Source organism: Jannaschia sp. M317, from assembly GCF_025141175.1.
GTDB lineage: Bacteria > Pseudomonadota > Alphaproteobacteria > Rhodobacterales > Rhodobacteraceae > Jannaschia.
In genome coordinates, this window is record NZ_CP081155.1 from 2,956,974 (window position 1) to 3,070,163 (window position 113,190).

Annotated in this window: 112 protein-coding genes (2 of these 112 running past the window's edge); 47 read left to right on the forward strand and 65 right to left on the reverse strand. The window is 65.7% G+C overall.

The window, feature by feature from the left end; genetic code table 11:
* The 4 genes from K3551_RS15065 to K3551_RS15080 form a co-directional block, all read right to left on the reverse strand.
* Nucleotides 1-47 carry the 5' portion of a TRAP transporter small permease subunit gene (locus tag K3551_RS15065; RefSeq protein WP_259915095.1) on the reverse strand. The gene continues 790 nt to the left of window position 1, outside the view, so 47 of the gene's 837 nt are visible here — the first part of the coding sequence; it begins with the start codon at nt 45-47; its stop codon lies off the left edge, out of view.
* Between the two features lie 175 nt (nt 48-222).
* Complete coding sequence (locus tag K3551_RS15070) at nt 223-1,269, reverse strand: TRAP transporter substrate-binding protein (protein WP_259915098.1); 1,047 nt, start codon at nt 1,267-1,269, stop codon at nt 223-225.
* 227 nt (nt 1,270-1,496) lie between these two features.
* The gene (locus K3551_RS15075) at nt 1,497-2,297 is read right to left on the reverse strand and encodes an N-acyl homoserine lactonase family protein (RefSeq protein ID WP_259915101.1); all 801 of its coding nucleotides are present in this window, start codon (nt 2,295-2,297) and stop codon (nt 1,497-1,499) included.
* On the reverse strand, nt 2,294-2,581 hold the full coding sequence (locus tag K3551_RS15080) for a putative quinol monooxygenase (protein WP_259915110.1): 288 nt from the start codon (nt 2,579-2,581) through the stop codon (nt 2,294-2,296). Before K3551_RS15080 ends, K3551_RS15075 begins: the two co-directional genes overlap by 4 nt.
* 60 nt (nt 2,582-2,641) lie before the next feature.
* On the opposite strand from K3551_RS15080, the gene K3551_RS15085 reads away from it, so the two are divergent.
* From K3551_RS15085 to K3551_RS15095, 3 genes are all read left to right on the forward strand, one after another.
* Nucleotides 2,642-3,709, forward strand: coding sequence for an isocitrate/isopropylmalate dehydrogenase family protein (locus K3551_RS15085; RefSeq protein WP_259915112.1), 1,068 nt, complete (start codon nt 2,642-2,644; stop codon nt 3,707-3,709).
* Nucleotides 3,706-4,737, forward strand: a complete 1,032-nt coding sequence (locus K3551_RS15090; protein ID WP_259915115.1) for a Gfo/Idh/MocA family protein — start codon at nt 3,706-3,708, stop codon at nt 4,735-4,737. Before K3551_RS15085 ends, K3551_RS15090 begins: the two co-directional genes overlap by 4 nt.
* A gap of 187 nt (nt 4,738-4,924) precedes the next feature.
* Nucleotides 4,925-5,056, forward strand: coding sequence for a hypothetical protein (locus K3551_RS15095; protein WP_259915125.1), 132 nt, complete (start codon nt 4,925-4,927; stop codon nt 5,054-5,056).
* 163 nt (nt 5,057-5,219) lie between these two features.
* Here the strand turns inward: K3551_RS15095 and rpe are convergent, their stop codons facing one another.
* Both rpe and K3551_RS15105 read right to left on the reverse strand, forming a co-directional pair.
* Nucleotides 5,220-5,915: a ribulose-phosphate 3-epimerase gene (gene rpe / locus K3551_RS15100; RefSeq protein WP_259915137.1), complete on the reverse strand. Its 696-nt coding sequence runs from the start codon at nt 5,913-5,915 to the stop codon at nt 5,220-5,222.
* 29 nt (nt 5,916-5,944) lie between these two features.
* Nucleotides 5,945-6,514 carry a 5-formyltetrahydrofolate cyclo-ligase gene (locus K3551_RS15105; protein ID WP_259915146.1) on the reverse strand — a complete coding sequence of 190 codons (570 nt, stop codon included), beginning with the start codon at nt 6,512-6,514 and terminating at the stop codon, nt 5,945-5,947.
* Between K3551_RS15105 and K3551_RS15110 the strand changes: the two genes are divergently transcribed.
* Both K3551_RS15110 and K3551_RS15115 read left to right on the forward strand, forming a co-directional pair.
* A complete protein-coding gene (locus K3551_RS15110; RefSeq protein WP_259915147.1) occupies nt 6,513-7,115 on the forward strand; it encodes a VOC family protein in 603 nt (200 codons plus the stop codon). The two genes, K3551_RS15105 and K3551_RS15110, sit on opposite strands and share 2 nt — an antisense overlap.
* Nucleotides 7,112-7,507, forward strand: a complete 396-nt coding sequence (locus K3551_RS15115; protein WP_259915149.1) for a metallopeptidase family protein — start codon at nt 7,112-7,114, stop codon at nt 7,505-7,507. The genes K3551_RS15110 and K3551_RS15115 overlap by 4 nt, the downstream gene beginning before the upstream one ends.
* A gap of 54 nt (nt 7,508-7,561) precedes the next feature.
* On the opposite strand, the gene K3551_RS15120 is transcribed toward K3551_RS15115, so the two are convergent.
* From K3551_RS15120 to K3551_RS15140, 5 genes are all read right to left on the reverse strand, one after another.
* Nucleotides 7,562-8,074: a CarD family transcriptional regulator gene (locus tag K3551_RS15120; protein ID WP_259915151.1), complete on the reverse strand. Its 513-nt coding sequence runs from the start codon at nt 8,072-8,074 to the stop codon at nt 7,562-7,564.
* Nucleotides 8,075-8,304: 230 nt separating this feature from the next.
* On the reverse strand, nt 8,305-8,640 hold the full coding sequence (gene fdxA, locus K3551_RS15125) for a ferredoxin FdxA (RefSeq protein WP_259915154.1): 336 nt from the start codon (nt 8,638-8,640) through the stop codon (nt 8,305-8,307).
* 146 nt (nt 8,641-8,786) lie between these two features.
* Nucleotides 8,787-9,140, reverse strand: a complete 354-nt coding sequence (locus tag K3551_RS15130) for an RNA-binding S4 domain-containing protein (protein WP_259915156.1) — start codon at nt 9,138-9,140, stop codon at nt 8,787-8,789.
* Complete coding sequence (locus K3551_RS15135; RefSeq protein WP_259915159.1) at nt 9,137-11,980, reverse strand: helicase-related protein; 2,844 nt, start codon at nt 11,978-11,980, stop codon at nt 9,137-9,139. Before K3551_RS15135 ends, K3551_RS15130 begins: the two co-directional genes overlap by 4 nt.
* A gap of 10 nt (nt 11,981-11,990) precedes the next feature.
* Nucleotides 11,991-12,563, reverse strand: a complete 573-nt coding sequence (locus K3551_RS15140; protein ID WP_259915160.1) for a tetratricopeptide repeat protein — start codon at nt 12,561-12,563, stop codon at nt 11,991-11,993.
* 53 nt (nt 12,564-12,616) lie between these two features.
* On the opposite strand from K3551_RS15140, the gene K3551_RS15145 reads away from it, so the two are divergent.
* Nucleotides 12,617-12,901: an SCP2 sterol-binding domain-containing protein gene (locus K3551_RS15145; RefSeq protein ID WP_259915163.1), complete on the forward strand. Its 285-nt coding sequence runs from the start codon at nt 12,617-12,619 to the stop codon at nt 12,899-12,901.
* An 86-nt stretch (nt 12,902-12,987) separates the two neighbouring features.
* Nucleotides 12,988-13,848 (forward strand): alpha/beta fold hydrolase, encoded by an 861-nt coding sequence (locus K3551_RS15150; RefSeq protein WP_259915166.1) that lies wholly within the window; start codon nt 12,988-12,990, stop codon nt 13,846-13,848.
* 3 nt (nt 13,849-13,851) lie between these two features.
* Here K3551_RS15150 and K3551_RS15155 read toward each other — a convergent pair whose 3' ends face one another.
* The 4 genes from K3551_RS15155 to K3551_RS15170 all read right to left on the reverse strand — a co-directional run bounded on the left by K3551_RS15155 (nt 13,852) and on the right by K3551_RS15170 (nt 18,956).
* Nucleotides 13,852-14,526 carry an ABC transporter ATP-binding protein gene (locus K3551_RS15155; RefSeq protein ID WP_259915170.1) on the reverse strand — a complete coding sequence of 225 codons (675 nt, stop codon included), beginning with the start codon at nt 14,524-14,526 and terminating at the stop codon, nt 13,852-13,854.
* Nucleotides 14,519-15,787: a lipoprotein-releasing ABC transporter permease subunit gene (locus tag K3551_RS15160; protein ID WP_259915172.1), complete on the reverse strand. Its 1,269-nt coding sequence runs from the start codon at nt 15,785-15,787 to the stop codon at nt 14,519-14,521. Before K3551_RS15160 ends, K3551_RS15155 begins: the two co-directional genes overlap by 8 nt.
* Nucleotides 15,788-15,864: 77 nt before the next feature.
* Complete coding sequence (gene proS, locus K3551_RS15165; protein WP_259915176.1) at nt 15,865-17,205, reverse strand: proline--tRNA ligase; 1,341 nt, start codon at nt 17,203-17,205, stop codon at nt 15,865-15,867.
* A 206-nt stretch (nt 17,206-17,411) separates the two neighbouring features.
* Nucleotides 17,412-18,956 (reverse strand): Ppx/GppA family phosphatase, encoded by a 1,545-nt coding sequence (locus K3551_RS15170; protein ID WP_259919643.1) that lies wholly within the window; start codon nt 18,954-18,956, stop codon nt 17,412-17,414.
* 145 nt (nt 18,957-19,101) lie between these two features.
* Between K3551_RS15170 and K3551_RS15175 the strand changes: the two genes are divergently transcribed.
* Nucleotides 19,102-19,227 (forward strand): hypothetical protein, encoded by a 126-nt coding sequence (locus K3551_RS15175; protein WP_259915179.1) that lies wholly within the window; start codon nt 19,102-19,104, stop codon nt 19,225-19,227.
* Nucleotides 19,228-19,248: 21 nt separating this feature from the next.
* Here K3551_RS15175 and K3551_RS15180 read toward each other — a convergent pair whose 3' ends face one another.
* From K3551_RS15180 to K3551_RS15200, 5 genes are all read right to left on the reverse strand, one after another.
* Nucleotides 19,249-21,456 (reverse strand): RNA degradosome polyphosphate kinase, encoded by a 2,208-nt coding sequence (locus K3551_RS15180; protein WP_259915180.1) that lies wholly within the window; start codon nt 21,454-21,456, stop codon nt 19,249-19,251.
* A 76-nt stretch (nt 21,457-21,532) separates the two neighbouring features.
* On the reverse strand, nt 21,533-21,997 hold the full coding sequence (locus K3551_RS15185; protein ID WP_259915183.1) for a CIA30 family protein: 465 nt from the start codon (nt 21,995-21,997) through the stop codon (nt 21,533-21,535).
* 111 nt (nt 21,998-22,108) lie between these two features.
* Entirely contained in the window at nt 22,109-22,777 is a 669-nt protein-coding gene (locus tag K3551_RS15190) for an HdaA/DnaA family protein (RefSeq protein WP_259915186.1), read from the reverse strand.
* Entirely contained in the window at nt 22,774-23,859 is a 1,086-nt protein-coding gene (locus tag K3551_RS15195; protein ID WP_259915187.1) for an AI-2E family transporter, read from the reverse strand. The genes K3551_RS15190 and K3551_RS15195 overlap by 4 nt, the downstream gene beginning before the upstream one ends.
* Before the next feature lie 138 nt (nt 23,860-23,997).
* Nucleotides 23,998-24,450 (reverse strand): GatB/YqeY domain-containing protein, encoded by a 453-nt coding sequence (locus tag K3551_RS15200; RefSeq protein ID WP_259915189.1) that lies wholly within the window; start codon nt 24,448-24,450, stop codon nt 23,998-24,000.
* A 161-nt stretch (nt 24,451-24,611) separates the two neighbouring features.
* On the opposite strand from K3551_RS15200, the gene carA reads away from it, so the two are divergent.
* Nucleotides 24,612-25,757, forward strand: coding sequence for a glutamine-hydrolyzing carbamoyl-phosphate synthase small subunit (gene carA / locus K3551_RS15205; RefSeq protein ID WP_259915192.1), 1,146 nt, complete (start codon nt 24,612-24,614; stop codon nt 25,755-25,757).
* 110 nt (nt 25,758-25,867) lie between these two features.
* The gene (locus K3551_RS15210; RefSeq protein WP_259915195.1) at nt 25,868-28,093 is read left to right on the forward strand and encodes a glycosyltransferase family 2 protein; all 2,226 of its coding nucleotides are present in this window, start codon (nt 25,868-25,870) and stop codon (nt 28,091-28,093) included.
* A gap of 42 nt (nt 28,094-28,135) precedes the next feature.
* Here the strand turns inward: K3551_RS15210 and K3551_RS15215 are convergent, their stop codons facing one another.
* The gene (locus K3551_RS15215) at nt 28,136-28,768 is read right to left on the reverse strand and encodes a GntR family transcriptional regulator (protein ID WP_259915199.1); all 633 of its coding nucleotides are present in this window, start codon (nt 28,766-28,768) and stop codon (nt 28,136-28,138) included.
* Nucleotides 28,769-28,852: 84 nt separating this feature from the next.
* Between K3551_RS15215 and K3551_RS15220 the strand changes: the two genes are divergently transcribed.
* A complete protein-coding gene (locus K3551_RS15220; RefSeq protein ID WP_259915201.1) occupies nt 28,853-29,518 on the forward strand; it encodes a pyrimidine 5'-nucleotidase in 666 nt (221 codons plus the stop codon).
* Between the two features lie 10 nt (nt 29,519-29,528).
* Nucleotides 29,529-30,707 (forward strand): FAD-dependent monooxygenase, encoded by a 1,179-nt coding sequence (locus K3551_RS15225; protein ID WP_259915204.1) that lies wholly within the window; start codon nt 29,529-29,531, stop codon nt 30,705-30,707.
* Nucleotides 30,708-30,784: 77 nt separating this feature from the next.
* Here the strand turns inward: K3551_RS15225 and K3551_RS15230 are convergent, their stop codons facing one another.
* From K3551_RS15230 to K3551_RS15240, 3 genes are all read right to left on the reverse strand, one after another.
* Nucleotides 30,785-31,912 carry an aminotransferase class V-fold PLP-dependent enzyme gene (locus tag K3551_RS15230; protein ID WP_259915207.1) on the reverse strand — a complete coding sequence of 376 codons (1,128 nt, stop codon included), beginning with the start codon at nt 31,910-31,912 and terminating at the stop codon, nt 30,785-30,787.
* Nucleotides 31,913-31,978: 66 nt separating this feature from the next.
* Nucleotides 31,979-32,428: an Lrp/AsnC family transcriptional regulator gene (locus K3551_RS15235; protein WP_259915210.1), complete on the reverse strand. Its 450-nt coding sequence runs from the start codon at nt 32,426-32,428 to the stop codon at nt 31,979-31,981.
* Between the two features lie 76 nt (nt 32,429-32,504).
* Complete coding sequence (locus K3551_RS15240; protein ID WP_259915212.1) at nt 32,505-32,960, reverse strand: Lrp/AsnC family transcriptional regulator; 456 nt, start codon at nt 32,958-32,960, stop codon at nt 32,505-32,507.
* Between the two features lie 137 nt (nt 32,961-33,097).
* Here K3551_RS15240 and ilvC point away from each other — a divergent pair, with 137 nt between their 5' ends.
* Nucleotides 33,098-34,120 (forward strand): ketol-acid reductoisomerase, encoded by a 1,023-nt coding sequence (gene ilvC / locus K3551_RS15245; RefSeq protein WP_259915213.1) that lies wholly within the window; start codon nt 33,098-33,100, stop codon nt 34,118-34,120.
* 45 nt (nt 34,121-34,165) lie between these two features.
* Here ilvC and K3551_RS15250 read toward each other — a convergent pair whose 3' ends face one another.
* A complete protein-coding gene (locus K3551_RS15250; RefSeq protein WP_259915215.1) occupies nt 34,166-34,888 on the reverse strand; it encodes a helix-turn-helix transcriptional regulator in 723 nt (240 codons plus the stop codon).
* A 69-nt stretch (nt 34,889-34,957) separates the two neighbouring features.
* Here K3551_RS15250 and K3551_RS15255 point away from each other — a divergent pair, with 69 nt between their 5' ends.
* From K3551_RS15255 to K3551_RS15280, 6 genes are all read left to right on the forward strand, one after another.
* Nucleotides 34,958-35,278 carry an NIPSNAP family protein gene (locus K3551_RS15255; protein ID WP_259915218.1) on the forward strand — a complete coding sequence of 107 codons (321 nt, stop codon included), beginning with the start codon at nt 34,958-34,960 and terminating at the stop codon, nt 35,276-35,278.
* Nucleotides 35,279-35,372: 94 nt separating this feature from the next.
* Complete coding sequence (locus tag K3551_RS15260; RefSeq protein ID WP_259915221.1) at nt 35,373-36,014, forward strand: GntR family transcriptional regulator; 642 nt, start codon at nt 35,373-35,375, stop codon at nt 36,012-36,014.
* A gap of 196 nt (nt 36,015-36,210) precedes the next feature.
* Complete coding sequence (locus tag K3551_RS15265) at nt 36,211-37,395, forward strand: ABC transporter ATP-binding protein (protein WP_259915224.1); 1,185 nt, start codon at nt 36,211-36,213, stop codon at nt 37,393-37,395.
* A 48-nt stretch (nt 37,396-37,443) separates the two neighbouring features.
* Nucleotides 37,444-38,658 (forward strand): ABC transporter substrate-binding protein, encoded by a 1,215-nt coding sequence (locus K3551_RS15270; RefSeq protein WP_259915226.1) that lies wholly within the window; start codon nt 37,444-37,446, stop codon nt 38,656-38,658.
* A 70-nt stretch (nt 38,659-38,728) separates the two neighbouring features.
* Complete coding sequence (locus tag K3551_RS15275) at nt 38,729-39,673, forward strand: carbohydrate ABC transporter permease (RefSeq protein WP_259915228.1); 945 nt, start codon at nt 38,729-38,731, stop codon at nt 39,671-39,673.
* Nucleotides 39,670-40,548: a carbohydrate ABC transporter permease gene (locus K3551_RS15280; RefSeq protein ID WP_259915230.1), complete on the forward strand. Its 879-nt coding sequence runs from the start codon at nt 39,670-39,672 to the stop codon at nt 40,546-40,548. The genes K3551_RS15275 and K3551_RS15280 overlap by 4 nt, the downstream gene beginning before the upstream one ends.
* 58 nt (nt 40,549-40,606) lie before the next feature.
* Here K3551_RS15280 and K3551_RS15285 read toward each other — a convergent pair whose 3' ends face one another.
* The 5 genes from K3551_RS15285 to K3551_RS15305 all read right to left on the reverse strand — a co-directional run bounded on the left by K3551_RS15285 (nt 40,607) and on the right by K3551_RS15305 (nt 46,781).
* Nucleotides 40,607-42,598, reverse strand: coding sequence for a beta-galactosidase (locus tag K3551_RS15285; protein ID WP_259915232.1), 1,992 nt, complete (start codon nt 42,596-42,598; stop codon nt 40,607-40,609).
* An 11-nt stretch (nt 42,599-42,609) separates the two neighbouring features.
* Nucleotides 42,610-43,695: an ABC transporter ATP-binding protein gene (locus tag K3551_RS15290; RefSeq protein WP_259915236.1), complete on the reverse strand. Its 1,086-nt coding sequence runs from the start codon at nt 43,693-43,695 to the stop codon at nt 42,610-42,612.
* Between the two features lie 16 nt (nt 43,696-43,711).
* On the reverse strand, nt 43,712-44,548 hold the full coding sequence (locus tag K3551_RS15295) for a carbohydrate ABC transporter permease (RefSeq protein ID WP_259915239.1): 837 nt from the start codon (nt 44,546-44,548) through the stop codon (nt 43,712-43,714).
* On the reverse strand, nt 44,545-45,405 hold the full coding sequence (locus K3551_RS15300) for a carbohydrate ABC transporter permease (protein ID WP_259915245.1): 861 nt from the start codon (nt 45,403-45,405) through the stop codon (nt 44,545-44,547). The genes K3551_RS15295 and K3551_RS15300 overlap by 4 nt, the downstream gene beginning before the upstream one ends.
* A gap of 104 nt (nt 45,406-45,509) precedes the next feature.
* Nucleotides 45,510-46,781 carry an extracellular solute-binding protein gene (locus K3551_RS15305; RefSeq protein ID WP_259915248.1) on the reverse strand — a complete coding sequence of 424 codons (1,272 nt, stop codon included), beginning with the start codon at nt 46,779-46,781 and terminating at the stop codon, nt 45,510-45,512.
* A 73-nt stretch (nt 46,782-46,854) separates the two neighbouring features.
* Here K3551_RS15305 and K3551_RS15310 point away from each other — a divergent pair, with 73 nt between their 5' ends.
* Entirely contained in the window at nt 46,855-47,769 is a 915-nt protein-coding gene (locus K3551_RS15310) for a helix-turn-helix domain-containing protein (protein WP_259915251.1), read from the forward strand.
* Here K3551_RS15310 and K3551_RS15315 read toward each other — a convergent pair.
* The 10 genes from K3551_RS15315 to K3551_RS15360 all read right to left on the reverse strand — a co-directional run bounded on the left by K3551_RS15315 (nt 47,766) and on the right by K3551_RS15360 (nt 57,578).
* Nucleotides 47,766-48,518 (reverse strand): SDR family NAD(P)-dependent oxidoreductase, encoded by a 753-nt coding sequence (locus K3551_RS15315; RefSeq protein WP_259915253.1) that lies wholly within the window; start codon nt 48,516-48,518, stop codon nt 47,766-47,768. The two genes, K3551_RS15310 and K3551_RS15315, sit on opposite strands and share 4 nt — an antisense overlap.
* A gap of 25 nt (nt 48,519-48,543) precedes the next feature.
* On the reverse strand, nt 48,544-49,296 hold the full coding sequence (locus tag K3551_RS15320) for an SDR family NAD(P)-dependent oxidoreductase (RefSeq protein ID WP_259915254.1): 753 nt from the start codon (nt 49,294-49,296) through the stop codon (nt 48,544-48,546).
* Nucleotides 49,293-50,396, reverse strand: coding sequence for an ABC transporter ATP-binding protein (locus tag K3551_RS15325; protein ID WP_409197432.1), 1,104 nt, complete (start codon nt 50,394-50,396; stop codon nt 49,293-49,295). Before K3551_RS15325 ends, K3551_RS15320 begins: the two co-directional genes overlap by 4 nt.
* Complete coding sequence (locus tag K3551_RS15330) at nt 50,393-51,295, reverse strand: carbohydrate ABC transporter permease (protein ID WP_259915258.1); 903 nt, start codon at nt 51,293-51,295, stop codon at nt 50,393-50,395. The genes K3551_RS15325 and K3551_RS15330 overlap by 4 nt, the downstream gene beginning before the upstream one ends.
* Nucleotides 51,292-52,227 carry a carbohydrate ABC transporter permease gene (locus K3551_RS15335; RefSeq protein WP_259915260.1) on the reverse strand — a complete coding sequence of 312 codons (936 nt, stop codon included), beginning with the start codon at nt 52,225-52,227 and terminating at the stop codon, nt 51,292-51,294. Before K3551_RS15335 ends, K3551_RS15330 begins: the two co-directional genes overlap by 4 nt.
* 60 nt (nt 52,228-52,287) lie before the next feature.
* On the reverse strand, nt 52,288-53,550 hold the full coding sequence (locus K3551_RS15340) for an ABC transporter substrate-binding protein (RefSeq protein WP_259915262.1): 1,263 nt from the start codon (nt 53,548-53,550) through the stop codon (nt 52,288-52,290).
* A 128-nt stretch (nt 53,551-53,678) separates the two neighbouring features.
* Nucleotides 53,679-54,392: an SDR family oxidoreductase gene (locus K3551_RS15345; RefSeq protein WP_259915265.1), complete on the reverse strand. Its 714-nt coding sequence runs from the start codon at nt 54,390-54,392 to the stop codon at nt 53,679-53,681.
* Nucleotides 54,393-54,412: 20 nt separating this feature from the next.
* Nucleotides 54,413-55,261 (reverse strand): fumarylacetoacetate hydrolase family protein, encoded by an 849-nt coding sequence (locus K3551_RS15350; protein ID WP_259915267.1) that lies wholly within the window; start codon nt 55,259-55,261, stop codon nt 54,413-54,415.
* On the reverse strand, nt 55,258-56,571 hold the full coding sequence (locus K3551_RS15355) for a phosphopyruvate hydratase (RefSeq protein ID WP_259915269.1): 1,314 nt from the start codon (nt 56,569-56,571) through the stop codon (nt 55,258-55,260). Before K3551_RS15355 ends, K3551_RS15350 begins: the two co-directional genes overlap by 4 nt.
* The gene (locus tag K3551_RS15360; RefSeq protein ID WP_259915272.1) at nt 56,568-57,578 is read right to left on the reverse strand and encodes a phosphotransferase family protein; all 1,011 of its coding nucleotides are present in this window, start codon (nt 57,576-57,578) and stop codon (nt 56,568-56,570) included. Before K3551_RS15360 ends, K3551_RS15355 begins: the two co-directional genes overlap by 4 nt.
* A 139-nt stretch (nt 57,579-57,717) precedes the next feature.
* Between K3551_RS15360 and K3551_RS15365 the strand changes: the two genes are divergently transcribed.
* Complete coding sequence (locus K3551_RS15365) at nt 57,718-58,671, forward strand: LacI family DNA-binding transcriptional regulator (protein WP_259915275.1); 954 nt, start codon at nt 57,718-57,720, stop codon at nt 58,669-58,671.
* Nucleotides 58,672-58,674: 3 nt separating this feature from the next.
* Here the strand turns inward: K3551_RS15365 and urtE are convergent, their stop codons facing one another.
* The 5 genes from urtE to urtA form a co-directional block, all read right to left on the reverse strand.
* Nucleotides 58,675-59,364 (reverse strand): urea ABC transporter ATP-binding subunit UrtE, encoded by a 690-nt coding sequence (gene urtE / locus K3551_RS15370; protein ID WP_259915281.1) that lies wholly within the window; start codon nt 59,362-59,364, stop codon nt 58,675-58,677.
* Nucleotides 59,357-60,115: an urea ABC transporter ATP-binding protein UrtD gene (gene urtD, locus K3551_RS15375; protein ID WP_259915288.1), complete on the reverse strand. Its 759-nt coding sequence runs from the start codon at nt 60,113-60,115 to the stop codon at nt 59,357-59,359. The genes urtE and urtD overlap by 8 nt, the downstream gene beginning before the upstream one ends.
* A complete protein-coding gene (gene urtC / locus K3551_RS15380; protein ID WP_259915291.1) occupies nt 60,112-61,404 on the reverse strand; it encodes an urea ABC transporter permease subunit UrtC in 1,293 nt (430 codons plus the stop codon). The genes urtD and urtC overlap by 4 nt, the downstream gene beginning before the upstream one ends.
* On the reverse strand, nt 61,401-63,335 hold the full coding sequence (gene urtB / locus K3551_RS15385) for an urea ABC transporter permease subunit UrtB (RefSeq protein WP_259915293.1): 1,935 nt from the start codon (nt 63,333-63,335) through the stop codon (nt 61,401-61,403). The genes urtC and urtB overlap by 4 nt, the downstream gene beginning before the upstream one ends.
* 95 nt (nt 63,336-63,430) lie before the next feature.
* Nucleotides 63,431-64,705, reverse strand: coding sequence for an urea ABC transporter substrate-binding protein (gene urtA, locus K3551_RS15390; protein ID WP_259915296.1), 1,275 nt, complete (start codon nt 64,703-64,705; stop codon nt 63,431-63,433).
* 337 nt (nt 64,706-65,042) lie between these two features.
* Between urtA and K3551_RS15395 the strand changes: the two genes are divergently transcribed.
* Together K3551_RS15395 and K3551_RS15400 are read left to right on the forward strand one after the other, a co-directional pair.
* Complete coding sequence (locus K3551_RS15395) at nt 65,043-65,951, forward strand: DMT family transporter (RefSeq protein WP_259915297.1); 909 nt, start codon at nt 65,043-65,045, stop codon at nt 65,949-65,951.
* 76 nt (nt 65,952-66,027) lie between these two features.
* Nucleotides 66,028-67,476: a TrkH family potassium uptake protein gene (locus tag K3551_RS15400; protein ID WP_259915301.1), complete on the forward strand. Its 1,449-nt coding sequence runs from the start codon at nt 66,028-66,030 to the stop codon at nt 67,474-67,476.
* A gap of 3 nt (nt 67,477-67,479) precedes the next feature.
* Here K3551_RS15400 and K3551_RS15405 read toward each other — a convergent pair whose 3' ends face one another.
* Together K3551_RS15405 and K3551_RS15410 are read right to left on the reverse strand one after the other, a co-directional pair.
* Nucleotides 67,480-67,974 carry an NUDIX domain-containing protein gene (locus K3551_RS15405; protein ID WP_259915303.1) on the reverse strand — a complete coding sequence of 165 codons (495 nt, stop codon included), beginning with the start codon at nt 67,972-67,974 and terminating at the stop codon, nt 67,480-67,482.
* The gene (locus K3551_RS15410; RefSeq protein ID WP_259915306.1) at nt 67,971-69,731 is read right to left on the reverse strand and encodes a serine protease; all 1,761 of its coding nucleotides are present in this window, start codon (nt 69,729-69,731) and stop codon (nt 67,971-67,973) included. The genes K3551_RS15405 and K3551_RS15410 overlap by 4 nt, the downstream gene beginning before the upstream one ends.
* Before the next feature lie 225 nt (nt 69,732-69,956).
* Between K3551_RS15410 and K3551_RS15415 the strand changes: the two genes are divergently transcribed.
* From K3551_RS15415 to glmM, 8 genes are all read left to right on the forward strand, one after another.
* Nucleotides 69,957-70,892 (forward strand): glycine--tRNA ligase subunit alpha, encoded by a 936-nt coding sequence (locus tag K3551_RS15415; protein WP_259915310.1) that lies wholly within the window; start codon nt 69,957-69,959, stop codon nt 70,890-70,892.
* A gap of 248 nt (nt 70,893-71,140) precedes the next feature.
* Nucleotides 71,141-71,674 carry a DUF6446 family protein gene (locus K3551_RS15420; RefSeq protein WP_259915313.1) on the forward strand — a complete coding sequence of 178 codons (534 nt, stop codon included), beginning with the start codon at nt 71,141-71,143 and terminating at the stop codon, nt 71,672-71,674.
* A 1-nt stretch (nt 71,675) separates the two neighbouring features.
* Nucleotides 71,676-73,730: a glycine--tRNA ligase subunit beta gene (gene glyS / locus K3551_RS15425; RefSeq protein ID WP_259915317.1), complete on the forward strand. Its 2,055-nt coding sequence runs from the start codon at nt 71,676-71,678 to the stop codon at nt 73,728-73,730.
* Nucleotides 73,731-73,911: 181 nt separating this feature from the next.
* Nucleotides 73,912-76,443 (forward strand): pyruvate, phosphate dikinase, encoded by a 2,532-nt coding sequence (locus K3551_RS15430; RefSeq protein WP_259915320.1) that lies wholly within the window; start codon nt 73,912-73,914, stop codon nt 76,441-76,443.
* Between the two features lie 195 nt (nt 76,444-76,638).
* Complete coding sequence (locus tag K3551_RS15435) at nt 76,639-77,307, forward strand: cell wall hydrolase (protein ID WP_259915324.1); 669 nt, start codon at nt 76,639-76,641, stop codon at nt 77,305-77,307.
* Nucleotides 77,308-77,452: 145 nt separating this feature from the next.
* On the forward strand, nt 77,453-78,373 hold the full coding sequence (locus tag K3551_RS15440; RefSeq protein WP_259915326.1) for a dihydroneopterin aldolase: 921 nt from the start codon (nt 77,453-77,455) through the stop codon (nt 78,371-78,373).
* Nucleotides 78,370-79,350: a dihydropteroate synthase gene (gene folP, locus K3551_RS15445; RefSeq protein ID WP_259915328.1), complete on the forward strand. Its 981-nt coding sequence runs from the start codon at nt 78,370-78,372 to the stop codon at nt 79,348-79,350. Before K3551_RS15440 ends, folP begins: the two co-directional genes overlap by 4 nt.
* Before the next feature lie 13 nt (nt 79,351-79,363).
* The gene (gene glmM / locus K3551_RS15450; RefSeq protein WP_259915331.1) at nt 79,364-80,704 is read left to right on the forward strand and encodes a phosphoglucosamine mutase; all 1,341 of its coding nucleotides are present in this window, start codon (nt 79,364-79,366) and stop codon (nt 80,702-80,704) included.
* Between the two features lies 1 nt (nt 80,705).
* On the opposite strand, the gene chrA is transcribed toward glmM, so the two are convergent.
* The 7 genes from chrA to metZ all read right to left on the reverse strand — a co-directional run bounded on the left by chrA (nt 80,706) and on the right by metZ (nt 87,675).
* Nucleotides 80,706-81,938 carry a chromate efflux transporter gene (chrA, locus tag K3551_RS15455; protein ID WP_259915338.1) on the reverse strand — a complete coding sequence of 411 codons (1,233 nt, stop codon included), beginning with the start codon at nt 81,936-81,938 and terminating at the stop codon, nt 80,706-80,708.
* Nucleotides 81,935-82,585, reverse strand: coding sequence for a hypothetical protein (locus tag K3551_RS15460; RefSeq protein WP_259915339.1), 651 nt, complete (start codon nt 82,583-82,585; stop codon nt 81,935-81,937). The genes chrA and K3551_RS15460 overlap by 4 nt, the downstream gene beginning before the upstream one ends.
* Nucleotides 82,586-83,145: 560 nt before the next feature.
* Entirely contained in the window at nt 83,146-84,000 is an 855-nt protein-coding gene (locus K3551_RS15465) for an SDR family oxidoreductase (RefSeq protein WP_259915341.1), read from the reverse strand.
* Nucleotides 84,001-84,016: 16 nt separating this feature from the next.
* Nucleotides 84,017-84,619 (reverse strand): TetR/AcrR family transcriptional regulator, encoded by a 603-nt coding sequence (locus tag K3551_RS15470; protein WP_259915342.1) that lies wholly within the window; start codon nt 84,617-84,619, stop codon nt 84,017-84,019.
* 159 nt (nt 84,620-84,778) lie between these two features.
* Nucleotides 84,779-85,819 (reverse strand): GTP cyclohydrolase FolE2, encoded by a 1,041-nt coding sequence (gene folE2, locus K3551_RS15475; protein WP_259915343.1) that lies wholly within the window; start codon nt 85,817-85,819, stop codon nt 84,779-84,781.
* A 180-nt stretch (nt 85,820-85,999) separates the two neighbouring features.
* Complete coding sequence (locus K3551_RS15480; protein ID WP_259915345.1) at nt 86,000-86,482, reverse strand: GNAT family N-acetyltransferase; 483 nt, start codon at nt 86,480-86,482, stop codon at nt 86,000-86,002.
* Entirely contained in the window at nt 86,482-87,675 is a 1,194-nt protein-coding gene (gene metZ / locus K3551_RS15485; RefSeq protein ID WP_259915354.1) for an O-succinylhomoserine sulfhydrylase, read from the reverse strand. Before metZ ends, K3551_RS15480 begins: the two co-directional genes overlap by 1 nt.
* A gap of 364 nt (nt 87,676-88,039) precedes the next feature.
* On the opposite strand from metZ, the gene K3551_RS15490 reads away from it, so the two are divergent.
* The 8 genes from K3551_RS15490 (at nt 88,040) to K3551_RS15525 (ending at nt 95,446) form a co-directional block, all read left to right on the forward strand.
* The gene (locus K3551_RS15490; RefSeq protein ID WP_259915355.1) at nt 88,040-88,744 is read left to right on the forward strand and encodes a glutathione S-transferase N-terminal domain-containing protein; all 705 of its coding nucleotides are present in this window, start codon (nt 88,040-88,042) and stop codon (nt 88,742-88,744) included.
* A 234-nt stretch (nt 88,745-88,978) separates the two neighbouring features.
* A complete protein-coding gene (locus K3551_RS15495) occupies nt 88,979-89,863 on the forward strand; it encodes a 5-bromo-4-chloroindolyl phosphate hydrolysis family protein (RefSeq protein WP_259915356.1) in 885 nt (294 codons plus the stop codon).
* A 3-nt stretch (nt 89,864-89,866) separates the two neighbouring features.
* Nucleotides 89,867-91,060: a toxic anion resistance protein gene (locus K3551_RS15500; RefSeq protein WP_259915357.1), complete on the forward strand. Its 1,194-nt coding sequence runs from the start codon at nt 89,867-89,869 to the stop codon at nt 91,058-91,060.
* Nucleotides 91,060-92,007 carry a DUF2927 domain-containing protein gene (locus K3551_RS15505; protein ID WP_259915358.1) on the forward strand — a complete coding sequence of 316 codons (948 nt, stop codon included), beginning with the start codon at nt 91,060-91,062 and terminating at the stop codon, nt 92,005-92,007. The genes K3551_RS15500 and K3551_RS15505 overlap by 1 nt, the downstream gene beginning before the upstream one ends.
* A gap of 11 nt (nt 92,008-92,018) precedes the next feature.
* Nucleotides 92,019-93,128 carry an SPFH domain-containing protein gene (locus tag K3551_RS15510; protein WP_259915360.1) on the forward strand — a complete coding sequence of 370 codons (1,110 nt, stop codon included), beginning with the start codon at nt 92,019-92,021 and terminating at the stop codon, nt 93,126-93,128.
* Nucleotide 93,129: 1 nt separating this feature from the next.
* Nucleotides 93,130-93,549: a hypothetical protein gene (locus K3551_RS15515; RefSeq protein WP_259915362.1), complete on the forward strand. Its 420-nt coding sequence runs from the start codon at nt 93,130-93,132 to the stop codon at nt 93,547-93,549.
* Nucleotides 93,550-93,725: 176 nt separating this feature from the next.
* On the forward strand, nt 93,726-94,262 hold the full coding sequence (locus tag K3551_RS15520; RefSeq protein WP_259915363.1) for a cytochrome b/b6 domain-containing protein: 537 nt from the start codon (nt 93,726-93,728) through the stop codon (nt 94,260-94,262).
* Between the two features lie 89 nt (nt 94,263-94,351).
* Nucleotides 94,352-95,446 carry a primosomal protein N' (replication factor Y) - superfamily II helicase gene (locus K3551_RS15525; RefSeq protein WP_409197382.1) on the forward strand — a complete coding sequence of 365 codons (1,095 nt, stop codon included), beginning with the start codon at nt 94,352-94,354 and terminating at the stop codon, nt 95,444-95,446.
* A 10-nt stretch (nt 95,447-95,456) separates the two neighbouring features.
* Here K3551_RS15525 and K3551_RS15530 read toward each other — a convergent pair whose 3' ends face one another.
* Nucleotides 95,457-96,335, reverse strand: coding sequence for a sulfotransferase domain-containing protein (locus tag K3551_RS15530; protein WP_259915365.1), 879 nt, complete (start codon nt 96,333-96,335; stop codon nt 95,457-95,459).
* 137 nt (nt 96,336-96,472) lie between these two features.
* Between K3551_RS15530 and K3551_RS15535 the strand changes: the two genes are divergently transcribed.
* The 3 genes from K3551_RS15535 to speD are packed head-to-tail and all read left to right on the forward strand — an operon-like array spanning nt 96,473 to nt 98,113.
* Nucleotides 96,473-97,357 carry a carbohydrate kinase gene (locus K3551_RS15535; protein WP_259915367.1) on the forward strand — a complete coding sequence of 295 codons (885 nt, stop codon included), beginning with the start codon at nt 96,473-96,475 and terminating at the stop codon, nt 97,355-97,357.
* Nucleotide 97,358: 1 nt separating this feature from the next.
* Complete coding sequence (gene dtd, locus K3551_RS15540; protein ID WP_259915368.1) at nt 97,359-97,796, forward strand: D-aminoacyl-tRNA deacylase; 438 nt, start codon at nt 97,359-97,361, stop codon at nt 97,794-97,796.
* Nucleotides 97,793-98,113 (forward strand): adenosylmethionine decarboxylase, encoded by a 321-nt coding sequence (gene speD, locus K3551_RS15545; protein ID WP_259915370.1) that lies wholly within the window; start codon nt 97,793-97,795, stop codon nt 98,111-98,113. Before dtd ends, speD begins: the two co-directional genes overlap by 4 nt.
* Before the next feature lie 3 nt (nt 98,114-98,116).
* Here speD and K3551_RS15550 read toward each other — a convergent pair whose 3' ends face one another.
* The 6 genes from K3551_RS15550 to otnK form a co-directional block, all read right to left on the reverse strand.
* Nucleotides 98,117-99,625: a polyamine aminopropyltransferase gene (locus K3551_RS15550; RefSeq protein ID WP_259915372.1), complete on the reverse strand. Its 1,509-nt coding sequence runs from the start codon at nt 99,623-99,625 to the stop codon at nt 98,117-98,119.
* Nucleotides 99,626-99,703: 78 nt separating this feature from the next.
* Nucleotides 99,704-99,928 carry a DUF350 domain-containing protein gene (locus tag K3551_RS15555; protein ID WP_259915373.1) on the reverse strand — a complete coding sequence of 75 codons (225 nt, stop codon included), beginning with the start codon at nt 99,926-99,928 and terminating at the stop codon, nt 99,704-99,706.
* A gap of 43 nt (nt 99,929-99,971) precedes the next feature.
* Nucleotides 99,972-100,136, reverse strand: a complete 165-nt coding sequence (locus K3551_RS15560) for a hypothetical protein (protein WP_259915375.1) — start codon at nt 100,134-100,136, stop codon at nt 99,972-99,974.
* Entirely contained in the window at nt 100,136-101,410 is a 1,275-nt protein-coding gene (locus tag K3551_RS15565; RefSeq protein ID WP_259915376.1) for a DUF4178 domain-containing protein, read from the reverse strand. Before K3551_RS15565 ends, K3551_RS15560 begins: the two co-directional genes overlap by 1 nt.
* The gene (locus K3551_RS15570) at nt 101,407-102,015 is read right to left on the reverse strand and encodes a DUF4178 domain-containing protein (RefSeq protein ID WP_259915378.1); all 609 of its coding nucleotides are present in this window, start codon (nt 102,013-102,015) and stop codon (nt 101,407-101,409) included. Before K3551_RS15570 ends, K3551_RS15565 begins: the two co-directional genes overlap by 4 nt.
* A 42-nt stretch (nt 102,016-102,057) precedes the next feature.
* Entirely contained in the window at nt 102,058-103,320 is a 1,263-nt protein-coding gene (otnK, locus tag K3551_RS15575; RefSeq protein WP_259915379.1) for a 3-oxo-tetronate kinase, read from the reverse strand.
* Between the two features lie 166 nt (nt 103,321-103,486).
* Here otnK and K3551_RS15580 point away from each other — a divergent pair, with 166 nt between their 5' ends.
* Both K3551_RS15580 and K3551_RS15585 read left to right on the forward strand, forming a co-directional pair.
* Entirely contained in the window at nt 103,487-104,854 is a 1,368-nt protein-coding gene (locus tag K3551_RS15580; protein ID WP_259915380.1) for an aminotransferase, read from the forward strand.
* Nucleotides 104,855-104,921: 67 nt separating this feature from the next.
* Nucleotides 104,922-106,151 (forward strand): ABC transporter substrate-binding protein, encoded by a 1,230-nt coding sequence (locus K3551_RS15585; RefSeq protein ID WP_259915382.1) that lies wholly within the window; start codon nt 104,922-104,924, stop codon nt 106,149-106,151.
* A gap of 40 nt (nt 106,152-106,191) precedes the next feature.
* Here K3551_RS15585 and phaR read toward each other — a convergent pair whose 3' ends face one another.
* The 3 genes from phaR to phaC form a co-directional block, all read right to left on the reverse strand.
* Entirely contained in the window at nt 106,192-106,758 is a 567-nt protein-coding gene (phaR, locus tag K3551_RS15590; RefSeq protein WP_259915384.1) for a polyhydroxyalkanoate synthesis repressor PhaR, read from the reverse strand.
* 205 nt (nt 106,759-106,963) lie between these two features.
* Nucleotides 106,964-107,413, reverse strand: a complete 450-nt coding sequence (locus tag K3551_RS15595) for a phasin family protein (protein WP_259915386.1) — start codon at nt 107,411-107,413, stop codon at nt 106,964-106,966.
* Between the two features lie 236 nt (nt 107,414-107,649).
* Nucleotides 107,650-109,482, reverse strand: a complete 1,833-nt coding sequence (gene phaC / locus K3551_RS15600) for a class I poly(R)-hydroxyalkanoic acid synthase (RefSeq protein ID WP_409197383.1) — start codon at nt 109,480-109,482, stop codon at nt 107,650-107,652.
* 130 nt (nt 109,483-109,612) lie between these two features.
* Here phaC and phaZ point away from each other — a divergent pair, with 130 nt between their 5' ends.
* From phaZ to K3551_RS15615, 3 genes are all read left to right on the forward strand, one after another.
* Nucleotides 109,613-110,929 carry a polyhydroxyalkanoate depolymerase gene (gene phaZ / locus K3551_RS15605; RefSeq protein WP_259915389.1) on the forward strand — a complete coding sequence of 439 codons (1,317 nt, stop codon included), beginning with the start codon at nt 109,613-109,615 and terminating at the stop codon, nt 110,927-110,929.
* 3 nt (nt 110,930-110,932) lie between these two features.
* Nucleotides 110,933-111,514, forward strand: a complete 582-nt coding sequence (locus K3551_RS15610; RefSeq protein ID WP_259915390.1) for a GFA family protein — start codon at nt 110,933-110,935, stop codon at nt 111,512-111,514.
* Between the two features lie 170 nt (nt 111,515-111,684).
* The gene (locus tag K3551_RS15615; protein ID WP_259915391.1) at nt 111,685-112,758 is read left to right on the forward strand and encodes a PAS domain-containing sensor histidine kinase; all 1,074 of its coding nucleotides are present in this window, start codon (nt 111,685-111,687) and stop codon (nt 112,756-112,758) included.
* 51 nt (nt 112,759-112,809) lie between these two features.
* Here K3551_RS15615 and K3551_RS15620 read toward each other — a convergent pair whose 3' ends face one another.
* On the reverse strand, nt 112,810-113,190 hold the 3' end of the coding sequence (locus tag K3551_RS15620; protein ID WP_259915393.1) for a sodium:alanine symporter family protein. Its footprint extends 1,170 nt past the window's final position; 381 of the gene's 1,551 nt are visible here — the last part of the coding sequence; its start codon lies beyond the right edge, outside the window; it ends in the stop codon at nt 112,810-112,812.

Consider the following 113,190-nt stretch of genomic DNA (forward strand, 5'->3'; position numbering starts at 1 on the left):
TCATCGTCAAAATCCGCAAGCGGTTCTGGTGGAATGGTCTGGCTCATCGGTGGTCCTTCCCCTCGGACGACGCGCGGCGGGCGCGCAGCTGTCAGGACAGAACCGGATGGCACAGCCAGTCCGGTCCCCCTCGCAAGACCGCCGCCCCCTGGGGGGCGACGGTGCGTGATCGATCCTTCCCCTTCCTGACGCGTCGCGACGCGTCAGGAAGGGACCATGTGATCAGTTGCGCGGACGCGGCAGGTAGATGGTGTCGCCCCAGGTCTTGTAGCCTGCGCGGAACTCCTGCAGGTCGTCCCAGACCTCCTTGAAGTAGGCGTCTTCGGCGGCCAGTTCGGCGGCAACCTCGTCCCAGGTCTCTTCGAAGGTGGCGAGGATCTCGGGCGACCAGGTCTTGATCTGAACGCCGTTCTGCTCGGTGTTGTCGATCATGGCCTGGAAGTTGGTGGCCTCACCCTCGGCGTAGTTGGTGGTGATGTTGGCCAGGCAGGCGACTTCGATCTGAGCCTGCGCGCGTTCGCCCAGGTCTTCCCAGACGTCCTTGTTGACCAGCAGTTCGAACATCGTGGCGGGCTGGTGCCAGCCGGGGAAGTAGTTGTACTTGGCGATGTTGTAGAAACCGAGGCGCGCGTCGATGCGGGGCATCGAGAACTCGGTCGCGTCAATGGCACCACGCTCCAGCGCCGGGAAGATGTCCCCCCCCGCAAGAAGCGACGTCGAGACGCCCAGGCGCTGCATCACTTCGGCACCCAGACCGAAGAAGCGCATGTTCAGACCTTCGAGGTCCGACAGCGAGGTGATCTCGTTCTTGAACCAGCCGGACGTCTCGGGCGCGATGATGCCGCAGGGCAGGACATGCACGTTGTAGCCGTTTTCGTCGTACATCCGCTGGAACAGCGCGTGACCGTCGTCATAAAGCATCCAGGCCAGGAACTCGCCGGCCTCGGGGCCGAACGGCACGGCGGCGAACAGCGACGCCGCGGTGATCTTGCCCTGCCAGTAACCGGCTGTGGTATAGGCCGCATCGACGGATCCATTGGACACCGCGTCCAGCGCTTCCAGCGTGGGCACCAGCTCACCGGGATCGAAGTGCTCGAACTCGACCTCTTCGGAGATGGAGTTGATCTTTTCGACGAAATCGACGCCAGCGGTGCCGAGAATCGGCAAGTTCTTTCCGAAGGCGGAGGTCATCTCGACGACATCCTGCGCCTGCGCGCCAGTCGTCACGAGCGCGGCGGTCGAGGCCAGAGCAAGGGCTTTGAGTTTCATGTTCAACGGTTTCTCCCAATTGGATCCTGTGGGCGTGGGCCCACTGACGACCCCTCCCGAGCCGTCTGGTAAGATTTATTTACCGATTTTGAGCACGATTGGCTAGTTTAAAAACACTGCAAGTGCGTTTCGCGGTCGGCGGCACCCAATCCTTCAAAGGGCTTGGTCGGGACCTTACGAAACCCTGACGGTGCGGGCGGCAACTGGACGCGCCGCCCGCAACCGGTTCAGTCGTAGCTGGGCAGCGGGCCCTGCGGTCCGTGGGACAGCCGCCAGGCTTCGTCACCATGCTTTGGGAACAGGTCCCGCACCAAGGGATCGTGGCCCGGGATAACCAACCCCGGCGCAGAGGCCAGGCGCCTAATCGTGGCGAAGCCGTCCAGCATTTCCGCCACATCGGCGACGATGGGGAAAGGTTTTCCGCTGAGATAGTTCTCGTAGTAATGCGTCGCGTCCGATGCCAGGCAGAGCCACCCCGCACTGGTCCGCACCCGGACCGCCTGCAGACCCTTCGAATGACCGCCGATGCGATGCACCGTCACGCCTTCGGCCACGGCCCCATCCCCGTCGTGGAACACCACCCGGCCCTGGTACAACCGCTTGACCGCTTCGCAGATGTGATCGCCGGTGAATGGCATCCGCAGCACGTCGTGGCACATGCAGGGACCGGTGGCATAGGCCATTTCGGCGGCCTGCATATGCAGTTGCGCAGCGGGGAACAGGTGAAGCCCGCCCGCATGGTCGTAATGCAGATGCGTGACGATGACCGTCTTGATCTGCTCTGGCGTCAGCCCAAAGGGGGCCAATGCCGCCCGCGGGTCCGTCAGGATTGGCCTGTCGCGTCGCGCGCCCTCTTCCGCGTCGTAGCCCGTGTCGACCAGGATTGCCTCGTCCCCGCGTCGTAGCAACCAGATGAAGTAGTCCATCGGATGCGGTGCGTCGTGCGCGTCGTCGAAGATGAAGCTGTCGCCCCGCACCCGCGCCAGACGGTCGGCATAGCGGATCGCGAAAACCTCCCAGTCGCTCATCCCGCGACCTGCCCGAAGGTCTTGAGCGTCTTGTCCGTGACCATCCCATCGCTGCGTGCGTTGAACGTCTTGAAGTGCTCGGTCCCCTTGTGCGTCTCGAACCCAGCTTCGTCGTCATAAAGCTCGTAGAGAAACACCTCGTCGGGCCGCGACGGATCGGTCAGCACGTCAAAGCGCGTACAGGCCGCCTCACCGAGGGACGCGCGCGCATTTTCCAGCATCAGAGGCAGGAACTCGGCCATGCGGCCCGGGGCCACCTCAAAGGTGACGGTGACTGCGAACATGCTTTTCCTCCAGAAGTTGCGTGCCTATTGGTATACCAACTTGTCGCAGGGAGAGCACGGATGGCCAAGTCTTTTGAAATCGCAGTCTTTCAGGGGGACTGCATCGGCCCGGAGATCATGGCCCCCACGCTGGAGCTTTTGTCGGGGATCTCTTCCGACTACGATTTCAATTTTACCGACTGCCCGGCGGGCGCGACCAGCTATGTCGACTGCGGCAGCGACCTGCCCGAAGCCTCGCTGGAGACGGCCCGCAAGGCCGACGCGATCCTGCTGTCTGCCTTGGGTGACCCGGCGGTCCGGTTCCCCGACGGAACCGAAATGACCCCGCAGATCGACATTCGCATCGCGCTGGATCTTTACGCCGGGGTGCGCCCGGTGCGGGTCGTGCCCGGCATGCGGACACCGCTGATCATCCCCGAGGGCAAGATCATCGATTTCGTCCTCGTGCGCGAATCGACCGAAGGCCTGTTCCATACTCAGGGCAAGGGATTGGTGACCGAGGATATGGCCGAGGAAACCCTGCGGCTGACGCGGCGGACCACGCAAAAGGTCTGTGAGTTCACCTTCGATCTGGGGCGCGCCCGCCACAAGGAAGGCTCCTCGGGCCGGGTGACCAGCGTGGACAAGGCCAACGTCTTCCGCGCCTTCGCCTTTTGGCGCGACATCTTCGACGGTGTGGCCAAAAACTATCCAGAGCTTTCGGCGGACCATGCCTACGTGGATGCCATGGCGCTTTATATGGTCCAGAAACCCTGGGACTGGGACGTGATGGTGACCGAAAACATGTTCGGCGACATCCTGTCGGATCTAGGGGCCGGATTGATGGGGGGCCTCGGCATGGCGCCGTCGGCGGACATCGGCGACGATCATGCCCTGTTCCAGCCCTGTCACGGGTCCGCGCCTGACATCGCGGGACGCGGCATCGCCAATCCCTTTGCCATGATCCTGTCGGCGGGCATGATGCTGGATTGGCTGGGACGGCGTCACGACATGCCTGGCATGATCGACGATGGCAAACGCCTTCAGGCCGCCGTGGATGCCTGCCTTGCCGCCGGTGAGACGACAGGCGACCTGGGCGGATCGCTGGACACGCTCGGCGCGGCGGGTGCCGTGATGGATCGGCTGTGAGCAAGCCGCTGCGCGTCGGCCTGCTGGGGCTGGGCTACTTTGCCCAGTTCCACCGGGACGCCTGGAACCGGATAGACGGCGCGGCGCTGGTGGCGGTGGCCGACGCAGACCCGGGCAAGGCGGCAGACCATCGCGACCTGGCGGGGCTGTTGTCCGAGGGGCTCGATATCCTCGATATCGCCACCCCGCCTCCGACCCATGTCGCAGCGATCCGCGCCGCCCTGCCCCACGCCCCGCGCGCGATCATCTGCCAAAAGCCATTCTGCACATCCGCCGAAGAAGCCCGCGCCATCACCGCAGAGGCCGAGGCCGCGGGCGTGCCGCTGATCGTGCACGAGAACTTCCGCTTTCAACCTTGGTTCCGCGCGATGAAAACCGCGCTGGAGGCGGGCCGGATAGGTGCCCCCCTGAACCTGACGTTCCGGATGCGGACGGGCGACGGTCAGGGCGACGACGCCTATTTGGCCCGTCAGCCCTATTTCCGCGAAATGCCGCGCCTTCTGATCCACGAGACCGGCGTCCACTACATCGACACGTTCCGGTATCTGCTGGGCGCGCCCGACGGGGTCTATGCCGATCTGCGGCGGCTGAACCCCGTGATCCGGGGCGAAGACGCGGGGCAGTTCATCTTCGATTACAGCAGCGGCGCGCGCGCGGTGTTCGACGGCAACCGGTTGCTGGATTTCGACACCGACAACACGCGCCGCACCTTCGGCGAAGCCCTGTTGGAGGGGACAGAGGGCACCCTGACCCTGACCGGCGATGGCACGCTGAAATTGCGCGCCTTGGGGGGGCGGACCCAGGAAACCTTGCTGGAACCGCAAGACTGGCCCGGGTTTGCAGGGGATTGCGTGCACGCCCTGCAAAGCCATGTCGTTGCGGCTGTCCAAGGTAAGGCCGCCTTCGAGAACGAGGCGCGCAGCTACCTCGCGGTTCTGGACCTCTGCGAGCTGATCTATGCCTCGGCCGGGGCGCGCGCGCGGCTGCCCTTTTTGCCGGACGGCTCTGGCGAACCTGTGCTCCGTTAACGACCTCTTGAGGATTCGAGCCTAGATCAACAGGGGACCTTCGGGTCCCCTTGCGGAGAAGCCGTCGGGGTTTCGCGACCCGCCCTGCGCAGGGTCGCAGCAAAAAGGGCGTTTCGCACCGATGGTCAAAGACCGTATTGCACGATGGCAGTCGTTTGGGCCCACGCCGTTCATCATGACGGTTGTGATGATGCTGTTGATGTTTGGGCTGTTGCCCATCGGTGCCGCAGTGTCGTCCACGCCGAATGCTGAATACCCGCCCTGTTCCGCGCTGAGGTCGGATACCCTGGCCATGGCCTGCAAACCCAGACGGTTCTGACGACGGGGCCGACCAGGTTGGCGCGAACCAGCACCGGGCTGCCAGAGGCAACACCGCGACCGGCCTGGGGCGCGGGTTGCAGCAGGCCCGATCGCGGTTGCAGGCCACTCATGAGAAACTCTCCGGCCCCGAACGCCCGCGACGGGGCCGCAAGCGCGGCGGGTTACCCCCGGGCGGCCTCCGCTGCGGCTCGAATCGCGCGAATGTTCTTACCGTATCCTTCGGGCGCGGTCGCCGTGCCACCCTTGAACACCGCGGATCCCGCGACCAGGACATCGGCACCGGCCTCTGCTACCAGGGGGGCGGTAACGGGGTCGATCCCACCGTCGATTTCGATATGCACCGGTCGGTCGCCCAGCATGGCGCGCAAACGACGGACCTTTTCGACCTGGCTGGCGATGAACTTCTGCCCGCCGAACCCTGGGTTCACCGTCATCACGCAGATCAGATCCACATCGCCCAGCAGTTCCGCCGCGGCCTCTGCAGGGGTGCCGGGGTTCAGGGCCAGCCCCGCCTTCACGCCAGAGCCCCGGATCGCCTGAAGCGTGCGGTGGACATGCGGCCCGGCCTCCAGATGGGCGGTGATGACGTCGGCGCCGGCCTCGACGAAGCCCTGCAAATAGGCATCAACGGGCGAGATCATCAGATGTACGTCCATCACGCCCTTGATATGCGGGCGGATCGCCGCGCAGGTCGCGGCCCCAAAGCTGATGTTCGGAACGAAATGCCCGTCCATCACGTCGACGTGGATCCAGTCTGCGCCCTGCGCCTCGGCGGCGGCGCATTCGGCGCCGAAATTGGCGAAATCGGCGGCAAGGATAGAGGGCGCGATCTTGATCGAGCGGTCGAAGGCTTTCATGGCGGCGTCTCCGGTTGGTCGTCCGCCCCCTAGCGCGAGACGGCGGCCCCGAAAACCCCCCGGTCGGTGACGATCCACGGAAGCGGGATGTCCGTCGCCTCGCGCGGGACCGCCTGCAGCCGCTGTGCCTCCAACGCGAGGCCGACGACAAGCGCGTTTTCCATCCCGGCCAGGGTTCGGTCGTAAAAGCCGCCCCCATAGCCAAGCCGCCCGCCCGACGCGTCGAACCCCACCATCGGCACGATCAGCACATCGGGCACCCGCCAGCTGCCTTCGATCGGGACCTGGACGCCAAAAGCCCCCCGTTCGGTGGCACAGCCTGGCGTCCATTCGCGAAACCGCAGCGGCGCGCCCTTGGCGGTGACGACGGGCACGCAGATGCGGTTGGTGAACGACAGGGCGCGCAGGGTGCCTGTCGGGTCCGCCTCGGACCCGATCGGCAGGTATCCCGCGACCGTCTTGCCGCGCAGGTGCATCAGGCGTGCAAACAGCCGCGTGCTGGCCTTGGCGCGCGCCAGCGTGGGCGCGGCATCGCGGGCGGCAATGCAGCGTTTGCGCAGTTGCGCCTTTTCCTCAGCCAGCCTAGCGTCCGAGCCCATGCAAACCTTCGATCACTTTGCGCTTTCATCGGACACGCTGGCCGAGGGGGCAACCCATGTCGAGACGCAAACCGGCCTGACCATGGGGCCCGGCGGAAAACACGCGCGGATGGGGACGCACAACCTGCTTTCGGGGCTAGGTCCTGCGGAATACTTCGAAGTCATCGCCACCGACCCAGAGGCACCGCCCCTGGACCGCCCCCGCTGGTTCGACCTGGACCGCCGCGCAGGTCCGCCGCGTATCGGCAACTGGATCGTTCGAACCGACGATCTGGATGCGTTGGTGGCGACCTACCCCCAGGCCGGGCGCCCCCTGACGTTCGAGCGTGGGGCCTTTCGCTGGCGCATGGCGGTGCCAGACAACGGGATCCTGCCATACGACGGCTGTTTTCCGGCGCTCATCCAGTGGGACAGCGCGCCGCCCAGCTTTCCCGATATCGGCGCGCGCCTGACCGGTTTTGCCATACGGCACCCGGAGGCGGCGGAATTGGGTCCGCTGTTGGCATCGCTGATCGATGACCCGCGCCTGTCGGTCACCCAGGGCCCGCGCCGGATCGCCGCGACCCTCGACACCCCGGACGGCCCGCGCGTCCTGGCATGAGCGATCTGCTGCCCCCCGACGCAGAGGAGATGCGCGCCTGGGCCGAAGCCGCCCGCGCTGCCTTCCCCGCACCCTTCGCCGCGTTGTCATCCGACGTGCGCGTGGTTGTCGAGGAATGGCCGGACGACGCCTTGCTGGACGAGATGAAGATCGAAAGCGCCTTTGGCCTGACCGGTCTATACGAAGGCGCGGCCCTGACCGAGCGGTCGGTGGACCACCCCGAACCGCCATCGACCGTCACCCTGTTCCGCCGCCCGATTCTGGACGAATGGGCAGACCGGGGCGACGTCGGCCTGCGGGCATTGGTGGTGCATGTGACGGTGCACGAATTCGCCCACCACTTTGGCTGGTCCGACGAAGACATCGCGCGGATCGACCGCTGGTGGGAATAGCCCACGAAAAAGGGCGCCCCGACCGGGGGCGCCCCTGAACAAAATGGTGTGGCCTCAGGCGGCGGCGCGGGCCGACAGGATCTCGTCCACGGATTTCAGCGCGCCATCCTCGTCCATGTCATTCACGGCAGCCAGCTCGCGCGTCAGACGGTCCAGCGCGGCTTCATAAAGCTGACGCTCGGAATAGGACTGCTCGCGCTGTTCGTCGTTGCGGTGCAGGTCGCGCACCACCTCGGCGATGGCGATCAAATCGCCGGAGTTGATCTTGGCCTCGTATTCCTGAGCGCGGCGGGACCACATGGCGCGCTTGACGCGGGCCTTGCCCTTGAGCGTGGTCATGGCCTTGGACACGACGTCGGGCGACGACAGGGACCGCATGCCCACGTCGGTCGCCTTGTGGGTCGGGACCCGCAGCGTCATCTTGTCCTTCACGAAGTTGATGACGAACAGCTCCAGCTCCAGCCCGGCAACTTCCTGCTTTTCGATCTTTACGATCTGGCCGACGCCGTGGGCAGGGTAGACAACGAAATCATTGGGGCGAAACTCGGATTTCTTCGACATGGGCATCCTCTCGATGTCGTCAGCGTGCGCCGGGGGGCGGCGACAAGAAACGTGGCCCCGGAGAATTCCCCAGGGTCAGCGTTCAACGCTTCGGTGTTGGTCCGGGTGCATAGAGCCCGGGAACCGTTGTGGCAGAACCGACCGGGCAATCCCGGATCGACTAAAGATATAGCACAAAAAACGACGCTCCGAAAGCGTCACGGTGGTTGACCCAAATGCCGCGTTGCGGCAGCCGCTCAGCCGCCCTCGCCCGGTGCCTCGGAGAAGAGCTCCATCTTGCCCGGCTTGCCGTCCATCTCTTCGGCGGTCGGCAGCTGGTCTTTCTTGGTGATGATCACCGGCCAGATTTCGGAATATTTCCGATTGAATTCAACCCACTTCTCCATATCCGGCTCTGTGTCCGGGCGGATGGCGTCGGCGGGGCATTCGGGTTCGCAAACGCCGCAGTCGATGCATTCATCGGGATGGATGACGAGCATGTTCTCGCCCTCATAGAAACAATCCACCGGGCAGACCTCGACGCAATCGGTGTACTTGCAGGCGATGCACGCGTCGTTGACGATGTAGGTCATGGGCCAATCCTCGGTCGATTCTGCCGCTCGATACCCGGCGCGCGCCAGGGGTTCAAGCCAGCGGGGCCTGCAACCGCAGCGTGCGACAAGGCACAGCCCCATATCCCGGCCGAATTGCCCAAGTTGCAGGCATCACAGACAGGTGTTCACTTTTCCGGGAGGTCGCGCGCCGCATCCAGCCTGCGACGATCCCGGCCCGTCGGGCGCGGCCCCACCCGCGGCACCACAGGCGGGGAATGATCGGCATAGGCGGCCTGTGCCTCGGGGGCGGGGCCGCGACGCGACAGCAAGGCCGTGATCTCGATCACGCGCACGCGCGATCCGGTCGGAAAGGTCAGTCGATCACCGGGCGCCACCGCAGCAGAGGCCTTGGTCACCCGATCATCATTCACGCGCACCTTGCCCTCGGCGACCGTCTTGGCCGCCAAGGTCCGTGTCTTGAAAAACCGCGCCTGCCAGAGCCATTTATCCAGGCGTTGGCGGGCGGGGGCGTCCGTCACTTCCCCTTGAGCGCCGCAAGCGCGGCGAACGGGTTGTCGGGGTCGATTGCCTTTTCGCGCCTGGGCTTGGCTTCATAGGTCTTGGGCCCACGGTCGCCGTCCTTCGGGCCACGTTTGCCGCCCTTGCCCTTGTCGCCACGCGGTTTCCCGCCCGGCTTGCCGCTACGCTGCGGGCGATCACCCTGCCCGTCGCGGCGCGGTCCACGATTGTTTTGCCGACGCGGGGCCCAGGTAAACGTATAGAACGTCTCCAACTCAGGCGCGGCCTCTGCCTCGGGGGCGGCCTCCGGTGCAGGGGTGTCTGCCTCGGGGGCAGGTTCCGCCGTGGGCTGTGCCTCGGTCACCGCCTCTGCCTCTGCCTCAGGGGCGGAGGCCTCGGTCGGGGCTGCGTCCGCTTCGGTCTCTTCGGAAACGGCGGGGGCCGCGCCTTCGTCGGCCACAGGCGGCGTCGCGGCGGGCTTGACCTTGGGCCGCTCCCCCTTCTCGGCATTGTAGCCCAAACCTTCCATCAGGTCGGCGAATTGTTCCAGCGTCATGCCTGTGATCGACAGCATGTCCGCCGTCGCCTCGAACCCGCCTCGGCTGTCCTGCGTGCGGATCATGTCGGCCAGGCGTTCCAGCATGTCGATGCGGATCGCACGGGCGCCCGACAGACGATAGCCGGCATTGACGTAATACCCTTCGGGCGCGCCTTCGACCTTGGGCACCGTGACCAGGCCGGGCGGCGGGCTTTCGGGGAACTCATCCAGCCCCTGCCACAACGACCAAAGCACGAGACGCAGGCGCGTCGGCGCGGGCTTCAGCAGAAGTTGCTGGAACACGGTGAACTGGCCAAACCGCACGCCATGCTTGCGCAACTGTCCGCGCGCGTCCTGATCCAGGTCCTTGACCTCTTGGCTCACGTCCTGACGCGGCAAAACGCCCAGCCCTTCCAACATGCGGAAGGCGAAACCGCGCGCGACGCCGGTGACGGCCTCGTCGCGGGACATGGCCAGCAGCGGATCAAATCCGGCGGCGACCTTGCGGTCGATGAAATGCTGCAGACGGCGCGTGACCTTCTGCATCACCTCGGGCCCGGCCTCGTCATCGACAAAGGCCTCGACGGCGGGTTTCAGCGCCTCGGATCCCTTGACCAGCTTGCCCACGGCCTGATCGCCCCACATGAGGCCACCCTGCTCGGTAAAGTCCATTTCGGTGTCGGGCGCGTTGTAAAACCGGTCGGCCCGCAGGTGGAACTCGGGCCGCAAGGCCTGGGTCGCGGCCTGCCGCACGGTTTTCGCCTCGTCCGGCGTGGTGGTCCCGGTCTGGTGGAAGCGGAAGCCTTCGAGACGGCCAAGCGTCTCGCCCTCGACGATCACCTCGCCCTTGTCGTTGATGTCGGCCAACAGGCCCTCCTTCATCTTCAGCCGCCGGAGCAGCACGCTGGTTCGCCTGTCGACGAAACGATTGGTCAACGCCTCGTGTAGCGCATCCGACAGGCGGTCTTCTACCGCCCGTGTGGCCTCGCGCCAATGGGCTTCGTTATCTACCCACCCTTTACGCTGGGCCACATAGGTCCAGGTGCGGATGTAGGCCAGTCGTTTCGACAAAGTGTCGATGTCCCCCGCCGTCTTGTCGATACGTTTGATCTGCCGCGCGAACCAATCGTCCTGCACCCGCCCGTGGACATGCAGAAAGTCAAAGATCCGCGCCAGCAGCGTCGTGTGTTCGCCGTGGCTGATGCCCTGAAAGTCGGGAATGCGGCACACATCCCAAAGCAGGCGCACGTCCCGCGCATCCGCCAGGCGCGAGGCGACGGATTCGAGCTGGTTGAGCGTCTTGAGCGATTGCAGATCATCCGCCTCGCGTCCACGCGTCAGGATCATGTCCGGCGACGGTGCCTCCAGCGAGGCGATCAGCGCCTCGGCGGTGCCGAAATCGAGCCGGTCATTGCGCCAGCTCAACCGGTCGATCGGCTTGAAGCGGTGTTCCTGAATGGCCTCGACCAGACCCTCCTCCAGGGGGGCCGCCTCTCCGGTGACACCAAAGGTTCCGGGCTGCATGTACCGTCCGGCCCGCCCCGCGATCTGCGCCAGCTCATGCGGCATCAGGGGGCGGATGCGTTGACCGTCGAACTTGGACGTGGCCGAAAACGCGACGTGTTTGATGTCGAGGTTCAGACCCATTCCGATGGCATCCGTCGCAACCAGATAGTCCACGTCGCCGTTTTGGTACATCTCTACCTGGGCGTTCCGCGTCCGCGGGCTGAGCGCGCCCATGACCACCGCCGCGCCGCCCTTCTGACGGCGCAAAAGCTCTGCGATGGCATAGACATTATCAACCGAGAAGCCGACGATTGCCGTCCTTCCAGGCATACGGCTTATCTTTTTCGAACCTGTGTACAAAAGTTCGCTGAATCGCTCCCGACGCACGAACTGCGCCTCGGGGACCAGCTGCGCGATGGCCGGGCGCATGGTGTCGGACCCCATGAACAACGTCTCGTGCAGGCCGCGCATGTTGAGCAGGCGATCGGTAAAGACGTGGCCGCGTTCGGGGTCGGCGCAAAGTTGGATTTCGTCGATGCCGACGAAGTCCGCGCCCAGGCCCGTTGGCATCGCCTCGACGGTGCAGACCCAATGCGAGGCGCGCGGCGGCACGATCCGCTCCTCTCCGGTGACGAGGGCCACGACCGACGGGCCGCGCACGGCGACCAGCTTGTCATAGACCTCGCGCGCAAGCAGGCGCAACGGCAGGCCAATGACTGCCGTGCGATGGGCCAGCATCCGTTCCAGCGCGTAATGCGTCTTGCCGGTGTTCGTCGGCCCAAGGACCGCCGTCACCCTGCCCTTTGGGCTGCTCATGGAGGTCCTTTCAGAGCGACCGCTCGCCCGTCTCGCGTTCCAGCCGCTCGACCGCGGCGTTCACGTTTTCCTCGGCCGGAAAGACCTGTTGCGCGGCGCGGAACGCCCGCAAGGCGCGGTCCTGATCGCCAAGTTGTTCCATGATGATCCCCAGCCCGGCAAGCGCGCCGAAATGGCGCGGCTCCAGGATCAGAACCTGTTCGATATCCGCAATCGCCTGACCGTAGCGATCCATCAGAAAAAAAGCTGTGGCGCGTTGATTCCAGCCTTCGGCGAATTCCGGCGCATGATCGGTCAAGGCCGTCAGATGGGCGATGGCGCGGGGCCAGTCCTGATCGGCAATCGCCTCTTGCCCGCGCACCAGCAGCAGATCCATCGCAGGAGAGCCGGAGTGCGACCACCGCTCCATCACTTCGTTGGCCAGCCGCTGCGCCTCTGCGGCGTCCGCCTCGGACGTCAGGGTGCCCAGCCGGTTCAACAGCGTGTCGGCATCGCGCGCGATCTCCTGCGCAGGCAGGGACGTTGCGTAACAAACCGCAAGCGCGGACAGCAGGGTGTTGAAGGTGACGCGAAGGTCAATCATCTATGCCCTATCCCTTCCTGCCGCAGGCGCGGCCCCCAGATCCGAGGACCCCCATGAGCGACATTATCAACGAGGCCGTCACCCAGCTCACCGCAAAGATTGGCACCTTCGACGGCAGCGTCAAGTTCATCGTCGAAGGTGAAGGCGCAATCATGGTCGATCAGGCCGGTGTTCGCGCCGCCGACGAAGAGGCGGACTGCACCCTGACCGCCGACGAAGACACCTTTCGCGGCATCCTGTCGGGCGACGTCAACCCGACCTCCGCCTTCATGACCGGCAAGCTGAAGCTGGACGGCGACATGGGCACCGCGATGAAACTGGGCGGAGCGCTGTCCTGAACGACGCGGCCCCCTATTTCGACGACGTCTCTGCCGGGCCACCCGGCGGGGACGCGGTCTGGCTGACCACCTCGGACGGGGTGCGCGTGCGGGTTGCCGTCTGGCCCCAAGGCACGCGTGGCACCGTTTTCTGGTTTCCGGGGCGCACCGAATACGTCGAAAAATATTCCGACGGAGCGCAGCATCTGCACGACGCGGGATTCGCCAGCGTCGCAATAGATTGGCGCGGCCAAGGCCTGACGGAGCGGTCCGACCATGGCCACCTGATCGGTCACGTGAACGATTTCAAAGACTTTCAGCTCGACGTTGATGCAATGCTGGACCACGCGCGCCGGTTGGACCTGCCGCGCCCCTGGCATCTGTTCGCGCATTCCATGGGCGGTCTGATCGGCCTGCGCAGCGTGATGACGCGCCATGATTTCCAGCGCGCCGTCTTTTCTGCGCCGATGTGGGGCATTCAGGCCAGCCCGGCGCAGCGGATCTCGGCCTGGACGCTGTCGTCCGTCGGTACGGCCCTGGGCCTGGGTGCGCGGGCCGCCCCCTTTACAGGCAAGGCGCGCGATCCGGCAGGTGCCCCGTTCGAGGGCAACGTGTTGACCAGCGACCCGGAAATGTTCCGTTGGATGAAGAACCAGCTGCGCGCGCATCCCGAACTGGCTTTGGGCGGTCCTTCCCTGTCCTGGCTGATTGCGGCCCTGCGGGAGATGCACAACCTTGCCCGACGCGCCGCACCGGATGTCCCCGTTCTGGGTATTCTTGGCACCGAAGAAAGCATCGTGTCATCAGATGCCATCCACGTGCGCCTCGCCTCCTGGCCCGGTGCCCGGTTGGAGATCATCGAGGGCGCGCGGCACGAAGCCTTCATGGAGGACGCGGCCACGCGGCGGCGGCTTTATGACCTGGTCATAGGGCATTTTACGGACGCAGCCGCCAAGACCGCGTCCTAGGCGTCAGACCAACCGCCCCTGATCCAGTCGCAGGGTGCGATCCATCCGGGCAGCCAGGTCCAGGTTATGGGTGGCGATCAGCGCGCCCATACCCGTGTCCCGCACCAGGGACACCAGCGCGTCAAACACGGTGTCGGATGTTCCGGGATCCAGGTTGCCGGTCGGCTCATCCGCCAGCAACAGGGCCGGACCATTGGCCAGCGCCCGGCAAAAGGCGACGCGCTGCTGCTCGCCGCCTGACATTTCCGCCGGGCGATGGTCGAGACGATGGGACAGGCCGACACGGGCCAACAGATCCTCGGCGCGGGTGCGCGCGGCACCTTGGGCCACACCATTGGCCAGTTGTGGCAGGACGATGTTCTCGGCGGCCGAAAACTCGGGCAGCAGATGGTGGAACTGGTAGACGAAGCCGATCCGCTGCCGCCGGGCGCGGGTGCGCAGGCGGTCGCCCTGCCCGGTCATGTCGTCGCCCGCCACATGCACGCGCCCCGCATCGGGCATATCCAGCAGACCCGCGATGTGCAGCAACGTCGATTTACCGGCACCCGAGGGTGCCACCAGTGCGCAGACCTCGCCTGCCGCCACGGTCAGATCGACCCCGTTCAACACGCGGATCTCGGACGGGCGCCCCAGGTTATACCCCTTTTGCAGCCCCTCCAGGCGCAAGGCCTCATTCATAGCGCAGTGCCTCCACCGGGTTCATCGCCGCCGCGCGGCGGGCCGGAAAGATCGTCACGACAAAGCTGAGCCCCAGCGACAGGACCACGGCGGACAGGACGTCCCCCGCCTCCAGCCGGGCAGGCAAGGCCGAGATGTAGCGCACCGAAGGATCCCAGACCCCGCCACCCGCCAGGGTGTTCACCGCCGTGAAGATGGGGTCGATGTAGATCGCGAACAGACAGCCCAACACGACGCCAATGGCCGTGCCGATCACGCCGATGGAGGCCCCGCACAGAAAGAACACGCGCAGAATCGTCCCCTGGCTCAACCCCATCGTGCGCAGAATGCCGATGTCGCGGCCCTTGTTCTTGACCAGCATGACGAGGCCGCTGGTGATGTTCAGCGTGGCAATCAGCACGAGAATGGACAGGATGACGAACATGATGTTGTCCTCCATCTGCAGCGCCCGCAGGAAGGCACCAGAGCTGTCCTTCCAGGTCCAGAGATAGGTCCCCTCGCCCGCCGCCTGCGTGAGCGCGGGGCCAAGCATCTCGACCGTTTCGGGGTCAATTGTGGCCACCTGCACCTCGTCCGCGACGCCGGTGCGGTTGAAATATTCCTGCGCCTCGGCGAACGGCATGTAGACCCGCGTGGAATCGATGTCGTAGCGCCCCACCTGAAAGATGAAGACCACTGGATAAGCCTTGATCCGCGGGCTGGTGCCGAAGGCCGTCTTGATCCCGTCGGGCGAAATCAGACGAACCCGGTCACCGACCGTGACACCCAAAGTCCGCGCGACACCCGATCCGATGGCGATGCCCGTGTCGAAATCGGCCAGCGATCCCTGCGCCTCTTCGGGTGCGGCGATGCGCGGGACCTGCGCCAGGTCGGTACCGCGCATGCCGATCACCTGAACACCGGTGTTGCGGCCCGGCCCGGCGGCCATGACCTGCCCCGCCACGACCGGCACGGCACGGATGACACCCGGCACCTGTGCCACCGCAACGGCGACCTCGTCGTAGTTCGCCATGGTCCGGGTCAGCGCACCGTTGGGCAGGACCTCACCATAGGCCAGAACGCTGACGTGCGGGTTCGATCCGATGATCGTATCGACGAATTCGTACCGAAACCCGGAGCGCACGGCCAGCGTGGCGATCAATGCGAACACAGCCAGCGCAATGCCGGCCAGAGAGATCCAGGTCATGACGCTGATCCCGCCCTCGGACCTGCGCGCCCGCAGGTAGCGCCAGGCGATCATCCATTCGAACCGTCTGAACATGGGGCCTCCGCACCGGGTTTGTGCCTAGGTGCGGGGTCCGGCGGGCGGGGTCAAGGGCAGGCCCCGCCGCATCGGGGTCACATGTGCGCGGCGTAGATCTCGCGCAGCTTGGCAATCGCCTCTTCCGGGGCCATCTCCACGCTTTCGCCCGTGCGCCGGGACGTCAGTTCCACCTTGCCACCCGCCAGACCGCGCGGGCCCACGGTGATGCGCCAGGGCAGACCGATCAGATCCATCGTCGCGAATTTCGCGCCGGCCCGATCCTTGCGGTCGTCATAAAGGGCGGTCAGACCCTCTTTCGCCAATTCGGCGTAGATGCCTTCGCAGGCGCTGTCGGTGGCGGAATCGCCCTGCTTGAGGTTGACGATGCCAACATGGAACGGGGTCACGCCCTCGGGCCAGATGATGCCGCGGTCGTCGTGGTTGGCTTCGATGATGGCACCCAGCAGGCGGCTGACGCCAATGCCGTGGGACCCCATGTGCACCGGTGTCGGCTTCCCGTCGGGGCCCTGAACCGTCGCGCCCATCGCGTCGGAATACTTGGTGCCGAAATAGAAGATCTGGCCGACTTCGATGCCACGCGCGGTACGGCGACGGTCCTCGGGGATCTGCGCGAACAGCTCCGCGTCGTGGGTTTCGTCGGTGCGCGCATAGCGAGAGGTGAATTCCTCCATCACGCCGGCGCATTGGGCCACGTCGTCATAGTCGATGGCGCGGTCGCCAAAGGTCAGATCGGTGACCTCGCTGTCGTAGAAAACCTCGCTTTCGCCGGTGTCGGCCAGGACCAGGAATTCGTGGGTGTCATCCCCGCCGATCGGGCCGCTGTCCGCACGCATCGGGATCGCCTGCAGGCCCATCCGCTCATAGGTGCGCAGATAGCTGACCAGATGGCGGTTGTAGGCGTGCAGCGCATCTTCCTTGGTCAGGTCGAAGTTATAGCCGTCCTTCATCAGGAATTCGCGTCCGCGCATCACGCCGAACCGGGGCCGCATTTCGTCGCGGAATTTCCATTGGATGTGATACAGCGTCAGCGGCAGATCCTTGTAGCTGCTGACGTTGGACCGAAAGATGTCGGTGATCATCTCTTCGTTGGTGGGGCCGAACAGCATGTCGCGATCCTGCCGGTCGCGGATGCGCAGCATTTCCGGCCCATAGGCATCATAGCGCCCGGATTCCCGCCAAAGATCCGCAGGCTGCAAGGTCGGCATCAGCATCGGGATGTGCCCGGCGCGTTCCTGTTCTTCGTGAACGATCTGCTCGATCCGCTTGAGCACGCGATACCCCAGCGGCAGCCAGGAATAGATCCCCGCGGCGGACTGCTTGATCATCCCCGCGCGCAGCATCAGCCGGTGGCTGACGATCTGCGCCTCGGCGGGCGTTTCCTTGAGGACGGGCAGAAAGTAGCGGCTCAGGCGCATGGGGCGGCTCCGGGGGGATCAGGGTTGCGCCTGCGATACAAGGCAGGCGAGGCGGGGACAAGCGGTGGTGACGCCCGGACCCGCGCGCCGGACCCGGATCAACGCCCGCGCGGTGACTGGGCAAAGGGTGGCGTTTGGGGTCGGAGACCGGGTTTCTGCAGGTCGTGGTTCGAACGTGCGGCGCATGTCGCGCCGTGCGGCCGCGTCTACCCCTTCACCACCCGGACCTTGGGCTCGCACCCAAGACTGCCGGCCAACGACTTGAACCGTGCCTCGGCCACTTCGCCGAACAACGCCTCGCCGTCGCCCTGTGGCAAGGCCAGCTCAAGCTCCGCTTTCTTGGGATACAGCTTCAGCTGACCCATCAGAGAATGATCCTGCGCCGAGAACATGGCCCCAAAGCGCATGGCCTTGCCCAGAACCTCGGCTTGCCGCGTGTCCGCATCGCACAGCAACGGGGCCAGGGCATCGAACGGGGTGCCTTCGCGTTTGTTGCGGTAGCGGTGCAGCAGGGCGAGGCCCAGATACACACGTTCCGAATGGGTCAGGCCGCCCAGGTTGGCACGGGTGGCATTGTCGAAACAGATCTCGGCGCGATAATCGGGATGCGCCCGCCAGCTGACGTCGTGCAACAGACAGCAGGCCCGGATCAGACGCTTTCGACGGTCCTTTTCGCGGGCAAACAGCGGCTCGACAAAACGATAGAGCACGCGGCCAAAGCCGGGCAGACGGGCCGAGGCCGCCTCGGACGCGCGGCAACTTTCGATCAGGGGGTCGCGGGCGCGCAGCACGTCGGGCATCTGCTCATAAAGCAGACCTTCGCGGATGCCGTAGCTGCTGATGGCGATTTCCTTGGGGTGGAAGGTGCGGATCACGCGGGCCAGCACCTCTGCGGCGATCGGCACCAGCGACATGCGCGCCTGCGATGTACTGGTCTGCTTGCCCAACGCAACCAGATCCGCATCGGCGATGAAGTCCAGCGTGGCGCGCACATCCCTGGGCGTCATCGTGTATTCGTGCAGCACATGCAGCGGATAGCCGCGCCGTTCCATGTCCACCCGCGCAATCGCCCGCCAGGATCCGCCGACCAGGAACAGCCGGTCATAGCGGTCGCGGCCCAGCGTCTCGGCCATGGCCCTTACGCCGCGGTCGATCTCTTCCTTGCGGGCCCCCTTGCCCTTGACCCCTTGCAGCTTGAGAGGGCCCAGCTTGCCACTGACCGTGGCCCCGACGGCACCGCCTGACACCTCGGCCAGTTCCATCGAGGACCCGCCGATGTCGCACATCAGCCCCTCGGCCTCGGGCCAGCCCAGCAGGACGCCCTGCCCCGAAAGCCGCGCCTCTTCGGTGCCGTCGATCACCCAAAGCTTCAACCCGGTCGCGGCCTTGACCTCTGCCTCGAAGGCCGGGCCATCCTCCGCCTCGCGCACGGCAGCGGTGGCAACACAGGTCAGGGAATTGACCTCCATCCCCCGTGCGAGGATCGCGAAACGCTTCAGCGCGACCATCGCCCGGTCCCGCCCTTTGGGGTTCAGGCGGCCCGTTTCGGCCAGGCCCGCGCCCAACCCGCAGAGGATTTTTTCGTTGAAGAAATACGCAGGCGACCGCGCGGCCCCGTCGAAAACCACCAACCGGACAGAATTGGAACCGACGTCGATAACGCCGACCCGACGCAACGCCCGCGCCTCGGGACCGTCGAACAAGGGCGCTCCGAACCGGCCGAAGTCTTCGGCCTCGATCACGTCGCTCATCATCGGTAGCTCCCCCCGGAGGTCGTTCACTTTTGCCGGTGTGGCATGGTCGACCCGGCAGGGTCAATGAATCACGCGCGGGCACAAAAGGCTGGAACCCGGTCGCGTTCAAGGGGTTGAGGGGACAACTCGAAAGGAAACCACAATGCCCCCCCGCCAGTCGCTTCTGTTTCTTCTGACCGGTCCCGTGATGATCGTCATCGCCGCGCTGCTTGCCTATCCGTCGGAGACGGGCGCACCTGACCCGACGCTGATCGCGCAGGCCTATTGATCACACTGGAACGGCGCGGCCCTATTCGGCGGAATGGGTCAGTTCGGGCACATCCCTGGCCCCAGCCGATCCCCGCCCGGACAGCGACGGGTTTTCCATAAAGAACCGGTGGCAGTTGAACGGGTTTTCGATGTCGGTGACATCCGCGCGCGTCCATTCCCCCTCGGGCCCCAGAACCCAGCTTTGGGCCACGTCCGCCAGGTTGGCGGCCATGATCTGCGACACGATCTGCGCCTTGACCGTCGGGTTGATGCATTCGACCAGCGTTTCGACCCGGCGGTTCAGGTTGCGCCCCATCCAGTCCGCCGACGAGATGTAGACCCGCGCCTTTTTCGACGGCAGGCCACTGCCGTTGCCAAAGCACACGATCCGCGAATGTTCGAGAAACCGACCCACGACGGATTTGACGCGGATATTTTCGGACAGGCCCACGACACCGGGTCGAATCCCGCAAATACCCCGGATCACCAGGTCTATCCGAACCCCTGCCCGGCTGGCATCATAGAGCGCGTCGATGATGTCCGGCTCGATCAGGGAATTCATCTTGGCCCAGATCTGCGCGGGCCGGCCGGCGCGCGCATGGTCCGCTTCGGCTGCGATCGAGGCCAGCAGGTGATCCTTCATCTGGCTGGGCGAGATCGACAGCGCCTCCAACCCCTCGGGCGGGGCATAGCCAGAGATGTAGTTGAACACCTTGGTCGCATCGCGCCCCAGCTTTTCGGACACGGTGAACAGCGACAGATCGGTATAGATCCGCGCGGTGATCGGATGATAATTCCCCGTACCGAAGTGGGTGTAGGTCACCAGGCGATCGCCTTCGCGGCGCACCACGGTGCTGATCTTGGCGTGGGTCTTGTAGTTGGTGAAGCCATAGACGACATGGGCGCCCGCCCGTTCCAGCCGCCGCGATTGCCGGATGTTCGCGGCCTCGTCGAAGCGCGCCTTCAATTCGACCAGGGCCGTCACCTGCTTGCCCGCCTCGGCCGCCTCGCACAGCGCGGCCACGATCGGGCTGTCGCGTGACGTGCGATACAGCGTCTGCTTGATCGCCAGGACATTGGGATCAAGCGCGGCCTGCTGCAGGAAGCGGTTGACCATGTCGAAGGTTTCATAGGGGTGATGCAGCAACATGTCCTTTTGCCGGATCGCCGCGAACAGATCGCCGTCGTGATCCTGCACCCGTTCGGGCACGCGGGGCGTGAAACTGGGCCAGAGCAGATCCTTGCGGTCGCTCACCACCAATTCCTTGAGCGCCGCGAGACCGATCAGCCCCTCGACCTCGATCACCTCATGTTCCTCGACGCCGATCTCTTCCACGATTTCACGCCGCAGGCCCGACGGCGCGCCCGCGGTGATCTTCATGCGGATGATCTCACCCCGGCGGCGCCGCTTCAGCGCGGTTTCGAATTCCCGGACCAGATCTTCGGCCTCTTCCTCGACCTCCAGGTCGCTGTCGCGCAGTACGCGGAACGCACAGTGCCCTTTCAGGACGTAGCCCGGAAACAACCGCTCGATCTGCATCAGCAGCAGTTCTTCCAGCGGAAGGAAACGGATCACGCCCTCGGGCTCGCCGTCCAGCACTGTGTCGAGGCGGATGAACCGGTCGATCTGCGCCGGGATGGGCAACAGGGCGCGCAGGCGGCGGCAATCCGATTTCCGCTCCAACTCGATCGCCAGGGCGAACCCTTCGTTGGGGATGAACGGAAACGGGTGCGCCGGGTCGATCGCCAGGGGCGACACGATCGGAAAGACGTTGCGCAGGAAATGATCGGCCAGGGCGCGTTTTTCGGCGACCTTCAGGTCGTCGTGGCGCAGAACACGCAGCCCCTCGTCCTCCATCTGCGCGCGGATCGCCTTCCAGGCGACCTGCTGCTGGTCCAGCAGACGGCCCGCGTCTTCGTCGATCATCTCCAATTGCTCGGCGGGGGTGCGCCCGTCTGCGGCGGGGGTACGGTTGCCAGCGCGGGCCAACTCTCGCAGGCCGGCGACGCGGACGGTATAGAATTCATCCAGGTTCGCCGCCGAGATCGACAGAAACCGCAACCGCTCCAGCAAGGGCAGCCGGTGGTTCTCCGCCTCTTCCAGCACCCGCCAGTTGAAGGCCAGCCAGGACCGCTCGCGGTTGAAGAACCGCGCAGGGCCGCTGACGCGGGCTTCGTCCAGGGTGACGGGCGCGGGCAAGGGCGCCTTGAGGAAATCGGCGGCGGGAATCTGGGGTGTGTCCAACATGCGGCTCAGCTAAATGCGATCTGTGACGGAGAGGTGACAGGCTACGCCCCTGCCCCGGCAGTGTCCAGAAACCGGCTTAGCGCCAAAGACGCAGGCCGCCCACGGCCACATCCGCCTGCATCACCCGCCCCACGGCCAGCACCCCGACGCGGCGCAGGCGCGCGGGATCAAAGGCGGCTTCGGTCTTGTTGGCCTCGAAGACATCGAACGGGAGCCGCAAGGTTTCCCAGGCAGGTCCGGCGGTGAATTCGGTGCGATAGGATTGCCAGGGCCGCGTCAGATCGTCGGTCCGCAGGCGCAGATCGTAGGTTTCGCCATTGCCGAACACGTCGATTTCCACCCCCGACCAGTCGGACGCATCCAGCGCGCCGCCCCCAAGGTCGCTGGCCATCTGCACGAAGCCGCCGTTGTTTTCCAACGAGACGGCGCCGGTCAACCGCGCCGCGCGGCGGCCCGCGACATCTTCGCGCCGGACACGTCCGGAGGATACGCCCCCCATCACAGTGTCGGCGACAAATTCCCAGTTTGGGGTCAGGTCCATGCGGCCTCCTGCTTGCAGGGCGCGGGGCGCGGGACCGTCAGGGTCAGGGCTGCCAATAAGTCGCGCCGGGTGATCACGTCACACCGGACCTAGCCCGCCTCGGCGGCGCGCCTAGCCCTCCAACAGGGTGCGGGCCAGCGGGATGTCGACCTCGCGCCCCTCGGCCAGGGCGCGTTCGTCCAGCAGGTCCACCATCCCATGGGCGGCGGCAAAGCTCCGCTCCATCCGGGGCAGCAGGAATTGCACCAACGCAGGCCGCACAGCGATTTGCCGGTCCGAGAAGAGCTTGACCAAGACCGCCGACAGCAAGGCCTCGTCAGGTTCCGAGACGACCGCAGGCGTCAGGGACGACAGGCGACTGGCCAGGTCCGGCAGGGCCACGGGCCAATCCTTGGGCGGGGTCCGACCGGTCAACAGCAGGCCCTTGCCCGCCGCCGCGCAGGCGTTCCACAGATGGAACAGCGCATGCTCCCCCTCCGACCCGGCCAGATCACGGTCGGCGTCCTCAACCACCAGCGGCCCTTCGGCCAGCGCGGGCGCGTCCTCGGGCCGCAGGCTGGCGGCGGCGATGCGGCGGGCACCAATATCCTCGGCCCAGATCGCCGCCAGATGCGACTTGCCTGCCCCCTCCGGCCCGATCAGCGCCAGGCGTTTTTCAGGCCAGGCAGGCCACAGATCGACCAACGCCAGTGCCCGCGCATTCGCGGGCGAAGTCATGAAATCCTCGCGCCCGCGCGCGTTGAACCGCGGCAGGTCGATGCTCAGCTGGCGCGGGATCATTCTGTGGCGTCGTCTTGTGGCGGCGCGCCCGCGTCGGTGCCGCGATACAGCAGGCTGGCCTTGTACTCGGCGACCACAAAGCGGGCCACAACACCCAGCGCAGCGGCCACCGGCACCGCAACCAGCATCCCGACGAAGCCATAGATCGACCCGAAGGCAGACAACGCGAACAACAGCCAGACGGGATGCAGGCCCACGCTTTCTCCCACCAGTTTGGGCGTCAGCACGTTGCCCTCCAGGAACTGGCCGGCGACGAAGATGCCCGCAACCAGACCGATGGCGGTCCAATCCCCCCAGAACTGGAACAGCGCCAGCCCGATGGCCAACCCGCCCCCCACCAGCGCGCCGACATAGGGAATAAACGTCACCAGACCGGCAATGGCCCCGACGACCAATCCGAACTGCAACCCGACCAGCATCAGGGCAACCGAATAGAACGTTCCCAGGATCAGGCAGACCGTCCCTTGCCCGCGCACGAAGCTGGCCAGCGTCGCGTCGATCTGGCGAAAGATGCTTCGGATGGTGCCGACGTGGTCGCGCGGCAAGAGATCGTCAATCCGGGCGACCATGTTGTCCCAGTCCAGCAGCAGGTAGAAGGCCACGACCGGGACGACGACCACAAAGACCACCGCGTTGACCACGCCAAAGACACCGGCCACCAATTGCTGCGCCAACTCTCCGCCGCGCGAACGGATCATTTCGCCCAGGTCGGCCAGGCCGGTGCGGATGATCCCGCCCTCGGCCACCAGATCGGGGAACCGTGTCGTCAACCAGTCTCGCAGCGCGTTGAAATATTCTGGCGCGGCGCGGACCAGGGCCGTGGTCTGCTGCACCAACAACGGGATCACAAAGGCCACGACCACGATCAGCCCGGTCACCGCGATCACCGTGATCACCGCCGTGGCGGTGACCCTGCGAAAGCCCAGCGCCTCCAACCGGTCGGCCAGGGGATCGAGCATATAGGCAATTGCGCCCCCCACGATAAAGGGCAACAGGATGGGGCCCAGATACCACAGGGTGACCAGAAAGGCGGCTGTCGCCAGCCCCCAATAGGTTACCTGTTGCCGCACCGGCAAAGCCATGGCCGCCCCCTCGTTCGAATCCAACAGCGTCCTTATGACAGGCCCGATGCGCGCTCGAAAGCGGGCGCGGTCACTGCTTTCGAAATATCCCGGAACCCACGAAGGGGATCCCTAGACCTGCCCCCCGCGATCGGGTGATCAGGCCAGCTGATCCTTGACCAGGGGGCCGACCTTGCCAAAGTCGATCTGCCCCGGATGGCGGCCCTTGAGCACGCCCATGACGCGGCCCATGTCCTTGACAGAGGTGGCCCCGGTTTCCTCGATGGCGGCGGCGACGGCGGCGTCGACCTCTTCGTCGGTCAGGCGGCGCGGCAGGAATTCCTCGATCACCTTGATCTCGGCGTTTTCCTGCTCTGCCAATTCCAGACGGCCCGCCTCTTCGTAGGCGCGGGCGCTTTCCTGGCGTTGCTTGACCATCTTGGCCAGGATCGCTGTGATCTCCGGCTCGCCGACGGTGCCGCCTTCGGCGCGCAAGGCGATGTCCTTGTCCTTGATCGCGGCGTTGATCAGGCGCAGCGTGCTCAGACGCCGGGCGTCCTTGTCACGCATGGCCTCCTTGAGGCCGGAAGTCAGGCGGTCGCGCAATTCCATCGGTGTCCCTCATCGTTGCCCGAAGCAAGGGGACCGCATAGCCCAAGCCGAACCTCCCCGCAACGCCCCGGCCTGCGACCGCTGTGCCTTGACGCGCGGTGACCCCCTCCCTAGAAGCCCGCGAGTTTGCCCGCATTCCTGACCCACCCCGGAGACATCCCATGGCCCAGACGCCCACCGCCTGCCTCGCCCTCGCAGATGGGACCATCTTCAAGGGTCGCGGCTTTGGTGCCACCGGCGTCGCCGTGGCGGAGCTGTGTTTCAACACCGCGATGACCGGCTACCAGGAAATCATGACCGACCCGTCCTACGCCGGGCAGATCGTGACCTTTACCTTTCCGCATATCGGCAACACCGGCATCACCCCCGAAGACGACGAAACGGCCGATCCCGTGGCCGCCGGCATGGTCGTCAAATGGGACCCGACGGAGCCGTCGAACTGGCGTGCCACCCGCGATCTGGAAGGCTGGCTGGAGGCGCGGGGCCGGATCGGCATGGGCGGGGTCGATACCCGCCGCCTGACCCGCGCGATCCGCCAGCAGGGTGCCCCTCATGTTGCCCTGGCCCATGACCCCGAGGGCAATTTCGATATCGAAGCCTTGGTGGCCAAGGCCCGCGCCTTCAAGGGTTTGGAAGGCATGGACCTCGCCCGTGACGTCACCACCGCCCAATCCTACCGCTGGTCCGAGACGAAATGGGCCTGGGGACAGGGCTATGGCACGCAGGACGCGCCAAAGCACAAGGTCGTGGCCATCGACTACGGCGCAAAGCGCAATATCCTGCGCTCGCTCGCGACCGTGGGCTGCGACGTCACCGTCCTGCCCGCGACCGCCACCGCCGCCGAGGTCAAGGCGCTGAACCCCGATGGATTGTTCCTGTCCAACGGTCCCGGCGATCCTGCAGCCACCGGCACCTACGCGGTGCCCATGATCCGGGAGATGATCGACAGCGGCCTGCCCGTCTTTGGCATCTGCCTGGGCCATCAGATGCTGGCGATGGCGCTGGGTGCCCGGACGGTCAAGATGAACCACGGTCATCACGGTGCGAACCACCCGGTGCAGCGGCATTCCGACGGCAAGGTGGAAATCACCTCGATGAACCATGGGTTCACGGTCGACAGCCAGTCCCTGCCCGAGGGTGTGGAAGAAACCCATGTCAGCCTGTTCGACGGGTCAAACTGCGGCATCCGGCTGTCGAATCGCCCGGTCTTTTCGGTGCAGTACCACCCCGAGGCCAGCCCAGGCCCCCACGACAGCGCCTATTTGTTCGACGACTTCGCCGCGGCGATGGAAACGGCAAAGGCCTGATGACAGGTATCGCAAGGAAACCGCGGGGGTTTTCCGGCCTCAGGCTGCGTAGTTAACGCTTTGTTAATGCTTTGGCGCAACGCTCGGGAGTGAAACCACCGGGGTGACCCTTGCCGAAGGTCTTCGACCTCCACGCCGCCGATCCGCCTGACAGGAACGGGTCAGCCGCGCGCCTGTCCGATGGCGCGGGCAGCTTGCTGCGTGAGCAAGCCGCGTTTCGCAGCGCGACCCGCGCGGGGCAGGTCGCACCGATCCCGACCCCGCCGCGCGATCCGGTCGTGGTGCCTTTTCCCAGCCTGCCGGGTCGGTCCGTCACGCCCAGCCTGCGCCGCCCGTTCCAGCCGCGCCCCATCACGCTCTATGATATTCCCGGCAGCCCGCCTCGGTTTCAGACCAGCGCCGTCAGGTTCCGCCGCGCGCCTTATGTCCGCCGTCTGCCGATCGGAAAGATCCTGCTCGACAACGGGGCCGTGTCCGAGGCCGGGCTGCGCCGCGCTCTGGCCATGCAGAAGGAACTGGGCCTCAGGCTTGGCGACCTTCTGGTGCAAACGGGCGAGGCCAGTGACACCGACGTAACCGCCGCCTTGGGCCTGCAATATGGCATGGGGGTCGCGCTGCCGGCGCCCCGGACGACGCCCGCCTTCGATGCGCTCGCGCGTCACCTTCCGCTCGCTCAGGTTCTGGAATTCCGGGCCCTGCCCTGGTCGCGGATCGGCAGCCGGACCACGATTGCCACGACCCGTCCAGACCGGATTGACGAACTCTCTGCGCAATTGCCCCCGACCTTGGGGGATTGCAACTTTGCCGTCGTTTCCGAAAGCGCGTTTGACGCGCGCCTGCACGCCTTGCACGGGGCCGCAATGGCCCGCGCCGCCGAATGTCGGGTGCCCGAACACGAAAGCTGCCGCCGATTGCGCGCCCGCGGCGGGGCGACGATGCTGGCGGCGGGGCTTGTCGCGCTGCTGGCCCTTGCGATTGCCTTTCCGGCGGGGGCGCTCCGCTTTGCCACGCTGGCAGGGTTGATCGTCTTGACGCTCAACATCGGCTTGCGGGCTGCTGCCCTGTGGTCGCTGCGCCAGGGGCGGCGCGACGGCGGGGCATTCTGCACCGTACGCACCGCCCGCGCGGCGGCAGCCCCCCTGCCGGTGATCACGATCCTCGTCCCCCTCCACCGAGAGCCGGAGATCGCGACAGCTCTGACCAAACGCCTGTCACGCCTCGACTATCCGCGCCCGCTGCTGGATATCTGCATCGTGGTCGAGGCGGACGATCAGATCACCCGCGATGCCCTGGCCCAGGCGAACCTGCCCGTCTGGATGCGTGTCATCCCCGTGCCCGACGGTCAGCCGCGCACCAAGCCACGGGCCATGAACTACGCGCTGAACTTTGCGCGCGGGTCGATCATCGGGATCTACGATGCCGAAGACGCCCCCGCCGCCGACCAGTTGCGCCGTGTCGCGGCGCGTTTTCAAACCGCCCCGCTGGAGGTGGCCTGCCTGCAAGGCAGGCTCGATTACTACAACCCGACGCGCAACTGGATGTCGCGGTGTTTCACCATCGAATACGCCAACTGGTTCCGCATGGTTCTGCCCGGCATCGCGCGCCTTGGCCTGGTGGTGCCGCTGGGCGGCACGACGCTGTTCTTCCGCCGCTCCGCGTTGGAGGCGGTGGGGGCCTGGGACGCGCACAACGTAACCGAGGACGCGGATCTGGGCGTGCGCCTTGCCCGCCGCGGCCTGCGCACAGAAATCCTCGATACGACCACCCTGGAAGAGGCCAACGCCCACCCCATCGCCTGGGTCAAGCAGCGGTCGCGCTGGATGAAGGGCTACATCCTGACCTGGGCCGTCCACAACCGGGAGCCGCGCGCGCTGTGGCGTGACCTGGGGCCAAAGCGGTTCTTCGGTTTTCAACTGCAATTCATGGGCGCAATCCTGAACACGGTACTGATGCCGGTGCTCTGGTCGACCATCGTCTTGGCGTTCGGGCTTTGGCATCCAATCCGCGACTGGCTGCCCGGGGGCAATGCCCTGCCACTGGCGCTGTTCTTTGCGGTCATGACGGCGGCGAACCTTGGGCTGGCCATGGCGGGGTGTTCGACACCCCACCACCGCAAATTGCGGATCTGGACAATCACCATGGAGCTCTACTTTGCGCTGGCCACCCTGGCCGTCGCCAAGGCCCTGACGGAGATCGTCCTGCGACCGTTCCACTGGGACAAGACCGTCCACGGCAGTTTTGGCGGCGACGATTCCAGCGCCGAGATCGACACGCTCCACAATGGTATGGCCACGCTGGGGGAAACGGCCCGTCCGGGGTCCGGGGCAACGCCTTAGACAGGGGCTTGTGGCAAAGCCTTGTTCAAGGCGTCGCACCCGTCACAGGCTGCGCGACTCTTCGCGAAGGCGTACTTCGAAGGCGGTGCTCAGGTGTTGACGCAATGCCTCGGCCGCGCGCGCGCCGTCCCGCGCGGCGATGGCCGCCACGATTGCCTCATGTTCCGCCAGCGCCGTCTCGCCCCGTCCCTCGGCGGCCAGCGACGTCGTCGCCATCAGCGCCATGGACCGGTGCACCATGCTCAGCTGCTGCACCAGATAGCGGTTGTGGGACGCCAGGTGGATCTGGCCATGAAACCGCCGGTTGGCCCGTGCCAGCGCGTTGGCATTGCCCAGCAGCGCGCGGTCTTCCTCGACCATCGCCGCCAGAACCGCGATTTCCTCGCGCGCGGCATGTTGCGCGGCCAGACGCGCGGCCAGGGCCTCCAACTCGGTGCGCACGGCGTAAAGCTCCGCCATCTGATCGTGGCTGAGCGAGGCGACGATCAAGGACCGTCCGTCCCGCGTCAACAGGGCCTGCGTCTCCAACCTTTGCAGGGCCTCGCGCACGGGGGTGCGGCTGACACCGAAACGGTCGGCCAGTTCGCTTTCGACCAACCGGTCGCCGGGGCGATAGACGCCCTGGTCGATCGCATCCAGGATCAGGGCATGGGCGTCTTTCTGACTGGGCTGCACGTCACTCTCCTGACCGGTTCGGGCCGCAGGACCCTAGACGCCGCCCCCTTGCGGTTCAACCGCTTGCCGACTAGCCCCCAATGCATGCGAGGCTTTGACCATATCGAAACCTGGGTCTTTGACCTGGACGAAACGCTTTATCCCCAGGGGGCCCCCCTGTTTCCGCAGATCGAGGCGCGCATGACGCGCTGGATCACCGGATACCTGGGCGTCAGCGAGGCCGAGGCCGACCGCCTGCGCCACCGCTGGTGGCACGACCACGGCACCACGCTGGCCGGCCTGATGCTGGAACACGGTGCCGACCCAGAGCCGTTTCTGGACGACGTGCACGACATCGACTTTACCGTGCTGGACGCAGATCCGCGCCTGCGGGCCCAGATCCAGGCCCTGCCGGGTCGAAAGATCATCTTCACCAATGGCACCGCCCCCTATGCGGAACGGGTCCTGGCGGCACGCGGATTGACCGGTCTGTGGGACGCCGTGCACGGCATCGAACACGCGGGCTTTACCTCCAAGCCGCATGCGGATGCCTATGCCCGCGTCTTTGCCCGCGACGGCCTGACCCCGCACCGCGCCGCCATGTTCGAGGATTCGCCCCGCAACCTGCTGGTGCCCCACGACCTGGGCCTGACAACCGTTCAGGTCGGTGCCGCGCGCGCCGAGGGGGCCCATATCCACCACCACACCGATGATCTGACAGGGTTCCTGCGCGGCATCCTGTCCCCTGTCACGGCCCCCGGAACGCCCTAAGTTCGCACGCATGCAGCACGATACCGACATCCTGATTTCCGGAGCGGGCCTTGCAGGTCTGGCCGCCGCCTGCGCCCTGGGCGCCGAAGGCCACCGCGTGACCCTGGTCGACCCCGCGCCCCCCGTCACCGGAGAGGACGCGCCTGGATCCGACCTGCGCACCACCGCGCTCTTGCAACCGGCACGCGATCTGCTGGATCGGGCCGGGGCCTGGGACAGCCTCGCCCCGCTGGCTGCCCCGCTTTCGGTGATGCGGGTTGTCGACGCCGCCAGGATGCCGCCCGTGGCGCGCGATTTCGTCAGCGACGACATCTCTGACGCGCCGTTCGGCTGGAACTTTCCCAACTGGCTGCTGCGGCGCGAACTGCTGGCACGGCTCGCCGCGCTGCCGTCGGTCACGCCCCGGTTCGACACCGCCGTCACCGCGCTGTTCGCCCGCAGCAGCGGCGCGCGCGTCACCCTGTCGGACGGCAGCCGGATCACCGCAGCGCTGGTGATCGCCTGCGATGGCCGCGACAGCCCCCTGCGCACTCTGGCCGGCATCGGGGCGCGTACGGTGGACTATGGGCAGACGGCAATCGTGTTCGCCGTGGACCATGCCACGCCCCATGACAATGTCTCGACCGAGGTTCATCGCAGCGGCGGGCCCTTCACTTTGGTGCCTCTGCCCGACCGGGACGGCACGCACCGCTCCGCCGTGGTCTGGATGGACGCGACCGAGGAACAGACCCGCCGCATGGCCCTGGACGACGCGATCTTTTCGGCCGAGGCGAATGACCGCGCGGCGGATATCCTTGGGCCGCTCACCCTGTCGTCACGCCGGGCCGCCTGGCCGATCATCAGCCGGTTGGCCGACCGCCTGACCGCCCCACGCCTGGCGCTCGCCGCCGAGGCGGCCCACGTCATGCCGCCCATCGGGGCGCAGGGTCTGAACACCTCGCTCAAGGATATCGCCACCCTGCGGGACCTTGCGGCGTCACACCCGGTCGGCACGCCCCAGATGCTCACCGCCTATCAGCGCCGCCGCTGGCCGGACATGGCCGCGCGTATGGCCGGGATCGACCTGCTCAATCGCACCTCGATCACCGACCAGCAGGCGGTTCAACACCTTCGCGGCCTGGGCCTGCGCGCCCTGCACGACCTGGCCCCGATCCGACGCAACCTCATGCGCCTGGGGCTGGGCACCTGACGCCCGCTTTCCTCTGGCCGTGAATACCGCTGGCAGGCGCCGCAGGCCGTAGGGGGCAGAGCCCCCCGCGCACCGCTTTACCCGAACACATCGTCCACGACCGCCCGCAACCGCGCCAATGTCCCGTCCACGTCCTTCAACTTGTCCAGTCCAAACAGCCCGATCCGGAAGGTCGAGAAGCCGTCCGGCTCTCCGACCTGCAACGGCACGCCCGCCGCGATCTGCATCCCCCGTGTGGCAAAGGCGCGGCCGGTCTTGACCTCGTCGGACGGCGCATAGCTGACGACCACACCCGGCGCGGCAAATCCGTCGGCGGCGACCGATCGAATGCCCTTGGCCGCGAACATCTCACGGACCTTGGTGCCCAGTTCCCATTGCGCCGACTTCAACCGCGCAAACCCGTGGTCCCGCGTCTCGTCCAAGGTGTCGCGGAACAGGCGCAGGGCATCCGTGGGCATCGTCGCGTGATAGGCATGCCCGCCGCCCAGATAGGCATCCATGATCGAGGACCATTTCTTCAGGTCCAGCGCAAAACTGTCAGAGGTCGTCGCCTCTATCCGCGCCCGCGCCCGGTCCGACAGCATCACAAGCCCCGCGCAGGGCGACGCGCTCCAGCCCTTCTGCGGGGCAGACAGCAGAACATCGACACCGGTGGCGCGCATGTCCACCCAGACGCAGCCCGAGGCGATGCAATCCAGCACCATCAGCGCGCCGACCTCGTGCGCCGCATCCGCCAGCGCCGTGATGTAATCATCCGGCAGGATAACCCCGGCAGAGGTTTCCACGTGGGGCGCAAAAACGACGTCCGGCGTGGTTTCCCGGATGCGGGCCACGACCTCTTCGATGGGGGCCGGGGCGAACGGGGCCTGCGGATCGTTGCCCAGCTGGCGCGCCTTCATGACCTCCGTGCCCTCGGAAAAGGCCCCGGCCTCCAGAATCTGTGACCACCGGTAAGAGAACCAGCCGTTGCGCACGATCAGGGCCCTGGATCCCTGCCCGAACTGCCGGGCCACGGCCTCCATCCCATAGGTGCCTCCGCCGGGGACGATGACCGCATGATCCGCGCCGTACACCTCGCACAGCCCCGTGTGCAGGTCGCGCATGACGCCCTGAAATGCCGCACTCATCGAGTTCAGCGACCGGTCGGTGAAGACCACCGAGAATTCATCCAACCCCTGCGGGTCCACGTCGTCGCGCAATGCCATGCCGGCCTCCTGTGTCTCGTTGGCGGCAACATTCCACGGCGCGCGCGCCGGCGCAAATGCCTCCGCCTAGAGCGGTCCTGACAGGCGTTCCTCGGACAGCAAAACATTGGCCTCAACCTCGCCCACGCCGGGCAGCGCCATGATCCGCCGCCGCAAGACGCGCTCGAAATCCGGCAGGTCACGGGCCGTCACCCTCAGGCGATAGTCGTAGCGGCCCAGCACGTGATCCACGCGCCGCACCTCCGGGATGGCGGTCACCGCGCGTTCGAAATCTTCCAGCGAAACCCGCCCCTTGGTCGCCAGCTTGATGCCCAGGAAAACGGTCACGGCAAATCCCAGCTGTTCCAGGTCCAGCGCCAGTTCCCGCCCCTTGAGCACCCCGATGTCACGCAACCTGCGCAGGCGGCGCCAGGCGGCAGGCTGGCTCAGGCCCACGGCGCGCCCCACGGCCCCCGCGGACAGTTGCGCGTTGCCCTGCACCACCCGCAGGATCGCCCGGTCCAGATCGTCGATCACGACCGCCCCCCCGCGGGCCGCCGCCGAAGGCGCGGGCGCAGAGGGGCTCGATGCCCCGTCGCGGGCGGTGTCCGCGTCATAGCGGCAGGCTCTGGTCGGTCTTGACCGTGGCCACATGCATCAGCGCCTCGATCTCGGCGATGTGCGGCAGGGTCAGGATGCGGTCCCGATACAGGCTTTGCCAATGGGCCATGTCCCGTGCGATGGCCGTCAACCGCAGGTCAACGCGACCCAGAAAGGTTTGTATTTCCGTCACTTCGGGGATCTTTCGGGCCTGCGCCAGAAAGACGTCGAACGCGTTGGTCGCGCTCTTCTCCAGTTGGATGCGCAACGATACTTCGACCGCATAGCCCAGCGCCGTCCAATCGATGACCCCATGCACGCCCTTCAGGATGCCCCGTTCCCGCAGTCGTTCGATCCGGCGCGAGACGGTCGCGGTGGGCACCCCAAGGCCCGCAGCCAGATCGGCGGAACTCAGGTCCGGGTCCGCTTGCCAGTGGCGCAGCATACGCCGATCCAGATCATCGAGCATGATAATTCACCTATTTTACCATTGCGCGAATAGCTATCTCGTTTGACCCGCGATTTCCAGTCATTCCCCTTCTCGCCTTCGACCGTCTTGCCCTCTATCCATGCCGCCAGAGATACGCACCACCGGAGGAGAGATCCATGCGCGTTTACTATGATCGCGATTGCGACGTGAACCTGATCAAGGACATGAAAGTCGCCATTCTGGGCTACGGCTCCCAGGGGCACGCCCATGCGCTGAACCTGCGCGACTCGGGTGCCAAGAACGTCGTCGTCGCCCTGCGCGAAGGTTCCCCTTCGCGGGCCAAGGCCGAAGGCGAAGGCCTGCAGGTCATGGGCATCGAAGAGGCCGCCGCCTGGTGCGACCTGATCATGTTCACGATGCCCGATGAACTTCAGGCGAAAACCTATAAAGATCATGTCCATGACAACCTCAAGGACGGTGCTGCGATCGCCTTCGCCCACGGTCTGAACGTGCATTTCGGCCTGATCGAGCCGAAGGCCGGCGTCGACGTCATCATGATGGCGCCCAAGGGCCCGGGTCACACCGTGCGCGGCGAATACACCAAAGGTGGCGGCGTGCCTTGCCTGGTGGCCGTGAACCAGAACGCGTCTGGCCGTGCGCTGGAAATCGGTCTGTCCTACTGCTCCGCCATCGGCGGCGGTCGTTCGGGCATCATCGAGACCAACTTCCGCGAGGAATGCGAAACCGATCTGTTCGGCGAACAGGCCGTGCTCTGCGGTGGCCTGATCGAACTGATCCGCTGTGGCTTTGAAACCCTGGTCGAAGCGGGCTATGCCCCTGAAATGGCTTACTTTGAGTGCCTGCACGAAGTGAAGCTGATCGTCGACCTGATCTATGAAGGCGGCATCGCCAACATGGATTACTCGATCTCCAACACCGCCGAATACGGCCAGTACGTCACCGGCCCGCGCATCCTGCCCTACGCCGAGACGAAGGCCCGGATGAAAGCGGTTCTGGAGGACATCCAGCAGGGCAAGTTCGTCCGCGACTTCATGCTGGAAAACGAAGTCGGTCAGCCCACCATCAAGGCCTCGCGCCGGGCCAACGACGAGCATCAGATCGAAGCCACGGGCGAAAAGCTGCGCGGCATGATGCCCTGGATCTCGGCTGGCAAGATGGTCGACAAGTCGAAGAACTGAGCCCCGGCTCAGACGGCACGGAAAACCGCCCCTTGGGGCGGTTTTTCACGTTTTGGGGGACTCTGCGTGCATGGCATTCACGTTTTGCACGACAATTTGCGCCACCGGAAACGCCTTGTCGAACGCCCGCGCCCCGTGGTCGGTGAAATGAATGGCGCGGCTGCAGCTGTCGCGCTTGACCCAGGACATGCTCTCCATCCGCGCCAGAATCGCGCGCCCCAGGCGACCGGCCAGATGGGTCTGGCGTTCCGACCAATCAAGGCAATCGCGGCAGAGCGGTGCGCGCCCGGCCAAGGCGTCTGGATCAAGGTCGAGCGGAACGAGCGCGCGGGTCATTCGGTCCGTCGCGACCGGTCCGTCGGCCAGCGCGCCGGTGGATTTCAGCGCACGATACATCTGCACCCCGCGCCGCCCGGCCAGATGGTTGTAACAGACCCGCGCTTCGCGAAGGGCGGCATCCCTGGGACCGGGGCGGACGCGGGCGGGGCCCACGGCGTCGGACAGGACCATCAGCCCTTCCAGCACGCGCGCGACCTCGTCAGAGGCGAGGTGGACATAGACGTGCCGTCCCTGCTTTGCCCGCTGCAACAGGCCGCCCGCCGTCAGTTTCGCCAGATGGCCGCTGGCGGTCTGCGGGGTCACGCCGGCCTCCAACGCCAGTTCCGTCGGGGTCAAGGCGTGCCCGTCCATCAGCGCGGTCAGCATGGCCGCCCGCGCGGGATCACCGATCAGGGCGGCGATGGCAGCGATGTCCGGTCCACTTCGCATGGTTCGATCATGGCCGAAACATCATCGCCTGTCGATGTGGCAACACCGGCGCAGCACAAAGGAGACCCCATGCTGACCTGTATCATCCGCTATGACCTGGACCCGACCAAGCGCGACGACTTCGCCACCTATGCCCGAAACTGGGGCACCGCGATTCCGCGTTGCGGCGCGCGGTTGACTGGATACTTCGCCCCACACGAGGGGTCGACGACGCTTGCCTACGGGATTTACGACATCCCGTCATTGGCCGCCTACGAAGCCTATCGGGCGCGCCTGGCCGAAGATCCGCTGGGGCGGGAAAACTATGACCTTGCCCAGACGCGGGGATTCATCCGGGCCGAAAGCCGGACCTGGCTGCGGCGTGTAGATATAGAGATGTCAGCGGGTTAGACATCGGTCGCCTGGTCGCTTGTCAAGCAACAGGCCCGGTCCTAGCCTTGGTCCATCGCGACGATATACGCGAGTCGGACAGAAAGGACGGCCCGTGCCGCAGCGATCAGACAGCAGTCTGCATGACCTGATACTTGCCGATATCGGGACGGGGGCCTTTCCGTTTGGCACCCGCCTCAAGGCGCAGGATCTGGCCCTGCGATATGGCACATCTTCGATCCCAGTGCGCGAGGCGCTGCGGCAGTTGCAAGGCGAAGGGATCGTCGAAATCGCGCCCAACAAGGGGGCGACCGTCGCGCGGGTCGACGCCACTGTCCTGCGAGAGATCTCGGAAATCGTAGGCCTGCTGCACCGGCATTTCACGGTGAGCTTTGCACGGTATTGCAGCGAGGCAGACCTGATCGACCTGGAGGCGGCGCAAACCACGTTGGAGGGGATCCCCCCCGATGACCGCGTCGCCCTGGAACGGGCGGATTGCGATTTTCACGCCGTGATTGCGCGCCGCTGCGGCAATCGGCGGGCCTATCGGTTGTGGCTGGAACAGCGCCGCATCCTGACGGCCCTGTCGGCCCCCGCCCCGCTGAGCGCCACGCGCGTCGCAGCGATCATTTCCGAGCATCGCGCCCTGATCGCCGCGTTCCGGGCCGGTGACGTGGAGCGCGCGCGAAAGTGCATCGAACGGCATGTCGGAAATGCAGGCGCAATCGCACGAAACCACATGGCCCGCTTGCCTTAGGCCCCCCCCTGCCGTGGTTCGCGCACGGCCCTTGGGACCAAATTCGCCCTCGCAAATAATATATTAATTGGCCAAATTTATAGATTATATATTGAAAACTATCCGATGATATGTTCTTTCTGTGACATTCACCGGGGATCGCTGGGGGGTGCCTGACGGGAGACTCAGGCCCCGGAGGACCGGCAAGGGGGACCGAATGGCCAGTGTCACGCTGCAAAACCTAAGCAAAGCCTACGAGGGATCGGATCAGTTGGCGCTGAGCGACCTGAACATCGAGGTTGCGGACGGCGAATTTCTTGTGCTTGTCGGTCCATCCGGCTGCGGCAAATCCACCGCGCTGAAGATGATCGGCGGGCTGGAGGAAATCACCGGCGGCACCCTCAAGATCGGCGAGCAGGTGGTCAACGACTTCGCCTCGCGGGACCGTGATATTGCCATGGTTTTTCAAAGCTATGCGCTTTACCCGCATATGTCGGTCTTCGACAACATCGCCTTTCCGTTGCAGATCGCGAAAGTCCCCAAGGACGAAATCGCGCGCCGCGTGGACGAGGTCGCCAAGACCCTGCAGCTGGAGCAATATCTGCACCGCAAGCCCGGCCGCCTGTCCGGCGGACAACGGCAGCGGGTCGCGATGGGGCGGGCAATCATCCGGCGGCCTTCGGTCTTTCTGATGGACGAGCCGCTGTCGAACCTGGACGCCAAACTGCGCGTGAAGATGCGGGCCGAAGTGGCGCAGATTCAGCGGCAATTGAAAGTCACGACGATCTACGTGACCCACGACCAGGTCGAGGCGATGACCATGGGCGACCGGGTGGCGTTGATGCGCGGGGGCGTGTTGCAACAGGTGGCCGCGCCCGACGTGATGTATCACGAACCGGCCAACACATTCGTCGCCAGCTTCATCGGGTCGCCCGCCATGAACCTGTTCCGCGCGGGCGTCCAGATTGCGGGTGACGATGTCTTTGTCACCCTGGGCGACCAACGGCTGCGGGTGCCCGAGGCAGCGCAGGCGCGCTATCCGGGGATGCGCGCGCAGTCCGAGGTCGTGCTGGGCATGCGGCCCGAGGATCTGGAGGACGCCGCGCTGCTGCCCGGCCACCCCGGCGATCAATGCCTGAGCGCCCCGGTGCATTTGGTGGAATCGCTCGGCTCCGACCATATGGCGCATCTCGGGATCATGGCCCCCGCCGTTCATGTGGACGACGCGGAGGATGACGACCTGGAGGACGTGGCCCTGATCGAGGGCGCCGGCAGCCCCTGTGTCTGCCGCTTCTCTTCGCAATCGCGGGTGCGCGCGGGCGACACCGCCCGGATCGCGGTCGCCTGCGACCGACTTCATTTTTTCGATGTTTCGACGGGCGAGGCACTGCGCACCGCGTGACTTTAAGGCACCGGACGAGGAGGTCCGGGCCCCAACAGGAGGAAGACCATGTTCAAGAAATCGACCACGGCGCTGATGGCCAGCGCCATCGCGCTGAGCGCCGCCCTGCCCGCATTCGCGCAGGATGTGACGCTGACGATGTGGCACAACCACCCCGAGTGGAAAGACCGCGCCCAAGCGATCCTTGATGCGTTCGAGGCCGAGAACCCGGGCATCAAGATCGACCTGGAAGAGATCGCGGGCACCAACTACTCGGCCCGCCTGAACACCGCGCTGGCCGCCGGTGAAGCCCCCGATCTGTTCGGTCTGCCTGCGGGCAACGAAACGCTGGCCGCAGGCAATGCCGGCTATGCGATGGACCTGACCGGCAAGCTGGACCTCTCGTCGCTGCGCGCAACCCCGGGCGAAGCCGTCGTTCAGGATGGCAAGACATGGGGCGTGCCGATCCTGGGGGCCTATTCGGTCGGCCTCTACTACCACCGCAACATCTTTGCGGATCTGGGCATGACCCCGCCGACGAACCAGGCCGAGTTCCTGGAGATGTGCGCCGAGATGAAGGCGCAGGGCGTCACGCCGCTGATCGTTCCCGCCTCTGACGGGATCGTGCCGTCGTTCATGTACATGATGCTGACCGCATCGGTTCTGGGCACCGAAGGCTTTGCCGAGTTGCGTCGCGGCGAGCGGAAGTTCACCGACCCCGATCTGGTCGCTGCCGCCGACTTCCTGCAGGATATCGGTGAGTGCATGCAGCCCGGTGCCCTGTCCACGCCCTATGTCGAAGGCAAGGCGCTGGCGGCGTTGGGTCAGGGGGCGATGATGCCCGGTGGTTCCGCCGATTACGCCGGCTATCAGGAAATCAACCCGGCGGTCGATCTGGGCGTCGTGCCCTTCCCCGGTGTGGGCGACAATGCCCCCGCCACAGTGACCGGTCTGGAATACATCTATCTGGTGAATTCCGACACCGAGCATGCCGACGCGGCGCTGACCTTCCTGCAGTGGATGCTGGGCGATACCGCGCAGCAGATGGTCGTGGACAGCATCACCATGTCGACGTCCAAGAACGTCGCCCCCGAGGGCAACCGCATTCTGGACGAATTCGTCCAGGCGTCGCGGTCCGGCGACATGCGCGTGTTCTATGAACTGCCCGAGACGGGCAACGTCTGGTCGGTCGCGCAGCAGAACACCGCCGCGCTGTTCCTGGGTGAAATCTCCCCCGAGGATTTCGCCGCCAAGCTCCAGGATGCCGTCGTCATCGCCGAGTAAGGCGCAGCGATCCTGACTTCTGCGGGTGGCCGGACGTTCGGCCACCCCCTTTTGCCCCAGAGGGCCGACCATGTCCCAGACCTCCCCTGTCCCCGTGCGCAAGCCGCCGTCGCAGTTCAGCCTGACCTATGGCCATCTGTGGTTCGTTCTGCCGGGGTTCCTGTTCTTTCTGGCGGTAATGCTGCTGCCGCTGGCCTTTGCCTTCGGTATTTCGCTGACCAACTGGTCGGGTTTGGGCAACGATCTGGCCTTTGTGGGCCTTGCCAACTACGGCGAGTTGCTGACCCATTGGCCGTTCTACCGCGCCGCCTTCCACAATGCGGTGATCTTCGTCGCGATCCTGATCTTTCAGCACACCGTGGGCCTCTATCTGGCGGTTCTGCTGAACGACAAGCCGCGCTTCATGCAGTTCTACCGCACGGTCCTGTTCCTGCCGGTGATCATGTCGCTGGTGGCGACCGGGTTTGTCTGGACGCTGATGCTGTCGCCCAACATCGGGTTGGTGAACCCGATGCTGAAGGCGATCGGCCTTGGCTTTCTGGCGGGTCAATGGCTGTCCAACCCGGCGACGGCGCTGGCGGTCATCGTGTTCGTGACGGCCTGGAATTCGATGGGCTGGGCGATCATCATCTACCTGTCGGGCCTGCAGAACGTGCCCGAAGAATTGAAACAGGCCGCCGAGATCGACGGCGCGAATTCGCGGCAGGTGTTCTGGCGCGTGGTGTTCCCGCAGCTGTCGCCCGCCTTTACAGCGCTGACAGTCCTGACCTTCATCGGGACGTTCCGCACCTTTGACGTGGTCTATGTCCTGACCGGACCGCTGGGGGCGCCGAACTTCGGCACCGATGTGTTGGGCACGTTGATCTATCGCACGGCCTTTGGCGGATCGTCGTTCAGTAGCGCGGACATCCGCTTTGCCTTTGGCGTGGCCATGGCCCTGCTCATGATGCTGGTGATGGCCGCGATTTGCTGGGGCCTGATCCGCATCCTGCGCGGCCGGGAGATCGAAGGATGACCAATATGACCGCCACCCCCACCGCGCCGCTGCAACGGTCGCAGGGCAGCCTGGGCCTGTTGCTGGGCAAGACGGCACGGACCGCCGTTCTGGTCATCGCCTCGCTTTGGGTTCTGGGCCCGATCCTGTTCATGGTGATCGCCTCGTTCAAATCGGTGCCTGAATTCTTCATCAACCCCTTCGGCCTGCCCGCAGACTGGAAGGTCGAGAACTATTCCCGCGCCTGGACCGACGCGCAGCTGTCGCTGACCCTGCCCAACACGATCATCGTGACGACCGTCGCGGTTCTGATTTCGACGATCCTGGCGACGATGATCGCCTACGGCCTTAGCCGGAAGGAAAAGAAGTGGGCGATGGGGCTTTATACCCTGTTCGTCGCGGGTCTGCTGGTGCCGGTGCACGCGATCATCCTGCCGCTGTTCATCGTGCTGAAGGCGGTGGGCCTGTTCGGGACGCTGCTGGCGCTGATCGTGCCCTATATCGCAATGGGCCTGCCGCTGGGCGTGCTGGTCCTGACGCCGATCGCCGCGGCCCTGCCCCGCGACCTGATCAACGCCGCCCGCATGGATGGCGCGACGGAATGGCAGATCTTCTGGCGCATCGTCATGCCGCTGATGAAGCCAGGCCTGATCTCGGTCGCGATTCTGAACGGGGTGTGGATGTGGAACGAATTCTTCATCCCGCTGATCCTGGCCTTCAAGCCAGAGGTGCAGACCATGCCCGTCGGGATCGTGTCCTTCATCGGGGCCTATTCGACGGAATGGGGATTGGTGTTCAGCTCGGTCACCGTGTCGACCCTTCCGGTCGTCATCGCCTACCTGCTGATGACCCGACAGTTCCAGTCGGGCCTGACCGCGGGGGCCGTGAAGGGCTGATCCTCCCCAGCTTGTTTTCGGTCGAGAGGGCGCGCCTGCGAGGGCGCGCCCTTTCTCTTCAACGCTTCAGGCAGGCCACGCCGCAGGGGTCCAGCGACAGCGTGCCCATCGCCAGATCGGCGTCAGGGAAGGCATCCGTCAGGTCCACGGCTTCGCGGCCATAGTTGAACACGAAACGCAGGCTGCCGTTGTCACGCACCCGGACATGTTCCGGCAGGTCCAGGTGGGCCACGCCCGCCCGGTCCAGGGCGGCACGGATCAACCGCGCCAGCGTCGCCTCGTCCGCGCGGCCCGCGACATAGGTGGTGCGGTCCTGGGACAGGACGGCAGGGTGGCCGTCTTCGCTGGCCTCTTCGACGGTCACGGCGGCACCCGGCTCGATGAACTCGCGCCAGCCGTCAAACGTCCCGCCAGAGGCCAGGGGAATGGGCGAGAACGCGCGGCGCGTTTCGACCCGACGCAGACGGATGTCGATCAGCTTGCGCAACTCACCCGGCGGCAGCCCCTCCGGGATGGCAAAGTTCCGGTCCTTGGAGCCGGTCCAGGGCCCCGCCAGAATCTCTGCCCCGCAATCGGCCAGGGCCTGGGCAAAGCCGTCGGGCAGGATCGCCAGCATCGGCGCGACGATCAGCTTGCGACCGGAAATCGCCTCGGCGGTGGGGGGGACCACATCCACGCTGATGCCCGCGCGGCGCAGGGCCACGTAGTGCGACATCACGGTGTCGAAATGGGTGGTGCCACGGCCGTGGGGCATGATCTTCATGACCCATTCGCTGTCGTAGTCGAAGACCAGGGCCACCTCTGCGCGGGCGTTCGACGGCTCCGGGCGCAGGGCATCCAGCTCTGCCGAGATCTCCTTGGCCAGATCGTAGCCGTGGTTCGGGGTGCCATCGGGCAGCAGAAGACCTTCGTGCATCTGTTCCTGCCCAAAGGGCGGCTGGCGCCAGCGGAACCAGCTGACCACCTCGGCCCCGGCGGCGAACGCCTCCCACACCCAAAGGCGCCCGGCCCCCGGCAGGGGCGCGGGATTGTAGTTGCCCCAGTTGAGCGGACCCGGCGGCTGTTGCTCCATCACCCACCAGCGTCCGTTTTCCGTGCCGTTCCGGCGCTGGCCGCAGGTGCGATACAGGTCGTGGTGGAAGGCATCGAAATCGGGCGCGCCGATGCCGATGTGTTTCTTCAGCAGGGTCTCGTCGTTCAGCTCCCGCTCCAGGAAGCCGGTCGGATAGGCGTCCCAGGTCGCGATATCGAGGTCGTCGGACACGTCGTAGTGATCGAAGTCCGTGAACTTGCCCATGAAGTTATGGCTGATCGGGCGACCCGGCGAATGGGCGCGGATGATATCGGCCTGTTCGCGGTTGAAGGCCACGACCTGATCCGAGGAATAGCGACGGAAGTCGAGCTGATGGATCGGGCTGGTCTGGGTCACGGCCAGGTTCGGCAGCTCCACCTCGTCGAAGCTGCGGTAGGTCATCGACCAGAATACGGTGCCCCAGGCCCGGTTGAGCGCGTCGGGCGACTGATACTTCTGCGCCAGCCATTCGCGGAACCCGGTCCGTGCCGCGTCGGAGTAGCTGTAAATCGTGTTGTGACAGCCGAATTCATTGTCGGTCTGCCAGGCCGCAAGGGCGGGGTGATCACCGTAGCGTTCGGCCATGGCCTGCGTGATGCGACGGCTCTCGGTGCGGTAGCCCTGGTGGCTGAAGCAATAGTGCCGGCGCGAACCGAAGCCGCGCACGCGCCCCTCGACGTCGACGCCCAGCATGTCGGGCATCCGATCGACCAGCCATTTCGGCGCGGTCGCCGTGGGGGTCCCCAGCACGATTTTCAGCCCGTGATCGTGCAGCACCTGAAAGGCACGGTCGAGCCAGGCCCAATCATAGGTGCCCGGCTCCGGTTCCATCAGGGACCAGGCGAATTCACCGATGCGGATGTATTCGATACCAGCCTCGGCCATCATGCGGGCGTCGGTCGGCCAACGCTCCTCCGGCCAATGTTCGGGGTAGTAGCAAACGCCGAGCGCTTGCCGTGAAAGGGGGGACAAAGACATGAATGCTCCGTTCAGTAGATGCGTTGGCCGTCGCCGTCGAAGAGCAGGGCCTTGTCTGGGCGGATGGAAACGGTGACCGATTGACCGGGACGGTCGTCACAAGGATCGGGGCGGGCCACGATCACGGGATGGTCGGTCTGGGTACCTGCATAGAGGTAGGAGGTGGCGCCCAGATGCTCGACCACGTCGGCGGTCAGCGTCAGACGCCCTTGGGCCTGCAGGGTATGGGCGAAATGTTCGGGGCGGACGCCCACGGTGACAGGCAGACCAGCAGCGCGCGGGGCGGTCACGGGGATCGTCAGCTGCGTCTCCGGGTGCCCGTCGAGACGGATTTCCTGTCCCTCGGGGCCTGCGCCGATGGTCTGGCCAGGAAAGAAGTTCATCGCGGGCGAGCCGATGAAGCCCGCCACGAACCGGTTCGCCGGTTGGCGATACAACTCCAGCGGGGCACCGACCTGTTCGATCCGCCCATCGCGCAGAACCACGATGCGATCGGCCAGGGTCATCGCCTCGGTCTGGTCGTGGGTGACGTAGATCATCGTCGCGCCCAGCTCGCTGTGAAGACGGGCGATTTCCACCCGCATCTGCACCCGGAGTTCGGCGTCCAGGTTCGACAGCGGCTCGTCGAACAGGAACACCTTGGGCTTGCGCACGATGGACCGCCCGATGGCGACCCGTTGGCGTTGCCCGCCGGACAAGGCCTTGGGCCGTCGTTCCAGCAGGTTCGACAGTTGCAGGACATTGGCGGCACCCGTCACCCGCGCATCCGTATCCGGGCGGGGGTTGCCGGTCATGCGCAGGCCAAAGGACATGTTCCGTTCAACGTTCATATGCGGGTAGAGCGCGTAGGACTGGAACACCATCGCCAGCTCGCGTTCCCCCGGCGAGACGTCGTTGACGACGCGGTCGTCGATGGCGACGGTCCCGCCCGAGATATCCTCCAGGCCCGCGATCATCCGCAAAAGGGTGGACTTGCCGCAGCCGGAGGGGCCGACGAAGACCACGAACTCCCCATCGGCGACGGTCAGGTCGGCCCCGTGGATGACCTGGTGCGCCCCAAAGGTTTTTTGCACGTTATCAAGGGTTACGGATGACATTTGGTTCCTCCGGAAGTCATTTGACGGCACCGGCGGTGATCCCCGCCATGAAGAACCGTTGCAGGAAGACGAAGACGATCAGCATCGGCGCGGTCAGAAGGACAGCCCCCACCATCACCGCGCCCCAGCTGATATCGATGATCCCGAACAGCGAGCCGAGCGCGACCGGCGCGGTCATCATCGACGTGTCGTTGGCGATCAGAAGCGGCCAGAGATAGTTGTTCCAGCTGGCCAGAAAGAGGATGATCGACAGCGCCGCCAGCATCGGCCGTGCCAGCGGCAAAGCGATATAGAGGAAGATCTGCCATTCCTTGACGCCTTCGACGCGGGCCGCATCGAACAGCTCTCCGGGCATCATGGTGAAAGCCTGGCGCATGAACAGAACGCCCAGCGAGTTGAACAGCGGCGGCACGATCAGCGCGACCCAGGTGTTCGACAGGCCAAAGTCGCGGGCGACCATGATGAACTGCGGAATGACGACCACGAAGTACGGCAGGGTCATCGTGCCCAGGATCAGCGCGACGACCGCCCCCTTGCCCAGAAAGCGGTAGCGCGCCAGCGACCAGCCCGCCATCGAGGTCAGCGCCACCGACAACACCGTGTAGACCAGCGCCACCACGACCGAGACGATGATCGTGCGCACAAAGTCGAGCTGCCCCTGCAGCAGGGCGAAATTCTCCCAGAAGCGGTCGCCGGGCAGCAGCAGGACATCGGCCGAAAAGATCGCGCTGTCCTCGCGGGTGGCAAAGACCACCATCATCCAGATCGGGAACAGCCAGAGGATCGCCAGCGGCACGATGACCGCATGAAGGGCGATGGACCGCCACAGGGTGGTCTGCGATTTCGAGATCATGGCTTCTCCCTCCCGAGCCAGAGGTTGAGGCCCGCGATGACGACCGCCAGCATGGCGATGGTGTAGGCGATGGCCGAGGCGTAGCCGAAGTTCAGGTTCACGAAGCCCTGACGATAGAGGAACAGGCCCAGCGTCTCGGTCGCGCCGCCGGGGCCGCCGTTGTTGGTGATCAGGTAGGGTTCCGCGAACAGCTGCATCGACCCGATGACCGACAGCACCAGGCAGAACACGATGACCGGTTTCAACAGCGGCAGCGTGATGTGAAAGAACTGCTGCCGGGGGGTGACGCGGTCGAGGGTCGCGGCCTCGTAGACGTCTTCGGGGATGGATTGCAGCCCCGCAAGGATGATGATCGCGTTGTAGCCGACCCAACGCCAGGTCACCGCCATGATGATCAGCGCCATGGCCGCGTCCGGGTTGGAAAACCATTCGACCCGGGGACCGCCCACGCCTTCGATCGTCTTGTTCACGATGCCGAATTCGGTGTTGAACAGCAGGCGGAAGACGGCGGCATAGGCGGCCTCTCCGATCACGACGGGGGCGAAGAAGGCAAAACGGATCAGACCCCGCGCCTTCAGGAGTTTCGAGTTCAGCAGCACCGCCAGAAGCGTGGCGAGCGCGATCATCAATGGCACCTGAATGGCCAGGATCGTCAGGGTGTTTTCAAGCGCATTCCAAAAGGCCGGATCCTGCGTGATGCGGCCCCAGGTCATCTTGGGGTTGTAGGTCCAGGGCGCGCGGCGCGTGCCCATGAACGACAGCATGAAGCTGTAGATGATCGGCCAGAACCAGAAGGCGGCGAAGACCAACAGGTAAGGCGCGAGGAACCAATAAGCGGTCAGCGTACGACGCGGCATTCCGTGTGTCCTTGGTCGGAGGGGATCGGCCCTGCCCCGAAAGGAGCAGAGCCGACGGAGGAGAGAGTGGGGCCCGCGCGCCGGGAGGTCGCGCGGGCCGCCCGTCAGTTCGCGACGTCGAGACCGGTCGCGAAGCTGATCTGAAGTGCGGCGTCATCCATCGCTTCCTGCGCGGAGCCGTAGTCTCCGTTCAGGAACTTGGTCTGCACCGATTGCAGGACCTGGTCGGCGTCGCTGAAGAACGAGGTGCCGTTCATCGGCTCGATCACCTCGAGACGACCCAGCACCAGTTCCCAGATCTTCTGGTCGCCCCAGAAGGCCTGCGGCTGCTGCACGTAGGGATCGTCGAGCGCCGAGACCAGCGAGGGGACGAGGCCCTGATCCTTGAGCATCGCGACCTGGCCTTCGTTGGTGCCCAGCGCGTAGTCGAGGAAGGTAAAGGCGTTGTCCTTGTTGTCGCTGTTGCCCGCGACGGCCAGAAGCGAGCCACCGTAATTGGCCGCGCGCGACCCGCCTTCGGTCACCGACGGCATCAGCATGATGCCCCATTTGCCGGACTGGTCCTCAGGCGCGTTGTTGCGGATCACGCCTTCCATCCAGGCGCCGCTCATCAGGGTGGCGACGGTGCCGGCCGACAGGTTCTGCACCCGCTCGCCGAAGTTGCCCGCGGTCACGAGACCCTCTTCGGACAGCTTGCCCAGCGTCTCCAGTGCGGCGACACAACCGGGTTGGGCCACGGTGATCTCGTCGCCTGCCGCCGAGAAGAAGCCGCAGCCCTGCTCGTTGGAGATCATCTGCAAGAACTCGGTCCCGCCGTTGAGGTTGTCGTTCGTCATGATGACGCCGTCGTTGGCGGCCTGCACCTTTTTACCCGCCTCGATGAAGTCGCCCCAGGTTTCGATATCGTCCGGGGATACGCCTGCGTTTTCATAGAAATCGCGGCGATAGAACATCATCGACGGGCCGGAATCCCAGGGCATCCCGATCATCCGGTCCCCATCGCGCAGCGCGAAGAGTTTGAACTCCGGGAATTGCGCCTGCTTGTCGGCGGTAAAGCCAAGCGGCACCAGATCGGCGGCGCAATCGGGGAACTGAGCGGAGATCAGCTCCATCTCGACGTTCTGGAACTGAAAGACATCCGGCAGGCCGGTGCCGCCTGCCGCACAGGCGGCCAGAACGCGGCTTTTCACGTCGGAATATCCGAGCTTTTCGATATTCACCGTGATGTCGGGGTGCAGTGCATTGAACCCTTCGACCGTGGCCTGCAAGCCGGGCGCGGCAGAGCCCCAGGACCAGACCGAGACCTCTCCTTCGGCCATGGCGGCGGTTGTCGTGAGGGTGAGCGCGGCGAGGGCCACTCCGTTCAGCAGTTTCATTCCACTTACCTCCCTTTGGTCTCGTTGACCGGTTCGTGATGTAAGGAGTAGACTTGGTTAGGAGGTGGCTGTCTTGTTGAATGGGAACATCGACCAATCCAAAAGTAAGACCCCTGAAAAAAGAATCTGGGATCCGACCACGAGCGCCGTCGAAAAGGCCCCGAACGAGATCATTCTGGGTCTGGGCGAACCTGCCATCATGGAAACCTCGCACTGGCACGCCCAGATCGAGATCAACTATGTGGTCAAGGGGGCCGTGCGGTACGTGATGAACGACGGCCAGTTCGACCTGGGCAACGGCGATGTCGCCGTGTTCTGGGGCGGGCAGCCGCATCGGATCACCGACATCGACCATGGCACCCTGCTGGAGGCGATCCATCTGCCGCTGCTGCAATTTTTCCGCCTGCGCCTGCCCGACGACATGCGCACCCGGCTGATGCACGGCGCGGTTCTGACGATGGACACGCCCGAGCCCGAGGACGCGCATAGTTTCGCGCGGTGGTGCCGCTATTACCGATCGGGCGACGAACGCTGTATCCGGCAGGCCACCGAAGAGCTGCTGCTCAGGATCGAGCGGATCGCGTTGGGGGGCTATTCCCTGACCGAGACGACCGAGGCGCGCGATGGGCTGGTCGAGGCACCGGATCAGCGCAGCTTCGACAAGATCCGCCAGATCTGCGAATTTGTGAGTGACCATTTCCGGGAAGAAATCGACGCGACCGCGATTGCCGGATCCGCCGACATCCATCCGAAATACGCTATGTCGGTGTTCAAGAAATCGACGGGCGTGTCGCTGAACCAATATGTTCAGCTGCTGCGGCTGTCCTACGCGCAGTCGCTGCTGCTCAAGGACGGGTCCAACGTACTGGATGTCGCGATGGAGAGCGGCTTTGGCTCGCTCTCCCAGTTCAACAAGGTGTTCCGCAAACATGCGGGGATCAACCCGTCGGAGTTCAAGCGACGGGCCGGGGAGCGGTTGAGCGCCTAGTAGGTCGCGCGCCCGCCCGAAAAGTCGAAGACTGCGCCGGTGGAATAGGAACATTCCTCGGAACACATCCACGCCAGCAAGGCCGCGATTTCCTCGGTCTTGCCGGTGCGCCCCATCGGGATCTTGGCGACCATATAGGCGATCTGTTCTTCGGTGATGTCGTCCAGCATCTCGGTCTGGATCACCGCGGGGCAGACCACGTTCGCTCGGATGTTGGACGTGGCGAGTTCCTTGCCCAGGCTTTTGGTCAGGCCGATGACCGCCGCCTTGGACGTGGAATAGCCCGAAGCGTTCGGGTTGCCGTCCTTGCCCGCCATCGACGCGATGTTGGCGATCCGGCCATAGTCGTTCTTCTGCATGTGCGGCACGCAGGCGCGGCAGGTGTGGAAGATGCCCGCGACATTGACGGCCATGACCTGCGCCCAGACGTCGACCGGATAGTCGGTCATCGGCACGGTGGCCCCGGCGATGCCCGCCGCGTTCACCAGCAAGTCCAGACGGCCCAGGTCGGAGACGACCTCGGCGGCGGCGGCCTCGACGTTGCCGTAGTCGGCCACGTTGACCGTCTGGGTCAGGACGGTGCCTTTTCCGGCCAGACGCGCCTTGGCGGCGTCCAGCGTATCAGGGTTCATGTCCCACAGCGCGACGGCGGCGCCGCTGGCCAGAAACCGTTCGGCCGCGGCAAAACCGATGCCACGCGCGCCGCCGGTGATGACGGCCACTCGGCCGTTCAGGTCTATCGTATTCATGGAGTCTCCTTGAGGTCGGGCGGTCCTAGATCCAGCCGCCATCGATGGTGAATTCCTGACCGGTGCACATCGCACTGTCGTCGGCGGCCAGAAAGGTTGTCAGGGCGGCGGCATCCTCGGGCTGGATCTGCCCCGCCAGAGGTTGCTTGGCGGCCAGCATCTCGGCCCCCGCCGCGTCGTAGTGCAGCGTCTTTTGCCGGTCGGTCATGACCCAGCCGGGCACCACCGTGTTGATCCGCGCGCCCGCCGCACCCAGCGGTTCGACAAAGCTGCGGGTCAATCCGTGAATGGCGGCCTTGGCGCTGGTATAGGCGGGCATCGACGGCAGCTTGGCCTTCCAGGAGATCGAGCCGTAGTTGATGACGCTGCCCCGGCGGCGGTCGATCATGCCGGGCGCGACCGCCTGAATGGCAAAGAACGCGGGCCGCAGGTTGACGGCCAGGACGCGGTCCCATTGATCCGGCGTCACCTCGCGCCAGTCGTGGCGGGTGTCGTTGGCGACGTTGTTCACCAGCGTGTCGATTGGCCCCGCGTCGGCGAAATCCCCGATGGCCGCGCGCAAGGCAGAGGTGTCGGTGACATCGACGCGCCGGAACCAGGCACCCGGCAGGTCGGCGGCGAGCGCTTCGCCCGCCTCCGTGGCCAGGTCGACGAAGCCGACGGCGACCCCCTGCCCCGCCAGCATCCGCACGATGGCCGCACCGATGCCGGTCGCGCCCCCGGTGACAAAGGCGCGGGTGCCGTCGAGGCTGGGATAGGTGGCGTAGCGTCTGATCATGTCAGCAGGGTGCCGGTCTCTGCGTCGAAGAAGCAAGTCTCTTCGAGGGTGAGCGCGACCTCCGCGGTGCTCTCTTCTGCCGGGCGAAAACCTGCGGGGACGACGGCGGTGACGCTTTGCCCGGCCAACGACATGACCAGCATTGTATCCGGGCCCGTCGGCTCGACCACGTCGATCTGCACCTGCAACGGCACGGCCCCCGCCGCCGCATCGGACGCGGGCCCGAAATGTTCGGGCCGTGCGCCCAGCGTCACCGTCTGCCCGATATGGGCGTTCAGGTGCGGATGCAGGTTGCCCAATGGCAAGGTCACCCTGGACGTGCCCTCGAAGGTCGCGATCAGGGCACCGGGTGTCCCGTCGATCCGTACCGGCAGAAAGTTCATCGAAGGCGACCCCATGAACCCGGCCACAAAGGTATTGGCAGGTTGGCGATAGATCGTGTCGGGGTCCGCGAACTGTTGAACCACGCCGCCGTTCATCACCACGATCCGGTCGGACAGGGTCATCGCCTCGACCTGATCATGGGTCACGTAGACGATGGTTTCGCCCAGACGGCGGTGCAGTTTCTTGATCTCGGTCCGCATCTCGACACGCAGCTTTGCGTCGAGATTGCTGAGCGGTTCGTCGAACAGGAACAGCTGCGGATCGCGCACCAGGGCGCGGCCCATGGCGACCCGCTGGCGTTGGCCACCGGACAACTGCGACGGCTTGCGATCCAGGAGCGGCTCGATCTGCAACAGCTTGGCCACATCGGCCACGGCGGCGTCCTGATCGGCCTTGGCCACGCGGCGGTTTTCCATCCCGAAGGTGATGTTCCGGCGCACGGTCATCGTCGGGTAGAGCGCGTAGGACTGGAACACCATGGCGATGTTGCGGTCCTTGGGCGTCAGGTCCGTCACCTCCCGGTCGCCCAGCGACAGCTTGCCGTGCGACGTTTCCTCCAGGCCCGCGATGATCGACAGGAGCGTGGACTTGCCGCAGCCCGAAGGGCCGACGAGGACGACGAACTCTCCGTCCTGGATGTCCAGGTTCACGTCCCGCAGGGCGATGACGCCGCCATAGGCTTTCCAGACGTTTTCGATGGTAAGGCTGGCCATTATTTCACGGCTCCCTGCGTCAGGCCCCGGACAAAGTAGCGTCCGCCGGCGAAGTAGATGATGAGTGGCGGGATCGCCGCGATCAGGACGGCGGCAGAGCCGAAGCCGTATTCGCTGACCCCGGTGTCGTCCGCGTTCAGCGACATCAGAGCCGCCGTGATCGGGCGGAAGTCGGAGTGCGAGAAGGTCACCGCGAACAGGAACTCGTTCCAGATGAAGGTGAACTGCCAGATGATCGTCACGATGATGATCGGCGGCGACAGCGGCACGACGATCCGCCAGAAGGTGCGGAAGAACCCCGCCCCGTCGATCCGTGCCGCCTTGATCAGGTCGTCGGGCAGATTGATCAGGTAGTTGCGCGCAAACAGCGTGGTGAAGCACGTCCCCTGAATGATGTGCACCAGTGCCAGACCAGCCAGCGATTTCGACAGGCCCAGCCAGCTGAGCGCGATGGCCCAGGGCAGCAGCACCACCTGCGGCGGCAGGAACACCCCGATCGTGATTACGACAAACACCAGGCCCGCGAATGGCATCGGCCATTTCGTCAGGGCAAAGCCGTTCAGCAGCCCCAGCGCGGTCGAGATCACGGTGGCGGGCACCACCATCAGCATGGAGGCCCAGAAGTAGGGCTTCACCCCCGTGCAACTGGCGTTGATGCAGGCCTCGCCCCAGGCGACGGACCAGTTTTCCAGCGTCAGGCGGGTGGGCCAGCCGATGAAGCTTTCGCGCAGGATGTCCTCGTTGAAGCGAACGGAGTTCAGGATGATCACCGCCAGCGGCATCAAAACGAAAGCCGCCAGGATCAGCAGCGTCGCATAAAGCGCGATGCGCCCGGCGATCTGTTTTCCCGTCAGCGGGCGCCGACGGGTCAGGTCGGGGATGTTGGTTGTAGCGGCGGTCATTTCGCGCCTCCTTTCTGGCGGCGCATCACGAGGTGCAGCGCACCGATGGGCAGGAACACCACGACCAGGCCGATCAGCATCCAGACGGCGGCGGCCGCCCCCTGCGCCAGCTCGCCCGCAGCAAACAGCCGGTCGTAGACAAACATCGCCGGGAAGGTGGTCGCGATGCCGGGCCCCCCGTGGGTCAACGCCAGCACCAGGTCAAAGGTCTTGATGGCGAATTGCAGCAGGATGATCAGAACCGAGATCATCACCGGCCAGATCGAGGGCAGGATGATCCGGCGATAGATCTTGAGCATGCCCGCCCCGTCGATCTGCCCGGCCTTGACCATGTCGCGGTCCACGCCCCGCAGGGCCGCCAGAACCATCACCATCACAAAGCCAGAGGCATGCCAAACCGCCGCCAGAACCACCGCCCAAAGCGCGGTTTCGCGGCTGGTGATCAAGGTGAATTCAAAGTTCTCCCACCCGAGCGACTGCACAAAGGCCTGAAGCCCGGTCGAGGGGTTCAGAATCCATTGCCAGGTGGTGCCGGTCACCACGAAGGAAATCGCGATCGGATAAAGGAAGATCGAGCGCAAGAGGTTCTCGCCCTTGACCTTCTGGTCCATCAGGACCGCAAGAAAGACGCCCATGGCTGTGGTCAGGATGATGTAGAGCGCGCCAAACACCGCCAGGTTCCAGACGCCCGTGGTCCAGCGCGGATTGCGCCACAGGCGCGTATAGGCGTCGAAGCCTGCAAAATCGTAGGTCGGCAGCAGGGTCGAATTCGACAGCGACAGGTAGATGTTCCAGCCGACGAAGACGAAGATGTAGATGCCAGTCGTGATGATCGTCGGGATCAGAACGAAGGCGGGAACCAACTGCGCCATGCGGGCCGCACGGCTTTTGGGGCGCGACGCAAAGGTCGGCGGGGGGGCGGCAAGGGCCATGAGACTATCCGGATGTAAGGGGCTCGGGCGCGACGGGAGGGCGCGCCCGAGCCGGCGTGATCAGTACTCGTTGATGACGGACTCGGCCATGCGGCGCGCGGCATCCTCGGAGGACATGTCGGAGTTGATGAACTCCGAGATCACGGTGAACATCGCTTTCCGGAACTTCTCCGGCACGGCCATGTTGTGGGCCATCGAGCGGACGACGGTGCCGGCGTCAGCGGCGGCGCGCAGGTCTTCGATGTTCAGGCGCTGACAGGGGTTGAAGTCCTCGCCCAGCTCCACGTCCATCCGCGCAGGGATGGACCCCTTGGCGACGTTGAACACCTTCTGGAACTCCGGCGTCATGATGGTCGATGCCAGCAGGGTCTGGCCTTCGATGAAGTCATCCTCGGACTGCTCGAAGAAGACGACGCTGTCGGAGTTGAGGATGTATCCCGGCTGACCCGAATTCATCGGTGCGCCCGCACAAAGGTAGTCGACGCCGTATTCGTAACCCGCCGCGTTCATCGTGCCGATGGCCCAGTCGCCGTGGAAGTAGAACCCCGCTTCGCCCTTGGCCATCATGTTCAGCGGCTCTTCCCAGCCGCGCCCCGGAAAGGCCGGGTCCATCCAGCCGACCATCAGGCGCAGCTGATCAAAGGCGGCGGCCATTTCGTCGCCCTGCAACGCGTCCAGGTCGAGGTTGATGAACGCCTCGCGGAACAGGTCGGTGGAAATGCCCTGAACGATCACTTCGAACAGGGTGCCGTCGATCCAGTCCTGCCCGCCGTGGGCCACGGGGATGATGCCCGCCTCGGCCATGGCGGCGGCCTGTTCGTTGAACTCTGCCCAGGTGGTCGGCAGGTCGGGCGAGCCGATGGCGTCCATCGCCGACTTCGACGCCCACATCCAGTCGATGCGGTGGATGTTCATGGGGGCCGCGACCCATTCGCCGTGCGGCTTCATGACCGACACCAGCTCGGGCGCGACGACGTCTTCCCAGCCCTCGGCTTCGGCCAGGGCGTTGAGGTTGGCGGTCAGGCCGGTGTTGGCCCATTCGCCGATCTCCGGGCCCTTCAGCTGCACGGCCGAGGGCGGCGTGCCGGAAATGACGTCGGCGCGCAGGCGGGCGATGGTGTTGGATGTGTGGCCAGGAACGGCGGTCTGGTTCCACTGGCCCCCGGCGGCTGTATACATCTCGCCCAGCACGTTGATGGCCTCGGCGTTCGCGCCGGAATGCCATTGGTGCAGCATGTTCGTCTTGGGTTCGGCAATCGCCGCGCCGGTCAGCGAAAGCGTCGCGGCTGTGGTGGCCAAAAAGGCCCGAGTGGTGAATGTCATGATTTCCTCCTGAGATGACATTGCATGTGCGGGCCGAAGCCCAGTTCGCGTGCCGCGCTGGTCTCATGCCAGCTGCGTTCACGTGAACATTCTTGAGTGCGCGGGCTCTCCCTGCCCTTGTCGTGGCGCTAGATCGTGATCCCTCCGTCAATCTGGATGGTCTGTCCGGTGATGAACCCCGCCTCATCGCTGGCCAGAAAGGCGCAGGCGGCGGCGATTTCATCAGACTGGCCCAACCGGCCCGAGGGCTGTCGGTCCAGGAATATCTTGCGGGCGGCCTCTTCGCTGCCCGTCTCTTGCGCCATCTCGCGGATGCGGTCCTGCAAGCTGGGACTGTCGATCACGCCGGGACAGATCGCGTTGCACCGCAAACCGTCGCGCAGGTGGTCGGCGGCCAGCGCCTTGGTCAGGCCGATCACGCCGCCCTTGGCCGCGCAATAGGCAACCCGGTTCGGATAGCCGCGCAGGGAGCTGGCGACCGAGGCGATCGTCATCAGGCTGCCGCCGTGTTCTGTCATCCGGGGCACGGCGTATTTGCAGACGGTAAAGGCGCTGCCCAGCGTGATTTCGGTCGAGCGGTGCCAATCGGCCAGAGAGGTCTGTGCGATGGTGCCCTGATGGACGTAGCCAACTGCGTGCACCAGGATGTCGATCCGGTCGAACCCGTCGAAATAGGCCGCGACTGCGTCCGCGTCCGTCGCGTCGAGCCGCGCCGTCCTGGCGTCCAGCCCGACTAGCAGATCGGCGTTCAGGTCGCTTGCGTGGACAGTGGCCCCATCGGCGGCCAGCCGGGTGGCGACGGCGCGGCCGATCCCCTGCCCGGCTGCCGTGACGACGGCCACTTTCCCCGCAAGCCGCCCCATCACAGGGCCACGACCGTCTGCGCCTGTGTGCCCAGGCCGTCGATGCCCAGTTCCACACGGTCACCAACCGTCAACCACTGCGGTGGCTTCATGCCCGCGCCCACACCCGGAGGCGTGCCGGTGCAGATCAGGTCGCCGGGTTCCAGACGGGTGAATTCGGACATGTAGGACACGATGGTCGCCACATCGAAGATCATCGTGTCGGTATTGCCGGTCTGCTTGCGGTCGCCATTGACGTCCAACCACATGCCCAGTTTCTGCACGTCGCCCACCTCGTCAGGAGTGGCCAGAAACGGGCCGGTGGGGCAGAAATTGGGGAAGCTCTTGCCCTTCACCCATTGGCCCGAGCGTTCCATCTGCCAGGCGCGTTCCGAGACATCGTTGACCAGCACAAAGCCCGCCACGTGGTCCAGCGCCTCGGATTTGGAGATGTTGAGCGCGGGTTTGCCGATGACGATGCCCAGCTCCACCTCCCAGTCCAGCTTGGTCATCTTGGGCGCGTAAAGCAGGTCGTCGTTCGGGCCGCAGTAGGTGACCGTCGACTTGTTGAACAGGATCGGCTCTTCGGGCACGGGCAGGCCCGCTTCGGCGGCGTGGTCGGAATAATTCAGGCCAACGCACCAGATATTGAAAGGCTGCGCCGTGGGCGGGGCCAGGCGTTTGCCCGCAACATCGGCCTTGGGCAGCGTCGTGGGATCGACGGCGGCCAGACGGGCCAGCAAGTCGGGCGAAAGCGTCTGCGGCCCGAAATCGGCGACAAGCGACGAGGCATCGCGCGGCGTGCCCTCGGCGTCCAGAATGCAGGGGATCTTGGGGCCGTTGCGGTCCCCGTAGCGGGCGAGTTTCATGCAGCATCTTCCTTGTTCTTACGGCCCCACCAGGTCGCGGCCAGCGGTGCGCCCCCGACAAAGGCGCCGGCCCCCAGGTCATCCTGAAAGCGCAGGCATTCGTTCCATTTCGCCATCCGCTCGGACCGGGTGAAGGACCCGACCTTCAGCTGTCCGCCCCCCAAACCGGTGGACAGGTGGCTGATCGAGACGTCCTCAGTCTCGCCCGACCGGGCCGAAACGACGGCACCGAAGCCCGCCTTGGCGGCGGCCTCGAAGGTCTGGACGGATTCCGTCACGGTCCCGGCCTGATTGACCTTGATGAGGACCGCGTTGCAGGCCCCTGCGGCGGCGGCTTCCTCGACCAGGCGTGCGTTGGTCACCAGGTAGTCGTCGCCGATGATCTGCACGTCCGCGCCGTGACGGCGGGTAAATTCGGCCATGCCTTCGGGGTCGTCCTCGCCCACGGGGTCCTCGATCGAGGCGATGGGATAGGACTTGAGCCAGCCGCCCAGCATGTCGACCAACTGGCCGCTGTCCATTTCGCGATCTTCCAGCGCCAGGCGATAGCGGCCCTGTTTGCCGAATTCCGACGCGGCAATGTCGAGAGAGATGATCACGCGGTCGCCAGGGGTTTCGCCCGCCAGCGAGATCGCCTCGACCAATGTTTCCAGCGCCTCTTCGTTGCTGTCGAAGCTGGGCCACCAGCCGCCTTCGTCGGCCACGCCCGCCAGCTTGCCACGCCGGGCCATGATGTCACCGGCGGCAAAGTAGACCTCGTTCGTGACCTCCATCACCTCGTCGAAGGTGGTCGCGCCGGGAACCATGATCATGAAGTCCTGGATATCCACGCGACGCCCCGCGTGGGCCCCACCGCCGAAGATCTGGATTTCGGGCAATGGCAGGCTGGGCGTGGTGCCATAGTGGTTGGCCACATGACGCCACAGCGGCTGGCGCGCATCGGCCGCAGCCGCATGCAGGATGGCAAGCGACGTGGCGACGGTCGCATTGCCGCCCAGCGTCTCTTTCAACGGCGACGTGTCCAACCCCAGGATCGTGGCGTCGGCCCCGGCCTGATCGGTCACGTCCCGACCGACCAGCGCAGGCGCGATGGTGTCCGTCACGCTGGCCAACGCCCGGGCCACGCCCTTGCCGCGCAACGCCGTACCGCCGTCGCGCAGATCGATGGCTTCGCGGGTTCCGCGCGAGGCACCCGCAGGGGCGATGGCACGGCCAACCGCGCCGGTTTCCAAGGTCACTTCGACCTCGACGGTGGGGTGGCCGCGCGAATCCCAGACGCGGCGGCCTTTGACTGATGCTATCGCTGTCACGTTCGGTAATCCTTCAGGGCAGTTCGGAGGGTATCGGTGAGGGAGTGCAGATCCGGCGCGGGATCCACGATCAGACCACGCGACACGGCGCGGGTCAGAGTTCGGTCGGCGTCGGTGAAATATTCCACCGGGGACTTGCCATCGACGCGGGCCAGCATCAGCGCGGGCACCAGCCGACAGACCTGACGTTCCAGATCGGCGGGGTCCTGCCAGTCAACATGAGGCGCATAGGCAGCCCAGAAGGTGCCGACCTGATCCAGCAGGTTGTCGCGGCTGGCCGGAAGATGGATGGCCTTGAGGATCAGGTGATTCAAACAGAACGACGGATCAAAGGCCGCCCCCTGCAACGTCGCGCATTCCGCATCCAGGATCACCGGCCGGCCATCGCGGAACAGGATGTTCTTGGGGCTGACGTCACCATGCACCAGAACCTGCGGGGCCTGGGCCAGCATGGTGTCGAGGGCGGTGATCGTCTCTGCCAGATCGGGATGCTGGCCTGCGGTATAAAGCAGATACGGCTCGATCCGCAGGGCGTGGAAATCCGCGCGATTGTCGAAAACCCCAGGTTCCACCCCCTTGGCGGAGGCCGCATGAATGCGGCCCAACAGGTCCCCGACGGCCCGCGCCTCCGACCGGTCAGGGGCCCCGTCCAGCAGGGCCGATTTCCAGAGATAGACATCGCGACCCGCGACCATCTCCATCGCGAACCCGTGCTGCTCGGGTGCGTGACCATACAGATCGACAGCAGCCTCGGGCGCGACGCGGTTGGCAAAGGACAGCCAGGCGTATTCGGCGGCATTGCGGTGCACGGGGGCAAACCAGTCGGCAGCCACCTTGAGCTTTGGCAGGGCGAATTTCACGCAGATTTCGCGATCCGGCAACCGCACGGCAGCGATGTCCGAGGCGACACCGCCGGTCAGCGGGCGCACGTCGGTCACGTCATCTGCCTGGCCAAGGCCAAGCGCCTCGACCAGCCGCCGACAGCGGCTGTCCAACTCGGTCGTCACGAAGATCTCCTCCCGTGTTCACGTGAACCTATTCCCTTTCGGGTAATGTTCACGTGAACAATGTGCCGCTCTCGGAAACATGAGTCAAGACAGAACAGGTCGGAAATGTTACACGACCGCACGCTGAACGAGGACGCACGTGCCGGAACGGGTCACCATAAAATCCATCGCCCGCGATCTGGGCGTCTCTCACATGACCGTTTCGCGTGCCCTGTCGGGGCATCCGAACGTTCTGAAGGAAACGCGCGACGCGGTGCGCAAACGTGCCGCCGAACTCGGCTATGTCAAAAGCGCGGCGGCCATGGCCATGCGCGGCGACGGCACCGGCATCGTCGGCCTGCTGCTGCCGAACATCATCAATGAATTCTACGCCCGTTTCGCCAACACGCTGGCCACTGCCTGCGACGGGGCCGGAATGCAGCTGATCATTCACCTAACCAACGACGACCCCGCCACCGAAGAGGCTGCGCTGGATCGCCTGCGAGAGGTGCAGGCCTCGTCGGTGGTGATGGTGCCTGTGCCGGGGCGGGACGGCCGCCCGACGGCGCAGGTCGCGGGGCTGCGCACGGTGCAATTGATCCGGCAACGGGCCTTTGACGATGCGACAGGGGCGATCCTGCTGGACGACGGCCCTGCATTGCGCGCCGCAATCGCCCACCTGGTCGGGCGCGGGCACAGTCGGATTGCCTATATCGGCGCGGATGCGGCGCTATCGTCGGGCCGCAGCCGGCTGAGCGCCTTTGAAAAGGGCATGGCCACGGCGGGGTTGCCCGCGGATCTGGTACGCACCGGTGCGCCGTCTTTCGACATGGGCCGGGCCTGCGCGCAGGACCTGCTGACAGGCGAGGCGACCGCCCTGCTGTGTGGCGGGTTCGAGATCTCGAACGGTGCCCTGTCCGCCTGCCTGGAGGACGGGGGCCGCATCGACTTCGTCGGCTATGGCGACCCGTCGTTCTATGCTTGGGTCGATGGGGGCGTCACAACGGTCCAGGTCCCGGTCGAGGCATTGGCCCACCATGCCGTACAGATGATCGTCGAAGGGCGCACCACCGAGACGGCGACCTTCGCCGCCGAACTCGTCTTGCGCCGCTAGCCGTCAGACCGAGACGTCGGCCAGAACATCCTCGCGCCGCGCCCCGGCCCGCGCCTCGGACCGCAGAACGGTGCCCCGGCGCAGGGCGACGATGTGATCGGCCAATCCCCAGGCAAAATCGAACCGCTGTTCCACAAGAACGATGGCCATATCGCCTTTCTCGCGCAGCCCGGCGATGACGCGGCCGATCTGGGCGATGATGTTGGGCTGGATGCCCTCGGTCGGCTCGTCCAGCAGCAGAACCTTGGGCTGGGTGACCAAGGCGCGAGCGATCGACAGCTGTTGTTGTTGCCCGCCCGACAGGTCGCCCCCCCGGCGGCCCTGCATTTCGCGCAGCACGGGGAACAGATCATAGATCTCTTCCTTCACCGCCCGCTCGGCCTTGGGCAGGCAGGCGAAGGCGGTGGCCAGGTTTTCGGCCACGGTGAGTTGGGCAAAAACCTCTCTCCCCTGAGGGACATAGGCAATGCCGGAAAGCGCCCTTGCCTTGGCCCCGTCGGGCAGTGGCGCGCCGTCTAGGGTGACGGTGCCGCCCATCGGGTGACGCCCGGCCAATGCCTTGAGCAGCGAGGTCTTGCCGGTGCCGTTGAGCCCCATGACGCAGGTGACCTTGCCGCGTTCGGCGGTCAGGTCGATGCCGTGCAGGATCCGGCTGCCGCCGTAGTCCAGGGTGACGTTGCGCGCCTCAAGCATGGGCCGCCTCCTCTTCGGGTCGGCCAAGGTAGACGTCGATCACACGCGGATCGGCACAGACGTAATCGAGCGAGCCTTCGGCCAGGGACCGCCCTTCGTGCAGAACGGTGACGCGGCAGTTGAGGCGACGGACGAATTCCATGTCGTGTTCGATGACGACAACGGCGCGGGTCCGGGCGGCATCGACCAGCATTTCCGTCGTCCGCTCCCGCTCCGCGCTGGTCATGCCCGCCGCCGGTTCGTCGACCAGCAACAGGCGCGGCTCCTGAGCCAGCAACATGCCGATTTCCAGCCATTGCTTTTGCCCGTGGGACAGAATCCCGGCGCGCGTGTCGAAGGCATCCATCAACCCCACTTGCGCCGCCTGTTCGGCAGCAAGCGCGCGGGTGTCGGGACGTTTCATCAGCACAGTCAAAGGGTTGCGCGGAGCCTTGAGCGCCATGGCCAGATTTTCAGCCACGGTCTGATCCTCAAAGACGGTGGGTTTCTGGAACTTGCGCCCGATGCCTGCGCGGGCGATCTGGGCCTCGGACATCCGGGTCAGGTCGCGCGACAGCTCACCATAGAGGATCTCGCCGCTGTCGGGCCGGGTCTTGCCTGTGACCAGGTCCATGAAGGTGGTCTTGCCCGCCCCGTTCGGCCCGATGATGGCGCGCAGCTCGGGCTCGCCCACGGAAAAGGACAGATTGTCGATGGCCTTGAACCCATCGAAGGTTTTCGACACGCCAGATACTTCGAGAAGCGCGCTCATGATGCGTCCTCCTGGGCGCGTTTGGATCCGGCGTCGGGGCCATAGTCGCCCTGCCGCTTGGCGACGCGACGGTCGGTGTAGACGTCAACCAGACCGCCCAGCCCCTTGGGCGCGAACAGTGTGACCAACACAAAGGACAGGCCGAGCAGCACCAGCCACCAGTCGGTCCACTTGATCTCGTAGAAGCCGAGGTCGATGTCGGGGGCGCCGCCGCCGGTAAACCAGCTGGAGGCAAGCGAGACGACAGCGGCCCCGATCACCGCACCATAAAGCCGCCCGCGCCCCCCGATGGCGACCCAGACCGCCAGATAGATCGAGGCGATGGGCGCGATTTCAGCGGGGTTCACGATGCCCGCCTGCGGGTAATAAAGCGCACCTGCCAGCCCGCAAGCCATTGCAGTTCCGGTGAAAATCGCGAGCTTGTAGTGTTCGACCTCATAACCGAGGAACCGCACCCGCGCCTCGTCGTCGCGAATGCCGCGCAGGACCGATCCGAAGCGGCCAGACACGGTCCATTTCGCCGCCAGATAGGCCAGAGCCAGGGCAACGGCAGAAGCCCAGAGGAACCAGATCGACAAGGTGGATTGCGGGATGTCCGTCAGGCCGGGGATGTTCTGCAGACCCGACAACCCGTTGTTGCCGCGCAGACCGCTGTCGTTCTGGAACAACCAAAGCGACAAGGCCAACGTGCCCGCCTGGGTCAGGATCGACAGGTAGACGCCGACCACCCGCGAGCGGAAGGCAAGCCAGCCGAACACCAGCGCGACAAGACCCGGAACCAGCACGCAGAACGCCAGCTGCAGCGGCAAGGAGCCCGCGAAGGTCCAGAGCCAGGGCACCTCTGAGGATCCGACGACGCCGAAGATCTGGGTGCCGATCGCCTCTTGGACCTCCAACGGGGTTGGCGGCAGGGGCGCGCGGGACAGGGTTTCGAGGACGATCGCCTCGGTCCGGTCCCACATCAGCCACATGCCGATGGAGTATCCCCCAATCCCGAAGAACGCGAAATGGCCCAGCGACAGGATACCCGTGTAGCCCCAGATCAGATCCATGGCGAGCGCGGCGAGACAAAGGCAGAGCGTCTTGCCCAGAAGCTTCACGAAGGAGGTGGACACCAGCCCCGCGCTGGCCATCAGCGTCACCGCGATGGTGACCACAGCCAGCACGGCGAGGAAGATCAGCACGTCGGGGCGGGCGATCAGGGGGCGTCGCCCCGATGGGTGATCCCCGGGTGATCCGGGGGTGATCCCGGTCGGACGCGATCCCGGTTGCAGCGAGGCATCGGTCATTGGGCGAACCTCCCCTTCTGGGCGACAATGCCGCGCGGGCGCACCTGGATGAAGAGGATGATGAACAGGATCATGTAGGTCTGCGCGGCCAGGGTGTTCGAGGGGTTCAACCATTCGATGCCCTTTTGCAGCCCACCGATCAGCCCGGCACCCGCCAGCGTCCCGAAGACGGAGCCGACGCCACCGACCACGACGGTCATGAAGCTTTGCACGATGTAGCCTGCGCCCATCTCGCTGGTGACCTGCGCGTACAGACCGATGGCCACGCCCGCGACACCGGCAATGCCGGAGCCCAGCGCGAAGGTGACCATGCCGACGCGGTCCGGGTCGATGCCGAGCGACGCGGCCATGCCCGGGTTCTGGGTCACGGCGCGCACCTCCAACCCCAGGCGGGTGCGGCGCAGGATGTAGACCAGCGTGGCGAGGAAGATCGCGGCCAGAATGAAGATCGCGATGCGGATATAGCTGATCCCCACCACGTCGTTCAGGGTCCAGGCCCCGGCCAGCCAGTCGGGCGAGGTCAGCGGCACGGCCTGTGTGCCGAAGATGTTCTTGAAGATCTGCTGCAGGGCGACCGAAATACCAAAGGTCGCCAGCAACGTCTCCAACGGGCGGTGGGCCAGATGGCGGATCACCAGACGTTCCAACGCGACGCCGGCGGCGGCGGCGACCACGAAGGCCAGCGGCAGCGCGATGATCAGCGAGATGGTGTAGTCCGGCACGATCTGTTGCACGACATAGCCGGTATAGGCCCCGATCATGATGAATTCGCCGTGGGCCATGTTGATCACACCCATCACACCGAAGGTAATGGCGAGACCAATTGCGGCGAGGAAGTAGATCGAGGCGAGGCTGAGCGCATCGAGGCCCAGATCGGCGGCCTGCGCGCGGGCGACGCGGTTTTCCACCTCGGCCAATGCGGCGGCGGCGGCGGTGGTGATGGCGGGGTCGGGTTCGTCGTAGACCTCGACGATGGGATTGGCGTCCAACAGGGTCGCGACCGCGTCCAAAGGGGGACGTGCGGGGGCGGCTCCGGCGGCGACAAGCACCTCATAGGCGGACCAGCGGGCGGCTTCGGTGTTCAGGCTGGTGACGGGTTGGCCTGCGACGGCGCCCCCTTCGATGGCGGCGATCAACGCGGCGTCGCGGTCGGCGCGGGTCACGTCCTCGGGGACGATGCCTGCGTCGGCCAGCAGCTCCAGCGCCTGCGCCTCGGTCAGGTCCGTTCCGACCTTGAGCGCGCGGGCGATGTTGGCATCGGCGTCGGTCGCGCCCACAACGGTTTGGGTCGTCAGAACCGCGTTCAGCGCGGCCCGCGCCTCCAGCGATACCTGAGACGCCATCCAGTCGATGGCGGCAATCCGAACGGCCGGATCGGTGCCGAAACGAATGGAAATCAGGCGATCCAGCGCCTCCTTGCGGGCGCGGATGGCGCGGTTTTCCTCGCCTTCGATCGAGGCGCGTAGCGGGGCCAGCAGATCGGGCGTCGGATTGCGCGACAGCGCGTCGAGCGCGGCACGGCGGCGATCCGGGTCAGGGTCGCTCAGCTGGAACTGGACCAGGGCCGTGGCGATCAGCTTGCGCACGCCTGCGTTGGGTTTCAGTTCGGTCGCGTCGCGGCGACCGACCTCGCCCGCCTCGCTGCCGTCTTCGACAGAGCGCAGGGCGTAGACGTCGCCTTCGCGTGTGCCATAAAAGAACAGGCCATCGGCGTCGCGCTGCACCACACCCTTGTCGGCCCAGGATTCCAGAAAGCCGGTCATCTGCGGCAGGCCAGAGGCGGCGAGGTCGTCCAGCACCGGCTGAATGGTGCGGCGCGACGGCTTGGCGAGGTCCGCGGAATGGGTTTGCAGCAAGGTCTGCATCGGGCCGTCCTGCGCCAGGGCAGGCAACGGCAACAGCAGGAATGCAAGAGCGATCAGAAGGCGCATGATATGTCCGGGCACAAGTGCAGGGCGGTGTTTGACGCCGCCCTGCGAAAGAGGGATGCGCCGGCCCGGGGAGAGGCGGGCCGGCGCGGTGCGGATCAGTAGTTGGACTGGATCTGCACGCAGCTCTCGGTCTCGGTGTTGTACATGCCACAGCCGAGGCCCGGCCAATCCGAGGTCAGGACCGCCGATTCCGGCAGGTGGTCGGTCCAGGCGTCGCCCGGCACTTCGGAGGTCTGCGAGATGATGTCGAACTGGCCATCCTCGGTGATCTCACCGATCAGAACCGGCTTGGCGAGGTGGTGGTTCGGCAGCATGACCGCGGTGCCGCCGGTCAGGTTCGGGAACTCCTGGCCGTACATGGCGTCGCGCACGGCGTCGACGTCGGCGGTGCCGGCGGCTTCGACGGCGTTCACCCACATGTTGAAGCCGATATAGTGGGCCTCCATCGGGTCGTTGGTCACACGCTCTTCGCCCATCCGCTCTTTCCAGGCGGCGACGAATTCGGCGTTGATGTCGGTGTCGGCGGACTGGAAGTAGTTCCAGGCAGCCAGGTGACCGACGAGGTTGGTGGTATCCAGACCCGACAGCTCTTCCTCACCGACGGAGAAGGCCACGACGGGGATGTCGTCGGCGCTGATCTCGGCGGCGGCGAGTTCCTTGTAGAAGCCGATGTTGGCGTCGCCGTTGATGGTCGAGATGACGCCGACCTGGCGGCCGTCCTCGGACATTTCGACGACGTCACCGACGATCGTCGCCCAGTCGGAGTGACCGAAGGGGGTGTAGTTGACGAAGATGTCCTCGGCGGCGATGCCCTTCGACTTCAGGTAGGCCTCCAGGATGTTGTTCGTGGTGCGCGGGTAGACGTAGTCGGTCCCCAACAGGGCGAAACGTTCCACGCCCAGTTCTTCCAGGAAGTAGTCGACCGCCGGGATCGCCTGCTGGTTGGGAGCGGCGCCGGTGTAGAAGACGTTCTTGGACGATTCTTCGCCCTCGTACTGGACCGGGTAGAACATCAGGCCGTTGAGTTCCTCGAGAACCGGCAGGGCCGATTTACGCGAAACTGAGGTCCAGGAGCCGAAGATCACATCGACCTCTTCGACGGTCAGCAGCTCGCGCGCCTTTTCGGCGAACAGCGGCCAGTCGGAGGCCGGGTCGACCACGACGGCCTCCAGCTCGCAGCCCAGCAGGCCGCCGGCGGCGTTCTGCTGGTCGACCAGCATCTCGACGGTGTCTTTCAGCGTCGTCTCGGAAATCGCCATCGTACCCGAAAGCGAGTGCAGAACGCCGACCTTGATCGGGCAATCCTGGGCAAAGGCCGGCATCGCAGCAGCAGCAAAAGCGGTGCAAAGCAGAGTTGTCTTGAATGTCATGTCTGTCCCCGTGTTTGACGAAGCAGACCCTGCCGCCGGGGCGCGGCAGGTGCCAAAGATGTGAAGAGCCTTTCCAGCGCCATGCAGAAAAACGCACAATTATTGTGCATAAGTCGCGGGTTTGGCGCAGCATTGGACAGACCAAAATGCCAAAGCCTGAGGCGTTCGCCGCGAAAACTGGCAGAAGCGAGGGGCAGTCGCAGTGCATTTGCACGATTCGCGTCGCCTTCTAGCGCCCAGTGGTCGCATTTCCACGCCCGGTTGCTTGCGCCCAGTCTTCGGTCGGTACCGAAACCCCGACCCTGTTGCACACCGCCCATCCGGGGTAGCAGGCCGCATGTCTCAGACCACAGATACCCCCGTCTCGCTTCCGACCCTGTCCAACTGGGTGTCGGTCATTGCACTGGGGTTGATCTGGGGCGGCACCTTCATGGTCGTGGCCATCGCATTGCGCGGCTACGGGCCCGTCACCGTGGCGGCGGCGCGCACGACCTTGGGGGCGCTGGCGCTCTTGTCCCTGGTGTGCGTGTTGCGACGCCCCTTGCCCGCGCCCTCGTCCGCGTTGGCGGGCTTTGTCGTCACCCTCGGCGTGCTGACCACCGCCCTGCCCTTTGTGCTGCTGTCCTGGGGCCAGCAATATGTGCCCTCGGCCTTTGCGGGGCTCAGCATGGCGGTCCTGCCGTTGTTCGTCTTGCCGCTGGCGCATGTCTTTGTGCCGGGCGACCGGATGACCTGGCGCAAGTCCTCTGGCTTTGCGCTTGGACTGACCGGGGCGCTGGTTCTGTTGGGTCCGGGGATCTTTGCGGCGGGTGACGGCGACCTGGCGGCCCTGGGGCGGATTGCCTGCGTGGCCGCGTCCATCAGCTATGCGGTGGGGTCGATCCTGACCCGGCGCTGTCCGCCCATCGACGGGATGTGGTTGGGCGCGTTGACGTTGCTGGTGGGGGCGGTGATCCTTGTCCCGACGATGCTGTTGACCGAGGGCGTGCCCGGTGCAGCAGCGCCCGGCGTTATGCTGGCCATCGTCTTTCTGGGTCTCGTCCCGACCGCCTTTGCGGCCTATCTGCGCGTGTCGGTCATCCGCAGCGCGGGGCCGTCCTTCATGACGCTGGTGAACTATCAGGTGCCGGTCTGGGCCATGATATTCGGCACCGCCGTCCTGAGCGAGGTCCTGCCGAGCCGGTTTTACCTGGCCCTGGCCCTGATCGCGACCGGCCTGTTCGTCAGCCAGATGCGGCGCCGCTGAGGCATCGGGCGCAAACACGCGCCGCCAACGCACGCCGCCCATTGACACCCGAAGCCCCCCGCCGGAGACCGGTGTGATGCTGGACGTGCGCCCCGTTGGATATGTGATCGGCCTGTTGCTGGTGGCCCTGGGGGCGTCGATGGCGCTGCCGCTGGCGGCTGACGTGATGGCGGGCAACGGCCATTGGCCGGCGTTCTTCGAATCCGGGATGCTGACGATCCTTGCGGGCATGTCGCTGGCGCTGGCCTGCGCCAACGCCGTGCGCACCCGACTGAGCCTGCAGCAGACGTTCCTTTTGACCACGGGCGTGTGGCTGGCGATGCCGATCTTCGCGGCGCTGCCCTTTGTCTTCGGGGCCACCGACGCCAGCTATACCGATGCCTTCTTCGAGGCGATGTCGGGTCTGACCACAACCGGATCAACGGTGCTGACCGGGCTGGACGACCTGCCGCGCGGGATCCTTTTGTGGCGGGGGTTGCTGCAATGGTTCGGCGGTATCGGGGTGATCGTCGTCGCCATGGTCTTCCTGCCGGAGCTGCGGGTCGGGGGGATGCAGATCTTCCGGTCCGAGGCTTTCGACACCATGGGCAAGGTGTTGCCGCGCGCGGCAGAAATCTCGTCAAGGATTTCCACCGTCTATGTCGGGATCACGCTGACCTGCGCGCTGGCCTATTCCGCGGCGGGAATGGGGTCGTTCGATGCACTCGTCCACGCGATGACGACCGTCTCAACCGGCGGTTTCGCCAATTACGACGCCAGTTTCGGGATGTTCAGCGGCCCGCATGAATACATCGCGACCGTCTTCATGCTGGCGGCGGCCTTGCCGTTCGTTCTCTATGTGCAGCTTCTGGCGGGGAGCGGGCGGCCCTTGCTGCGCGACAGCCAGGTGCGCGCATTCCTGGGGGTTTTCGCGGCACTCGTGCTGGTGACCGCCGTGACGTTGATGGTCGTCGACAAGTTTCCGATCGAACGCGCCCTGCGCGAAGCCCTGTTCAACATCGCCTCGATCCTGACCGGCACGGGCTATGCCAGCGTCGACTACATGCAGTGGGGTGCCTTCATCATCACGCTGTTCTTCTTTTGTGGGCTGATCGGGGGCTGCGCGGGATCGACGTCCTGCTCGGTCAAGATCTTTCGCTATCAGATCCTGTTTGCCGCCGCCCGCGCGCAGATCCGACGCATCCATTCGCCACACGGGATTTTCAACGCGCGCTACATGGGGCGCAACGTCAGCGACGACGTGCTGTCGTCGGTCATGGCTTTTTTCGTCCTGTTCGTCGTGACGTTGGGCGTCTTTGCGGTGGCGCTGGCCATGACGGGGCTGGATTTCCTGACCGCGGTGTCTGGGGCCGCAACGGCGGTGGGCAACATCGGGCCGGGCCTGGGCGACATCATCGGACCGGCTGGCAACTTTTCCTCGCTCAACGACATGGCGAAATGGCTGCTATCTGCGGCGATGCTGATCGGGCGGCTGGAATTGATGGTGGTCTACGTGCTGTTCACCGCGCGGTTCTGGCGGTCCTGAGGGTCAGACGACCTGAAACTGGCCCGTGTCCCGAAATGCGCGCCAGTGGGCAAAGGTGGGGTATTCCGGTTTGCAGAACGTCCCCGGATCGACCTCCGCCTCGGTGACGAAGCGGAAGGCGGTGGCCTCGCCGTCGTTGGCCCGCAGGGGACCGGGGTTCAGGCGCGCGTGGATCAACAGGCAGACGGCCTGCACCTGGTCGCCATTGGGATAGACGTGACGCTCGACGATCGGATCGGAGGACAGGCCAAAGGGCGTCAGGTCGCGCACATCGGCATTCGCCTCTTCCCGCGCTTCGCGGCGGGCGGTGTCCATCAGCGACTCGCCCAGCTCCATCCCGCCGGACAGCAGGCCCCACTTGCCGTCATCGGCACGGCGGATATTCAGGAACCGCCCGGCGTCGTCCTCGATCAACAGACGCGCCCCGATGTTCAATAGCGGCTCTGCACCCACCCGCGCCCGAAGACGGCCAAGGTAGCTTGCGGCGAAACCGCTCACTCCCAGCAGCTGACCAGAACGGTCATTCCGGTGGCGCGCGTCGTCAGATCCTCAGGTGCGATGGCCGCGCCGTCCTGTGCGACAGATGCACGAATGCCCGCCGACTGCAGCACCGCCTGCAACGTCGATGCCTTGGCCGCGATGGCCACGTCGCCCGGCAGTGCCCGCGACCCATCGCCCGGCGGCGGCAACAACAGGCCGGCAACCCGCCCCGAACTGTCCAGAACCGGACCGCCAACGTCGCCTGCCTGCGCGGCCAGCGCCAGACGCAGAACCGCGTCGGACCCGTCCAGCCCGCGCACATCTTCCAGCGTGCCGAAGGTCAGCGTCGCCGCCCCCAGGACGCCACCGTAGGGATACCCACCGACCGAGACCGGGGCGCGAAGGCGGCCTTCGGTGGGGGCCAGCATGGCGACCTCGACCGGGGCCAGGCGACCCGTGGGGCGCAGAATCGCGATGCCATCGGCCGAAAGCGCCACCTCCGCGTCGTGCAGTCGGTCCAACGTGATCCGTCCGCACCCGGCCACGGTATCCGCCGCCGTGGCCACGCGCCCCTGCCCGTCGACAAAGAACCCCGAAGCGGAACGCAGCGGTTGCCGCACCTCCAACCCGGACACCATGTCGAAGCTTTGGGTCGCGGGGTCGAAGCCCTGATCGGGATCCAGCGGCGGACCGATCTTGCGGATCGTCTCGTCCATCGCCGCCAGGGCGCGCACGGCCGACGCCTGCTGCGCATCGGGCCAGCTGAGCAGGTAGCCAAAGATATGGCCATCTTCCAGCCGGGCGGTCACCTGGGTCGTGCGCCCCGGCGCCTCGCCCCGGATCGAAAAGCTGTCACGGGCCTTGGACCGGTCGCCTTGGGTCGGCACCACGTCCAGCGTCTGCAGGATTTCGTACAGCCCGCCCAGCGCCGCGCGGTCGCCCGGCTGGCTGATCAACGACAGACGCATGCCGCTGCCGTCTTTCTGAACGTAGTGGACAAACGGGGCTTCGATCCGGTCGAACCTGACCAGGCCGAGCGGCGCCGTCAGCGACAGGCCCGCCTGCTGTTGAACCAACGGCTCCAAGCCGAGCGCGGCCTGCGCGGCGCGGTAGTCGTCCATCAGGCGCGCCCGCTGCCGGGTGGTCAGAATGCCGCTGACGTCTTCGACACCGGCATCCTGCTGCCAGGCCGCCATGGAGGCGCGGGTGCCGCGCCCATAAGATCCGTCGATGGCCGCCGTGTAATAGCCGAACCATTGCAGGGCCCGCTGCAGGTCACGTTTTTCGTCGCGCGAAAGCTGCGCTTCGGACCGCTGCGCTTCGCGGCGGGTTTCCTCCGGCTCGGGCACCGGTGCCGGTGCGGGGTCCGGCGTGGCCACGACGACCGGCGCGGCGGGCACGTCCGGCCTGGGGGCCTCGGCCACTGCGGGCGGGGTCGGCGTGTCGATGACACCCACCGGCCAGAACCGGTCGCGGTAGGTGTTGCCGTCGCTGACATAGCTGTCGCGCGGGATCAGCCCCTCTCGGCGCAGCTGCCGCAGGACGGCGCGGGCCTCGGTCTCGGGATAGGGGCCCAGCGCGATGCCGTACCAGCCGCCGCCCAGTCGGAATCCGTTCAGGTTCGGCAGCAGCCCGCCATAGGCGCGGGCGCGGGCCTCGGCCTCGCGCAGGTTGGGATGCGCTTCGATCTGGACGTAGACACCGGTGCCTTGTGCCTGAACACCACCGGCCATGGTCATCAGCAGCATAAGCCCCGCCAACAGAAATGCGCGCATCCTCGAACCCTCGGCCATCCAAAAGAAATATAGCAGCCTTCCTTCCAAATCGCGCGTCGAAGGGGAAGGGATTGAGCGCCCAAGCCGCCGCCCTGCCCCGCTTGGCGTGCGATGTGTTGCGCACGGGTCGCGGTGCGCCCGCCCGCGCGGCACCGCAAGGCCCGCGTTGACCCGCCGCGTGCCGCCGTCTAGACGCGCAGCCGACCCACCCGACCGGAGGCCCGCATGTCCGCACCCGACGCGCCCAGATCCTTTCAGGAAATCATCCTGAGGCTTCAGACCTACTGGGCCTCGCAGGGCTGCGCCATTCTGCAGCCCTACGACATGGAGGTGGGTGCCGGCACCTTCCACCCGGCCACCACCCTGCGATCGCTGGGCGACAAGCCCTGGGCCGCCGCCTACGTGCAGCCTTCGCGCCGTCCGACGGACGGGCGCTATGGCGAGAACCCGAACCGGTTGCAGCACTACTATCAGTATCAGGTCATCATCAAACCCTCGCCGCCCGACCTGCAGGACCTGTATCTCGGCTCGCTAAAGGCGATCGGCGTGGACATGGATCTGCACGACATCCGCTTTGTCGAGGACGACTGGGAAAGCCCGACCCTGGGGGCCTGGGGCCTGGGCTGGGAGGTTTGGTGCGACGGCATGGAAGTCAGCCAGTTCACCTATTTCCAGCAGGTCGGCGGTCACGATTGCCACCCGGTGTCCGGCGAGCTGACCTATGGGTTGGAGCGGCTGGCGATGTACATCCTGGGCGTCGATCACGTCATGGACATGCCGTTCAACGATCCGCAAACGCCGATCGCGCTGACCTACGGCGACATCTTCAAGCAGACCGAAGAAGAATACGCGCGCTGGAACTTCGACACTGCGGACACCGCGGTCCTGCTGCGGCAGTTCGAGGAGGCGGAGGCGCATTGCGCCGAGATCCTGTCGAAGGATGCCCTGGACCCCAAGACCGGCAAGCGCATCGTCATGGTGCACCCGGCCTATGACCAGTGCATCAAGGCCAGCCACATGTTCAACCTGCTGGACGCGCGCGGCGTGATCTCTGTCACGGAACGTCAAAGCTACATTGGCCGTGTGCGGGCCTTGGCCAAGATGTGCGCCGACGCCTTTTTGCAGACCGGGGCCGGTGGCTGGACACCGGGCGCCGCCTGAGGCGGGGCCGGACCGTTCGACCAACCCGCCTGCAACCGCGCCCGCCGAGCAGCGGCGCATCCTTTGGCGCGGATGGCTTGGGACCTGCGACTGCCGGCCAGAGGCCCGGAAGCAGGCCAAGTCGCCGCCTTGTCGCCCGGTCCAACCCGCCCCGCGACCCCGTCACCCGCGACATCGCGCGCGCCCCGCTTGCCCGTGCGCGCCCGCCGGTGTAGGCCGCGCCCGGACATAACACCCCGGAGGACACCTTGGGAAAGGCCGTTGTCATCGCCATGCTGCTTGCTGCCCTGCTGGGTGGTGTCGGCATCTGGTACACCCAGACCCGCGCCTATTATTCCGAGGTGGCGGGCCCCGTGTCGCTGACCTTTTCCACGGGCGGGGATCTGACGACCCTGCCCGCCTCTGAGGTGCGCGCCATTGCGTCGGTGTCTTCGCCCCTGGGATTCCGTGCCTGTTTTGCCCACGATCTGGACCTTTTGACCGTTCCCGATCTGGCCGATCCCCACGCCCAGGCCGCACCGACCGTGGCCCCTGGATGGTTCGACTGTTTCGACGCGAAACAGGTCGCGGGCCTGCTGGACGACGGCCTCGCACAGGGGTTCGTGGCGATGAAGAACGTGGCCTTTGGCGTGGACCGGATCGTCGCCCTGTCGGCGGATGGACGCGGCTGGGCCTGGCACGAATTGAACGAATGCGGCCGCAAGTCCTACGACGGCACCCCCGTCGGAGAGGCCTGCCCCGACCGCGCGACCTACACCCCGCTGACCGAGGGATCCCTCTGATATGGCCGACCTGCTGATCGAACTCTTTTCCGAGGAAATTCCCGCGCGGATGCAGCGCCGCGCCGCCGCCGACCTGCAAAAGCTGGTGACCGATGGCCTGGTCGAGGCGGGCCTGACCTATGCGGGCGCGGTCGCCCATTGCACACCGCGCCGCCTGGCCCTGTCGGTGCAGGGCCTGACAGACGAAAGCCCGACCACAACCGAGGCCCGGCGCGGGCCCCGCGTGGATGCGCCAGATAAGGCGCTGGCAGGCTTTCTGCGGTCCACCGGTCTGACGCGCGAACAGCTGGACGAAGAAGACGACAAGAAAGGCCGCGTGTTTATCGCCCGCATCACGAACCCCGGCCGCCCCGCCGCCGAGATCGTGGCCGAGGTGCTGGAGACGACGATCCGCAATTTCCCCTGGCCCAAGTCGATGCGCTGGGGGGCCGGATCCCTGCGTTGGGTGCGCCCCCTGCGGTCGATCCTGTGCATCCTGACGCGCGAAGACGGGTCCGAAGTCGTGCCGCTGACCGTTGATGGCATCGTGGCGGGCGACACGACCGAGGGGCACCGGTTCATGGCCCCTGCCCCGTTCCGCGTCACCTCCTTCGATGACTACGAGGCCAAGCTGAAGCGCGCCCACGTGATCCTGTCGTCCGAGGAACGGGCCGACGCGATCTGGCACGACGCCACCAACCAGGCCTTTGCCGCCGGGTTGGACGTGGTCGAGGACAAGGGCCTGCTGGCCGAGGTGGCGGGACTGGTCGAATGGCCCGTCGTCCTGATGGGCGAGATCGGCGTGGACTTTCTGGAGCTGCCGCCCGAGGTTCTGCAAACCTCCATGAAGGAGCATCAGAAGTTCTTTTCCGTCCGCGACAAGACCGGGCGCATCACCCGGTTCGTCACCGTCGCCAACCGCGAAACGGCAGACGACGGGGCGACCATTCTGGCAGGCAACAACAAGGTGCTGTCTGCGCGGTTGGCGGATGCGAAGTTCTTTTGGGAAAACGACCTGCGCGTGGCCAAGGCAGGGATGGAGCCGTGGCTGGACGCGCTGTCGAACGTCACCTTCCACGCCAAGCTGGGGTCGCAGCGCGCACGCATCGACCGGATTGCTGCGCTGGCCCGCGAAATCGCGCCCGCCGTGGGGGCCGCCCCCGATCTGGCCGAACGCGCGGCACGGCTGGCCAAGGCCGATCTGTCGTCCGAAATGGTCTACGAGTTCCCTGAATTGCAGGGCCTGATGGGCCGCTACTATGCCCAAGCCGCGGGCGAAGACCCCGCCGTGGCACAGGCCGCGCAGGAACATTATTCGCCGCTAGGCCCGTCCGACGACGTGCCGACCGCGCCCGTGTCCGTGGCCGTGGCGCTGGCCGACAAGCTGGATACCCTGGCGGGGTTCTGGGCGATTGACGAGAAGCCTACGGGATCCAAGGACCCCTACGCGCTGCGCCGGGCCGACCTGGGCGTGATCCGGTTGATCTTGAACAACGCGCTGACCCTGTCTCTGAAGCCGGTGATTGCAGCGGCCAATGCCGAGGCCGAAATTGCGGACCTGCTGGCGTTCACGCACGACCGCCTCAAGGTGCACCTGCGCGACGAGGGCATTCGCCACGATGTCATCGACGCCTGCCTGACCGGGGAGCGGACCGACGATCTCGCCGATCTGGTGGCACGGGCGCGCGCGTTGAACGACGTGCTGGCGACCGAGGACGGAACCAACCTGGTACAGGGCACCAAGCGCGCCGCCAATATCCTGGCGCAGGCCGAGGCGAAGGACGGCGTGGAGTACAGCTATGGCGCCGACCCGAAGCTGGCCGAGACGGACGCCGAACGCGCGCTGTTCGACGCGATGGCCACCGCGCGGCCCCGGATCGACGCGGCGCTGACCGCCGAGGACTACCCGTCGGCCATGGCCGCACTGGCCGCGCTGCGTGGCCCGATCGACGCCTTTTTCGAAGCGGTGCAGGTCAATGCCGACAACGAAATCGTGCGGCGCAATCGCCTGAACCTGTTGTCGGAGATCACGCGCATGGCCGCAAAGATCGCTGATCTGACGCGAATCGACGGCTGAACCGGCCCCGAAAACGCCCCCTTAGGGGGCGGTCCCCCTTTGCATTTCCGCAACAGCAGGGATCGGCCCCAGATTTTCCCGCAATAACACTTAAGAAATGCGGAGCGGCTATGTAACATCTTCACGACGTCCTTGCCGCGCTGCGGCGTAGTGATACGCTGCAGGTGCAAAGGAGCCTGAGATGCTCGACACACCCCGCTTCACGGAAATCACGCCGACCGCCGATATCCGGCCTGGACGGCACGGCAGCCGCGCCAAATGTCTGCAACGTCTGATCCGCATGGATCTGCCGGTGCCGCACACCGTCGCATTGCCCTTTGCCACCGTGCGAGAGATCGCGGCGGGGCAGATGCCGGACCTGGTCACCTTGATCGCGCTTTTCGACGACCAGCCGTTGCTTTTGTCGGTGCGTTCGTCGTCCGAGGCCGCCGACTGGGGCGGGCCGGGCGCGGTGCTGAACATCGGAATGAACGACGTCTCTCACGGGTGGCTGTCGAACACGCTGGGACACGAGGCGGCGGATCGGCTGTATCTGCGGTTCATCCGCAGCTTCGCGATCGAGGTCATGCGCCTGGACGAACAGCCCCTGATGGATGCCACCACCCCCGCCGAAGCCCGCGACACCTACGAAGCGGAGATGGACGAGCCCTTTCCGCAAGACATCGCCGTGCAACTGGCCGCCGTGCTGCGGTCCATGGCCCACGCCTGGGAAGGCACGTCCGCCCGCCTGTTGCGACAGGCCCAGGGGGCCCCGGTCGACGCCGGTCTGGGTCTGGTCGTGCAACGCATGGCACAGGGAATGGGGCCGGGACAATCGGGCGCGGGGGTCGTGCAATTCGTCAATCCCGGCACCGGAGAGCCGCAGGTCACCGGGCGCTACTTGGGCCAGGCCATGGGCCGCGACGCCCTGCGCAACCGTGATAAGGCGCTATACCTGACCCATGACGACCGGGGGCCGTCGCTGCAGGACCAACTGCCCGAGGTCTATCAGGAACTGCTGGAGGTCGGGGCCGCCTGCCGCAAACGTCTGCGCGAGGAAATGCAGGTCGAGTTCACCATCGACCAGGGGCGGCTTGCGATCCTGGACGCGGTGCGCTGCCCGCGCGAATCCCGCGCGTCCGTTGCCATTGCCGCCGCGCTTGCCCGCGACGGGATCATTCCGCGGTCCGAAGCGTTGTTGCGCGTGGCCCCCGCCACGCTCAGCCGGCTTTTGCATCGGCAGATCGACGAGGGCGCGGCGCGGACCGTTCTGGCGCGCGGCGTCGCCGCCTCGCCGGGGGCTGCGACCGGCCGGATCGTTTTTGACAGCGCCGCGGCCCAGGCCGCCTTGTCGCGGGACGAAGCCTGCATTCTGGTGCGGCGCGAAACCTCGCCCGACGACGTGCGCGGCATGCATGCCGCCGATGCGGTCCTGACTGAACGCGGCGGGGCGACCAGCCACGCTGCCGTCATCGCGCGCGGGTTGGGCCTGCCTTGCGTGACCGGGGCCACCGGCCTCAAGATCAGTCATCGGCAGAAAACCTTGACGCTGCCGTCGGGTCGGGTCCTGCCCGAAGGCACCGAGATCACGATCGACGGCTCCTCCGGAGAGGTGCTGGACGGGGCTGTGCCCACGCAGGAGCCGGCAATCGACGGGGCCTTCCGCGATTTCATGGCCTGGTCGGACGACATTCGCGACATCGGCGTGCGGGCCAATGCGGACACCGTCGCAGACGCCACCCTGGCGCGCAGCTTTGGCGTCGACGGCATCGGGCTTTGCCGGACGGAACATATGTTCTTTGAAGGCGGTCGCCTGACCGTCATGCGCGAGATGATCTTTGCCGAAAGCCCCGAAGACCGGGCCGCCGCGTTGGAACGTCTGCTGCCGATGCAGCGCGACGACTTTACCGAGCTGTTTTCGATCATGTCGGGCCTGCCGGTCTGCATCCGCCTGCTCGATCCGCCCCTGCATGAATTCCTGCCCTCCGAAGGGGATGGCATCCGGGCGCTGGCAGACGCGCTGAACCGGCCGCTGTCCGAGGTAAAGGCGCGGGTCACATCGCTTCAGGAATACAATCCCATGTTGGGGATGCGGGGCGTGCGGCTGGGCATCGCGGTGCCCGAAATCTATGAAATGCAGGCCCGCGCCATTTTCGAGGCGACGGTTGCGGCGTTGAGGAACGGGGCCATGGTCGCCCCCGAGATCATGATCCCGCTGGTTACCGCCCGGCGCGAGGTCGAACTGGTCAAGCGCCGCATCGATGCGGTTGCCAGCGCCGTGCGCGCCGAGACGGGGACGGAGTTCACCTATCGCCTGGGCGTCATGGTGGAGACACCGCGCGCCGCCCTGCGCGCCGGCGAAATCAGCGAGACGGCGGCGTTCCTCAGCTTCGGCACGAACGACCTGACGCAGATGACCTACGGTCTGTCGCGCGATGACGCGGGGCGGTTCATGTCGGCCTATGTGAACGAGGGCGTCTACCCCGAAGATCCGTTCCAGACGCTGGATGTCGACGGCGTCGGGGAACTGCTGCTGCTGGGTGCCGCGCGCGGTCGGGCACAACGCCCGGACGTGACGCTGGCCTTGTGCGGAGAACACGGAGGCAGCCCCGAATCGATCTCTTTCTGCCGTTTGGCGGGGTTCGACTACGTCAGCTGCTCGCCATTCAGGGTTCCCGTTGCCAAGCTTGCTGCGGCACAAAGTACCATCCTCGCCAACAAAACGGCGAGATAGTGCCGATCCCGCCGTCAAGTCCGGCGGGTTTCGGCACAAATGCCGGTTTCGCCCGGACCGGGGGGAACCGCGTTTGCCCCGGTCGGTTGATCCTCGCTTCCGTTCGGGCGAACTGCGTCAACGTCTAGCCGGCCTTCATGGTTTCTAAAGGCCAACCCGCTAGGCAGACGTTGCGTAATCGTGGGGACGGTTTTCATGCTCAAAGGTATCTGCACGGTGGCATTGGCCGCCGGTCTCATCGCGCTTGGCTCTGCGGCCGTGGCGCAACCTGGTCTGAATGGCACCGCTGCGGGGGGCATTGCGCTCCGCCAGTTTCAACAAGTGGCCTCTGTCGCGCCCGAGGATGGTGCCCGCGGGGGTCTGTTCGACCGCAAGGCGCGTGGCCTGTTTGACCGGGCACCGGCCCGCCCCGCCGCCGGTCCGATCACCCAGCGCCAGATCGACGCCATGCCGCGTGTCACGGGCGATGCACAATGGGCCTGCCTGGCCGAGGCGATCTATTTCGAAGCCCGGGGCGAGCCGATCGCCGGTCAGGTCGCCGTGGCCGAGGTCATCTTGAACCGGGTCGATGCGGGCAATTATCCGTCCAGCATCTGCGGTGTCGTGAACCAGGGCACGGGCCGGCTGCATGCCTGTCAGTTCAGCTATACCTGCGATGGCCTGCCTGAGGCGGTGAACAACCGCGCCGCCTGGGATACGGCAGGCAAGATCGCGCGGCTTCTGATCGACGGTGCCCCCCGCGCGTTGACAGCCGCGGCCACGCACTACCATGCCGACTATGTGAACCCCTACTGGGCCAAGGTCTATCCACAGACCGCCAAGGTCGGCCGGCACATCTTTTACAAACAGATTCCAGGCGCCTGACGGACAGACGAGGCCCCCCCGGGGTTTCCGATCCGCGCCAGACGGGGCCTTTGCCCCCCTGGCCAATGCCAGAACGACGCGCCCGGGGGGTTTTCCTTTCGGGCCGCACGTGGTTTCCCGGTCGCAAGACAAACCGGGACGTACGATGGCCGCAGAAATCAACGACGAGGACGCGCTGGCCGTGGCCTTTTCCGCCCCGCTGGACCGTGCGCGTGCCGGTGCCGGGGCGCACCCCCGCGACCGCATCGCCCTGCGCGATCACATCCGCGAGGTGGACATCGGTGCCTTTCAGTTGGAGCGTGGCACCACACAGCGCATCCGCTTTGACATTGTCTGCGAGGTCGTTACCGACACCGATGCCGTGGTGGGCGACGACGTGGACGGCATCCTCAGCTACGACACCCTGATCGACGCCATCTCGGCGGAGCTGGAGGCGGAGCGCGTCAACCTTCTGGAAACCCTGGCGGAACGGATTGCCGCCCGCGTGTTGCAGCATGATCAGGCCGCGCGGGTCTTTGTGCGGATCGAAAAGCTGGACCGTGGGCCGCATGTGCTGGGCGTGGAAATCGTCCGGTCCCGGACGCTGACCCCGGCGGTTTCGGCCCCCGCGGACGCGCCGCCGCGCCCGCGCGTCGTGCATCTTGGGCCCGGCGTGCTGCGACACCCCGGTCTGACCGCGATGATCGACCGGGTGATCAGCGGGACGGCACCGGTGATCCTGACCGTCTCCGCCGACTTTACGCCACCCGAAGCGGGGCACCCGATGGCACAGCGGCGCGTCGATCTGCTGGCGCTGGAACAGGCTGCCTGGCAATTGGCCGCACGCGACACGCGCTGCGTCGTCGTCAACAGCCGGACAGAGCTGGACTGGGCCCTGCGGCAGGGCAACCTGTCGGTCTGGGCCCCGTCGCGCATGGTTCTGGACGCGACAGACGGGCCCGACGGTGCCGATGCCGTCACCCTGGTCCAATGGTTGGCGGAGGAGTTCGATGCCCTCGAACTGACCCTGGTGGGGATCGACGGACCCGAGGGCCTGCGCGCGGTATCCGAACTGGACGCCGTATGACCGTCTGGCACCGCCCCCTGCCCGCCCCCGACGCCCCGGCCTGCGCCCGTCTCCTCGCCGGAGGGTGGCTTCGGTTCACCCATGTGGAGGTTCTGGAACGGGGACGCGCGCCCCAGGTGGTGCCTGCGGATACGCTCGACCCGGTGACCCTGACCCGCCTCAGCGCGGCCCGCGCCGCGATTGCCGGTCTGACCTGGGATGTGCCGCGCCTGATGGGCATCCTCAATGTGACGCCAGACAGTTTTTCCGACGGCGGACGGTTCGACACGCCCGGAGCCGCCCGCGCCCAGGTCGAAGCCATGCAGCGCGCCGACATCCTTGATATTGGCGGCGAAAGCACGCGACCAGGCGCAGTGCCGGTTTCCGCCCAGGACGAGATGGCCCGCATTCTGCCCGTCATCGGCAGCCTGCCCGATGCCGTCCTGTCGGTCGATACCCGCAAGGCCGCGGTCGCCGCGCGCGCCGTCTCTGCGGGGGCCGCCATGGTCAACGACGTCTCGGCAGGCACCTACGACGACGCGATGCTGTCCACGGTTGCCGACCTGGGCGTCCCGCTGTGCCTGATGCACGCGAAGGGCGTGCCCGAGACGATGCAAGATGACCCGCAATACGGCGATGTGCTGTTCGACGTGCTCGACGCGCTGGCGGATCGGATCGCGGCGGCCGAGGCGGCGGGCATTCCGCGCGACCGTCTGATGGTCGACCCCGGCATCGGCTTTGGCAAGACGCTGGATCACAACCTTGCCTTGCTGCGCCGGATCGGTGCCTTCCATGACCTGGGCGTGCCGGTTCTGCTCGGGGCGTCGCGAAAACGGTTCATCGGGACCCTGGGGCAAGAGCAACAGGCCGACCGCCGCATGCCGGGAACCCTGGCCGTGACCCTTGCCGCCGTCGCCCAAGGCATTCAAATACACCGGGTGCACGATGTGGCCGAGGTGGCGCAGGGCCTGATGCTCTGGCGGGCCGTCGCCGCGTAACGCGAGGGATGTGATGGGCTTGTTCGGGACCGACGGCGTGCGCGGGCGCGCCAATCAGGGCAACATGACTGCCGAGATGGCCCTGAAACTGGGGGCTGCGGCGGGGCGCTATTTTCGGCGCGAACGGACGGGCATGGCGCATCGTGTCGTGATCGGCAAGGACACCCGCCAGTCCAGTTACATGATCGAGTACGCCTTGACGGCCGGGCTGGCCTCGACCGGGATGAACGTCCTGCTGCTGGGCCCTGTGCCGACCCCCGCCGTGGGCCTGCTGGCCCGGTCCATGCGCGCCGATCTGGGCGTCATGATTTCGGCCAGTCACAACCCCGCGGATGACAATGGGATCAAGTTCTTCGGGCCCGACGGCTTCAAGCTGTCCGACGACGCCGAGGCTGAAATCGAACGCATGGTCGCCGTCGGCGTGCGCCTGGCAGACGCGCCAAACATCGGCCGCGCCAAACGGATCGACGACGGACGCGGCCGCTACGTCGAATATGCCAAGACCACGATTCCGGCGGGCATGTCGCTGGAAGGTCTGCGCGTCGTCATCGACTGCGCGAACGGGGCGGCATATCGCGCGGCCCCGGACGTTCTGGCCGAGTTGGGCGCGACCGTCATTCCCATCGGGGTCACCCCGAACGGACGGAATATCAACGACAAATGCGGCTCGACCCATACCGACACCTGTGCGGCGGCGGTCGTGGCCCATGGGGCCGATGTGGGTATTGCGCTGGACGGCGACGCGGACCGCGTGATGATCCTGGACGAGGCGGGGCGCGTGGCCGACGGCGACCAGCTGATGGCCCTGTTTGCAGCACGTTGGGCCGATGAGGGGCTGCTGAAAGGTCCGGCTCTGGTGGCTACGGTCATGTCAAACCTGGGGTTGGAGAGGTTCCTGGCGTCCCGCGGGATCGACCTGCATCGCACCGCCGTCGGTGACCGCCACGTGGTCGAGGCGATGCGCAAGGGCGGCTTCAACCTGGGCGGCGAGCAGTCAGGCCATATCGTCATGACCGACTACGGCACCACCGGCGACGGGCTGATTGCCGGGTTGCAGTTCCTGGCAGAAATGATGCGGACCGGCGCCCCGGCCTCGGCGCTCATGCATTCCTTCGAGCCGGTGCCGCAGCGGTTGGAGAATGTCCGTTACGCCGCCGAAAGCAGGCCGCTGGACGACGCCACCGTTCAGGCGTCGATCGCCGCCGCCGAGGCCCGGCTGCAGGGAACGGGCCGCCTGCTGATCCGCGCCTCCGGCACGGAGCCGCTGATCCGCGTGATGGCGGAATGCGAGGACGAAACCCTGTTGAACGCGGTCGTCGACGAGGTTGCCGCCGCCGTCCGCGCCGCCAGCTGACCTAGATCAGATGCATTCCGGCCCCCAGCACGGCCGACAGGATCAGTGTCTCCAGCAGGTTTCGTTTCAGGATCAGAAGCCAGCCAAAGGCGAACCCCGCCAACGCCAGCGCGCCGGGGTCGAGGCTGGACCAGATTGGCACCGGCGGGCCAAAGCCGCCGTCTGCCACCTGGCGAAACAGCACATGGATCGCAAACCACAGTGACAGGTTCGCGATCACCCCGGCCACTGCCGCCGACACCATGTCCAGCGCCCCACGCAGGCGCGGCGCGGCGGTCAGACGTTCCAGATGTGGGGCCCCGGCAAAGATCCACAGAAAGCACGGCGCGAAGGTCGCCCATAGCGTCACAAGCGCTGTCGCCAGCGCCACCCCGCCCTGTGCCCCGCCCAGCCAGCCGGTAAAGACCGTCACCAGGATCAGCGGCCCCGGCGTCGTTTCGGCCAGGCCCAGTCCGTCAATCATCTGCTCCGCGCTCAGCCAGCCCTGCACCTCCACCGCGTTTTGCGCCAACGCGGCAAGAACGGCGTAGGCTCCCCCAAAGCTGACCGTGGCCAACCAGCTGAAGAACAGACCCGCCTGCGCGGGAACGCTGTGCGGTGCAAGGACCAGCAGCGCCAGCAATGGCAGCCACCAGATCGCAAGCCAGATCGCGATGGTGCGCAGGGTCCGGGCGTCTTGCGGAGGCGAAACGGGGGGAGAATTGGCGCTGTGGGGCTGCATCAAGCCCACGATGATCGCGATCCCCAGCACCAACCAAAAGGGCAGGTTCAGCAGGAACAGCGCCGCAAACGCGCCCGCCGCGACCGCCATCGACAAGGGGCCGCGCAGGGCCTTTGCCCGCAGCTTCCACAAGGCCCCCGCCACGATGGCCAGCGCCGCCGCCTTGACCCCCAGAAACGCCGCCTCGACCACCGGCAGCCGACCGTATGACAGGTAAAGCGCGGCCAGCGCCATCATCACCACGGCCCCCGGCACCACGAACAAAAGCCCGGCCAACAGCCCCCCCGCCGTGCCCCGCAACCGCCAACCGGCATAGGTTGCCAGCTGCATCGCCTCTGGTCCCGGCAGCAGGGTGCAAAACCCCAGGCCGCGCAGAAATCCGTCCTCGTCCAGCCATTTGCGACGCTCTACCAGTTCGGTGTGCATCAGGGCGATCTGCGCCGCCGGACCGCCAAAGCTGAGCACGCCGATCTTGCCGAAGGCGCGCGTCATCTCGGACCAGGACGGCGTCATGCCGCCACCTCTGGCACCGCCAGCCAATCGTCCACCAGGTCCAACGCCAGAACGGGCCGGCCCACCCGCGACAGACGCCCCCGCAACAAACGCTCGGGCCCACCCGACAGACGGGCCAGAACAGGATGCCGCAGACCCGCCCGGTCAGCCAGTGCCTGCGGGTCGGCAGGCACCAGATGCGCGGGCCAGATCGCGGCGGCTTGCGATATCCAGGCGCGTTCGACGGGCACGAGCGTGGCCTGCCGGTTCACAAGTCGCAGCAAAACCCAGGCCGCGCAGAGCGTGCCCCAATCCGGGTCCAGCGGCATAACCCATTGCTTAGGCCACGGCGTGGCAGCGCAGAGCGGCAGATCCTGCGCCACCCAAGCCAGGTGCCCACCCCGCAGCGGCCGGGCATCCCGACCCCGATCCTGGAGCAATCCGGCGGCCAACTGGCTGAGCTTGCCGCCTTTCTGACAGCTACAAATGACGGGCCCATCCGGCAGGGCCATGGTCGCCACCTCCGTCAGCGTGGCGGGGCGAGCCCCGGGTATCAGGCGAGGGTCGGCGACCGCGTCCTGCGTGTCGCGCAGATCCAGGATCAACGGCGCGGTGCGGTCATGCAGGTGCCGGGACAGCGGCAGAGGGTCAATGAACAGGTCAGCCAAGAGGCATCCTCCCAGGGAAGCGGGTTTCAGGATGCGCGACTTGGGTCAAAGACCTGTGACACCGGGGTGCCTGCGGGGCGTGCGCAGCCCCGTGCGACGATCATGACAGCCTGACCGCAGGCGTCAAGCAAGGGCCACCGTTCATCTGCGCCTTCTGCGGTGCCCCCCTTGCGGTGCCACGCCGTTCGACATCCCGGGCGGATAGGTTCGCAGGTTCGGGTCAGGCTCGGCCAAGGATCTTGACCCTTGGCCAAAGGTGGTACGTTCGCCCCGATCGGAGCGCAGGCAAGCCACGCGGAAAGACGCCTGCCCTGCGCTGTCGATGATCGCGGGACGAGAGAACCGCCCCACATCGGCAATCACCGCGACCGGTGGCGTCAGGCGGTGTTTCCCCCTTCCGTGACAGGCCCGTGCCATTTGGCGGCCGGAGGGAACGGCGCAGGCGGGCGTCCCTGCACGCCGCCCGGAACACAGGGCGGCGGCGGGCAAACACCCATCCAGACCGACGGCCTTGCTCAGCGCGGGCAAGGTCCGTCAGAACAGGCCGCGCCCGCTTCGGTTCATCCCAGGATCTGTTCGGTGACCAGCGCCTGCTGCTTGCGTCCATCCGGGTCCAGGTCGGTCTTCAGCTTGCAGAAAGTCTCGGACCAATCGGAGGTGCGGGTGCGGACGGGTGGTGCCTCGACGGCCATGACCTGCATGACGACAGCCGCGACATCATCCGCGGTCTGATAGGCACCGGAATCCTGGCGATCCTGCGCGCCCGCGACGTATTTCTGAAGGATCGGAAGGTATTCGTCTGCGAGCATGCCGCCGGTCTGGCTGATCTGTTCCAGCACCGTATTGGCGAATTCAGAGGCGATGCCCCCCGGCTCTACGGCGGTGAAATGGATGCCGAAGGCGGGGGTGATGTAGCTGGCCATGGATTCTGTCAGGCCTTCGACCGCGAACTTTGCGCCGCAGTACACCTCGTTGAAGGGCTGCCCCACCAGGCCGCCGACGGAGCTGATGTTGATGACATGACCGCCTCGCGCCTTGCGCATGTGCGGCATGATGGCCTTGGTGCATCGGGCGACGCCCATATAGTTGATGTCGAGGATCCTTTGGATGTCGGCCTCCTCGGCCTGCTCCAGGCTGCGGGCATAGCCCATGCCGGCGTTGTTAACGAGAACGTCGATGCGGCCCCGTTCCGCGATGACAGTCGCGACCGCCGCGTCGACCGAGGCCGTGTCCTGCACGTCGAGGGGGAGAACACGGAGCGACACGCCCGCGGCCTGTGCCGCGGCGTCCAGGGTGCCGCGTTTGTCCATGTTGCGCATGGTGGCGTAGACGACGTGTCCGGCCAGAGCCGCCTGGACCGCAATGGCAACGCCTAGTCCGCTGGAGGTGCCGGTGACGAGTACGATTTTTGACATGGTGTGATGCTTTCGATCAGTGGTTTGCAATAGAGAGCCAGACCCGGTCAAAGGCCTGCTCGATCAAGGTTTCCGGAATTGGTTGCCCGGAGAGCACCGCGCTGCGGGCGAGCTGCATGGCCGGGGCCACCAGCAAAAGCGTCAGAAGGCCGGTATCAAGATCGGCCAGCGTGCCGTCATCCACCCCACGCCTGAGAAGCGCCGCGATCTCTTCGCCGTAGTCATCGGCGATCGCCTGCTGTTCGGGCAGCAGGATCTTTGCGGCCGTGGCGTAGTCGAGAAACAGGAAGTCATGCGGCCGGCCGCGCACGAAGTGGAACATCCCGAACCACATCCCCCGCACCAGCTGCGCGCTGTCGATCTGCGCGCGGGCTTGGGTGATGCAGGCATGAAGATCTGCCTTGAGCTCCATGTAGACCTGCCGGAGCATGTCGTCCTTGTTCTCGAAGTGGACATAGACCGTGCCAGCGGACACTTTGGCCCGCGCGACGATGCGCGCGATGTTCACCGACGAGATGCCATTTTCGACCACTTCGGCGACAAGTGCGTTCCGAAGCTTTCTCCTGGTCTCTTCCTTGCCAAGTCTCGCCATTGATTGCCCTCGGTTGATATCGGGCATTTATGATAATGAATATTCATTATCAAGAGGGATCATGCGTTAGTTCGTGTGGACCATCACAGTCCCACGCGTGTGACCGAAGGCTCAAGGCGCAGCCAAGCCTCTTTCGGATGTCTTGTTTTTGGATGGCACCCGGATCGCGGACGCTGCCGGGGGGGGTTACCCTGCGTGGATCAAGGTCCCGAATAGCCGAGGCTCCAGCGTGTCGGCGTCAAAAAGCGCCCCCTGCGTCAGAACCGATACCGCGTCATGGCTGTGCAGGCTTTCCTGATGACTGGCGACCACGCGATAGTCGCGCACGCCCGCGCAGCCCGACAGGCCCTCGGCAAACAGGCGCGCGGCGTCTTCGACAAAAATCGGGTTGGCGGCGTTCAACTCGGCAAAGGCCTGTTCATCTTCGCGCTTGACCATCACCTGCGTCTCGGTCGGCACCTGGGCGCGACAGATCTCCACCAGATCCTCGACCGTAACCGTGCCCGTCACCTCGACCGACAGCCGTGCAACGGAACGCTGCGAATGCGGCGTGGCCAGTTGGCCGCGCGTGCGGCGGGCATGTTCCGACAGCTCCAGCGAGCAGGGGCAGGTCGAAGAATAGACGTAGTCGAGATGCAGGATGCGACGGCGGCTTTCGCCTGTTTGCACCACCTCCATCGCGACATCGTAATACTGCCATCCCTTCAGGCCAGAGCGGAGGCTTTGGACCTGCAACGGCAGGGAAAACCGCAGCAGCAACCGCGCATCAAACGCCCCCAGATCGCGCAGGTAGTCGTCCAGCGCGGCCTCGACCACATCGAAGCCGACCGCCCGTTCCGCATGCACATAGAACGACCGCATGATACGCGACATGTTGATGCCCTTGGCCCCGGCGGCCAGGCTGACCGTGCCGGTCACCGACACCTCGGCCAGATGCGGCGCGCCTCGCGTCTCGACCTGCATGGGCAGGCGGAAGTTGGAGATACCGACATGCTGGATCGGGCGGTCGGCCCCCTTGATCAGGCTGGCGGGACCGTTCTGCAGATCGGGCAGCGTTTCGCGATAGGCTTCGCTGCTGGCAAAGCTGGGATAGACGGTGGACAGATCGGGATAGGCTTCGGCCAGCGCGGGCTGCCCGCTGCTGGCATAGCGGCGCAGGATGTCGGCGGCTTGCCGGGCCTCCGCCTCGGTGGGCGAGCGGTCAATATCCGGTGTGTGGACGTTCATGTCGTCCCTCCCTTCGGTTCACGCGATCGGCCATATCTGTGCCTTCCGGGCCATCTTCTCAAGGCCCGATCGCTCTCGCAAAGGCTAGATAGACCGCCGCGACAGCTTTCCCAGACCCGAACCGGCAGATGCCTGCGCCAAAACGACACCGGCGCCGCCAATCGGCGACACCGGCATCCGTCAGAGCGCCCGTGCCATATCGGTCGCGGGGATCGTCACGCCGTTGCGCACCTGCGGGGCCGGGGCGGCATCGGTCCAGCCATGACGCGCCAGAAACGGGCGCGCCATGTCGCTGGCCCGCACGGTCAGACGGGTCAGCCCGCGCACCCGTGCGTGGTTTTCTAGAACCGCCAGAAGGGCATCAGCGGTTCCCGTGCCGCGCACTTCGGGCAGGACGTAGGCGAAATCCAGATAGCCATCGCCGCGCAAGGTGACGAAACCGGTGACGATCTCGCCTTCCTGCGCGACCCAGACGGCCTGGTCACCCAGCCTGTCGGCAAAGGCCGCGGGCGTCGGACGCTCGGGCAGCCAAGCGTGGCGTTGGGCTGCGTCATAGCGGGGCGTGGCCCCCTCATGAACGCCGCGCCAGAACACCCCCGTGATGGCGGGCAGATCGGCGGGGGTCGCGCGCCGCACCTCCCGCCGTGGGGCGGGACCAGCCATCAGGCTGCGTCCAGCGCGTCCAGAACGTCCGCGATCAGATCGTCGGTGTCCTCCAACCCCAGGGACAGGCGGATCAATCCGGGGGTAATGCCCAGCGCGACCTTCTGGTCATCGGGCAGACGCTGATGCGTCGTGGTTGCCGGATGGGTGGCGATGGATTTGGCGTCGCCCAGGTTGTTGGAGATGATGACGATCTCCAGCGCGTTCAGGAACCGGAACGCGGCGTCCTTGCCGCCCGCCAGATCCAGCGCGACGACAGTGCCGCCCTTGGCCATCTGGGACCGGGCCAGCGCGGCCTGCGGGTGGCTGTCGAGATGCGGATGAATGACACGGGCCAGCTTGCCGTGACCCGCCAATGCGTGGGCCAGCCGTTCAGCGGTGTCGGCCTGGGCACGGACGCGCAGGTCCATCGTCTCCAACCCCTTGAGCATGACCCAGGCGTTGAACGGGCTCATGGAGCCGCCGGTATGCTTGAGATAGGGTTCGGCCACCTTGCGGACGAAATCCTTGGTGCCACAGATCACGCCGCCCAGACAGCGCCCCTGCCCGTCGACGTGCTTGGTGGTCGAATAGACAACGACGTCGACCCCCAATTCCACGGCGCGCGAAAACGTGGGCGTGGCAAAGACGTTGTCGCAGATCACTGTGGCACCGACCGCATGGGCCAGTTTGGCCACGGCCGCGATGTCGATCACCTCCAGCGTGGGGTTCGACACGCTTTCGAAAAAGACGGCCTTGGTATCGGCGCGGATCGCGGCCTTCCAGGCATCCAGATCGGTGCCATCGACCAGCGTGACCTCTACCCCGTAGCGCGGCAGAACCTCGTCGAGGATGTACAAACACGACCCGAACAGCGCGCGGCCCGCAACCACATGGTCGCCTGCCTTCAACATCGAGACCAGCGCGCCGTTGACGGCGGCCATGCCCGAGGCGGTGGCAAAGGCATCCTCGGTCCCTTCCAACGCGGCGATGCGATCCTCGAACATGGCAACCGTCGGGTTGCCGTAACGGGCGTAGATGAATTCTTCGCGGGTGCTTTCGAGGAAGCGCGCCTCGGCGGCCTCGGCGGTGTCGTAGACGAAGCCCTGGGTCAGAAACATCGCCTCGCTGACTTCACCATATTGCGAGCGGCGAGTACCGGCATGCACGGCGAGCGTCCGGGGGGAGCGGGATTTGGAACGTGTGTCCTTCATGGTGGGCCTCCTTCGGGCCAAATCAAAACGCACCTGTCGGAAAGCCGGAGGGGATCACACATCCCCGAGCCTCTTTAGCGGTTTATTTTTTAGCGGCAGAGCCGATCAGAGGGCCGCAATCCGGTACAAATCCCCTCTTGGCCGGGGTTAGACCCCGGCGCGCGCTGCGTCAAGCTGCCTGACTGGAAAAGAAACGTGGGGCGAACCCGGACCCCGGCGCCCCGCAAGGCGTGACCGCCGCGCCCCTGCCCGGCGTCGTGGCACCGGCCAGGGCACCACCCGGGCCCATGGGATCGGTGCCCTTGCAATCCGGCCCTGCCCACAGAAGGGTAGCGCCGGACACGCACGCCATCGGAGCCACGCCATGCAGGATCCCATCGACCTCTACTTCTGGCCGACGCCGAACGGCTGGAAGGCCAGCATCGCGCTGGAGGAATTCGGCCTGCCCTATCGCACGCACCTGATCGACATTGGCGCGGGCGATCAGTTCAAGCCGGAGTTTCTGGCCATTTCCCCCAACAACCGGATGCCCGCGATCACCGACCCGGAGGGACCGGATGGCAAACCGATCTCGATCTTTGAATCCGGGGCGATCCTGCAATACCTCGCGCGCAAGACCGGGCAGTTCGGCGGCCCGACCGAACGCGACCGCATTGCGGTGGATCAATGGTTGATGTGGCAGATGGGCGGGCTGGGACCGATGGCCGGACAGGCGCATCATTTCCTGAAATACGCCCCCAAGATGGAGCCGCCCAACGATCTGCCCTATGCCAAGGACCGCTACCGCAACGAGACGGGGCGGTTGTATCGCGTGATGGACACGCAACTGGCCAGGCACCGCTATCTGGCAGGCGATTTCTATTCCATCGCGGACATGGCGTGCTGGGGGTGGGCCTCGCTTTGGGAAGGGCAGCAGCAGACGCTGGAAGACAAACCGAACCTGGCGCGATGGCTGGACGACGTCGGTGCGCGCCCGGCCGTGCAGGCGGGACGCGCCCTTCATGCCGAGAAACGTGGCGAATCGCCCAGCAAGGACGCGCAGGCCAAGTTGTTCGGGCAAAAGGGGTGATCCGGGGGAACTCGGACCTTGGCCCGATGCTTGTATCCCTGCCCCTCGCGAAGGTGTCAGCGGTGACAGGGGTTTGCAGACTGGCCTCGCGCCCCCCATCTGCTAGGGTGCCGCAACAGATAGAGGGGAACCGTCATGAAGCCGACGGGCATGCAGAAAACCGCTTTCGCCGCGCTGGCCGTTCTGGTCGCCCTGGCGGGTCTGGGCGTTCTCGATGGCGGAGTTCTCTGAGCGATGGCACAGCGATTCGGCGGCGAGTTCAGCCCTGACGGAAACAAACGGCCCGCAGCAGCGCCAGCCACGGCGCTGACGCCGCCGCTGGCCGGCCGGGCACGGACCTCGATCCTGATGGGTCTGTCGGCCCTGCCGGTCGTGACCGCCTTCTTTCAGGACGGGGCGACGTCGCTGGCGATCAATATCCTGGCGGCGGCGGTGCTGTTTGGCGGCGCGCTGGTCACCCGCGAGGGTCTGAAGGCAGAGGCCGCCTGGACCGCCCGCAAGATCGCCCGCCGCCCCGCCGTCCCGCGCAAGATCCTGGGGGCCGTGCTGACCGGCGCGGGGGTGACCCTGGCCGCGATGACGGGCTTTTCCGGCCTGTTTGCCGGGATCGTCTATGGCATCGTCGCGGCGGGTCTGCATCTGACCGCCTTTGGCCTGGACCCGATGACCGACAAGGGGATGGAGGGGGTCGACACCTTCCAGACCGACCGGGTCGCCCGGTCCATCGAAGAGGCGGAAAAGCACCTGGCCGCGATGCAGGACGCCGTTCTGCGCGCCCGCGACCGCGAGGCCGAAAGCCGGGTCGCCCGGGTCGTCGCCCGCGCCCGAGAGATGTTCCGCGCGGTCGAAGACGACCCCCGCGACCTGTCGGCGGCGCGCAAGTTTCTGGGCGTCTATTTGATGGGCGCCCGCGACGCGACGGCCAAATTTGCCGACCTCTATGCCGCGACCAGGGATCCGGTCGTGAAGACCGAGTACTTTGCCCTTCTCGACGACCTCGAAAAGGGTATGGACGCAAAGCGAGAGACGCTCCTGATTACGGACCGCACCGATCTGGACGTCGAAATCGAAGTTCTGCGGGACCGTCTGAAACGAGACGGCCTGCCCACTGGGGAGTAATCAATGGACACCAAGACGCGTTCCGACGCCGCCGCCATCGCCGCCGAAGTCGATCAGGTCGCCGCCGTGACCCTGCCCGAGCCGGGGCGCGAGATCGTGCCGCTGGAAACGGCACCTGCGCCGGTCGCCGCCGACATTCGCCGCCGCATGGACGAGCTGGACATGACCGACACCCAGTCGATCATCGAATTCGGCTCTGCCGCCCAGGCCGAGCTGCAACAGATCAGCCAGGCGATGCTGGCGGACGTCAAGAACAAGGACGTGGGCCCGGCGGGCGACAGCCTGCGGTCGATCGTGTCCACTATCCGCGGCTTTTCGGTCAATGAACTGGACGTGCGCCGCAAACGGTCGCTGTGGGAAAAACTGCTGGGCCGCGCCGCACCGTTTTCCAAATTCGTGGCCAAGTTCGAGGACGTGCAGGGCCAGATCGACAAGGTGACCGACGACCTGCTCAAGCATGAGCATGTGCTGCTCAAGGACATCAAATCGCTCGACAAGCTCTATGAGAAGACGCTCGATTTCTATGAGCAGCTGGGGCTCTATATTTCCGCGGGCGAGGCCAAGCTGGCCGAGCTGGACGCGACGACGATCCCCGCCAAGGAAGCGGCGGTCGAGGCCCTGCCCGAAGACGACAAGATGATCGGCAGCCAGGAACTCCGCGATCTGCGTGCCGCCCGCGACGATCTGGAACGCCGCGTCCACGACCTGAAACTGACGCGCCAGGTCACGATGCAAAGCCTGCCGTCGATCCGGCTGGTGCAGGAAAACGACAAGAGCCTCGTCACCAAGATCAATTCCACCCTCGTCAATACCGTGCCGCTTTGGGAAACGCAGCTTGCGCAGGCCGTGACGATCCAGCGGTCCCGTGAAGCCGCCGAAGCGGTGCGCGATGCCAACGACCTGACCAACGAGTTGCTGACCGCCAACGCCAAGAACCTACGCGAAGCCAATACCGTGGTCCGCACGGAGATGGAGCGTGGCGTCTTCGACATCGAGGCCGTCCGCCAGGCCAACGAGGACCTGGTCGCCACGATCAACGAAAGCCTGCAAATCGCCGACGAGGGCAAGGCCCGGCGCGCCGCCGCCGAAGAAGAGCTGGAGCGCATGGAGAAGGAGCTGCGCACGACGCTGGCCTCGGCCAGTGCGCGCCGCGATGGCACGGGCGATACTGCGGGCACTTCGGTTCCCAACACCTGATGCGTCTGCTCAGCTTTCTGACGGCGGGCTGCATGTCCGTCCTGCTGGCCGCCTGCCAGACCGTGCCGCCCCCGGTCGCGCAATCCCCGGTGCCGCAGGCGCGCCCGGCCCCAGCAAGACCGCCGGCGGCCGCCCCCTCCAGAGAGAGCGCGTCGCTGGCTTTGCTGTACCGGCGCCTGGAACAAAGGTTGCTGGCCCAGGGCCTGTTGCGGCGGGATGGGGGCGGTCCGGATACCGCCTTCGGGGCGCGCGAACTGGCGCGCAACTTCGAACGGATCGCATTGTTTTCCGAATACGTTCAGATCAACGGCCGCTACATCCCCCAACAATCCCGCGCCCAGCTGCGCCGTTGGGAAGATCCGGTGAGGATTCAGCTCCACTTCGGTGCCTCCGTTTCCGACAAGATGCGCCGCGAGGACACGAACCGCATTCACGCCTATGTCGCCCGCCTGCGTCGTCTGACAAACCACCCCATCGGCCTTGTCACGTCGGGGGGCAACTACCACGTGTTTGTCGTGAACCTTGATGAACAACGCGCCCTCGCCCCCGCGATCCAGGCAGCCGAACCGGCTCTCGGCAAATCAACCGTGCGCGAGCTGACCCAGCTTGACCGCAGCACCTATTGCGCGGTCTTCGCTTCGTCGTCCTCGGCGGCGCCGAACCGCTATGTCTCGGCCATCGCGCTGATCCGGACGGAACATCCCGATCTGATGCGCCTGGCCTGCTATCACGAAGAAATCGCGCAGGGCCTGGGCCTGGCCAACGACAGCCCCGAGGCGCGGCCCTCGATCTTCAACGACGACGAGGAATTCGCCCTGCTCACGCGCCACGACGAGCTGCTGTTGCGCATGCTCTACGATCGACGGCTTTCGGTGGGTCAAACCGCCGACGAGGCCCGCCCCATCATCCGACAGATTGCCGGCGAACTCGCCGGTGGCCGCACGTAAAGGAGCGTCCCATGCCCATCTTCGACTTCCTCTCGGGTCAGTTCATCGACGTCATCGAATGGACCGACGACACCCGCGACACGATGGTCTACCGCTTTGAACGCCATGGCCACGAAATCAAATACGGCGCCAAGCTGACGGTCCGCGAAGGGCAGGCCGCCGTCTTCATCCACGAAGGCCAGCTGGCCGACGTCTTCCTGCCCGGTCTCTACATGCTGGAGACCAACAACATGCCGATCATGACGACGCTCCAGCATTGGGACCACGGCTTCAAATCGCCCTTCAAGTCCGAGATCTATTTCGTCTCGACCACGCGGATGACGGACCTGAAATGGGGCACCAAGAACCCGATCACCCTGCGCGATCCGGAATTCGGGCCCGTTCGCCTGCGCGCCTTCGGCACCTATTCGATCAAGGTCGGCGATCCAGCGCGGTTCATGACCGAAATCGTGGGCACCGACGGTGAATTCACCCGCGACGAGATTCAGTATCAGATCCGCAACATGATCGTGCAGGCCGCGTCCCGCGCGCTCGCCGCGTCGCGCATTCCCGTGCTCGACATGGCGGCCAATACCGATGACTTGGGCAAGATCGTGGCCGAACAGATCTCGGCCACCATCGCCGACTACGGGCTGACGGTGCCGGAACTCTATATCGAGAATATCTCCCTGCCGCCCGCCGTCGAGGCGGCCTTGGACAAGCGCACCTCGATGGGGGTGATCGGCGATCTGGGCAAGTATCAGCAATTCGCGACCGCCGAGGCGATGCAGGCCGCCGCCGAACAACCCGGCGGCGGCATGGGCATGGGTTTGGGGGCCGGCATGGGCATGGCCATGGGCAACATGATGCAGGCCGGCCCCTGGGGCGCGCAACCCGCCGCCGCCGCACCGGCCCCGCCACCGCCGCCGCCGGTCGAACACGTCTGGCACATCGCCGAAGACGGCGTGACCAAGGGTCCCTTCTCCAAGGCGCGCCTGGGCCGCATGGTCACCGACAGGGAGGTCACGCGCGAAACCTATGTCTGGACCCAAGGTCAGGACGGCTGGAAAAAGGCCGAGGACGTGGCAGAGCTGGCCCAGCTGTTCACCGTGATGCCGCCGCCGCCCCCGCCGGGGATCTGACTTGTCGCGGCGGGCCCGCCTGCGCGTCCGGCTGCGGCCGGTCGTGATGGCGGCCCACTGGGCCGTGCCGATCGTGATTGTTGGCACATTGGCCCGGCCCAGCCCCGGCTGGACCGGCGCGTTGGCGCTTTGCACCCTCATCTTGCTTCTGGCGCTGGCGGCCGGCGGGCTGACCCGTCCCGGCCCGTCGCTGACGGGTGCGCTCCGCCCGCTGCACCGCTATGGCCACATCGCGCTGCTGACCTTGCTGACCGCGGCGACGCTCGCGTATCTGACCGGTCTCCCTTTCGCGCGACCACTCCTGCTGGTGACCTTCATGCTTGGCCTGCTGCACGGCATCTTTCACCTTTGGCGGCACACGGTCCTCGGCGACGGCGCGCTGCGCAATATCTTGCCCCGTGCCGTCCACTCCGTTCTCTGAGCCCTGGGGTTTCTTCTCGGCAGAAATACTCCCGGGGGATCCCAAGGGGGCAGGCAGCCCCCTTGGCAGGGGAGTGCGAGGGGACAGGTCCCCTCGCGCCCCGGCTGCCGGGGATCACCGCCTTGCAACCCATCGCCCCACAGGCTCAAATGCCCCCACCCGGACCGGAGCCTTCGATGCCCCTCCCCAACCGCCGCAGCTGGCTCAAGCTTCTTCACTGGACCGTGGTCCCGTTTTTCGTGTGGTTCCTGGTCGTCACCCCGTCGGACGTGGCGCGCATCGGCAGCTGGGCGGTCAAGCTGCATTCCGTCTTCGGGCTGATCTTCGTGACCCTCGCCCTGATCTGGACCGCTGATCTGATCTGGCGCGGCCTGGCCTCGCGTCCCGGGCCGAAACTCCGGGGGGTGGCGCGGCGCATTCACCGCCCGCTGCACCTGACAATCATCTGGGGGCTGTTCGGCGTGGCCTTTTCGGGTTTTCTGCTTGGCCTTACCGCCAGCCGTGTCCTGTTTGCGGGCACCATCCTGCCCATCGCCCCGCCGCTCGGCCTGCCCGATGCGAACGACTGGGCGGGTCGCCTGCACACGGTGGAGTTCTATGTCCTTGCGGGCATCGTGGCGTTCCACGCGCTCTATCACACTTGGCGGCACGTTCGCCTGAACGACAACGCTCTTCGGATCATGGCACCGAAGGCCCTGCACAGGTTCCTATGAAAGTTCCCAGCGTCTCCGGCCGAAACCGCCCGCCCCCGATCCCCAAGACCGAGGAGCATCGTTTCCCCTGCGACAATTGCGGGGGTGACATGCGCTTTGATCCGGGCGGGGATCGGATGATCTGCGACCACTGCGGCAATATCGACGCCCTGCCCTCGCGTGCGCCCGCCGCGATCCAGGAAATCGATATCCGCCGCGGCCTCGACACCGCCGCCCGCGACGCGGATGTCGAGGAAACCCGCGTCCTGTCCTGCCCCAACTGCGGCGCACAGGTGGAATTCGACCCCGCGATCCACGCCGCCGAATGCCCGTTCTGTGCCACCCCCGTGGTCACCGACACCGGCACCAACCGCCATATCAAACCCGCCGCCGTAGCCCCCTTTCTGTTGCAGGAAGCGCAGGCCCACGACGCGATGAACGACTGGCTAGGGGGGCTCTGGTTTGCGCCCAACGGGTTGCAGCAATACGCCCGCAAGGGGCGCAAGATGTCGGGTGTCTACGTCCCGTTCTGGACCATCGACGCCCAGACCGACACCGCCTACAGCGGCCAACGCGGCGACACCTATTACGTCACCCAGACGGTGATGCGCGACGGCAAGCCCACCAAGGTGCAGGTGCCCAAGATCCGCTGGACCCCGCGCCGGGGCCGGGTGCGGCGGTTCTTTGACGATGTTCTCGTGCTCGCCTCCACCTCGCTGCCGAAACGCCACACGGACGCGCTGCAACCTTGGGACCTGGCCGGGTTGGCACCCTATGCGCCGCAATACCTGGCCGGGTTCCGGGCGGAGGCCTATTCCGTCGACCTCCGCGCCGGGCTGGAGGAGGCAAAGGCCCGCATGGACGCCGTGATCGCCCGCGACGTGCGGATGGACATCGGCGGGGATCAGCAGCGGATTGACAGGTTGCAGACGCAGCTGTCTGACGTGACCTTCAAACACGTGCTGCTGCCGGTCTGGGTGGCGGCCTACAAGTATCGCGGCAAGCCCTATCGCTTCGTGGTCAACGGGCAATCGGGCCGGGTGCAGGGCGAACGCCCTTACTCCGCCATCAAGATTACGCTGGCCGTGATTTCGGTCCTGATCGTGGCCGCCATCGCGGCGTTTCTCTATTCCGGGGCGGAGGGCGGAGACCTCGGGGCCTTCGCGCCCTCGGGCGGCGGGGGGGCCAGTTGGCTCGACAACTGACGGTGTGTCTTCAGGGGCGGTCGCCCCATTCCAGCCAGGCGCGCATGTCCGGGTCGGGCACAAGGTCGGCCAGCCGCGCCTGATAGGTCGCGATCTGCGCCTCGGTCAGTCGCCCCTCCCACTTGTTGGAGGTGGCGCTGTCGAAGAACCCGGCATCGCTCTTCCAGAAGCCCTGCCCGGCAGAGGGGCTGAACCGGTTCGCGTTGGCCTTCATGTTGTCGAAGGTCGCGGCTGCCACCAGGCGCTCCATGACGTCGGGGGAATGCGTGACGCCGATATGCGCGGCGATCCGCGCCATGGCCCCGGGCAGGTCGCGTGTCATGTCGGCGTAATGCAGCCGCAAGATCGACGGATCGCCGTCCAGCGCCCGCGCGCTGATGTAGTGCTGGGCGATCGACAGAAGGCTTGCCGCATATTCGTGATCACCCGCCACGAACAGCCGGAACGCCGCCTCGCCGTCTTCGGGGCAAAGCCGTTTTTCCGGGATGTCGGCGGCCATGTTGGCATTGTGCCTGCGGAAGGAAAAATGAATGTCCAGCGGATGCCGATAGACGGCGAGATAGCGCATGCCCGACCAGATCGGCAGCCCGTCAAAGGGCGTGTGCGATTTGACGTGCCGCCGATGCCGCTGCGCCTCGATCCGTGCCATGACCTCGTCCAGGGGGCGAAAGACGATGTCGATCCAGGGCGATTGCATGGACAGACCCGGGGCCACGTCCGGGTCGCCCGTAAGCAGCAGGGCCAGGATGTTCTGGGTCCAGGTCGTGCCCGCCTTGGGTGGGGTGTTGACCAGGATATCCCCGTTCCGTGGCGCAAAGGCCTGCCACCGGGTGCTGTCAAACGTCTCGTTCACATAGTCGCGCGCGGGCGCGCGTCTGAGGCTGGTCATCACGGTCCTCCCGATGGGGCATTCAGATCGACGCTTGCGCATCAGTTTGACAGGGTTCCGCAACCGGGCAAGATCTTTCGGGGTAGCCCCCTGCCCGCGCGCGCGCTAGCACGGGACCGGTTTTCCAGGAGGACGCGATGATACTCTGTGCGGGCGAAGCCCTGATCGACATGTTGCCGCGCGACACCGCCGACGGACCGGGGTTCTATCCGGCGACCGGCGGGGCCGTCTTCAACACCGCCATCGCATTGGGCCGTCTGGGCGCGCCTGTGGGCCTGTTCACCGGTCTGTCCGACGATCTGTTCGGCAAGCGTCTGGCCGAGGGTCTGGCCGCCTCGAAGGTCGCCAACCGCGCCGCCGTCTCGGATCGGCCCACGACGCTGGCGTTCGTGACGCTGACCGATGGCCACGCCGAATACGCCTTCTACGATGAGAACACCGCAGGCCGCCTGATCGCGCCCGAGGATACGCCCGACATGACCGGGGTCGAGGCGCTGTTTCTGGGCGGCATCTCGCTGGCGGTCGAACCCTGCGCGCGCACCTATGAGGGGCTGGCCCTGGCCAATGCCCATCTGCCGATCATGATCGACCCCAACATTCGCCCCGGTTTCATTCGCGACGAAGCCACCTTCCGCGCCCGCCTGGATCGCCTGCTGGCCGTGGCTGACGTGGTCAAGCTGTCGGACGAGGATCTGGCCTGGCTGGGCATGACTGCCGAGGATATCCTGGCGCGCGGCGTCAAGGTGCTCTGCTTTACCGAAGGGGCCAAGGGCGTGACCGCCATCACTGCGCAGGGTCGCGTATCGGTGCCCGCAGTCAAGGTCGATGTCGTGGATACCGTGGGCGCGGGCGACACCTTTAACGCCGGGTTCCTGGCGGGTCTGCACCGGGCCGGAGCCCTGTCCAAGCAGTGCCCCGACGACGATACCCTGCGCGCGGCCCTGACGCTTGGCGCGCAGGCCGCCGCCGTCACCGTATCGCGCGCCGGGGCCAACCCACCCTGGGCACACGAGCTCGCCTGAGATGAAATCCATCGTCCAACGCGTCACCGAGGCGCGTGTCGACATCGAAGGCACCACCGTGGGCCGCTGCGGCCCCGGTGTCCTGATCCTGGTTTGCGCGATGCAGGGCGACACGGACCAGAATGCCGAAGCGCTGGCCAGCCGCATCGCCCGGTTGCGCATCTTTCGGGACGAGGCCGGGCGCATGAATCGTTCCCTGCTGGATACGGGGGGTGCCGCGCTGGTCGTCAGTCAGTTCACGCTGGCCGCCGACACCTCGCGTGGCAACCGCCCCGGTTTCTCCGACGCTGCGGCGCCGGATGTGGGCGCGCGCCTCTATGAGCATTTCACCGCCTGCCTGCGCGATCAGGGTGTCACGGTGGAAACCGGGCAGTTCGGGGCGGACATGCAGGTGCATCTGGTCAACGACGGCCCCGTCACCATCCCGATCGACCGATGATCGGCCAGCACCTTATCCTTGAACACTGGGGCGGCGTGACCGAGGCCGGGGCCGTGACAGACGCCTTGCACGCGGCCGCCCGTGCCGCGGGGGCGACCGTTCTGTCGGGGCATTTCCACCCCTTCCACGGCGGCGGCGTCACCGGCGTCCTGCTGCTGGCCGAAAGCCACATCACCGTCCACACGTGGCCGGAACGGGACTATGCCGCGCTGGACCTGTTCATGTGTGGACGGGCCGATGTGGAGGCAGCCGCAGACCGGTTGGATGCCCTGCTGACGCCCGCCCGGACCAGCCGGCAGATCATCGCGCGCGGCTAGGGTTCACCGGAACCAGGCATCCCATCCCGCCTGATAGGCGCGTGGCAGGGGGTGCGTGGTCAGCGTGTTGACCGGTGCCGCAACCGGCCCCGTATCCCCATCGAACACCTGCGCCGCATCCCAGACGGCAGGCGTCATATGGCGCAGTCCCGCAGGCAGCTCTGCCATGCGTGGCACCAGCCCCGCAGGCCGGCCCATGACGAACCCCCACAACCCAAAGCTCGGCACGTAGTTTTGGTAAGGCGTGACTGACCATTCCTGCCCAAGCGTTTCCGCGACGATCCAGAACGCCTCCCGCGCGAAAAACGGCGACCCGGCCTGTGTCACCACGATCCCCTGCGCCGACAACCGTCGCGCCAGCAGGCGATAGAACTCCGCCGTGTAAAGCCGGGAAAGCGACAGGTTCTTCGGGTCGGGCAGATCCAAAATGGCGACGTCATAGGTCTCCTCTGCGGCGCGCACCCAGACAAAGGCATCGGCGTTCACCACCTCCACCCGTGGATCGCGCAGGGCAAAACCATTCAGCGCCGCCAGATCATCGCGATCCCGAAACAGCGCCGTCACCGCCGGATCCAGATCCACCAGCGTCACCGCCTCGACGCCGGTCCAACGCAACACCTCGCGCACCGCCATCCCGTCGCCGCCGCCCATGACCAGGACACGGGCGCGGCGCGGAGCCTGCGCCATGGCGGGGTGCACCAGCGGTTCGTGATACCGATGCTCATCCCCGGTATCGAACTGCACCGCACCGTCCAGAAACAGGCGCACGCGCCCCTGGAACCGCGTCACGACTACCTGCTGATAGGCGGTCCGCTCGTTCAGCACGATTTCATCCTCGTAAAGCCGCGCATCCAGCGCCGCGCTCAGCGGCGCCGACCAGATCAACGCCGCAGCAACCGCCCCGACCGACAGCGCCCAGGCCGCGCGCACCCCGCCGCCCAGCCGGTCCCGGAACAGCCACAGCGTCCCCCCCGCCACCGCCAGGTTCAGCAACCCAAAGGCCAGTCCGGCGGCCACCAGCGACAGATGCGGCACGATCAGAACGGGAAAGGTCAGCGACGCGACAAGCGCGCCGAGATAGTCCACCGACAACACGTTCTCGAACCGAAAGGCCCCGGCCCCGATCTCCTTCAGGATGCGGGCCAGCAGCGGGATCTCCATCCCCGACAACACGCCCACGGCGATCAGGCATCCATAAAGCGGCACCGCCACCGCCCCCACGGCCGCATAGGCAAAGAACGTCACAAGCGCCGCGCAGCCGCCGACCAGGCCCAGCCCGATCTGGGCCCTAACAAAACCCGTGACGGCATCGCCGACATAGCGCGACACCCAGGCCCCGACCCCCATGGCCGACAGGAACACGCCGATGACAAAGCTGAACTGCCGTACGGAATCGCCCAGCAGATAGCTCGACACCGTCGCCGCGATCAGCTCATAGATCAGACCCGCGACCGCCACGACCAAAGTGGTCGACAGCAGCCACACCTCGGCCCCGCGCTGCCTGTCAGCCACCGGCCTGTGTCTTCCTCTGGCCGGACATACCTCGGGGTCTGGGGCAGAGCCCCAGCCCGCCCCCCGAACGATCCCGCATCAGGTCTGGATCACGGCGGCGATGATGATCGCCAAGGCCAGAAACATCGACCCCATGACAATCGCGATGGCCGTGTTCTGGTCCTCTTCCAGCTCTTTGCGCAGCGAAAAAGGCGTGACCAATTCCACCAGCCACCAGCAGGCCAGCATCAGGCACAGGCCCACGAAGGTGTAGAAGATCGTGCCGACGAGTTCGGCAAATATGATGGTCTCGAATGCGGCCATGTCTGGTCCCCTGATGTTGCTTCCGTCGGGCGCGCGGCCCGGTTCATTTCACCCGTGGCCGGCCGACACCGCCCACAAAGACCGATCCCGTCCGCACGGAATTCGGCCCCGTATCCTCGCTGACGCTGCCAACCCCATACCAGGAGGCATATCCAGCCCCTGCCAGAATCCCCAGCGACACCGCCATGACGATTGCCCGCGTCAGCATCAGTCGTCCTCCTCGGACCAGTCGCTATCCTTCCAGCGGGCGGCCCGGTGGCGCCACCCCGATGACAGGGTCCACAGGAAGGCCAGGCCGAACAGCCCCGTCGCGATCCAGGCCCAGAATGGGCTGCCGCGTCCCTCTTGCACGGTGACGCGAATGTCGGCCCCGCCGCCGCCCGCGCCGGCTTCGGCCAGGGACAGCTCCAACCGGTAAGGGCCGGGCGTGGTCGGCTGGAACGTCAGGTCGGAATAGCGGCTGCCCTCGCTCCAGGCATCGTCGCCAGAGCCGCCGTAGTAATAGCTGATCCCCCGCCCCGTTTCGGCCAGCAGAGTGCCGCGCGGGTCGGTCAGGGTGATGTCGTACTCGGCCCAGGCCTGATGCAGCAGCTGCTGCATCTGGACCCGGACGGGCCGCGCCGTGCTGGCGACGTCAAAGGCGAATACCTCCGGCAGGTCCGTCGGCGCGCCGTTGAACAAGGGCCGCTGTTCGCCGTTGGTGGCCAGAACCGCCAGCGCCAGCGCCACCGAGGCGGCCGTCAGCGCACCGAACCAGGTGACGTAGAATCCCTTGCCGTCTGCCGCCTTGTAGGGCTGCAACGGATGCACGCCCTGTTTGACGGTGCCGTCCACGCCAAAGGCCTGGGCCGCCTCGGGGAAGTATCGCGTGACCTCTATTTCGCGCTCGGTGCCGTTGTCGGAATAGCCCAGCATGTCGCTGGCAACGCCCTTGGGCATCAGGCTAACGGTGGTGCCGCGCTGACCACGGGCCGCGCGCCAGGTGAATTCGCCTTCGACAAAATCGACCTGCCAATTGGACGTGGCGTAATAGGTATAGGTGCTGCCCCGCCACCCGACCGTGGGCCGCGCATCGGCCCGCTCGACGGCGGTCGCGGTCAGGAACACGCCACCGGGCACATCGCGCACCTTGCGCGTCAGCAAGGTGTGCCCGTCTTCCAGAGTCAGCCAGGCATAACCGTGGGTCGGGGAATAGAGCATGTGGTCGATCCACCGCCATTCCTCGCCCTCCCACCGCTCCAACAGCTCCAGGATGCCGATGATCGTAAAGGGGACGCCGTCCACCTCACCGGTCATGCCCAGCGCAAAGGGCGTCTCGGGCCGCACCATTCCGGCATGGACCGACAGCACCCGATAGGCGTCGTTGGCATCCAGCCGCGCACCGCAATAGCCGCAGACCTGCGTGGTGACACGCCCGCCGCCCAGAACCTCCAGGCCGGCACCGCAATTGGTGCAGTTGATCGCGGATACGGCCCCGGTCACATCAGCCGCCGCACGTCAAACGGATCGATCCAGGCCCCCAGGAACCAGCCGCTGCCGCCGTCCCAGATCTCGCCCGACAAAAGCGCCGCGCCGACGCCCGAAAAGTTGGCGAACAGATGCGTCTCACCGATCACGATCTCTTCGGGCAATTGCCCGCGAAAGGCGGCGGCGGTCGCGTTGTCGACCTCGGTGCAGTGGAACACCTGGCCGCCCTGACGGACCTCGGCACCCAGACGAAACGCGGCGCGGCCTGCTTCGGGCGGGGGGGCAACGGGGCGTTGCAGCACGACGTCCCCTTCGTCAACGGACACCCAGACCAGATCCCCGTCATCCAGCGTGCCGTGGTATTCGTCCCAGTATCCGCGCCCGTAATCATATCGAACGTGGCCGGTCGCCGTGAACGTTCCCGCCTGACCCAATTCGACGGGCACGCCGATCTCGATCAGTTCGGGCGCGTCCAGCATGTCCCCCGCCTCGCCCGCACGGCGCAGACCTGCATCGTCCAGCACCACGGAAGAGCCGCAGAACGCGCAGTTCACCATCCGCGCATGGGCCAGCATCGGCGGCAAAGCGGCACCGCAGTTGGGACAGCTGTGCGCGGTCATGGGCGGGTGGGTGTACGGTGTGTCACGAGGGGCAGGATAACGTCACTCGGCGGCGACGGAACCCCCTGTGTCCAACATTGCGAAGGCCTCTGCGAAAAAGTCTTCGTCGCCGAAATTGCCAGATTTGAGCGCGATGGCCACCCCGTCCCCGGCAAAGCACCAGGGCACGCCCGGCGCAATTTCCCGCCCGATGCGCAATTGGTCGACGTCCAGCGCACGGGTCACTGCGCCAGACGTCTCGCCGCCCGCAACCACAATCTGTCCGATCCCCTGCGCCACGGCGTCCCGCGCCAATTGCGCCAAGGCATCCTCGACCAGGGCACCGGCACGCGCCACGCCCAGCTTTTCCTGCGCGGCGGCGACGGTCTTCGGCTCGGCGGTGGCATAGATGATCTTGTCGGCGTTCGGATCCTGCGCCGCCAGCCATTTGCGCGCGTCGGACCCATTCCCCTGGGCCAGTTCCAGCGGGTCCAGACGATAGCCCACGGCCTGCCGCAGGTAGGCCCCGACCTGCGCGCGGGTCATGGCCGAACAGGACCCCGCCAGAACCAGACGCCCGGCGCGGGGCGCGGGCAGCGGATCCTGCGCGGTGTCGGCCAGGGTCCCGGCCGCTTGCCACAGGGCGGGCAAGGGTTGCGCGATGGCAGAGCCGCCGCAGATCAGCGGCATTTCGTGGCATGCTTCGGCCAGGACGGCCAGATCGGTATCCTCGACCGCGTCCAGAACGATGTGGCCGTGCAGGCCCGCGACCGCGTCGCGCACCGCCTGCGACCCGGCGCGCACCGTCGGAAAGGCCACCAGTCCGGTCTGCCGCTGTACCTGCGGTTGCAGCAGCCGCATCAGGTTGGAATCGCGCATGGGCGTCAGGGGATGGTCCTTCATCGGGCTCTCGCTCAGCGGTTGGTCACCGACGAACAGATTGCCCATGAACACCCGCCGCCCGTTTTCGGGGAAGGCCGGGCAATGCACCGTGCGGTCCAGCCGCAGATCGGACATCAGCGCCTCGGCCACGGGTCCGATATTGCCTCGCGCCGTCGAATCGAAGGTGGAGCAGTATTTCCAGAACAGCCGTTGCGCCCCCTTGGCGCGCAACCAGGCCAGCGCGGCGCGCGCTTCGGCGACGGCATCCTCGACCGGGTTTGTGCGGATCTTGAGCGCGATCACCTCGAACGCGGTCGCCGGGGCCGTGCGATCCGGCACGCCGATCCGCAGGGTCACGGGCACACCCGCACGCGCCAGCATCGCCGCCAAATCGGTGGCACCGGTAAAGTCGTCGGCAATCGCGCCGAAAAAAGTCGAACTCATCGTAAGTCTCCCCAGATGGGCAAGATGCCCGAGCGGCCAAGCCATTGAAAGGAAGGCAGAGGTCGACGTTGCCATTTTGCCGCAGGGGTGATGCAGGAAGGACGCGGATGGACGCCGTTCAAAGACAGGCGTAGCGATTATTCCGAACCTCTCGGAGCCCTGCCCAATGTCCCCCACCGACCGCCTCAATTCCTGGGATGCCCGCGCCAAATCGGCCAGCTTCTTCGGCTTTACCGACCTGCCATCCATCGAGGCGCGCGGCACCGTCGTGCTGACCGGTGGCGAAGGTCCCTATGTCATCGACACCGAAGGGCGGCGGTATCTGGATGCCAATGCCGGGCTTTGGAACATGATCGCGGGGTTCGACCACCCTGCCCTGCGCCAGGCCGCGCAGGACCAATACGCGCGCTTTCCGGGCTATCACGCGTTCTTCGGGCGGATGTCCGACCAGACCGTGATGCTGTCGGAAAAGCTGGCCGAGGTCGCGCCTTTCGACGGGGCCAAGGTGTTCTACACCAACTCCGGCTCCGAGGCGAACGATACCATGGTCAAGATGCTGTGGTTCCTGGCCGGATCCGAAGGCCAGCCGCAGCGGCGCAAGATCCTGACCCGGGGCAATGCCTATCACGGCGTCACGGCTGTCAGCGCCTCGATGACGGCCAAGCCATATAACGCTGTCTTCGGCCTGCCGCTGCCGGGGTTCATCCACCTGACCTGCCCGCACTATTGGCGCGAGGGCCGCGCGGACGAGACCGAGACCCAGTTCACCGCCCGCCTCGCCGCCGAGTTGGAAGAGGTGATCGCCCGCGAAGGGGCCGACACCATCGCCGGGTTCTTTGCCGAACCGGTGCAGGGTGCAGGCGGCGTGATCCCCCCCAGTGCGGGCTATTTCGACGCCATCCTGCCGATCCTGCGCCGCCACGGCATCCCGATCATCGCGGACGAGGTGATCACCGGCTTCGGGCGGACCGGCGCGCTTTGGGGCTGTCAGACCTATGACTTCGTGCCCGACGCGGTCATTTCGTCCAAGGCGCTGACGGCCGGGTATTTCCCCATGGGCGCCGTGATCCTGGGCCCGGATCTGGCCGACCGGCTGCAGCGGGCGACCAACGCCATCGAGGAATTCCCCCACGGCTTCACCGCCTCGGGCCATCCTGTCGGCTGTGCCATCGCGCTTGCGGCGATCGACCTTGTCCAGACCGATCTGCTGGACCGGGTCCGCACCCTGACGCCGTCGTTCCAGGCGGGGATGGCCCGCCTGGCGCAGCATCCCCACATCGGCGAAGCCCGTGGCGTCGGCCTGATGGGCGCGCTGGAGGCGGTGAAGGACAAGGCGACCAAGACCCCCTGGGACGGCCACCTGTCGGTGTCGGAACGCATCGCCAACACCTGCACCGATCACGGGCTGATCTGCCGCCCGCTGGGTCAGGCCATCGTTCTGTGCCCGGCCTTCACCCTGACCGACGACCAGATGTCCGAGATGTTCACCAAGCTGGAAGCCGCGCTGGAGGAGGTCTTTGCCGGGCTGACCTGAACGGTTGCCAGACGGGCCGGGCCGCGCCTAGGCTTGGCCCATCCGCAGCCATTCGACAGGTTTTCTCATGCTTCGCCTCGTTTCCGCCGCCTCCGCGCTCGCCCTTCTGACCGCCCCTGCCTTTGCGCAGGGCACGATCTGCGGGGGGATTTCGCTGGTGGGCGACTGGGCGGGCGGGGACGAAGCCGCCTCCGATGTCGCCACGGCCACCGCGCCGTTTGATCTGGACGGGCAAGTGCCGATTGCGGGGCATCTGGTGCGGATGTTCACCGTATCGACCGCCGCCGACCTGCGGATCGAGGTGGCCGCCCAGCCCGCGGGCGACCCCTATATTTCCGTCTATGATGCCGCCGGAACAGAGGTCGCGGCGGATGACGATTCCGGCGGCAATTTCGCCAGCCGGATCGAACAGGGCTTTGCGCCCGGGACCTATTGCCTGGCCGCGCGCAGCTACGAATCCGGCGTCACGGATGTTGCCGTGCGCATCGGGCTGCAATCCCACGCCGCGCTGACCGAAAGCCTGCCCACAGCCCCCGACCCCCAGCCCGAGGCGACGGGTGCCGGATGCGGCGCGCCGGACACAGCCATCCTTGCCGCCGAAGTCGCATCCGGGATGCTGGGGATGGGCGTGCAGGCGACGGGCGCGGTGGCGGACACTCCGGCCTGGGCCTTTTCGCTGACGGCCCCCACGACACTGGCTGTCACGGCCGCCTCTGACGGGGGCGACCCACTGATCCGACTGCTGGATGACAGCGGCAATGTCTTGGCAGAGAACGATGATTTCGACGGCCTCAACAGCCGGATCGAAATGGACACCCCCCTGCCCGCTGGGGACTATTGCATCGAGGTCGATGACCTGAACGGCGACCGCAATCCGATCACCGTGGGCCTGGAGGCGTTCAGCGCCGAAGACCGCCGCCAGCGCAGCCTGGATCAGGCAGAGATTGCACCGACGGCGGCCGATACCGTTGCCATAATGGACCTGGGCGTGATCGAGACGGCGGCGGTCACCGACATCACCGCCACTGGCCGGGCGACCTGGCTACGGTTCGACCTGCCGGAAGGTGGCTTGCTGCTCAGCGAGGCGATCTCGACCGATGGGTTGGATCCGATGATCGTGCTGTTCGACCGCGTCGGGCGCCGTTTGGGTGAGAACGACGACGGCCCGCAGGGTCTCGACAGCTATCTGGCGTCGCGATTGCTGCCTGGCAGCTACCTTTTGGCGGTGCGGTTGGTGGACGACACGTCGCGCGGGTCGGTGCGGGTCCTGCTGGAACGCTACGTGCCCGCCCGCTGACCCTGGCGCGGGCGGGGCGCAATGCCCTGCCCGCCTGTCGTTACTTGTTCATCTTCGACAGCATCGCCTGCATGTCGGCCAGCTGCTTGCGAATCGCATCCAGCTCTTCCTTGGACTCGGCGGGTTTTTCCGCTGTCTCGTCCTCGACCTCCGGGCCGCTGGTGCCCCCGGCCCAGCCACCGGTCATCGCCTTGAAGAAGGCCGCCTGCTGTTCCTGCATGGCCTTGACGCCCGGCATCTGGGACATCGGATTGATGGCCGTCATATTCTCCAACATCTTCGACTGGCCGGAGCGCAGCATCTCGAAGCTGGAGGCGAGGAATTCAGGCACGACCGATTGCGCCGTGCCGGTGTAGGACCGCACCAGGTCGGTCAGAACGCCCAGCGGCAGAACCGACTCGCCCTTTGATTCATGTTCGGCAATGATCTGAAGCAGATAGGATCGCGTCAGGTCGTCGCCGGATTTGAGATCGACAATCTGAACCTCGCGCCCGGCGCGGATGAACCCGGCGATGTCTTCCAGCGTGACGTAGTCGCTGGTCTCGGTGTTGTAGAGTCGGCGGCTGGCGTAGCGCTTGATCAGCAGCGGCTTGGATTCGTCCGGCATGCGCGACTCTCCCCGTGTTGCGGTGCAGAGACAAGCCTAACGCACCCGCAGCAATCCGCAAACGAAAAGCCACCCCTTCCGCAACGGCAGAGGCGATCCGGCGACCTGGCAATAAAAAAGGACAGGACGCGTGTGCTTACGTCCTGCCCTTTCAGGCGCCACCCCCAATGGGAGGAAGGGGGGCGGCTATCCTATCCGGCGCGCCTTACTTGGCAGCGGCGGTGGCTTTCTTGGTGGCCGTCGTGGCTTCGGCGGTCGCCTTCTTGACGGCGGCGGTCGCGTCTTCCTGGGCTTCCTTGCCGGCAGCCATCAGGATCTCCACGGTGTCCATCTGGACCTTCTTGGCGATCTCGGCGAAGGCGGCCATGTTCTCGGCAGCGACTTCGGCAGTGGCAGAGGCGAAGTCGGACATCGACTTGGCGTAGTCGGCCGGCTCATCCTTGACGGAGGCAACAGGGCCCATCTTCGACAGGGTTTCGCGGGTCCACTTGTGGGACAGTTCGGCGGACTGCTCGGCGGCGTCCAGCGCGACTTTGGACATCTTCTCGGCGAAGGCGGCCTGCGTCTTGAAGGCTTCGGAAACCGCAGAGGTGTCCATCGGGAAAGAACCCATCATGTCGGTCATGTACTTGGAGAAATCTGGCGTCTTGGTCATGTCTTAACCCTTTCATGTCACGTTCAGTAGGGCCTCCGGTTGATCGGAGGGCTGTCCTCTGCGTCTGCATCCCAGATACATGCTGCATTGCGGCATTTCAAGGTTTTTCTGCACTGCAGCATAAATTTCTTCCGCACCTGCACAAGATCCCGCCATTGCATCATCGCAAAGCAGAAAGGGGCACCGCAGTGCCCCTTTTCCCGAATTCGCAGCGCTCAGATGACAGGGTCGCCCGGTCAGGGCGCCGTCTTGCGCGGCAGGACATAGGTGCCCGGCGCGGGCCCCAGAACCGGGTGCGTCTTGGTGCCCGGCTTGCGCGCCGGGATCTTCTTGCCGGACCGTGGCCGCAGCCATTCCTCCCAGCGGGGCCACCAGGACCCTTCGTGGAACGTCGCATGCTCCATCCAGTCCTCGGGCGTCTTGTAGTCGCCATCGCCGTCGTTTGTATAATGGCCGTACTTGTTCTTGGTTGGCGGGTTCACGATCCCGGCGATGTGGCCCGACTGCGACAACACAAAGGTCTTGTCCTCGGCCCCCATCTTTTCGGCTGTTTGCCAGGCCCCTTTCCAGTGAGCGATGTGATCGGTCTCGCAGGCGACGGCGCACAGCGGCGTCTTCACATCCGCCAGCGTCAGCCCGGTCTCTCCCATCAGGTCGAAGCCCCCCGAGGCCAGCGCGTTGCCCATGCACAGCTTGCGCAGATATTCCGTCACCATGGGTCCCGGCAGGTTGGTCCCATCCCCGTTCCAGTAGAGCAGATCAAAGGCAGGCGGTGCCTCGCCCAGCATGTAGCTCTTGATTGCGGGGCCATAGACCAGGTCGCGCGACCGCAGATAGCTGAAGGTCCGTCCCATGAAGAACTTGTCGAGATACCCCTTGCCTTTCGATTCCCGCTCGATCCCGTCAACGAAATCGTCGTCCAGGAACACGCCCATCTCGCCCGGGTCTTCGAAATCGGCCAGCGTGGTGAAGAAGGTGGCGGATTTGACCGTGTCGTCCCCGCGCCGCGCCATCAACGACAACGTCAGCGAGAGCGTGGTGCCCGCGATGCAGTACCCGATCGCGTTAATCTGGTCCTGGCCCGTGATCTCCTTGGCGACCTCCATCGCGGTCAGGTACCCCTCGTCCACGTATGTCGACAGATCCACATCGGAATAGCTGCTGTCCGGGTTAACCCAGCTGACCACGAACAGCGTATATCCCTGATCCACGATCCATTTGATCAGCGAATTCTGCGGCTTCAGGTCCAGCACGTAGAACTTGTTGATCCAGGGCGGGAACAACACGACCGGGGTGGTGTGCACCTGCTTGGTGGTGGGCGCATACTGGATCAGCTCGAACATGCGGTTGCGAAAGACGACGCTGCCTTCGGTGGTGCCGATGTTGCCACCCACCTCAAAGGCGTCGGGGTCGGACAGGGTCACCAGCCAGTCGCCCTGATTGGCCTCGATATCGCGGACCAGGTTTTCCAGCCCCTTGACCAGGCTCTCGCCCTCGGTCTCGACCGCCTTGGTCATCGCCTCGGGGTTCGTGGCCAGAAAGTTCGTGGGGGCGAACAGGTCGACGATCTGCTGGCTGAAGAACTCGACCCGTTGCTTGTCGGCGCGGTCCAGACCCTCCAGGTCGGCGACGGTGTCGTGGATGGCCGTGGCGCTGATCTGGTACTGCTGCTTGAGGAAGTTGTAGTAGGGATGCTCCGACCAGAGCGGATTGGCAAAGCGGCGATCCCTGGGCTGGCCATCTTCGGGCGGGGCCTTGCCTTCGGCCAGCGCGGTCTGTGCCTCGATCGCGTGTTTCAGGGCCTGACCCCAATAGCCGACCTGCTTTTCGATCAGCTTGCCGGGATTGGACGCCATCTCGGCCCAATAGGCCGCCATGGCCTTCGCATAAAGCTCTGGTCCCGGACCTTGCAGCCCGGCATCCGATGTTCGTTTTTGCGACAAGGCATGAACCAGCCGCTTGGTCAGTTCGTCCATGCGGGCCAGGTTCGTGTTCAGTCGCGAAAGCGGCTCCAGCCCGCTTGCAAGACCGTCACCATTTGTTGCGCCGTCTCCGTCACCAGCGGTCATTTCTTGATATTCCTCGAAAATGCTGCAACTGCTAAGTCAGATTTTCCTCCATCCAAGCAGGTGCGGGGACAAAAGACAAACGGGCGGGCGCTTTTGCGTGGACCGTTCGTGCTCGAAAGGAGCAATGCATATGCGCTTCATGGCCGCTTACGACCTGATGGAAACCGTCCGCAACACCAACGCCTGGCTGGGCGCGACCGCCCGCACCATGGCGTCCTACCCCGCCTTTGCCCTGTCCCCGTTGCCTGCGGTGCAGATGATGGCCGCCTGGGGCGAAGTGACCGAGCGGACGTTTCAGCGCATGATCGTCAAACCCGACTGGAACCTTCCGCCGATCGCCGGGACAGATGGTCGCGACCATTTGGTCGAGGTCGAAACCGTGGTCGAGCGTCCCTTTGGCGACCTGATCCGCTTTGCGGTGCAGGGTCGCGAACCGATGGAGCGGCGAATCCTCTTGATCGCGCCCATGTCCGGCCACTACGCCACGCTGCTGCGCAGCACGGTGGTCTCCCTGCTGCCGGACGCGGATGTCTTCGTGACCGACTGGCATAATGCGCGCGATATCCCCGTCTCCGCAGGCAAGTTCGATGTCGAGGATTATACCCTCTACCTTGTCGATTTCATGAAGGAGCTGGGCTCCGACCTGAACGTCATCGCCGTCTGCCAGCCAGCGCCTCTGACGCTGGCGGCGACCGCGCTGCTTGCGGAACAGGACCCGAAGGCACAGCCCCGGACGCTGACCCTGATCGGCGGGCCCATCGACCCCGATGCCGCAGCCACCGATGTCACCGATTTCGGACGGCGCGTGACCATGGGCCAACTGGAACAGAGCATGATCCAGCGCGTCGGCTACAAATACGCGGGCGCGGGACGCAAGGTCTATCCGGGCCTTCTGCAGCTGCAGTCCTTCATGTCGATGAACAGCGAGACCCACGCCAAGGCGATGTGGAACCAGATCCTGGCCGTGGCCAACGGCACCGCCTCGGATCATGACAAGCACAACAAGTTCTACGACGAATACCTGGCCGTGATGGACATGCCCGCCGAATTCTACCTTTCCACGGTCGAGCGTATCTTCAAGGGGCTGGAAATCGCCCAGAACAAGTTCACCGTCGCGGGCCACAAGGTCGACATCGGCAAGATCACCAATGTCGCCGTCAAAACGGTCGAAGGCGGCAAGGACGACATTTCCGCGCCGGGTCAATGCGTGGCCGCGCTGAACCTTTGCACCGGCCTGCCGGACGACAAGAAAGCCAGCTACATCGAGCCGGAGGCGGGCCACTACGGCATCTTCGCGGGCGGGTCCTGGCGGCGGAATATCCGGCCCCTGGTGCTGGACTTCATTGATGCCAACGCCGGCAAGACCCCCACGGCCAGGAAAAGCCCCGCCAAGCTTTCGGTCGTCGAAGACAAGGACCCCGGCCCCTCCCCCAACGTGGCGGTGTAAATCATGACAGACGATGTTCTCGGGTTCGCCTGCACCTGCGGTCAACTGCGCGGAGAGATCACCGATATCTCGCCCTCGGCCTATACGAACATCGTCTGCCACTGCGAGGATTGCCGCTCGGCCTACACTCATCTGGGGCTGGCCGACCCGGAAAAGGTCGGCATCCTGCAAACGACGCAGGATCGCATTCACATCACCCAGGGCGGCGAATTTCTGCGCGTCTTCAGGCTCAGCGCCAAGGGCGCGCTGCGCTGGTTCGCCACCTGCTGCGACACACCGCTGTTCTACACCCCGCTCAAACCCCGGATGGTCCATGTCGGCATCAACACCGACCGGTTGGACACCCCGGATGCCGTGGGGGCCGTCATGGCCGAGGGGTTCATCCCCGCACCGGGCGGCAAGCAACGGCACAAGGGGCTGGGGCGCATGGCCGGGCGCATGGTCACGCGCATGGCCGCCAAGAACCTGAGCGGAGAATGGCGCAACACGCCGTTCTTCGATGACACGAACGCCCCCACCGTCCCGCCGCAGGTTCTGACCCGCGAAGAACGGGCCGCCGCCCTGATGGGTTTGAACCGCGCCTGATCCGCTGCTTGGCTGCTAAAATCTGACGGAAAATCCGCGCCACATTCCTGCCCCAATTGCGCCACGCCTTCGGCACGATCACCAATCGTTAACATTTCGACGCCTAGATTGCAGGGGTAGCGGTCTTTCCTCCGACGTCTTGAGGCGGACCTTGGTTCACGAGGTGCGGAATGAATGTAGGCAGCCTGACCTGGCGCGTAACGCCTGACCTGCTGTGTGTGGCAGACGCGGGCGGCGTGTTCCGACACACAAATCCGGCCTGGTTCAGAACCCTGGGGCGCCTGCCCGAGGATATCGAAAGCCGTCCATTTTTCGATTTTGTCCATCCCGACGACTACGGCGTCACGCAGCAGGCATTCATCGACCTGCAACGGGGCCTGCCCGTGCTGCAGTTCGAAAACCGGTATCGCCACAAGGATGGCAGCTATCGTTGGCTGTCCTGGAATGCGGTTCCCGAAGCGGACCACTTCTTTTGCAACGCCCGCGATATCACCCGCGCAAAAGAGACGGAGCGGGCCCTCGCCTCCGAAACGGCGCAGGCCCACCTGCGCGAGCAGTTCATCTCCATCCTCGGGCACGACCTGCGCAACCCGCTGGCCGCCGCCATCTGCGCGGTCGAGTTCATGGAGCGGGAGGAAATGAGCGACCGCGCCAAGATCGTGTTGGGCACCGCGAACCAATCGATGCAGCGCATGTCCGCTCTGATCGACGACGTTCTGGATTTCGCCCGTTCTCGCCTGGGCGGCACCATCGGAGTCGATCCCATCGGCAATATCGACCTGGCGCAGGTCCTGTCCCGGGCCGCCGCCGAGATAAGCATGGCCCACCCCGACATCACGCTGGAGGAGAGGTACGACCTCCACCACCCTGTCACCTGCGACCCGGATCGGATTGCGCAATTGGTGTCCAACCTTCTCGGCAACGCCGTCTTTCACGGCGAGCCGGGCGGCCGTGTCTGCATGACTGCGCAGGACCGCGGCGATCGCGTTTCCCTGTCGATCACGAACCGGGGCGGGACCATTCCACCCGCCATCAAGCACATGCTCTTCGAGCCGTTCAAACGCGCCGATCCGGCGTGCGGTCAGAATGGGTTGGGACTTGGTCTGTTCATCGCCAAGCAGATCGCGAACGGCCACGGCGCTGACCTCGACGTCTGCTCCGAGGCGGGCGAGACGACCTTTACGCTGACCCTGCCCCGCGAAATCCGGCAGGTGCCCATGGTCGAACACCGCCACGCCTCCTGAAATGCGAAAGGGGCACCCGAAGGTGCCCCTTTCTACCGAACCCGATCGGGATCAGTGCTTGAACTTGCGGATCTCGCCCGACTTCAGCCGCGCCGCGTAGGAGATCAGTTCCTCCTTCACCAGCGACATCAGGAAATACAGCGCCAGGATATTGACCACCGCCATGGCAAAGATCGCCGCATCCGAAAAGTCGATGACAGGACCCAGGCTGGCCGCCGCGCCGATCACGACGAAGACGCAGAACAGGACCTTGAACACCAGCTCCGTCGTTTTCCCTTCGCCAAACAGATAGGTCCAGGCCTTCAACCCATAGTACGACCAGGAAATCATGGTCGAAAAGGCGAACAGAACCACCGCGATGGCCAGGATGAACGGGAACCAGCTGATCCCCGACGCAAAGGCCGCCGACGTCAGCGCCACGCCGGACGTATC

Coding starts and splice junctions, on each gene's coding strand:
- K3551_RS15070 (WP_259915098.1), bottom strand. CDS start 1,269: ATGAAACTCAAAGCCCTTGCTCTGGCCTCGACCGCCGCGCTCGTGACG.
- K3551_RS15075 (WP_259915101.1), bottom strand. CDS start 2,297: ATGAGCGACTGGGAGGTTTTCGCGATCCGCTATGCCGACCGTCTGGCG.
- K3551_RS15080 (WP_259915110.1), bottom strand. CDS start 2,581: ATGTTCGCAGTCACCGTCACCTTTGAGGTGGCCCCGGGCCGCATGGCC.
- K3551_RS15085 (WP_259915112.1), top strand. CDS start 2,642: ATGGCCAAGTCTTTTGAAATCGCAGTCTTTCAGGGGGACTGCATCGGC.
- K3551_RS15095 (WP_259915125.1), top strand. CDS start 4,925: ATGATGCTGTTGATGTTTGGGCTGTTGCCCATCGGTGCCGCAGTGTCG.
- rpe (WP_259915137.1), bottom strand. CDS start 5,915: ATGAAAGCCTTCGACCGCTCGATCAAGATCGCGCCCTCTATCCTTGCC.
- K3551_RS15110 (WP_259915147.1), top strand. CDS start 6,513: ATGCAAACCTTCGATCACTTTGCGCTTTCATCGGACACGCTGGCCGAG.
- K3551_RS15105 (WP_259915146.1), bottom strand. CDS start 6,514: ATGGGCTCGGACGCTAGGCTGGCTGAGGAAAAGGCGCAACTGCGCAAA.
- K3551_RS15115 (WP_259915149.1), top strand. CDS start 7,112: ATGAGCGATCTGCTGCCCCCCGACGCAGAGGAGATGCGCGCCTGGGCC.
- K3551_RS15120 (WP_259915151.1), bottom strand. CDS start 8,074: ATGCCCATGTCGAAGAAATCCGAGTTTCGCCCCAATGATTTCGTTGTC.
- fdxA (WP_259915154.1), bottom strand. CDS start 8,640: ATGACCTACATCGTCAACGACGCGTGCATCGCCTGCAAGTACACCGAT.
- K3551_RS15135 (WP_259915159.1), bottom strand. CDS start 11,980: ATGAGCAGCCCAAAGGGCAGGGTGACGGCGGTCCTTGGGCCGACGAAC.
- K3551_RS15140 (WP_259915160.1), bottom strand. CDS start 12,563: ATGATTGACCTTCGCGTCACCTTCAACACCCTGCTGTCCGCGCTTGCG.
- K3551_RS15145 (WP_259915163.1), top strand. CDS start 12,617: ATGAGCGACATTATCAACGAGGCCGTCACCCAGCTCACCGCAAAGATT.
- K3551_RS15155 (WP_259915170.1), bottom strand. CDS start 14,526: ATGAATGAGGCCTTGCGCCTGGAGGGGCTGCAAAAGGGGTATAACCTG.
- K3551_RS15160 (WP_259915172.1), bottom strand. CDS start 15,787: ATGTTCAGACGGTTCGAATGGATGATCGCCTGGCGCTACCTGCGGGCG.
- proS (WP_259915176.1), bottom strand. CDS start 17,205: ATGCGCCTGAGCCGCTACTTTCTGCCCGTCCTCAAGGAAACGCCCGCC.
- K3551_RS15170 (WP_259919643.1), bottom strand. CDS start 18,956: ATGAGCGACGTGATCGAGGCCGAAGACTTCGGCCGGTTCGGAGCGCCC.
- K3551_RS15175 (WP_259915179.1), top strand. CDS start 19,102: ATGCCCCCCCGCCAGTCGCTTCTGTTTCTTCTGACCGGTCCCGTGATG.
- K3551_RS15180 (WP_259915180.1), bottom strand. CDS start 21,456: ATGTTGGACACACCCCAGATTCCCGCCGCCGATTTCCTCAAGGCGCCC.
- K3551_RS15185 (WP_259915183.1), bottom strand. CDS start 21,997: ATGGACCTGACCCCAAACTGGGAATTTGTCGCCGACACTGTGATGGGG.
- K3551_RS15190 (WP_259915186.1), bottom strand. CDS start 22,777: ATGATCCCGCGCCAGCTGAGCATCGACCTGCCGCGGTTCAACGCGCGC.
- K3551_RS15195 (WP_259915187.1), bottom strand. CDS start 23,859: ATGGCTTTGCCGGTGCGGCAACAGGTAACCTATTGGGGGCTGGCGACA.
- K3551_RS15200 (WP_259915189.1), bottom strand. CDS start 24,450: ATGGAATTGCGCGACCGCCTGACTTCCGGCCTCAAGGAGGCCATGCGT.
- carA (WP_259915192.1), top strand. CDS start 24,612: ATGGCCCAGACGCCCACCGCCTGCCTCGCCCTCGCAGATGGGACCATC.
- K3551_RS15220 (WP_259915201.1), top strand. CDS start 28,853: ATGCGAGGCTTTGACCATATCGAAACCTGGGTCTTTGACCTGGACGAA.
- K3551_RS15225 (WP_259915204.1), top strand. CDS start 29,529: ATGCAGCACGATACCGACATCCTGATTTCCGGAGCGGGCCTTGCAGGT.
- K3551_RS15230 (WP_259915207.1), bottom strand. CDS start 31,912: ATGGCATTGCGCGACGACGTGGACCCGCAGGGGTTGGATGAATTCTCG.
- K3551_RS15240 (WP_259915212.1), bottom strand. CDS start 32,960: ATGCTCGATGATCTGGATCGGCGTATGCTGCGCCACTGGCAAGCGGAC.
- ilvC (WP_259915213.1), top strand. CDS start 33,098: ATGCGCGTTTACTATGATCGCGATTGCGACGTGAACCTGATCAAGGAC.
- K3551_RS15250 (WP_259915215.1), bottom strand. CDS start 34,888: ATGCGAAGTGGACCGGACATCGCTGCCATCGCCGCCCTGATCGGTGAT.
- K3551_RS15255 (WP_259915218.1), top strand. CDS start 34,958: ATGCTGACCTGTATCATCCGCTATGACCTGGACCCGACCAAGCGCGAC.
- K3551_RS15265 (WP_259915224.1), top strand. CDS start 36,211: ATGGCCAGTGTCACGCTGCAAAACCTAAGCAAAGCCTACGAGGGATCG.
- K3551_RS15270 (WP_259915226.1), top strand. CDS start 37,444: ATGTTCAAGAAATCGACCACGGCGCTGATGGCCAGCGCCATCGCGCTG.
- K3551_RS15275 (WP_259915228.1), top strand. CDS start 38,729: ATGTCCCAGACCTCCCCTGTCCCCGTGCGCAAGCCGCCGTCGCAGTTC.
- K3551_RS15280 (WP_259915230.1), top strand. CDS start 39,670: ATGACCAATATGACCGCCACCCCCACCGCGCCGCTGCAACGGTCGCAG.
- K3551_RS15285 (WP_259915232.1), bottom strand. CDS start 42,598: ATGTCTTTGTCCCCCCTTTCACGGCAAGCGCTCGGCGTTTGCTACTAC.
- K3551_RS15290 (WP_259915236.1), bottom strand. CDS start 43,695: ATGTCATCCGTAACCCTTGATAACGTGCAAAAAACCTTTGGGGCGCAC.
- K3551_RS15295 (WP_259915239.1), bottom strand. CDS start 44,548: ATGATCTCGAAATCGCAGACCACCCTGTGGCGGTCCATCGCCCTTCAT.
- K3551_RS15300 (WP_259915245.1), bottom strand. CDS start 45,405: ATGCCGCGTCGTACGCTGACCGCTTATTGGTTCCTCGCGCCTTACCTG.
- K3551_RS15305 (WP_259915248.1), bottom strand. CDS start 46,781: ATGAAACTGCTGAACGGAGTGGCCCTCGCCGCGCTCACCCTCACGACA.
- K3551_RS15315 (WP_259915253.1), bottom strand. CDS start 48,518: ATGAATACGATAGACCTGAACGGCCGAGTGGCCGTCATCACCGGCGGC.
- K3551_RS15320 (WP_259915254.1), bottom strand. CDS start 49,296: ATGATCAGACGCTACGCCACCTATCCCAGCCTCGACGGCACCCGCGCC.
- K3551_RS15330 (WP_259915258.1), bottom strand. CDS start 51,295: ATGACCGCCGCTACAACCAACATCCCCGACCTGACCCGTCGGCGCCCG.
- K3551_RS15335 (WP_259915260.1), bottom strand. CDS start 52,227: ATGGCCCTTGCCGCCCCCCCGCCGACCTTTGCGTCGCGCCCCAAAAGC.
- K3551_RS15340 (WP_259915262.1), bottom strand. CDS start 53,550: ATGACATTCACCACTCGGGCCTTTTTGGCCACCACAGCCGCGACGCTT.
- K3551_RS15350 (WP_259915267.1), bottom strand. CDS start 55,261: ATGAAACTCGCCCGCTACGGGGACCGCAACGGCCCCAAGATCCCCTGC.
- urtE (WP_259915281.1), bottom strand. CDS start 59,364: ATGCTTGAGGCGCGCAACGTCACCCTGGACTACGGCGGCAGCCGGATC.
- urtD (WP_259915288.1), bottom strand. CDS start 60,115: ATGAGCGCGCTTCTCGAAGTATCTGGCGTGTCGAAAACCTTCGATGGG.
- urtC (WP_259915291.1), bottom strand. CDS start 61,404: ATGACCGATGCCTCGCTGCAACCGGGATCGCGTCCGACCGGGATCACC.
- urtB (WP_259915293.1), bottom strand. CDS start 63,335: ATGCGCCTTCTGATCGCTCTTGCATTCCTGCTGTTGCCGTTGCCTGCC.
- urtA (WP_259915296.1), bottom strand. CDS start 64,705: ATGACATTCAAGACAACTCTGCTTTGCACCGCTTTTGCTGCTGCTGCG.
- K3551_RS15395 (WP_259915297.1), top strand. CDS start 65,043: ATGTCTCAGACCACAGATACCCCCGTCTCGCTTCCGACCCTGTCCAAC.
- K3551_RS15400 (WP_259915301.1), top strand. CDS start 66,028: ATGCTGGACGTGCGCCCCGTTGGATATGTGATCGGCCTGTTGCTGGTG.
- K3551_RS15410 (WP_259915306.1), bottom strand. CDS start 69,731: ATGCGCGCATTTCTGTTGGCGGGGCTTATGCTGCTGATGACCATGGCC.
- K3551_RS15415 (WP_259915310.1), top strand. CDS start 69,957: ATGTCCGCACCCGACGCGCCCAGATCCTTTCAGGAAATCATCCTGAGG.
- glyS (WP_259915317.1), top strand. CDS start 71,676: ATGGCCGACCTGCTGATCGAACTCTTTTCCGAGGAAATTCCCGCGCGG.
- K3551_RS15430 (WP_259915320.1), top strand. CDS start 73,912: ATGCTCGACACACCCCGCTTCACGGAAATCACGCCGACCGCCGATATC.
- K3551_RS15435 (WP_259915324.1), top strand. CDS start 76,639: ATGCTCAAAGGTATCTGCACGGTGGCATTGGCCGCCGGTCTCATCGCG.
- K3551_RS15440 (WP_259915326.1), top strand. CDS start 77,453: ATGGCCGCAGAAATCAACGACGAGGACGCGCTGGCCGTGGCCTTTTCC.
- folP (WP_259915328.1), top strand. CDS start 78,370: ATGACCGTCTGGCACCGCCCCCTGCCCGCCCCCGACGCCCCGGCCTGC.
- glmM (WP_259915331.1), top strand. CDS start 79,364: ATGGGCTTGTTCGGGACCGACGGCGTGCGCGGGCGCGCCAATCAGGGC.
- chrA (WP_259915338.1), bottom strand. CDS start 81,938: ATGACGCCGTCCTGGTCCGAGATGACGCGCGCCTTCGGCAAGATCGGC.
- K3551_RS15465 (WP_259915341.1), bottom strand. CDS start 84,000: ATGTCAAAAATCGTACTCGTCACCGGCACCTCCAGCGGACTAGGCGTT.
- K3551_RS15470 (WP_259915342.1), bottom strand. CDS start 84,619: ATGCCCGATATCAACCGAGGGCAATCAATGGCGAGACTTGGCAAGGAA.
- folE2 (WP_259915343.1), bottom strand. CDS start 85,819: ATGAACGTCCACACACCGGATATTGACCGCTCGCCCACCGAGGCGGAG.
- K3551_RS15480 (WP_259915345.1), bottom strand. CDS start 86,482: ATGGCTGGTCCCGCCCCACGGCGGGAGGTGCGGCGCGCGACCCCCGCC.
- metZ (WP_259915354.1), bottom strand. CDS start 87,675: ATGAAGGACACACGTTCCAAATCCCGCTCCCCCCGGACGCTCGCCGTG.
- K3551_RS15490 (WP_259915355.1), top strand. CDS start 88,040: ATGCAGGATCCCATCGACCTCTACTTCTGGCCGACGCCGAACGGCTGG.
- K3551_RS15495 (WP_259915356.1), top strand. CDS start 88,979: ATGGCACAGCGATTCGGCGGCGAGTTCAGCCCTGACGGAAACAAACGG.
- K3551_RS15500 (WP_259915357.1), top strand. CDS start 89,867: ATGGACACCAAGACGCGTTCCGACGCCGCCGCCATCGCCGCCGAAGTC.
- K3551_RS15505 (WP_259915358.1), top strand. CDS start 91,060: ATGCGTCTGCTCAGCTTTCTGACGGCGGGCTGCATGTCCGTCCTGCTG.
- K3551_RS15510 (WP_259915360.1), top strand. CDS start 92,019: ATGCCCATCTTCGACTTCCTCTCGGGTCAGTTCATCGACGTCATCGAA.
- K3551_RS15520 (WP_259915363.1), top strand. CDS start 93,726: ATGCCCCTCCCCAACCGCCGCAGCTGGCTCAAGCTTCTTCACTGGACC.
- K3551_RS15525 (WP_409197382.1), top strand. CDS start 94,352: ATGCGCTTTGATCCGGGCGGGGATCGGATGATCTGCGACCACTGCGGC.
- K3551_RS15530 (WP_259915365.1), bottom strand. CDS start 96,335: ATGACCAGCCTCAGACGCGCGCCCGCGCGCGACTATGTGAACGAGACG.
- K3551_RS15535 (WP_259915367.1), top strand. CDS start 96,473: ATGATACTCTGTGCGGGCGAAGCCCTGATCGACATGTTGCCGCGCGAC.
- dtd (WP_259915368.1), top strand. CDS start 97,359: ATGAAATCCATCGTCCAACGCGTCACCGAGGCGCGTGTCGACATCGAA.
- speD (WP_259915370.1), top strand. CDS start 97,793: ATGATCGGCCAGCACCTTATCCTTGAACACTGGGGCGGCGTGACCGAG.
- K3551_RS15555 (WP_259915373.1), bottom strand. CDS start 99,928: ATGGCCGCATTCGAGACCATCATATTTGCCGAACTCGTCGGCACGATC.
- K3551_RS15560 (WP_259915375.1), bottom strand. CDS start 100,136: ATGCTGACGCGGGCAATCGTCATGGCGGTGTCGCTGGGGATTCTGGCA.
- K3551_RS15570 (WP_259915378.1), bottom strand. CDS start 102,015: ATGACCGCGCACAGCTGTCCCAACTGCGGTGCCGCTTTGCCGCCGATG.
- otnK (WP_259915379.1), bottom strand. CDS start 103,320: ATGAGTTCGACTTTTTTCGGCGCGATTGCCGACGACTTTACCGGTGCC.
- K3551_RS15580 (WP_259915380.1), top strand. CDS start 103,487: ATGTCCCCCACCGACCGCCTCAATTCCTGGGATGCCCGCGCCAAATCG.
- K3551_RS15585 (WP_259915382.1), top strand. CDS start 104,922: ATGCTTCGCCTCGTTTCCGCCGCCTCCGCGCTCGCCCTTCTGACCGCC.
- phaR (WP_259915384.1), bottom strand. CDS start 106,758: ATGCCGGACGAATCCAAGCCGCTGCTGATCAAGCGCTACGCCAGCCGC.
- K3551_RS15595 (WP_259915386.1), bottom strand. CDS start 107,413: ATGACCAAGACGCCAGATTTCTCCAAGTACATGACCGACATGATGGGT.
- phaC (WP_409197383.1), bottom strand. CDS start 109,482: ATGACCGCTGGTGACGGAGACGGCGCAACAAATGGTGACGGTCTTGCA.
- phaZ (WP_259915389.1), top strand. CDS start 109,613: ATGCGCTTCATGGCCGCTTACGACCTGATGGAAACCGTCCGCAACACC.
- K3551_RS15610 (WP_259915390.1), top strand. CDS start 110,933: ATGACAGACGATGTTCTCGGGTTCGCCTGCACCTGCGGTCAACTGCGC.
- K3551_RS15615 (WP_259915391.1), top strand. CDS start 111,685: ATGAATGTAGGCAGCCTGACCTGGCGCGTAACGCCTGACCTGCTGTGT.